The 109,375-nt window shown below is 63.0% G+C and carries 123 protein-coding genes and 3 pseudogenes (2 of these 126 running past the window's edge); 41 read left to right on the top strand and 85 right to left on the bottom strand.

Features of this window, described 5'->3' with window-relative positions; translation table 11 throughout:
• From IHQ72_RS29560 to IHQ72_RS29590, 7 genes are all read right to left on the bottom strand, one after another.
• A protein-coding gene (locus IHQ72_RS29560; protein WP_258119039.1) for an ABC transporter substrate-binding protein crosses the window boundary here: on the bottom strand, positions 1–1,089 show its 5' portion. Its footprint begins 510 nt before the window's first position; only the first 1,089 of its 1,599 coding nucleotides appear in the window; it begins with the start codon at positions 1,087–1,089; the stop codon falls past the left edge of the window.
• Positions 1,090–1,698: 609 nt separating this feature from the next.
• Complete coding sequence (dxs, locus tag IHQ72_RS29565; protein WP_258119040.1) at positions 1,699–3,612, bottom strand: 1-deoxy-D-xylulose-5-phosphate synthase; 1,914 nt, start codon at positions 3,610–3,612, stop codon at positions 1,699–1,701.
• Between the two features lie 133 nt (positions 3,613–3,745).
• Complete coding sequence (locus IHQ72_RS29570) at positions 3,746–4,666, bottom strand: pirin family protein (protein ID WP_258119041.1); 921 nt, start codon at positions 4,664–4,666, stop codon at positions 3,746–3,748.
• Between the two features lie 40 nt (positions 4,667–4,706).
• Positions 4,707–4,973 carry a DUF2277 domain-containing protein gene (locus IHQ72_RS29575; protein ID WP_123147057.1) on the bottom strand — a complete coding sequence of 89 codons (267 nt, stop codon included), beginning with the start codon at positions 4,971–4,973 and terminating at the stop codon, positions 4,707–4,709.
• Between the two features lie 108 nt (positions 4,974–5,081).
• Complete coding sequence (locus tag IHQ72_RS29580; RefSeq protein ID WP_258119043.1) at positions 5,082–5,333, bottom strand: exodeoxyribonuclease VII small subunit; 252 nt, start codon at positions 5,331–5,333, stop codon at positions 5,082–5,084.
• A 3-nt stretch (positions 5,334–5,336) separates the two neighbouring features.
• A complete protein-coding gene (locus IHQ72_RS29585) occupies positions 5,337–6,263 on the bottom strand; it encodes a histone deacetylase family protein (RefSeq protein ID WP_258123976.1) in 927 nt (308 codons plus the stop codon).
• A 203-nt stretch (positions 6,264–6,466) separates the two neighbouring features.
• Entirely contained in the window at positions 6,467–7,111 is a 645-nt protein-coding gene (locus IHQ72_RS29590; protein ID WP_258119044.1) for a TetR/AcrR family transcriptional regulator, read from the bottom strand.
• A gap of 119 nt (positions 7,112–7,230) precedes the next feature.
• Here IHQ72_RS29590 and IHQ72_RS29595 point away from each other — a divergent pair, with 119 nt between their 5' ends.
• Positions 7,231–8,454, top strand: a complete 1,224-nt coding sequence (locus IHQ72_RS29595) for an MFS transporter (protein ID WP_258119045.1) — start codon at positions 7,231–7,233, stop codon at positions 8,452–8,454.
• Between the two features lie 83 nt (positions 8,455–8,537).
• On the opposite strand, the gene IHQ72_RS29600 is transcribed toward IHQ72_RS29595, so the two are convergent.
• The 7 genes from IHQ72_RS29600 to aroC all read right to left on the bottom strand — a co-directional run bounded on the left by IHQ72_RS29600 (position 8,538) and on the right by aroC (position 16,559).
• A complete protein-coding gene (locus tag IHQ72_RS29600) occupies positions 8,538–8,960 on the bottom strand; it encodes a (R)-mandelonitrile lyase (protein WP_258119047.1) in 423 nt (140 codons plus the stop codon).
• Positions 8,917–9,765, bottom strand: a complete 849-nt coding sequence (locus IHQ72_RS29605) for a carboxymuconolactone decarboxylase family protein (protein WP_258119049.1) — start codon at positions 9,763–9,765, stop codon at positions 8,917–8,919. Before IHQ72_RS29605 ends, IHQ72_RS29600 begins: the two co-directional genes overlap by 44 nt.
• A 179-nt stretch (positions 9,766–9,944) precedes the next feature.
• A complete protein-coding gene (gene paoC / locus IHQ72_RS29610; protein ID WP_258119051.1) occupies positions 9,945–12,137 on the bottom strand; it encodes an aldehyde oxidoreductase molybdenum-binding subunit PaoC in 2,193 nt (730 codons plus the stop codon).
• Between the two features lie 3 nt (positions 12,138–12,140).
• Positions 12,141–13,091, bottom strand: coding sequence for an FAD binding domain-containing protein (locus IHQ72_RS29615; protein ID WP_258119053.1), 951 nt, complete (start codon positions 13,089–13,091; stop codon positions 12,141–12,143).
• On the bottom strand, positions 13,088–13,735 hold the full coding sequence (gene paoA, locus IHQ72_RS29620; RefSeq protein ID WP_258123977.1) for an aldehyde dehydrogenase iron-sulfur subunit PaoA: 648 nt from the start codon (positions 13,733–13,735) through the stop codon (positions 13,088–13,090). Before paoA ends, IHQ72_RS29615 begins: the two co-directional genes overlap by 4 nt.
• 517 nt (positions 13,736–14,252) lie before the next feature.
• Positions 14,253–15,353: a 3,4-dihydroxy-2-butanone-4-phosphate synthase gene (ribB, locus tag IHQ72_RS29625; RefSeq protein WP_258119055.1), complete on the bottom strand. Its 1,101-nt coding sequence runs from the start codon at positions 15,351–15,353 to the stop codon at positions 14,253–14,255.
• A 96-nt stretch (positions 15,354–15,449) separates the two neighbouring features.
• Complete coding sequence (gene aroC / locus IHQ72_RS29630) at positions 15,450–16,559, bottom strand: chorismate synthase (RefSeq protein WP_258119056.1); 1,110 nt, start codon at positions 16,557–16,559, stop codon at positions 15,450–15,452.
• A 278-nt stretch (positions 16,560–16,837) separates the two neighbouring features.
• On the opposite strand from aroC, the gene IHQ72_RS29635 reads away from it, so the two are divergent.
• A complete protein-coding gene (locus IHQ72_RS29635; protein WP_258123978.1) occupies positions 16,838–17,101 on the top strand; it encodes a DUF1344 domain-containing protein in 264 nt (87 codons plus the stop codon).
• Here IHQ72_RS29635 and IHQ72_RS29640 read toward each other — a convergent pair.
• From IHQ72_RS29640 to IHQ72_RS29650, 3 genes are read right to left on the bottom strand one after another with little or no spacing between them, the layout of a single operon-like run.
• Positions 17,090–17,350, bottom strand: a complete 261-nt coding sequence (locus IHQ72_RS29640) for an aldo/keto reductase (RefSeq protein WP_258119057.1) — start codon at positions 17,348–17,350, stop codon at positions 17,090–17,092. The genes IHQ72_RS29635 and IHQ72_RS29640 overlap by 12 nt on opposite strands.
• A gap of 35 nt (positions 17,351–17,385) precedes the next feature.
• Complete coding sequence (locus IHQ72_RS29645; RefSeq protein ID WP_258119060.1) at positions 17,386–17,838, bottom strand: VOC family protein; 453 nt, start codon at positions 17,836–17,838, stop codon at positions 17,386–17,388.
• A gap of 25 nt (positions 17,839–17,863) precedes the next feature.
• The gene (locus IHQ72_RS29650) at positions 17,864–18,121 is read right to left on the bottom strand and encodes a hypothetical protein (protein WP_258119062.1); all 258 of its coding nucleotides are present in this window, start codon (positions 18,119–18,121) and stop codon (positions 17,864–17,866) included.
• 143 nt (positions 18,122–18,264) lie between these two features.
• Here IHQ72_RS29650 and gcvA point away from each other — a divergent pair, with 143 nt between their 5' ends.
• On the top strand, positions 18,265–19,191 hold the full coding sequence (gene gcvA / locus IHQ72_RS29655) for a transcriptional regulator GcvA (protein ID WP_258119063.1): 927 nt from the start codon (positions 18,265–18,267) through the stop codon (positions 19,189–19,191).
• A 452-nt stretch (positions 19,192–19,643) separates the two neighbouring features.
• Here gcvA and IHQ72_RS29660 read toward each other — a convergent pair whose 3' ends face one another.
• The 4 genes from IHQ72_RS29660 to IHQ72_RS29675 form a co-directional block, all read right to left on the bottom strand.
• Complete coding sequence (locus tag IHQ72_RS29660) at positions 19,644–20,231, bottom strand: histidine phosphatase family protein (protein ID WP_258119064.1); 588 nt, start codon at positions 20,229–20,231, stop codon at positions 19,644–19,646.
• 54 nt (positions 20,232–20,285) lie between these two features.
• Complete coding sequence (gene fabI / locus IHQ72_RS29665) at positions 20,286–21,104, bottom strand: enoyl-ACP reductase FabI (protein WP_258119065.1); 819 nt, start codon at positions 21,102–21,104, stop codon at positions 20,286–20,288.
• 229 nt (positions 21,105–21,333) lie between these two features.
• Positions 21,334–22,254 (bottom strand): DnaJ C-terminal domain-containing protein, encoded by a 921-nt coding sequence (locus IHQ72_RS29670; RefSeq protein WP_258119066.1) that lies wholly within the window; start codon positions 22,252–22,254, stop codon positions 21,334–21,336.
• Between the two features lie 99 nt (positions 22,255–22,353).
• Positions 22,354–22,827, bottom strand: a complete 474-nt coding sequence (locus tag IHQ72_RS29675; RefSeq protein ID WP_258119067.1) for an RT0821/Lpp0805 family surface protein — start codon at positions 22,825–22,827, stop codon at positions 22,354–22,356.
• A gap of 205 nt (positions 22,828–23,032) precedes the next feature.
• Here IHQ72_RS29675 and IHQ72_RS29680 point away from each other — a divergent pair, with 205 nt between their 5' ends.
• Positions 23,033–23,338 carry a hypothetical protein gene (locus IHQ72_RS29680; protein ID WP_258119069.1) on the top strand — a complete coding sequence of 102 codons (306 nt, stop codon included), beginning with the start codon at positions 23,033–23,035 and terminating at the stop codon, positions 23,336–23,338.
• A gap of 70 nt (positions 23,339–23,408) precedes the next feature.
• Here IHQ72_RS29680 and IHQ72_RS29685 read toward each other — a convergent pair whose 3' ends face one another.
• From IHQ72_RS29685 to IHQ72_RS29710, 6 genes are all read right to left on the bottom strand, one after another.
• Entirely contained in the window at positions 23,409–24,002 is a 594-nt protein-coding gene (locus IHQ72_RS29685; protein ID WP_258119070.1) for a hypothetical protein, read from the bottom strand.
• Positions 24,003–24,055: 53 nt separating this feature from the next.
• A complete protein-coding gene (locus IHQ72_RS29690; RefSeq protein ID WP_258119071.1) occupies positions 24,056–24,454 on the bottom strand; it encodes a DUF1515 family protein in 399 nt (132 codons plus the stop codon).
• Between the two features lie 4 nt (positions 24,455–24,458).
• Positions 24,459–24,650, bottom strand: coding sequence for an Rz1-like lysis system protein LysC (lysC, locus tag IHQ72_RS29695; protein ID WP_258119072.1), 192 nt, complete (start codon positions 24,648–24,650; stop codon positions 24,459–24,461).
• Positions 24,640–25,023 carry a hypothetical protein gene (locus IHQ72_RS29700; protein ID WP_258119073.1) on the bottom strand — a complete coding sequence of 128 codons (384 nt, stop codon included), beginning with the start codon at positions 25,021–25,023 and terminating at the stop codon, positions 24,640–24,642. The genes lysC and IHQ72_RS29700 overlap by 11 nt, the downstream gene beginning before the upstream one ends.
• Before the next feature lie 91 nt (positions 25,024–25,114).
• Positions 25,115–25,573: a lysozyme gene (locus IHQ72_RS29705; RefSeq protein ID WP_258119074.1), complete on the bottom strand. Its 459-nt coding sequence runs from the start codon at positions 25,571–25,573 to the stop codon at positions 25,115–25,117.
• Positions 25,570–25,794 (bottom strand): DUF7940 domain-containing protein, encoded by a 225-nt coding sequence (locus tag IHQ72_RS29710; RefSeq protein ID WP_258119075.1) that lies wholly within the window; start codon positions 25,792–25,794, stop codon positions 25,570–25,572. Before IHQ72_RS29710 ends, IHQ72_RS29705 begins: the two co-directional genes overlap by 4 nt.
• A 57-nt stretch (positions 25,795–25,851) precedes the next feature.
• Here IHQ72_RS29710 and IHQ72_RS29715 point away from each other — a divergent pair, with 57 nt between their 5' ends.
• A complete protein-coding gene (locus IHQ72_RS29715; protein WP_258119077.1) occupies positions 25,852–26,046 on the top strand; it encodes a hypothetical protein in 195 nt (64 codons plus the stop codon).
• Position 26,047: 1 nt separating this feature from the next.
• Here IHQ72_RS29715 and IHQ72_RS29720 read toward each other — a convergent pair whose 3' ends face one another.
• The 6 genes from IHQ72_RS29720 to IHQ72_RS29745 are packed head-to-tail and all read right to left on the bottom strand — an operon-like array spanning position 26,048 to position 41,924.
• On the bottom strand, positions 26,048–38,563 hold the full coding sequence (locus tag IHQ72_RS29720; protein WP_258119078.1) for a pyrophosphatase-like OB fold-containing protein: 12,516 nt from the start codon (positions 38,561–38,563) through the stop codon (positions 26,048–26,050).
• Positions 38,560–39,681 (bottom strand): hypothetical protein, encoded by a 1,122-nt coding sequence (locus IHQ72_RS29725; protein ID WP_258119081.1) that lies wholly within the window; start codon positions 39,679–39,681, stop codon positions 38,560–38,562. The genes IHQ72_RS29720 and IHQ72_RS29725 overlap by 4 nt, the downstream gene beginning before the upstream one ends.
• Before the next feature lie 14 nt (positions 39,682–39,695).
• Positions 39,696–40,538, bottom strand: coding sequence for a hypothetical protein (locus IHQ72_RS29730; protein WP_258119082.1), 843 nt, complete (start codon positions 40,536–40,538; stop codon positions 39,696–39,698).
• A 21-nt stretch (positions 40,539–40,559) separates the two neighbouring features.
• Complete coding sequence (locus IHQ72_RS29735; RefSeq protein WP_258119083.1) at positions 40,560–41,000, bottom strand: hypothetical protein; 441 nt, start codon at positions 40,998–41,000, stop codon at positions 40,560–40,562.
• Between the two features lie 11 nt (positions 41,001–41,011).
• A complete protein-coding gene (locus IHQ72_RS29740) occupies positions 41,012–41,389 on the bottom strand; it encodes a hypothetical protein (protein WP_258119084.1) in 378 nt (125 codons plus the stop codon).
• Positions 41,352–41,924, bottom strand: a complete 573-nt coding sequence (locus IHQ72_RS29745) for a hypothetical protein (protein WP_258119085.1) — start codon at positions 41,922–41,924, stop codon at positions 41,352–41,354. The genes IHQ72_RS29740 and IHQ72_RS29745 overlap by 38 nt, the downstream gene beginning before the upstream one ends.
• On the opposite strand from IHQ72_RS29745, the gene IHQ72_RS29750 reads away from it, so the two are divergent.
• Complete coding sequence (locus tag IHQ72_RS29750; protein WP_258119086.1) at positions 41,923–42,123, top strand: hypothetical protein; 201 nt, start codon at positions 41,923–41,925, stop codon at positions 42,121–42,123. The two genes, IHQ72_RS29745 and IHQ72_RS29750, sit on opposite strands and share 2 nt — an antisense overlap.
• A gap of 59 nt (positions 42,124–42,182) precedes the next feature.
• Here IHQ72_RS29750 and IHQ72_RS29755 read toward each other — a convergent pair whose 3' ends face one another.
• The 16 genes from IHQ72_RS29755 to IHQ72_RS29830 all read right to left on the bottom strand — a co-directional run bounded on the left by IHQ72_RS29755 (position 42,183) and on the right by IHQ72_RS29830 (position 58,418).
• Entirely contained in the window at positions 42,183–42,692 is a 510-nt protein-coding gene (locus IHQ72_RS29755) for a hypothetical protein (RefSeq protein WP_258119089.1), read from the bottom strand.
• Between the two features lie 182 nt (positions 42,693–42,874).
• Entirely contained in the window at positions 42,875–43,456 is a 582-nt protein-coding gene (locus IHQ72_RS29760; RefSeq protein ID WP_258119090.1) for a hypothetical protein, read from the bottom strand.
• Positions 43,456–44,904, bottom strand: coding sequence for a hypothetical protein (locus IHQ72_RS29765; protein ID WP_258119091.1), 1,449 nt, complete (start codon positions 44,902–44,904; stop codon positions 43,456–43,458). Before IHQ72_RS29765 ends, IHQ72_RS29760 begins: the two co-directional genes overlap by 1 nt.
• Complete coding sequence (locus tag IHQ72_RS29770) at positions 44,871–46,745, bottom strand: hypothetical protein (protein ID WP_258119092.1); 1,875 nt, start codon at positions 46,743–46,745, stop codon at positions 44,871–44,873. The genes IHQ72_RS29765 and IHQ72_RS29770 overlap by 34 nt, the downstream gene beginning before the upstream one ends.
• 9 nt (positions 46,746–46,754) lie before the next feature.
• A complete protein-coding gene (locus tag IHQ72_RS29775) occupies positions 46,755–48,434 on the bottom strand; it encodes a hypothetical protein (protein WP_258119093.1) in 1,680 nt (559 codons plus the stop codon).
• Complete coding sequence (locus IHQ72_RS29780) at positions 48,434–49,180, bottom strand: phage adaptor protein (protein ID WP_258119094.1); 747 nt, start codon at positions 49,178–49,180, stop codon at positions 48,434–48,436. Before IHQ72_RS29780 ends, IHQ72_RS29775 begins: the two co-directional genes overlap by 1 nt.
• A gap of 10 nt (positions 49,181–49,190) precedes the next feature.
• Positions 49,191–49,709, bottom strand: coding sequence for a hypothetical protein (locus IHQ72_RS29785; RefSeq protein WP_258119096.1), 519 nt, complete (start codon positions 49,707–49,709; stop codon positions 49,191–49,193).
• A gap of 105 nt (positions 49,710–49,814) precedes the next feature.
• Positions 49,815–50,528 (bottom strand): hypothetical protein, encoded by a 714-nt coding sequence (locus IHQ72_RS29790; RefSeq protein ID WP_258119097.1) that lies wholly within the window; start codon positions 50,526–50,528, stop codon positions 49,815–49,817.
• A gap of 70 nt (positions 50,529–50,598) precedes the next feature.
• Complete coding sequence (locus IHQ72_RS29795) at positions 50,599–51,711, bottom strand: N4-gp56 family major capsid protein (RefSeq protein ID WP_258119099.1); 1,113 nt, start codon at positions 51,709–51,711, stop codon at positions 50,599–50,601.
• Between the two features lie 16 nt (positions 51,712–51,727).
• The gene (locus tag IHQ72_RS29800; protein WP_258119100.1) at positions 51,728–52,822 is read right to left on the bottom strand and encodes a hypothetical protein; all 1,095 of its coding nucleotides are present in this window, start codon (positions 52,820–52,822) and stop codon (positions 51,728–51,730) included.
• 160 nt (positions 52,823–52,982) lie between these two features.
• On the bottom strand, positions 52,983–53,513 hold the full coding sequence (locus tag IHQ72_RS29805; RefSeq protein ID WP_258119102.1) for a hypothetical protein: 531 nt from the start codon (positions 53,511–53,513) through the stop codon (positions 52,983–52,985).
• Positions 53,513–54,046: a hypothetical protein gene (locus IHQ72_RS29810; protein WP_258119104.1), complete on the bottom strand. Its 534-nt coding sequence runs from the start codon at positions 54,044–54,046 to the stop codon at positions 53,513–53,515. Before IHQ72_RS29810 ends, IHQ72_RS29805 begins: the two co-directional genes overlap by 1 nt.
• A 19-nt stretch (positions 54,047–54,065) precedes the next feature.
• On the bottom strand, positions 54,066–55,991 hold the full coding sequence (locus IHQ72_RS29815) for a portal protein (RefSeq protein ID WP_258119106.1): 1,926 nt from the start codon (positions 55,989–55,991) through the stop codon (positions 54,066–54,068).
• A gap of 87 nt (positions 55,992–56,078) precedes the next feature.
• The gene (locus IHQ72_RS29820; RefSeq protein ID WP_258119107.1) at positions 56,079–57,728 is read right to left on the bottom strand and encodes a hypothetical protein; all 1,650 of its coding nucleotides are present in this window, start codon (positions 57,726–57,728) and stop codon (positions 56,079–56,081) included.
• Positions 57,729–57,808: 80 nt separating this feature from the next.
• On the bottom strand, positions 57,809–58,171 hold the full coding sequence (locus IHQ72_RS29825; RefSeq protein ID WP_258119108.1) for a hypothetical protein: 363 nt from the start codon (positions 58,169–58,171) through the stop codon (positions 57,809–57,811).
• Between the two features lie 25 nt (positions 58,172–58,196).
• Positions 58,197–58,418: a hypothetical protein gene (locus IHQ72_RS29830; RefSeq protein ID WP_258119109.1), complete on the bottom strand. Its 222-nt coding sequence runs from the start codon at positions 58,416–58,418 to the stop codon at positions 58,197–58,199.
• Positions 58,419–58,534: 116 nt separating this feature from the next.
• On the opposite strand from IHQ72_RS29830, the gene IHQ72_RS29835 reads away from it, so the two are divergent.
• On the top strand, positions 58,535–59,305 hold the full coding sequence (locus tag IHQ72_RS29835; RefSeq protein ID WP_258119111.1) for a class I SAM-dependent methyltransferase: 771 nt from the start codon (positions 58,535–58,537) through the stop codon (positions 59,303–59,305).
• 85 nt (positions 59,306–59,390) lie between these two features.
• Here IHQ72_RS29835 and IHQ72_RS29840 read toward each other — a convergent pair whose 3' ends face one another.
• The 22 genes and pseudogenes from IHQ72_RS29840 to IHQ72_RS29945 all read right to left on the bottom strand — a co-directional run bounded on the left by IHQ72_RS29840 (position 59,391) and on the right by IHQ72_RS29945 (position 73,467).
• Positions 59,391–60,977, bottom strand: coding sequence for a hypothetical protein (locus IHQ72_RS29840; protein ID WP_258119114.1), 1,587 nt, complete (start codon positions 60,975–60,977; stop codon positions 59,391–59,393).
• Positions 60,931–61,557 (bottom strand): terminase small subunit, encoded by a 627-nt coding sequence (locus tag IHQ72_RS29845; RefSeq protein ID WP_258119115.1) that lies wholly within the window; start codon positions 61,555–61,557, stop codon positions 60,931–60,933. The genes IHQ72_RS29840 and IHQ72_RS29845 overlap by 47 nt, the downstream gene beginning before the upstream one ends.
• A 6-nt stretch (positions 61,558–61,563) precedes the next feature.
• Complete coding sequence (locus tag IHQ72_RS29850) at positions 61,564–61,869, bottom strand: hypothetical protein (RefSeq protein WP_258119116.1); 306 nt, start codon at positions 61,867–61,869, stop codon at positions 61,564–61,566.
• 81 nt (positions 61,870–61,950) lie between these two features.
• Positions 61,951–62,265, bottom strand: coding sequence for a hypothetical protein (locus IHQ72_RS29855; RefSeq protein ID WP_258119117.1), 315 nt, complete (start codon positions 62,263–62,265; stop codon positions 61,951–61,953).
• 350 nt (positions 62,266–62,615) lie between these two features.
• Positions 62,616–62,894, bottom strand: coding sequence for a hypothetical protein (locus tag IHQ72_RS29860; RefSeq protein WP_258119118.1), 279 nt, complete (start codon positions 62,892–62,894; stop codon positions 62,616–62,618).
• A complete protein-coding gene (locus IHQ72_RS29865) occupies positions 62,887–63,102 on the bottom strand; it encodes a hypothetical protein (RefSeq protein ID WP_258119120.1) in 216 nt (71 codons plus the stop codon). Before IHQ72_RS29865 ends, IHQ72_RS29860 begins: the two co-directional genes overlap by 8 nt.
• Positions 63,102–63,638, bottom strand: coding sequence for a transcription termination/antitermination protein NusG (nusG, locus tag IHQ72_RS29870; RefSeq protein ID WP_258119122.1), 537 nt, complete (start codon positions 63,636–63,638; stop codon positions 63,102–63,104). The genes IHQ72_RS29865 and nusG overlap by 1 nt, the downstream gene beginning before the upstream one ends.
• Positions 63,639–63,655: 17 nt before the next feature.
• Positions 63,656–64,501 carry a helix-turn-helix domain-containing protein gene (locus IHQ72_RS29875; protein WP_258119124.1) on the bottom strand — a complete coding sequence of 282 codons (846 nt, stop codon included), beginning with the start codon at positions 64,499–64,501 and terminating at the stop codon, positions 63,656–63,658.
• 13 nt (positions 64,502–64,514) lie between these two features.
• Positions 64,515–65,012 (bottom strand): hypothetical protein, encoded by a 498-nt coding sequence (locus IHQ72_RS29880; protein ID WP_258119126.1) that lies wholly within the window; start codon positions 65,010–65,012, stop codon positions 64,515–64,517.
• Positions 65,013–65,118: 106 nt separating this feature from the next.
• Positions 65,119–65,598 (bottom strand): annotated as a pseudogene (locus IHQ72_RS37240) (DNA cytosine methyltransferase); the annotation flags it as partial.
• 5 nt (positions 65,599–65,603) lie between these two features.
• Complete coding sequence (locus IHQ72_RS29890; RefSeq protein ID WP_258119130.1) at positions 65,604–65,813, bottom strand: hypothetical protein; 210 nt, start codon at positions 65,811–65,813, stop codon at positions 65,604–65,606.
• Positions 65,810–66,724: an adenine nucleotide alpha hydrolase family protein gene (locus tag IHQ72_RS29895; protein ID WP_258119132.1), complete on the bottom strand. Its 915-nt coding sequence runs from the start codon at positions 66,722–66,724 to the stop codon at positions 65,810–65,812. Before IHQ72_RS29895 ends, IHQ72_RS29890 begins: the two co-directional genes overlap by 4 nt.
• A complete protein-coding gene (locus IHQ72_RS29900; protein ID WP_258119134.1) occupies positions 66,721–67,275 on the bottom strand; it encodes a GcrA family cell cycle regulator in 555 nt (184 codons plus the stop codon). The genes IHQ72_RS29895 and IHQ72_RS29900 overlap by 4 nt, the downstream gene beginning before the upstream one ends.
• Positions 67,272–68,363 (bottom strand): DNA-methyltransferase, encoded by a 1,092-nt coding sequence (locus tag IHQ72_RS29905; protein ID WP_258119135.1) that lies wholly within the window; start codon positions 68,361–68,363, stop codon positions 67,272–67,274. The genes IHQ72_RS29900 and IHQ72_RS29905 overlap by 4 nt, the downstream gene beginning before the upstream one ends.
• Positions 68,363–69,094 carry a sigma-70 family RNA polymerase sigma factor gene (locus IHQ72_RS29910; RefSeq protein ID WP_258119136.1) on the bottom strand — a complete coding sequence of 244 codons (732 nt, stop codon included), beginning with the start codon at positions 69,092–69,094 and terminating at the stop codon, positions 68,363–68,365. The genes IHQ72_RS29905 and IHQ72_RS29910 overlap by 1 nt, the downstream gene beginning before the upstream one ends.
• A complete protein-coding gene (locus IHQ72_RS29915) occupies positions 69,094–69,459 on the bottom strand; it encodes a hypothetical protein (RefSeq protein ID WP_258119137.1) in 366 nt (121 codons plus the stop codon). The genes IHQ72_RS29910 and IHQ72_RS29915 overlap by 1 nt, the downstream gene beginning before the upstream one ends.
• Positions 69,460–69,564: 105 nt before the next feature.
• Complete coding sequence (locus tag IHQ72_RS29920; RefSeq protein WP_258119138.1) at positions 69,565–70,434, bottom strand: DUF2303 family protein; 870 nt, start codon at positions 70,432–70,434, stop codon at positions 69,565–69,567.
• A gap of 6 nt (positions 70,435–70,440) precedes the next feature.
• Positions 70,441–70,725 carry a YfdP family phage-associated protein gene (locus IHQ72_RS29925; RefSeq protein WP_258119139.1) on the bottom strand — a complete coding sequence of 95 codons (285 nt, stop codon included), beginning with the start codon at positions 70,723–70,725 and terminating at the stop codon, positions 70,441–70,443.
• Between the two features lie 54 nt (positions 70,726–70,779).
• On the bottom strand, positions 70,780–71,277 hold the full coding sequence (locus IHQ72_RS29930; protein WP_258119140.1) for a hypothetical protein: 498 nt from the start codon (positions 71,275–71,277) through the stop codon (positions 70,780–70,782).
• A 160-nt stretch (positions 71,278–71,437) separates the two neighbouring features.
• Positions 71,438–71,794 (bottom strand): hypothetical protein, encoded by a 357-nt coding sequence (locus tag IHQ72_RS29935; protein WP_258119141.1) that lies wholly within the window; start codon positions 71,792–71,794, stop codon positions 71,438–71,440.
• A 378-nt stretch (positions 71,795–72,172) separates the two neighbouring features.
• Positions 72,173–73,288 carry a DUF2312 domain-containing protein gene (locus IHQ72_RS29940; RefSeq protein ID WP_258119142.1) on the bottom strand — a complete coding sequence of 372 codons (1,116 nt, stop codon included), beginning with the start codon at positions 73,286–73,288 and terminating at the stop codon, positions 72,173–72,175.
• Complete coding sequence (locus IHQ72_RS29945; RefSeq protein WP_258119143.1) at positions 73,285–73,467, bottom strand: hypothetical protein; 183 nt, start codon at positions 73,465–73,467, stop codon at positions 73,285–73,287. Before IHQ72_RS29945 ends, IHQ72_RS29940 begins: the two co-directional genes overlap by 4 nt.
• 136 nt (positions 73,468–73,603) lie before the next feature.
• On the opposite strand from IHQ72_RS29945, the gene IHQ72_RS29950 reads away from it, so the two are divergent.
• Complete coding sequence (locus IHQ72_RS29950) at positions 73,604–73,954, top strand: helix-turn-helix domain-containing protein (RefSeq protein ID WP_258119144.1); 351 nt, start codon at positions 73,604–73,606, stop codon at positions 73,952–73,954.
• 124 nt (positions 73,955–74,078) lie between these two features.
• Here the strand turns inward: IHQ72_RS29950 and IHQ72_RS29955 are convergent, their stop codons facing one another.
• Entirely contained in the window at positions 74,079–74,513 is a 435-nt protein-coding gene (locus tag IHQ72_RS29955) for a MarR family transcriptional regulator (RefSeq protein WP_258119145.1), read from the bottom strand.
• A gap of 125 nt (positions 74,514–74,638) precedes the next feature.
• Between IHQ72_RS29955 and IHQ72_RS29960 the strand changes: the two genes are divergently transcribed.
• The 24 genes from IHQ72_RS29960 to pdxH all read left to right on the top strand — a co-directional run bounded on the left by IHQ72_RS29960 (position 74,639) and on the right by pdxH (position 86,314).
• The gene (locus tag IHQ72_RS29960; RefSeq protein ID WP_258119147.1) at positions 74,639–74,980 is read left to right on the top strand and encodes a hypothetical protein; all 342 of its coding nucleotides are present in this window, start codon (positions 74,639–74,641) and stop codon (positions 74,978–74,980) included.
• Positions 74,980–75,210 (top strand): hypothetical protein, encoded by a 231-nt coding sequence (locus tag IHQ72_RS29965; RefSeq protein WP_258119149.1) that lies wholly within the window; start codon positions 74,980–74,982, stop codon positions 75,208–75,210. The genes IHQ72_RS29960 and IHQ72_RS29965 overlap by 1 nt, the downstream gene beginning before the upstream one ends.
• The gene (locus tag IHQ72_RS29970) at positions 75,210–75,476 is read left to right on the top strand and encodes an Ntn hydrolase family protein (RefSeq protein ID WP_258119150.1); all 267 of its coding nucleotides are present in this window, start codon (positions 75,210–75,212) and stop codon (positions 75,474–75,476) included. The genes IHQ72_RS29965 and IHQ72_RS29970 overlap by 1 nt, the downstream gene beginning before the upstream one ends.
• Entirely contained in the window at positions 75,473–75,670 is a 198-nt protein-coding gene (locus IHQ72_RS29975) for a hypothetical protein (RefSeq protein ID WP_258119151.1), read from the top strand. Before IHQ72_RS29970 ends, IHQ72_RS29975 begins: the two co-directional genes overlap by 4 nt.
• Positions 75,670–75,900 carry a hypothetical protein gene (locus IHQ72_RS29980; RefSeq protein ID WP_258119154.1) on the top strand — a complete coding sequence of 77 codons (231 nt, stop codon included), beginning with the start codon at positions 75,670–75,672 and terminating at the stop codon, positions 75,898–75,900. The genes IHQ72_RS29975 and IHQ72_RS29980 overlap by 1 nt, the downstream gene beginning before the upstream one ends.
• A 56-nt stretch (positions 75,901–75,956) precedes the next feature.
• Positions 75,957–76,106, top strand: coding sequence for a hypothetical protein (locus tag IHQ72_RS29985; protein ID WP_258119156.1), 150 nt, complete (start codon positions 75,957–75,959; stop codon positions 76,104–76,106).
• Positions 76,103–76,384, top strand: coding sequence for a hypothetical protein (locus IHQ72_RS29990; RefSeq protein ID WP_258119157.1), 282 nt, complete (start codon positions 76,103–76,105; stop codon positions 76,382–76,384). The genes IHQ72_RS29985 and IHQ72_RS29990 overlap by 4 nt, the downstream gene beginning before the upstream one ends.
• Entirely contained in the window at positions 76,381–77,478 is a 1,098-nt protein-coding gene (locus tag IHQ72_RS29995) for a hypothetical protein (protein ID WP_258119158.1), read from the top strand. The genes IHQ72_RS29990 and IHQ72_RS29995 overlap by 4 nt, the downstream gene beginning before the upstream one ends.
• On the top strand, positions 77,478–77,891 hold the full coding sequence (locus IHQ72_RS30000) for a hypothetical protein (RefSeq protein ID WP_258119159.1): 414 nt from the start codon (positions 77,478–77,480) through the stop codon (positions 77,889–77,891). Before IHQ72_RS29995 ends, IHQ72_RS30000 begins: the two co-directional genes overlap by 1 nt.
• Positions 77,892–77,931: 40 nt before the next feature.
• Positions 77,932–78,567: a 3'-5' exonuclease gene (locus IHQ72_RS30005; RefSeq protein WP_258119161.1), complete on the top strand. Its 636-nt coding sequence runs from the start codon at positions 77,932–77,934 to the stop codon at positions 78,565–78,567.
• A 29-nt stretch (positions 78,568–78,596) separates the two neighbouring features.
• Positions 78,597–79,679, top strand: a complete 1,083-nt coding sequence (gene bet / locus IHQ72_RS30010) for a phage recombination protein Bet (RefSeq protein WP_258119162.1) — start codon at positions 78,597–78,599, stop codon at positions 79,677–79,679.
• 1 nt (position 79,680) lies between these two features.
• The gene (locus tag IHQ72_RS30015) at positions 79,681–80,619 is read left to right on the top strand and encodes a phage Gp37/Gp68 family protein (RefSeq protein ID WP_258119164.1); all 939 of its coding nucleotides are present in this window, start codon (positions 79,681–79,683) and stop codon (positions 80,617–80,619) included.
• Positions 80,616–80,894 (top strand): hypothetical protein, encoded by a 279-nt coding sequence (locus IHQ72_RS30020; RefSeq protein WP_258119166.1) that lies wholly within the window; start codon positions 80,616–80,618, stop codon positions 80,892–80,894. The genes IHQ72_RS30015 and IHQ72_RS30020 overlap by 4 nt, the downstream gene beginning before the upstream one ends.
• Positions 80,891–81,253, top strand: a complete 363-nt coding sequence (locus tag IHQ72_RS30025; protein ID WP_258119168.1) for a hypothetical protein — start codon at positions 80,891–80,893, stop codon at positions 81,251–81,253. The genes IHQ72_RS30020 and IHQ72_RS30025 overlap by 4 nt, the downstream gene beginning before the upstream one ends.
• Complete coding sequence (locus IHQ72_RS30030; RefSeq protein WP_258119170.1) at positions 81,250–81,453, top strand: hypothetical protein; 204 nt, start codon at positions 81,250–81,252, stop codon at positions 81,451–81,453. The genes IHQ72_RS30025 and IHQ72_RS30030 overlap by 4 nt, the downstream gene beginning before the upstream one ends.
• A complete protein-coding gene (locus IHQ72_RS30035) occupies positions 81,450–81,953 on the top strand; it encodes an ASCH domain-containing protein (protein ID WP_258119171.1) in 504 nt (167 codons plus the stop codon). Before IHQ72_RS30030 ends, IHQ72_RS30035 begins: the two co-directional genes overlap by 4 nt.
• Positions 81,950–82,435, top strand: coding sequence for a DUF1367 family protein (locus tag IHQ72_RS30040; RefSeq protein WP_258119172.1), 486 nt, complete (start codon positions 81,950–81,952; stop codon positions 82,433–82,435). Before IHQ72_RS30035 ends, IHQ72_RS30040 begins: the two co-directional genes overlap by 4 nt.
• Positions 82,432–82,797, top strand: coding sequence for an HNH endonuclease (locus tag IHQ72_RS30045; RefSeq protein ID WP_258119173.1), 366 nt, complete (start codon positions 82,432–82,434; stop codon positions 82,795–82,797). The genes IHQ72_RS30040 and IHQ72_RS30045 overlap by 4 nt, the downstream gene beginning before the upstream one ends.
• A complete protein-coding gene (locus IHQ72_RS30050) occupies positions 82,794–83,510 on the top strand; it encodes a hypothetical protein (RefSeq protein WP_258119174.1) in 717 nt (238 codons plus the stop codon). Before IHQ72_RS30045 ends, IHQ72_RS30050 begins: the two co-directional genes overlap by 4 nt.
• Positions 83,507–83,791 (top strand): hypothetical protein, encoded by a 285-nt coding sequence (locus IHQ72_RS30055; RefSeq protein WP_258119175.1) that lies wholly within the window; start codon positions 83,507–83,509, stop codon positions 83,789–83,791. Before IHQ72_RS30050 ends, IHQ72_RS30055 begins: the two co-directional genes overlap by 4 nt.
• Positions 83,791–84,249, top strand: a complete 459-nt coding sequence (locus IHQ72_RS30060) for a hypothetical protein (RefSeq protein ID WP_258119177.1) — start codon at positions 83,791–83,793, stop codon at positions 84,247–84,249. The genes IHQ72_RS30055 and IHQ72_RS30060 overlap by 1 nt, the downstream gene beginning before the upstream one ends.
• Positions 84,246–84,485: a helix-turn-helix transcriptional regulator gene (locus tag IHQ72_RS30065; protein WP_258119178.1), complete on the top strand. Its 240-nt coding sequence runs from the start codon at positions 84,246–84,248 to the stop codon at positions 84,483–84,485. The genes IHQ72_RS30060 and IHQ72_RS30065 overlap by 4 nt, the downstream gene beginning before the upstream one ends.
• Before the next feature lie 22 nt (positions 84,486–84,507).
• Complete coding sequence (locus IHQ72_RS30070; protein ID WP_258119179.1) at positions 84,508–85,641, top strand: tyrosine-type recombinase/integrase; 1,134 nt, start codon at positions 84,508–84,510, stop codon at positions 85,639–85,641.
• Between the two features lie 64 nt (positions 85,642–85,705).
• On the top strand, positions 85,706–86,314 hold the full coding sequence (gene pdxH / locus IHQ72_RS30075) for a pyridoxamine 5'-phosphate oxidase (protein ID WP_258119180.1): 609 nt from the start codon (positions 85,706–85,708) through the stop codon (positions 86,312–86,314).
• Here pdxH and IHQ72_RS30080 read toward each other — a convergent pair.
• A complete protein-coding gene (locus IHQ72_RS30080; RefSeq protein ID WP_258119181.1) occupies positions 86,311–87,069 on the bottom strand; it encodes a crotonase/enoyl-CoA hydratase family protein in 759 nt (252 codons plus the stop codon). The genes pdxH and IHQ72_RS30080 overlap by 4 nt on opposite strands.
• 53 nt (positions 87,070–87,122) lie before the next feature.
• Positions 87,123–88,892 carry an acyl-CoA dehydrogenase family protein gene (locus tag IHQ72_RS30085; RefSeq protein WP_258119182.1) on the bottom strand — a complete coding sequence of 590 codons (1,770 nt, stop codon included), beginning with the start codon at positions 88,890–88,892 and terminating at the stop codon, positions 87,123–87,125.
• Positions 88,893–89,101: 209 nt separating this feature from the next.
• Between IHQ72_RS30085 and IHQ72_RS30090 the strand changes: the two genes are divergently transcribed.
• On the top strand, positions 89,102–89,332 hold the full coding sequence (locus IHQ72_RS30090; protein WP_258119183.1) for a hypothetical protein: 231 nt from the start codon (positions 89,102–89,104) through the stop codon (positions 89,330–89,332).
• A gap of 169 nt (positions 89,333–89,501) precedes the next feature.
• Positions 89,502–90,608: a glycoside hydrolase family 25 protein gene (locus tag IHQ72_RS30095; RefSeq protein ID WP_258119184.1), complete on the top strand. Its 1,107-nt coding sequence runs from the start codon at positions 89,502–89,504 to the stop codon at positions 90,606–90,608.
• Positions 90,609–90,628: 20 nt separating this feature from the next.
• Here IHQ72_RS30095 and purD read toward each other — a convergent pair whose 3' ends face one another.
• Positions 90,629–91,906, bottom strand: a complete 1,278-nt coding sequence (gene purD / locus IHQ72_RS30100) for a phosphoribosylamine--glycine ligase (RefSeq protein WP_258119185.1) — start codon at positions 91,904–91,906, stop codon at positions 90,629–90,631.
• Positions 91,907–92,111: 205 nt separating this feature from the next.
• On the opposite strand from purD, the gene ubiA reads away from it, so the two are divergent.
• Positions 92,112–93,095, top strand: a complete 984-nt coding sequence (gene ubiA, locus IHQ72_RS30105; protein ID WP_258119186.1) for a 4-hydroxybenzoate octaprenyltransferase — start codon at positions 92,112–92,114, stop codon at positions 93,093–93,095.
• Between the two features lie 169 nt (positions 93,096–93,264).
• On the opposite strand, the gene IHQ72_RS30110 is transcribed toward ubiA, so the two are convergent.
• The 3 genes from IHQ72_RS30110 to IHQ72_RS30120 all read right to left on the bottom strand — a co-directional run bounded on the left by IHQ72_RS30110 (position 93,265) and on the right by IHQ72_RS30120 (position 96,430).
• Entirely contained in the window at positions 93,265–93,834 is a 570-nt protein-coding gene (locus IHQ72_RS30110; RefSeq protein ID WP_258119188.1) for a DUF6101 family protein, read from the bottom strand.
• A 184-nt stretch (positions 93,835–94,018) separates the two neighbouring features.
• Entirely contained in the window at positions 94,019–95,449 is a 1,431-nt protein-coding gene (locus tag IHQ72_RS30115) for an FAD-binding oxidoreductase (RefSeq protein ID WP_258119190.1), read from the bottom strand.
• Positions 95,450–95,467: 18 nt separating this feature from the next.
• Positions 95,468–96,430 (bottom strand): L-threonylcarbamoyladenylate synthase, encoded by a 963-nt coding sequence (locus IHQ72_RS30120; RefSeq protein WP_258119192.1) that lies wholly within the window; start codon positions 96,428–96,430, stop codon positions 95,468–95,470.
• Between the two features lie 160 nt (positions 96,431–96,590).
• On the opposite strand from IHQ72_RS30120, the gene IHQ72_RS30125 reads away from it, so the two are divergent.
• Entirely contained in the window at positions 96,591–97,049 is a 459-nt protein-coding gene (locus IHQ72_RS30125; protein WP_258119194.1) for a hypothetical protein, read from the top strand.
• Between the two features lie 171 nt (positions 97,050–97,220).
• Here IHQ72_RS30125 and IHQ72_RS30130 read toward each other — a convergent pair whose 3' ends face one another.
• From IHQ72_RS30130 to IHQ72_RS30145, 5 genes and pseudogenes are all read right to left on the bottom strand, one after another.
• Positions 97,221–97,421, bottom strand: coding sequence for an ATPase (locus IHQ72_RS30130; protein ID WP_309508710.1), 201 nt, complete (start codon positions 97,419–97,421; stop codon positions 97,221–97,223).
• Positions 97,422–97,532: 111 nt separating this feature from the next.
• Complete coding sequence (glyS, locus tag IHQ72_RS30135; protein ID WP_258119196.1) at positions 97,533–99,914, bottom strand: glycine--tRNA ligase subunit beta; 2,382 nt, start codon at positions 99,912–99,914, stop codon at positions 97,533–97,535.
• Between the two features lie 402 nt (positions 99,915–100,316).
• Positions 100,317–100,499, bottom strand: a pseudogene (locus IHQ72_RS36950) (glycine--tRNA ligase subunit alpha); the annotation flags it as partial.
• A 120-nt stretch (positions 100,500–100,619) separates the two neighbouring features.
• Positions 100,620–101,357 (bottom strand): annotated as a pseudogene (locus IHQ72_RS30140) (glycine--tRNA ligase subunit alpha); the annotation flags it as partial.
• Between the two features lie 148 nt (positions 101,358–101,505).
• On the bottom strand, positions 101,506–103,281 hold the full coding sequence (locus tag IHQ72_RS30145; protein ID WP_258123980.1) for a tetratricopeptide repeat protein: 1,776 nt from the start codon (positions 103,279–103,281) through the stop codon (positions 101,506–101,508).
• 295 nt (positions 103,282–103,576) lie between these two features.
• Between IHQ72_RS30145 and IHQ72_RS30150 the strand changes: the two genes are divergently transcribed.
• Positions 103,577–104,710 (top strand): helix-turn-helix transcriptional regulator, encoded by a 1,134-nt coding sequence (locus IHQ72_RS30150; RefSeq protein WP_258119197.1) that lies wholly within the window; start codon positions 103,577–103,579, stop codon positions 104,708–104,710.
• 74 nt (positions 104,711–104,784) lie between these two features.
• Here IHQ72_RS30150 and IHQ72_RS30155 read toward each other — a convergent pair whose 3' ends face one another.
• Positions 104,785–105,390 carry a TetR/AcrR family transcriptional regulator gene (locus IHQ72_RS30155; RefSeq protein ID WP_258119199.1) on the bottom strand — a complete coding sequence of 202 codons (606 nt, stop codon included), beginning with the start codon at positions 105,388–105,390 and terminating at the stop codon, positions 104,785–104,787.
• A 103-nt stretch (positions 105,391–105,493) separates the two neighbouring features.
• Here IHQ72_RS30155 and IHQ72_RS30160 point away from each other — a divergent pair, with 103 nt between their 5' ends.
• Positions 105,494–106,921 (top strand): MFS transporter, encoded by a 1,428-nt coding sequence (locus IHQ72_RS30160; RefSeq protein WP_258119200.1) that lies wholly within the window; start codon positions 105,494–105,496, stop codon positions 106,919–106,921.
• A 41-nt stretch (positions 106,922–106,962) separates the two neighbouring features.
• Here the strand turns inward: IHQ72_RS30160 and IHQ72_RS30165 are convergent, their stop codons facing one another.
• Positions 106,963–107,979 carry a polyprenyl synthetase family protein gene (locus IHQ72_RS30165; RefSeq protein WP_258119201.1) on the bottom strand — a complete coding sequence of 339 codons (1,017 nt, stop codon included), beginning with the start codon at positions 107,977–107,979 and terminating at the stop codon, positions 106,963–106,965.
• Positions 107,980–108,141: 162 nt separating this feature from the next.
• Here IHQ72_RS30165 and IHQ72_RS30170 point away from each other — a divergent pair, with 162 nt between their 5' ends.
• From IHQ72_RS30170 to IHQ72_RS30180, 3 genes are all read left to right on the top strand, one after another.
• A complete protein-coding gene (locus IHQ72_RS30170; protein WP_095491081.1) occupies positions 108,142–108,366 on the top strand; it encodes a putative signal transducing protein in 225 nt (74 codons plus the stop codon).
• Positions 108,366–109,166 (top strand): tRNA1(Val) (adenine(37)-N6)-methyltransferase, encoded by an 801-nt coding sequence (locus IHQ72_RS30175; protein ID WP_258119203.1) that lies wholly within the window; start codon positions 108,366–108,368, stop codon positions 109,164–109,166. Before IHQ72_RS30170 ends, IHQ72_RS30175 begins: the two co-directional genes overlap by 1 nt.
• Before the next feature lie 84 nt (positions 109,167–109,250).
• Positions 109,251–109,375, top strand: partial view of a S49 family peptidase gene (locus IHQ72_RS30180; RefSeq protein ID WP_258119204.1) — the start only. It continues 742 nt past the right edge of the window; the window shows 125 of its 867 coding nt (coding positions 1–125); the start codon lies at positions 109,251–109,253; its stop codon lies beyond the right edge, outside the window.

Consider the following 109,375-nt stretch of genomic DNA (forward strand, 5'->3'; position numbering starts at 1 on the left):
GCTCTTGACCATGTCGGGGTCGTAGACGTGCTTCGGCTGCGGATCGATCGCGAACTTGACGGTCGGTGCGATCGGATTGTCGTTGCCGACGGCGCCGTGGCCGAGAAACACCTTCCGCACGATCTCGTCGCGATTGAGCGAGTACTTGATCGCATTGCGCACATCGGGATTGTCGAAGGGCGCCTTCTGGACGTTCATGACATAGACGTAGTGGCCGTAGCCCGTCGTCTCCGAGATCACGAGATCGGGGTTCTGCCTCAGAATGTCGAGCGTCTTCAGATCGCAGCGATCCATGTAGTGGACCTCGCCGGTGTTGAGCGCGTTGGTGCGCGCCGTTACATCATTGATCGCCAGGCATTCGACACGGTCGAACCAGCCCTTGTCGGATTTGAAGTAGTTCGGGTTCTTGTTGAAGGTTGCGATGACGCCGGGCTCGAATTTCTCGAGCATATAGGGGCCGGTGCGGATGCCCGACTCCCAGTCGACGCCGCCCTCTTTCGCCGGCATTACCGGGATGTCCGACATGATGTAGGGGAAGTCGGCATTGCCGCCGTCGAGTTCGAACACCACCGTCTCGGCACCGTCGGCGACGACGTTCTTGACCGAAGCCAAGAGCGATTTCAACACCGATCTCGTGCCCTCGATGGTGTGATGCCTGACCGAGGCCACGACATCGTCGGCGGTGACCGTCTTGCCATTGTGAAAGGTGGCTCCTTTCCTCAGTTTGAACACCCACTTCTTGGCGCCGTCTGACGGCTCAAAGCTCTCGGCGAGGTCGGGGACCACATTGCCCTTGGAATCGATCTCGGTCAGGCTGTTCGACAAGGTTCCGAATAGCGCGGTGCCGGTGAACGGGTTGACGTTGGTACTACCCGGGTCCAGTGTATCGGTGGCGGCGGCGTCGCCGATGCCGATCTTCAAGGTGCCGCCCTTCTTGGGCTCGGCGCGCACCGTCTGGACGAACATCGCATTGGCGGCCGTGGCGGTAAGGCCGGCGGCGAGGGCCAGCTGAACAAAGTCGCGACGCGAAACCCTGCCTTTCGCGGCAAGCTTGGCGACCGACTGCAGCTTCGTTTCAAATTCCGTCACAGATGCTCTCTCCCTCGAACGGAAGATCATGCGAGACCCTCGGCGGCCCGAGAGACTTTAGGACGATAGCACAACAGGCATTCCCGAGCTAACGAGGACCTCCGGCAGCGCACGGTCGGACTCGTGTCCTCTCGCTTGCTCCCGCGCGGACTTGGGCCTCGCCCGGGGCGGATGGATCGGTCGATATCCAGTTCGTTGGCTGCGACGGAAAGATTGCCAACTGTATTTCGATTACACCAGGCTGGAGTCACTGGGTCCGCCTCTATCACCCGCGCACGCAAATTTTAGATCGCACGTGGGTATTCCCGGAGCCCAAGCTGATGAATTGATATGAGGATGTCGAATGTCCGCTCTTCCACAGCTGCCCTGGAATCGCTTTCGCTAATGTCCGTTTCTGGCGCTGGTCGCTCATTTCCAGTCGACAATCGAACGGCACGAAACCACCCATTTCTGCTCTTCACACGCGGTACCAAGCGTCAGGATTTCACTCTGCTTCTGAGAAGATTGGCCGCGAGACCAGAGACACCGTAGGCGAATGCCAAATGACAACGCAAACAGTCAGCTACGACCGCGCGTCGGGAAGCTTATTCAAGCCGTTGAGACTTTGATTCAGGCGCTTTGCGCGCTGGCGGTGTGTCCCAGCGCCACGAAGACGGTGCGCACGATACCGGCGGCATCAAGCCCGGCGTCGGCGTACATCTTTTCGGGCTTGGCGTGATCGACAAAAGTGTCGGGCAACACGAGCGGGCGTACCTTCAGGCCGTTTTCCAGCAGCCCTTCATGGGCCAGGAATTGCAGCACATGGCTGGCGAAGCCACCGACCGCGCCCTCTTCCACCGTTACCAGCACCTCATGCGAGCGCGCCAGCCGCCGGATCAGGTCCTCGTCGAGCGGCTTGGCGAAACGAGCATCGGCGACCGTGGTGGAAAGCCCTGCCGCGCCGAGCTCCTCGGCCGCAGCCAGGCAATCCTGCAGCCGCGTGCCGAAGGAAAGCAGCGCAACCTTGGTGCCCTCCTTGACGATACGGCCCTTGCCGATTTCGAGAACCGAGCCACGCTCCGGCAAGTCGACGCCGACGCCGTTGCCGCGCGGGTAGCGGAAGGCAATGGGGCCTTCATCATAGCTTGCCGCCGTGCGCACCATGTGGCGCAGTTCAGCCTCGTCCGCCGCGGCCATGACGACGAAACCGGGCAGCGTCGCCAAAAAAGTCGTATCGAAGGCGCCGCAATGGGTCGCCCCGTCGGCACCGACGAAGCCGGCGCGATCGATCGGAAAGCGCACCGGCAGTTTCTGGATCGCCACGTCGTGGACGACCTGGTCGTAGGCGCGCTGCAGGAAGGTCGAATAGATCGCCGCGAAAGGTTTGAAGCCTTCCGTGGCAAGGCCGGCGGCAAAAGTCACCGCGTGTTGCTCGGCGATACCGACATCGAAGGTCCTCGACGGGAACGCCTCGCCGAAGAGGTCGAGGCCGGTGCCGTTCGGCATGGCGGCGGTGATGGCGACGATGCGATCATCTTCCCGGCCTTCCTGGATCAGGCTTTCGGCAAAGACTTTCGTGTAGCTCGGCGCGTTGGCCGGCGCCTTGGCCTGCGCGCCGGTGATGACGTCGAATTTGTTGACGCCGTGATATTTGTCGGCGGCCGCCTCGGCCGGCCCATAGCCCTTGCCCTTCTGGGTCACGACGTGGATCAGCACCGGACCGTCGGCATTGTCGCGGACGTTCTTCAGCACCGGGATCAGGTGCTCGAGATTGTGACCGTCGATCGGGCCGATGTGATAAAAACCCATTTCCTCGAACAGCGTGCCGCCGGTGACATAGCCGCGCGCATGCTCGACCGCCCGCTTGATGGCGCGATCGGCGCGCTCGCCGAGATAGGAGGTCAGTTTCTTGCCGAAATCGCGCAAGCCCAGATAGGCCTTGCCCGACGCCAGGCGGGCCAGATAGGCGCTCATTGCGCCGGTCGGCGGAGCGATCGACATGTCGTTGTCGTTGAGGATGACGATCAGACGGGCATCGAGCGCGCCGGCATTGTTCATCGCCTCATAAGCCATGCCGGCCGACATGGCGCCGTCGCCGATAACGGCGATGACATTGTTGCGGCCACCGGAGAGATCGCGGGCCATTGCCATTCCGAGGCCGGCGGAAATGGAGGTCGAGGAGTGGGCGGCGCCGAACGGATCGTATTCGCTCTCGGCGCGCTGGGTGAAGCCGGACAGGCCGCCCTCTTGCCGCAGCGTGCGGATACGGTCGCGGCGGCCGGTCAGGATCTTGTGCGGATAGGCCTGGTGACCGACATCCCAGATCAGCCGGTCGTCTGGCGTGTTGAAGACATAGTGCAATGCGACCGTCAGTTCGACCACGCCAAGGCCAGCACCGAGATGTCCGCCGGTGTGGGACACGGCGTCGATCAACTCGGTGCGAAGCTCCAATGCCAACTGCGGCAGATCACGTTCGTCAAGCGTCCTGAGGTCGGCCGGGATGCGGACCTTGTCGAGAAGGGGCGTATGGAGCTTTGCGTTCACTGGTGGTAGGGCCTGCTTTTTATTCACGTGCGAAATAGGCCGCTGGCCGGCGAATGTAAATGCGTGTGAGTGACGCGGGCCAGATTCAAAGTGTTAAGGTTTCCTTTGCGTGTCCAAAACCGCGCGCGGCGCTCTAATTGTCCGGCAGAGGAATGAACTCTTCTTCATCCCCAGGAACGATATCGAAGCGGCCTGTCTTCCACTCTTCTTTGGCCTGTTCGATGCGTTCCTTCGACGATGACACGAAATTCCACCAGATGTAGCGCTTGGAGCCGAGTGAGGCGCCGCCGAACAGCATGAAATGCGCTCCACCCTCCGAGGATACGACAATCTCGTCGCCGGGCCGAAACACCAGCAGCCGCTCTGCCGCAAAGCGGTCACCGGATATCGAAACCTCGCCTTCCAACGTATAGACGGCGCGCTCCTCGGCATCGGCAGGGATTTTCACGCTGGCGCCGGATGTCAGGCTGAGATCGGCATAGAGCGTGTCGGAGGCGGTCCCGACCGGAGATCGCAGTCCGGAAAACGCGCCGATGACGATGCGTCCGCTGACGCCTTCGGCGTCGATCTCGGGCAGACGCATGGCCGCCGTATTCTCGAAGATCGGGTCGACCTCCTCCTTGTCATCGGGCAGCGCCAGCCATGTCTGCAGGCCGGAAACCGACATCGGCGCGCCGCGCAGTTCCTGTGGCGTACGCTCGGAATGGACGATACCGCGGCCGGCGGTCATCAAATTCACGTCGCCGGGCTGGATTACCATTTCGGTGCCGAGCGAATCGCGATGCCTGATCTTGCCGTCGAACAGGTAAGTCACCGTCGACAGGCCGATATGCGGATGCGGACGGACGTCGAGCGCCTGGCCGGCCCGCAAAATCGCCGGGCCCATGCGATCGAAGAAGATGAAGGGACCGACCAGCCGGCGCCTGGCGGTCGGCAAGGCACGGCGAACCTGAAAGCCGCCAATATCCTTGGCGTTCGGAATAACCATCAGTTCGATCTGGTCGCTGGCGAAGGCGTCACCGGGCAGAGGGTCGTTTCCGGGAAAGAAGCTCACGAAACCTCCTTGTCAGCGGCAATGCACGGTTGCCATCAAATCAGGCGAAACGGATCGCCGCTTTTGCGCGCGCCTTGGCCGCGACTTCCTCGCGACTGCGCGGATGGTGCGTGGTTTCGAGAGAATCGAGAAGCTCGCGAGCCGACGCAGCGATAGCATCGACGGCATGATCGAAGGCGTCCTGATTTCGCTTCGAGGGCCGCGTCGATCCGCTCAGCTTGCGGACGAACTGAAGAGCCGCGTCGCGGATTTCCTCATTCGTCGCCGGTGGATCAAAATTGAACAGGGTCTTGATGTTTCTGCACATCGCTTTTCTGGACCTCCGTGTCTCGCTTTTATGCTTGTTTGAGCATGATCTTGTCCGAAAACCGATTCCCACTTTCGCTAAGGCGGACCTTCGGTTCGGGATCATGCATTACTCCGCGTCCAGCGGCTCTGTCCCCACAGGCTTGCCGTCGCGCGAAAGCCTGATCTTTTCGACCTTGTCCTCGGCCGCCTTGAGCAGCCGATCGCAATGTACCTTCAGTGCCTCACCGCGCTCATAAATGCGGATCGACTGATCGAGCGGCACGTCGCCGCGCTCCAGATCATCGACGATTTTCTCCAGCGCGTCGAGCGCCTGCTCGAAGCTCATTGCCTTGACGTCTTCGTTGCTCTCACCAGCCATTCTCTATCCTTTCATCAGTCGCCCGACATGGGCGGCGACCGAAAATGCCAATCCCTGCAGATCGTAGCCGCCCTCGAGCAGGCTGACGAGCCGGTTGTCGCTGTGACGACCGGCGCGCTGCATCAGCTGGCCGGTTGCCCAGTCGAAATCGTCCTCGGTCAAGTTGATCTCGGCCAGCGGATCGCGGTGATGCGCGTCGAAGCCGGCGGAAATTATGATGAGGTCGGGCGCGAAATTGTCGAGCGCCGGCAAGATGCGCGACAGGAAAGCGTCGCGGAAAACCTCGCTGCCGGTCTGCGGCGCCAGCGGCGCGTTGACGATGTTGCCGGCGCCGGTTTCGCTCACGGCCCCGGTTCCGGGATAAAGCGGCATCTGGTGCGTCGAGCAATAGAGCACCGACGGATCGTCCCAGAAAATATCCTGCGTGCCATTGCCGTGATGCACGTCCCAGTCGACGATGGCAACGCGCTCGGCCTGGTGCTGCCTTTGCGCGTAGCGCGCCGCGATCGCCGCGGTGTTGAACAGACAGAAGCCCATGGAGGTCGTCTTTTCGGCGTGGTGGCCGGGCGGGCGGGCGGCGACAAAGACATTGGCGACGTTGCCCCGAAAGACATCGTCGACGGCGGCATTGGCGGCGCCGATCGCCGTCACGGCCGCCTGCCAGCTTTTCGGGCTGGCGGTGGTGTCGGCGTCGACGCGAGCGATACCGGTGTCCGGTATCGCTGCGCGGACCCGTTCGACGAATTCCTGCGGGTGTGCGTAGAGGATGGTGGCCTCGTCGCCTTCCGGCGCCTCGGCACGATCAAGGGCCGCAAAAGCCTCGTCGTCGAGCACGCGTTCGATGGCGCGCAGGCGGTCCGGCCGCTCCGGATGACCGGGCGGCGTTACGTGCTCGAGAAAGATCGGGTGGGTATAAAGCCTTGTGACCATGGCCCCGATATAGGCGCACATGGCCGCTTTGACCATGTTTTGGCGCCACCAAAGCCGGACGTTCAACAGGGTTTAGCAGTTGGGGCCAGCGCGAACGGCCGAGCGAGGCCAGCGCCCTCTCCTTGAGTTGCGTGAGGTTCGAGAGCACCTCGGCCGGTCCCATTCGGGTCGGGCACCTGGCCTTCGACGGTCTCGACACAGACTCAGGCCAGCGATTTGTCAATCTCAGCCGGTGCTTGCGGACTGTCAATCCTGCGGCCTTGCTTGAGCAATCCCTCCAGAAGCACGTTGAAGGCCTTCACCGCCTTTTTCGACGTCGCTTCGGGATCCTCCGAATTTGCGATCCACTGCGCGGCATGTAGCGAGGCGCCACTGACCAACCTTGCTGCGGCTTCGGGATCAACGGCAACGATGGTTCCCTCGTCCCTCAGCTTTTGAAGGTTCTCGCTCATCGAGCGGATGCATTCGTTCTGGCTCGGCCATTGCGAAGGATCGCCGAGCACCGCCGGTCCATCGCGAAGGACAGTACGCTGGATCTCCGGCTCCAGCGCCATCTCGATATAAGCGGTGCATTCGTCGACAAAGCCCTGCCAGAGAGTGTCCGCCCTGGCCGAAACGATCTTCAGCCGGGCCAACATTTCCGCGTCGATCTCGGCGATGACCGCCTGGAGAAGGCCCTTCTTATCGCCGAAGTGATGATAAAGCGCGCCACGCGTCAGCCCGGCCGATGCGGTGAAGTCGTCCATCGACGCCTCGGCATAGCCGACAGTGCCAAAGGCATGGCGCGCCGCCGCGACCAGTTTGGCGCGGGTCTCCGCGATCATCTCCTTGCGTGGTTTGTGCCCCATTCGCTCATTCCTTCACATACGTCTCGTATATTAATTGACATACGCGTCGTATGTCATTATCTGATTTGCATACGCCACGTATATAAGTGGCTCGGCCTCAAAAATCCAGGAGTGTTCTCATGCCCAATCCCTATCGCGAAATCTTCAAGGCAAGGGGAGCCAAGGGCTTCGCCGCAGCCGGCTTCGTTGCCAGGATGCCGATGGCCATGGCTCCGATCGGGATCGTCGCGATGCTGTCGCAGACGCACGGCGAATACTGGCTGGCCGGCGCCGTCTCCGCGACATATGCGCTGGCCAATGCTTTCGTCGCGCCGCAGATATCGCGGCTGGTGGACCGCCTCGGCCAAGCGCGGATTGTGATGCCCACCACTGTCATTTCCGCGCTCGCTTTCGTAGTGCTGATTGCGGCGGCCAATCAGGACTGGCCGATATGGACACTGTTCGTGTCAGCGCTGCTGGCCGCCGCAATGCCCAGCATCCCCGCAATGGTGCGCGCGCGCTGGACAGAGCTCTTCCGAGATCGCCCCGAGATGAACACCGCGTTCGCCTTCGAGTCGGCGGCGGACGAGCTGGTCTACATCGCCGGGGCTTCGCTATCGGTGGGACTGAGCGTCGCCCTTTTCCCGGAAGCGGGAATGTTGGCGAGCACATTGTTCCTCGCCTTCGGCTCGACAGCCTTCATCCTGCAGCGCTCGACCGAGCCGCGAGTGCGACCGGTGGAAATTGGTTCGCGCAGCTCGGCAATCCGCCTGCGGCCGGTCCAAATCATCACCTTGGCCCTGATCTTCATCGGCGCGACCTTCGCAACCACGGAGGTGAGCACCGTGGCGATCACCAAGGAGCTCGGCCAGCCGGGCGCCGCCAGCCTCGTCATCGGCGTCTACGCCCTCGGATCGTTTGTCGTCGGCATCATCATCGGCGCCCTGAACCTGAAAACACCGCTGCAAATTCAGCTTGCCATCGCGATCGCCATCATCGCGCTGACCACGCTGCCGCTGCTCGTCGCCGACACGGTGCCTCTTCTGGCACTGGCCGTCTTCGTTAGCGGCGTGGCGATCTCGCCGACCTTCATCACGGCATTCGGCCTGATCGAGCGGCGCGTGCCGGAGGCGATGCTGACCGAGGGCGTCACCTGGGTCATGACCGGCATAGGCATCGGCATGGCGCTCGGCTCCTTCGCCGCCGGATGGGTGGTGGACGCCTTCGGCGCACAGAGCGGGTTCCTGGTGTCGGTGGCGGCGGGCGCCATCGCGCTGGTCATCGTGCTCGCCGGCCAACGCAGCCTTGCCACGGCGGATTGCGATACCTCCGCATGCGACGCAGCCGCGGTTCCTGCTGAATAGTCTCTATGCGTCCGGTCCCAAGCGGGGGCCGGACGTCCTCCTTTCGAAAACGTATACTGCTGCCCGCCTCTGATGCGACGCCCCTAAGGGCCGACACGGCGATCGGCGGCTTCGGGGCCGCGGGCATACTGGTCGTCCGTCACCTGCTCCATCCAGGTGACGGCACTGCCATTGAGGGACTCCGCCACAGCCACGTGGGTCATGGAGGCCCCCTTCGAGGCGCCATGCCAGTGGCGGACATTTGGCGGGATATTCACCACATCCCCAGGCCTCACCTCCTCGATCGGCCCGCCTTCGCTTTGTACCCAGCCACAGCCCGAGGTGACGATCAGCGTCTGGCCAAGCGGATGCGTATGCCAGGCTGTGCGCGCACCCGGCTCGAAGCTCACTGTCGCCCCGCCGACCCGCGCCGGCTCCTGGGCTTGAAACCGCGACTCGACCCGCACGGAGCCGGTGAAGTTTTCAGGTGATCCCGTTGCCGCGGCCCCCGCATCGTATCTCTGCACAGTAAGCGCGCCGGCGCGGGTTTCCGCTTCCCGTGGCGCAGCGGCTTCGCGAGCCCTCGAAGACCGCGCGCAGAACCGGCACCGCCGACATTGCATTGGGCCAGCCGGCATAATAGGCCAGATGCGTCGGAACCTCCGCGACCTCGGTTCGTGTCAGGCCATTGTCCATCCCGCGACTTAGATGGAAAGGCAGTTGCTCGGCTTTGCCGGTCGCGATGAGCCCGGCGATGGTGACAAGGCTGCGGTCGCGCGCCGAGAGTTGCGGTCGCCGCCAGAGATGGCCGAAGAGCACCCGGTTTGTGTATTCCGCGAGCGCCGGAACGACCGGGCCGGCCGACGTAGCGACGCTCGCCGCTCTTGCGGCCTCGGAAGCCGGATCGAGTTCCAGTGGCTGCCCCGCCTCGGCCGCAGCCGGCTCGATGCCACGCTTATCGAAGACCTCCTTTGTCGCGTTGACGGCGGAAATGGCATTCGGCCAACCGGAGTAGAAGGCGAGATGGGTGATGATCTCGCCGATCTCGCTCGGGGTGACGCCGTTGTCGAGCGCCCGGCCGACATGCCCGCCCACCTGCGCAATCCGACCCGACGCAATCAGGGCCGAGACCGTGACGATGCTGCGATCACGAGGCTTGAGCTCGTCGCGCAGCCAGACATCGCCGAACAGCAGGTCATCCGTATAATCTCCGAGTCCAGGCGCCACGATATAAACGTCCGGCGGTGCGATCCGGCCTGCGGGCCGCTCCTGCGCCTCGCCGACAGAGGCGGCGAGCGAAGAGATCATGAGGGAAGCCGCGAGTTTCTTCATGAGGAGATTCTCCATTCCTGATCCAGATTTGCATTCGAAGACGAGCGCTCTTGAATGCCCGCTCGTGGTCGCCAGGCGCTTGGTGGCGCGCAACGGAAGAAGGGCCCCGCGAGGAAGAGTGCGCGCGCGAGGCGTAAGGAGCGGGAAGGATGGTTGCTCCCCGCGAGCGACAGCAACGCTTATATCTCGGGCAAACCCGAAAGCAGCTTGCCGAGTGTGATCGGATAGTCGCGCACGCGCACGCCGGTGGCGTTGTAGATCGCGTTGGCGATGGCTGCGCCGACCCCGCAGAGGCCGAGCTCGCCGACGCCCTTGGCCTTCATTGGCGACGAAATCGGATCGGTCTCGTCGAGGAAGATCACCTCCTGGTGCGGGATGTCGGCATGGACCGGCACCTCATAGCCGGCGAGATCATGGTTGACGAAGAAGCCGTGACGCTTGTCGACCGCAAGCTCCTCCATCAGCGCCGCGCCGACGCCCATGGTCATGGCGCCGATGACTTGGCTGCGCGCCGATTTGGGATTGAGGATACGACCGGCCGCGCAAACCGCGAGCATCCGCCTCACGCGGATCTCCCCGGTTGCAGCGTCGACACCCACTTCAACGAAGTGAGCAGCAAAGGTCGATTGCTGGTACTGTTTGGCGAGGTCGCCATATTCGATCGCGTCCTCGGCGACGAGGCCTGCTTCGCCTGCAGCCTCGGCGAGCGAAACGCTGCGATTGCCCAAGCGGACATTGCCATCCTCAAAGACGGCCTCGGCAGTGTTAAATCCAAGCTTTTGCGTCACCGCCTCGCGTAGCTTGACGCATGCTGCATAAACGCCTGATGTCGAGTTGTTGGCGCCCCATTGCCCACCCGAGCCGGCCGAAACCGGGAAGCTCGAGTCGCCAAGCCGCACCACCACCTTGTCGAGCGGCACGCCCATCATCTCCGCCGCCGTCTGGGCGATGATCGTGTAGCTGCCGGTGCCGATGTCGGTCATGTCGGTCTCGACCGTCACGATGCCGCTGTTGTCGAGACGAACGCGCGCCGCAGACGTCGCCAGAAGGTTGTTGCGAAAACCCGCGGCGACACCCACGCCAATCAGCCAGCGCCCCTCGCGGACCCGGCCGGTCTGGACGTCGCGCGTCTTCCAGCCGAAGCGTTCGGCGCCGATGCGCAGGCACTCGACCAGCTGGCGCTGCGAGAACCGGCGACCCGGGTTCGAAGGATCGACCTGGGCGTCGTTGAGAATACGGAACTCGATCGGATCGATATCGAGCTTTTCCGCCATCTCGTCCATCGCGATCTCCAGCGCCATCAAGCCCGGCGCTTCGCCCGGCGCACGCATCGCATTGCCTTCGGGCAGATCGAGCACAGCAAGCCGCGTGGCGGTCATGCGGTTGGCGCCGGCATAGAGCAAGCTGGTCTGCTGAACCGCATTTTCTGGCCCGCCGCCGGGCAGGTCGCCAGACCAGCTTTCATGACCGATCGCGGTGATCTTGCCGTCCGGGGTCGCGCCAATGCGGATACGCTGGATCGTTGCCGGTCGATGCGTGGTGTTGTTGAACATGAAAGGTCGCGCAAGCGCCACCTTCACCGGCCGCCGGGCGGCGCGTGCGCCAAGGGCTGCAAGCACCGCATCGGATCGCACGAACAGCTTGCCGCCAAAGCCACCGCCGATGAACGGCGAGATAAGCCGGATATTCTCCTTGGGGATGCCCAGCGTCTTGGCCATGTCCCCCGTACTCCAGGCGATCATCTGGTTCGAGGTCCAAAGCGTGAGCTTGTCCCCGTCCCAGGCGGCGATCGATGCATGCGGCTCCATCATCGCGTGCCCTTGATCGGGCGTGGCGTAGGTCGCATCAAGCTGGACCGGCGCACTGGCAAAGGCGCCGGCGAAGTCGCCGACCGCGGTAGCAGGAGTGGCCTCCGGCACGACCGCGGAACCCTTGGCGCTCGCGAGGTCGAACGCGCCCTGGGCCCGAATATAGTCGACGCGGAGCGACTGCGCCGCGGCGCGCGCCCGTTCGAACGTCTCGGCGACGACAAGCGCGACCGCCTGATGATAATGCTGGATGTCGGGGCCGCCGAGCAGCTTGGCTGTGTTCCAGTCACCCTTGCCGAGTTTGCCGGCGTTATCAGCCGTGACGATGGCCAGCACGCCTGGCGCGGCCTTGGCATCGGTCAGATCGATCGAGGCGATCCGGCCCTTGGCGATGGCCGAGCCGACCACATAGCCATAGGCCTGGTTGGGTACGACATCGTGCCACTCATAGGCATAGCGCGCAGTGCCTGTGGTCTTGAGCGGACCGTCGATCCGGTCGGTAGGCTTGCCGACGACCTTGAGCCGGTCGATCGGGTTGGTCGTAGCGGGGGTTTCGAATCTCATCAGTCAGCTCCTTGCTTCCGCCAGAACCGCGGCGAGCGTGCGCTCGACCAGCGGCAGCTTGAATGCATTCTCATTCGTCGGCCTGGCATCGGCGAGCAGGTGCACCGTCACGGCCTTGGCGCCGTGCGGCATCTCGATCTCAGCTGCCTCGACACGCCACGGCTTGTGCGCCACGCCGCCGAGAGCGATGTGCCCGGTGCCGTCGCGCTGCACGATTGCGCCGACCGAGACCAGTGCGAAGGCATAGGAAGCCCGGTCGCGCACCTTGTGATAGATCTGCGTTCCGCCCATCGGTCTGGGCAGCGTGACCGCGGTGATCAGCTCGCCGGGTACGAGTACGTTCTCGACATGCGGCGTGTCGCCGGGCAGCCGGTGGAATTCGGCGATGGGGATACTCCGCGCCGTGCCGTCGGGGCGCACCGTCTCCACTGTTGCATCGAGCGCCCGCATCGCCACAGCCATATCGCTCGGATGGGTTGCGATGCACACCTCGCTTGCGCCGATCACGGCATGCTGACGGCTGAACCCGCCAATCGCCGCGCATCCGCTGCCGGGCTGGCGTTTGTTGCATGGCTGGTTGGTATCGTAGAAATAGGGGCAGCGCGTGCGCTGCAGCAGGTTGCCCGCCGTGGTCGCTTTATTGCGCAGCTGGCCCGAGGCGCCGGCGAGCAGCGCACGAGAGAGCAGGCCATAGTTGCGTCGCACGCGCTCGTCCGCGGCGAGATCGGTGTTGCGCACCAGGGCGCCGATGCGCAGCCCACCCTCGGTCGTCGTTTCGATCTTGTCGAGCGCCAGGCCGTTCACATCGATCAGGTGCGTCGGCGTTTCGATTTCGAGCTTCATCAAATCGAGCAGGTTGGTACCGCCGGCAATGAACTTGGCGCCTTGCGTGCTCGCCGCTGCAGCGGCAGCTTCGGCGGGTGAGTTCGCACGCTCATAGGTGAAGGATCTCATGCCGGCCTCCCGGCGACTTCGGTTATCGCCTCGACTATGTTGGAATACGCACCGCAACGGCAGATATTGCCGCTCATCCGCTCGCGCAGCTCGCCGGCAGTTGCCTGCGGTGCCGCGGTCAGGTCTTCGCTCACATGGCTCGGAATGCCGGCCTCTATCTCGGCGAGCACCGCCACGGCGGAGCAGATCTGCCCGGGCGTGCAATAGCCGCACTGATAACCGTCATGCTTGACGAAGGCGGCCTGCATCGCGTGCAGGTTCTCCGGCGCGCCGAGCCCTTCGATGGTGGTGATGGTGTCGCCTTCGTGCATCACAGCGAGCGTCAGGCATGAATTGATTCGTTGGCCGTCGACCATCACCGTGCAAGCGCCGCACTGGCCGTGATCGCAGCCCTTCTTGGTGCCGGTGAGATGCAGGTGCTCGCGCAATGCATCGAGCAGCGTGGTCCGCGTGTCGAGGTCCAGTTCGCGGGCCTGGCCGTTCACAGTGATGGCTACTTTCGACATGGCAGGCTCGCCGACGGCAGAACGCACGTCGCGAGCTTGAGCGTTCGCCACGGATGGCGCCGCCGTCATTGCTGCGGAAGCGGCTCCTGCCATCAACAAATCCCGTCTGGTGATACTAAAGTCTGCGGAGGTCGTCATATCGCTTTTGATCCTCTTCTCTGTAAGAGCGAGCACATCAATGGCCGCTGAAGGCGTGCAGATTTTCGGCAACGTCCTGTCGGCCGTCGCGATCGGGACAGAGGTGTCCCAAGTGGAAAAGATAGTTTGAGCAGCGCTCGCGATTAGAGGCTCAATTCCGCATGCTCTTATGCATGAGCGTCATGAATGCTGGCGCGCGACTCATCATTAATAGGCGAACGTGGCAGTCAGGCAGACGTGACCATCAGAAAGATGCGGGTATCCGCGGGCCTGCCGAAATCGGCTGCGCCGCTCACTGCATCCAGCCAATTACGCAAATCGGAACTTCATGAATTGAGGAGCTTGCCGAACTGAGTCTGGCAGTTGCCGAGGAGCGCGGCTCGATGCGCGTCTAGGACTACGCTATCACCTCTACTACCCAGCCGCCCTCCGACTGTAGCCGGCAGGCACCGCGATATCGGCGCTGAGGCCGGCAAGCAGTTTCTCCGGCCAACAGGGGGACTGCGACGCGCCGCCTTTAGAGAATTTCGGTGTTGGCGATGTGGATGCCGAAACCTTCGAGGCCGACATAGTGGCGTTCGCGCGAGGCGATCAGGTTGATCGAGGAAATGCCCAGATCCTTCAAGATTTGCGCGCCAAGGCCGATCTCGCGCCATTCGCTTTCGCGGCGGCGCGCCTCTTCATGGTCCTCGCGGTCACCGGCAGCTGGCCGGTTGCGCTCCTGATGGGCGACGCCGACGGAGCCTTCGCGCAGATAGACGATGACGCCTCGCCGGCGCTCGCCCATCGATTTCATAATGCCGTCCAGCCTGTGGCTGGTACCGAAGACGTCCGTCACAACGTCCTCGGAATGCAGCCGCACCGGCACCTCCTCGCCGTCGCGGATGTCGCCGAAGACGATCGCCACATGGTGCATAGAATCCCAGGGCAGCGTGTAGGTGAAGACCTGCGCCTTGCCGCCAGGCGTGTCGATGTCAGAACAGGCGACTCGCTCGACCAGCGTTTCCTTGCGCTGGCGATAGGCGATGAGGTCGGCGACCGAAATCTGCTTCAAACCGTTCTTTTCGGCGAAGGCCTGCACCTGGGGGCCGCGCATCACGGTGCCATCATCATTGACCAGCTCGGAAATAACACCGACCGGCGGCAGGCCGGCAAGCTTGCACAAATCGACTGCTGCTTCGGTATGGCCCGAACGCATCAGCACGCCGCCTTCGCGCGCAATCAGCGGAAAGATGTGGCCGGGGCGGACGAAATCGGACGCGCCGACGTTGCCGTTGGCAAGATTGCGCACGGTCAATGTGCGGTCGTCGGCCGAAATGCCCGTCGTCGTGCCGTGCTTGAAATCGACGCTGACGGTGAAGGCGGTGGTGTGGGCCGAGTCATTGTCGGCGACCATCGGCGAAAGATTCAGGCGCTTGGCTTCCTCGCGCGGCATCGGCGTGCAGACGATGCCGGAGGTGTTGCGGACGATGAACGCCATCTTTTCCGGCGTGCAATGGACGGCGGCGACGATCAGATCGCCCTCGTTCTCGCGCCCGTCATCGTCCATGACGACGACGATTTCGCCGCGTTCGAAGGCGCGCAGGGCTTCGACGATCTTCTTCTGGTCGTAGGGCATGGACGCTCGCTAGCTAGGGGAGTAGGGGAATAGGGCAGTAAGGCAGTAGGGAAAAGGAAAAAATTTGCTGTCTCGGCGGGCGGCGTACATACTGCCCTACTGCCCTACTGCCCTTCCTGTCTGTCCCCGATGACGCAGATAGTGATCGGCGATCGCGCAGGCAACCATCGCCTCACCGATCGGCACGGCGCGGATGCCGACGCACGGGTCGTGCCGGCCCTTGGTCATGATCTCGACGTCGTTGCCGTCCTTGTCGATCGACTTTCGCGGGGTCAGGATCGACGAGGTCGGCTTGACGGCAAAGCGCGCGACAATCGCCTGGCCGGTCGAGATGCCGCCGAGGATGCCGCCCGCATTATTGGAGAGGAAGACCGGCCTGCCGTCATTGCCCATGCGCATCTCGTCGGCATTCTCTTCGCCGGTGATGTGGGCGGCCTCGAAGCCGTTACCGATCTCGACACCCTTTACGGCATTGATCGACATCAGGCCCGAGGCAATGTCCTGGTCGAGTTTGGCGTAGATCGGCGCGCCGAGGCCTGCCGGAACGCCGTCGGCGACGATCTCGATCACCGCGCCGACCGAGGAACCCGCCTTGCGGATGCCGTCAAGATACACGGTGAAGACAGCGACCGATGCCGGGTCGGGCGTGAAGAACGGATTTTCGGCATCGCCAACGAAATTCCAGTTCCAGTTGGCGCGGTCGATCGATTTCTCCCCCATCGACACCAGCGCACCGCGCACGACCATGCCGGGCACGACCTTGCGGGCCAAGGCGCCGGCCGCCACTCGCGCCGCCGTCTCACGGGCCGAAGACCGGCCGCCACCGCGATAATCGCGCAGGCCGTATTTGGCATCGTAGGTGTAATCGGCATGACCAGGCCGGTACTGGCGGGCGATCTCGCCATAGTCCTTGGAGCGCTGGTCGACATTCTCGATCAGCATCGACACCGGCGTGCCGGTGGTGATCATGGTCTCGCCGTCCTCATCCAGGATGAAGCCGGACAGGATCTTGACCTCGTCGGGTTCGCGACGCTGCGTCACAAAACGCGATTGACCCGGGCGGCGCTTGTCGAGGTCGGCCTGGATCTCAGCGCGCGTGAAGCGGATGCCGGGCGGACAGCCGTCGACCACGCAGCCGAGCGCTGGGCCATGGCTTTCGCCCCAGGTGGTGACGCGGAAAAGGTGGCCAAACGTATTGTGAGACATGAAAACCAGCCCTGCCGGCATCGGAGCCGGCTTAGCGCAAGACCCCGAAAATCGCAGCGATTTTCGGGTCATGCGCAAAATCAAAGTGCTACAGCGTCCTGCGCCCGTCCAACAGGGACGCGCGGCGCTGCAGTCTGCGTTCTATTGGCGTTTTCGGCAGTGGTCAAACTGTGATCCGGCGGATTTAGTTTTGACACATTCGGTTGGTTTCTGCTTCCCTCTATCCGTCTGTTGAACACCCGCCGCCACCGTGCCGGCGCAATGATAAGAGGACGATGATGCGTATTCTGATCGGCGCCGTTGCCGCCACATTGCTGTTTTCCACCGCCGCCTTCGCCGGCCAAACCGAAGGCTTGATCAAAGAGGTCGACAAGGACACGTTGACGCTGACACTCGACGACGGCAAATCCTACAAGCTGAATGCCGAAACCGATCTTGATGCGCTGAAACCCGGCATGGATATCGTGATCGCCTACGACGAGACAAACGGCGAGAACGTCATCACCGACATGCAATTACCGGACAGCGGTTCAGCCGAATAGAGCCTTTTCGGCTGACTTGGCAAAGTGCCATGCGGACATCGAAGAAGCGCCGAGATAGCGAGCGTCGCCGGCCTTCGCCGCGTAGGGCCTCCATCTCGACGGGCGTATCCGGTCCCAGCGATGAATCTGATAAAGATCGACATGATCGGTGCTGAGCCGGCGCAGCAAGTTGTTGATTGCGATCAGGATGGCATTAGCCAGCACGATCTCGTCGCGCGACGCGAGCTCGCGAACCAGGATGCCGGTCACTCCCTCCCAGGTGGCGGCCGAGGTGGCGTTGGTCGTCAGCCCCGGTAGGCACGCTCGAGGTCCGCGATGATGATCTTCTTCATCTTGTACATCACCTGAAGAACCCGCCCGGCTTTGTCCCTGTCGGGGTCTGCCAGCATTTGCAGCAATGCCTTGGGCGTGACCTGCCAATAGACCCCGAACTTGTCCGTCAGCCATCCGCAGGGCTTCTCCTCACCGCCCCCGGCCCTCAGCGCATCCCAATAGTAGTCGGTCTCCGCCTGGTCCTCGGTCTCCACAAGGAAGGAGAACGCCTCGTTGTACGGCGCGTGCGAGTGAGCATTGAGGGCGGCTACCGGCAGGCCCGACAGCTCGAAACGGACAACCGACAGCTCGGGATCGGGAAGATCGGTGCTTCCCAGGACCTTCGAGTCCTTAAACACGGACATGTAAAATTCCATGGCCTCTTCGGCCTGGGATTCGAACCAGAGATGGGGATAGATCTTCATGTCATTCTCCTTCAGTACTCGGAAATTATCGGCGCCGCCGTGACTGTCGCTGCCTGCGGATGATTGACCCGTCCCAGTCGCGCTCGAACCCCATGTCCTGGAGGCGATGATCCGAGAAGCTCGCAATGCGCTGCATCGTCCGGCGGTGCTGCAACCCGGCGAACAGGCGGGCGGCTTGTCCGGTGACCGCGATGCGCAGGGATTCGATTGCCGCTATGGGCAGGCGTGCAGATGCCGGTTCCAGTCGATCGAAGGCATCCAGATAAGCGTGAATGTTGCTCACAGTTATCTCCCCGTTCAGGTTTTGCGTCGTTATCGACGAAGGGTTGGAAAGAGGCGCTTTGTTGCTGCAAGGTTGCGCTGCTCCTCGCTGGACGACAACCGAATATTTGTGCAGAATATGTGACTATCACTCACAGGTATGCGATGCCGCGCAGACTTCCTCCTTTGACGGCTCTCCCGGCCTTCGACGCGGCGGCTCGTCACCTGAGCTTCACGAAAGCGGCGGCCGAGTTGAACCTGACGCATGGAGCGATCAGTCGCGCCGTCCGCAACCTGGAGGAAAGACTCGGCGTTCGGCTCTTCGAACGAGGAACGCGCTTCGTGCGCCTCACACCAGCAGGCGCCGCCTATGCAGCGGAAGTCGGCGCAGCCCTGGACCGGATCGGGGCCGCGACGATCGTCGCCACGGCGTCAAGATCGGCAGGTGTCCTCAACGTCAGCACGTCGGACGGCTTTGCCGGCCGGTGGCTTGTGCCGCGGCTCCATCGTTTCCACCGCGAGAACCGCGACATCGATGTGCGCCTCTCCACGTCGGGCGTGCACGCGGATTTCATCAGGGACGGAGTCGACATCGCGATACGCTACGGCGCGGGTGGCTATGAAGGGGTGGTGTCGGAGTTCCTGACCGAGGAGGACGTCTCTCCTGTCTGCAATCCGGAGTTGCTGCAGGGAGAACATCCGCTGCGCCAGCCCAGCGACCTTAGACACCACAGGCTTATCCACCATGATTTCCGCATCGACTGGGCTATGTGGCTGCAGCGCGCCGGCCTCGACGATATCGATCCCAATGGTGGCGTGAGGTTCGACTCCGCCGCCTATGCTGTCGAGGCGGCTGTGCAGGGCGAAGGTGTGCTGCTGGGCAGGAGCGCGCTCGTCTCTGCCGATCTGGCAGCCGGGCGACTGGTGCGCCCCTTTGATCTAGCGCTGGAGTCGAGGTGGAAATACTACGTCGTCTATCCGGATGGGGCACTGCGGCAGAGGAAGGTCAAGGCGTTCCGCGATTGGCTGTTTAGCGAAATGGCGGCCAGCCAGAAGGACGCGCAACAGACCCCGCGGGCGCGCCAAGCTTGAAGCGACGGCGCAACCGAGCGCCGTTGAATTTTCGCACTGCCCGGCAAGTGGTTTGACGTCGGAATCGCAGCGTTCAACATGACCTTGGCCTTGCACAGGCCCGTGTACCCACCACGCTAAAGCTTTAGCAGTGCGACTTGCGGTCATTCAGTTTGGGCGGTGCTGGCTATTCTCGCGAGCAACGCGACCAGCTCCGGCTGGCGATGGGTCTCGGTTTTGGCGAAGACGGCTTTCAGCTGATTCCTGGCGGTTTCGTAAGTGACACCCAACTCATCCGCGACGGCCTTCTCTGCGCCCGATGAGACCCGGCGAGCCAGTCTCGCCTTGGCAGGGGTCAGCCCGCTCGCCTTAATGCATGTCGCGCAAAAGTGTGCAGCGGTTTTGCGATAACGACATGCATAAAAACAACAACCTAAAGCGCGTCGCGTGAGGCCGGTCAAACGCGACGCGCTTTAGAGCCACTCCAGGCGTCGGCCTTCCAGCCTGAGCAAGCGATCCTGCGGCACATCCAGGTTTGCGGCTTCTGCCTCCGGCATTTCCAGCACCATGCGAAACAGGGCGCGCACGACGCCGCCATGGGTCACGCAGACCGTCTGGCGGTCCAGCGCGTCGAACCACGGCTTTACCCGTTCGAGCAGCATTTGATAGCTTTCAGCGCCCTCGCCGGGCGGCAGGAAATTCCATTTGTCGAGGCGCCTCTCCCTGGCCGAGCCCAGATGCCGGGCCTTGAGTTCGGGAAAGGTGAACCCCTGCCAGTCGCCGAAACTCATTTCGACAAGGCGGGGATCGGTGCGGTAGGCCCGCGGATCGAGCCTCATTGCAGCGCGAATGCGCTCCATGGTCTGGCGCGTCCGCCGCATCGGACTGGCGACAAAGTCGAAATCCTCGGGGTTTTGAATCAATTCGGCAAGTCGATAGCCGTTGCGGGTCGCCTGCTCGCAGCCAAGCGGATTGAGATCGGTGTCGGCCTGTCCTTGCAGCCGGGACTCGGCGTTCCACACCGTCTGGCCGTGGCGCGCGATGTAGACGAGCGGATACATCAGGTCATCCGGAGAGCGGTCGAGAGCAGGCTGGAGGCGGGAGAGTTCGAGGGGTTATTCCTTGACGGTCGAAATATCAGGCGCGTCGACCGCCTTCATGCCGACGACATGGTAACCGGAATCGACATGGTGGATCTCGCCGGTGACGCCACGTGAAAGGCTGGACAGGAAATAGACGGCTGAATCGCCGACTTCCTCTTGCGTTACCGTCTGCTTCAGCGGTGAATTGTATTCGTTCCACTTCAATATGTAGCGAAAATCGCCGATGCCGGAGGCGGCCAGCGTCTTGATCGGGCCGGCGGAGATGGCGTTGACGCGAATTTTCTTGGCGCCGAGGTCGACGGCCAGATAGCGCACGCTGGCTTCGAGCGCCGCCTTGGCGACACCCATGACGTTGTAATGCGGCATCACTTTTTCCGCACCGTAATAGGTCAGCGTCAGCAGCGAACCGCCATCGGTCATCAGCGCCTCGGCGCGCTTGGCGATGGTGGTGAAGGAAAACACCGAGATGTCCATGGTGCGGAGGAAATTGTCGCGCGTCGTCTCGACATAGCGGCCTGTCAGTTCGTCCTTGTCGGAAAAGGCGATGGCGTGGACGAGGAAATCGAGCTTGCCCCAATGCCTGGCGATGTCGTCGAAAACCGCATCGAGCGTTGCCGGATCGGTCACATCGCAATGGCCGGCGACATGGGCGTTGAGTTCCGCCGCCAGCGGCTCGACGCGTTTTTTGAACGCCTCACCCTGGTAGGTCAGCGCAATCTCGGCGCCGTGGTCGACGCAGGCCTTGGCTATGCCATAGGCGATCGACCGATTGTTCGCGACGCCAAGGACAAGCCCGCGCTTGCCGGCCATAATGCCTTGTCCACCCGCCATGTGAGCGCTCTCCGCAAGATCTTCTGCTTTGTGGAGTGGCTATCGCACAGGCACAGAGCCCCTTCAAGCGCTCAACACGGACAGTTCAGGGGACAAAAGCATCGCTCCACAGCGCCGCGCGCCCTTTTGGACGCGCAAACGACACTGTAACACACCTAATCTTGCGCATGATCCCCAGCGAAAATCGATTCCGATTTTTGCTGCGCTGACCTTCGATTGGGGTCATGCGCTAGCGTTTTCGGTTGCGCATCAGCGCTTCGAGATCGCTGTCGCCACCTTCTGGCAGCATCAACCGCACATGCGCGTAGAGATCGCCGTGACCGCCAACTTTTTCCGGCAGGCCCCTGCCCTTCAGCCGCAGGACCTTGTCCGAGCTCGACCAAGCGGGAACATTGACCGCAAGCCTGCCGGTCGGCGTTTCGACCGCCACCTTGGCACCCAGCACCGCATCCGCCAGTGCAACCGGTAGGTCGGCATGGAGGTCGCGGCCTTCGACACGATAGCGCGGATGCCGCCGGAAGCGGATTTTGACCAGCGCGTCGCCCGGCTGCCCCGGCCCTTGCTCGCCCTGGCCTTTCAGCCGGATCGTCTGGCCGTCCTCGACATAGGCTGGCAGCTTGACGGCGACCTTGCGCCCGTCGGGGAACATCGCCGTCACCTTCTCCGCGGTCGCCGCTTCCTCGATGGTGATGTCGAGCGTCACGTTCAGGTCGGCACCGGACGGCGCCTGCCGGCCGGCGCCCATGCCGGCACCGCGAGAGAAGGTCTCGCCGAAAATCTGGCTGAAGATGTCGCTGCTGCCGTCGAACGGATCGCCGCTCGGACGGCTTGAGCGAAACTCGAAACGTGAGCCGCCCGGCCCTTGCTGCCGGCGAAAACCGGCGAACGGATCGGCGCCGCCGGCGGCACCCTCGAAGCCTTGAAAGCGCGGCTTGCCCTCGGCGTCAATCTCGCCGCGATCGAAAGCCGCACGGTTCTTCTCGTCGCCGACGATCTCGTAAGCCTGGTTGGCTGCGGCAAACCGCTCCTTCGCCTTGGGATCCGGATTCTGGTCCGGATGATACTCCTTGGCGAGTTTGCGGTACGCCGATTTTATATCCTTGGCCGATGCGTTCTTAGCAACGCCCAGCACCTCATAGGGGTCGCGCATGCTTCCTGCCCTGGAGAAGGAGTGAGTCCACGATTGCCACCTATATGCGCTCGCATAGGAAGAAATTCCAGTGGCGCGCGGTCACATGATGGCGGAAAATCAGAGCGCTTTGAAGTCCTGCATCCGCCACGCGCCGGCGCCGGCCAGGCACACCTCGCCCTTGAACAGGGCGACGCCGTCGAAGCTTTCGCGCGACGCGGTGAAGCGGCGGCAAAGCTGACCGTTGTCCCTAGACTCCGCCAGTTCGATGATCGAGCCCCGCGAACCGGTATCGGAATTCGCCCAGGGAACGGCCTGCCCGCCAAGTTCCTGGATATCGGCGGAAGACACCGCGTTGCGGATCGTCGCCTGGTCCGAGGCGCGATCCTGATCGATCGGCAAGGCAGCAGCAGGCGTGCTGCTGGTCAGGATCGTGCGGTCGACCTCCGCCTGCTCCAAACTGAAGCCGCCGGCACCGCAGGCGGCAAGCGGCAAGGCGACCAGCACGATCGCGATCTTGACCGCAGCCTGGGCGCTGGCCGAAGCAATAAGGCTCCATTGCCTGCTGTCAAAAGGTTGCGCGATGCGCGACAATCGGCAATCTCCCCGGCCGGCAATAGAATTTGGAAAAACTATGAGCGAAACTGAGTTAACAAGCGGTTCCTTCGATAAGTAAGAAATTCAAGCCCTTGGCCATCAGGTTTCCAAAGACGGTTTCCGCAACGTTCCGCCCTGGAATGGAAACCCGACAGACGCCCACGCCTCTTGACGCTCGCCTTTTCCGCTCCACCCTCATGCCATGGGCAAGGGCATAGGCATCGGCGACGAGGTGGTGGTGACTGCCACGGTGCGCCGGCGCGTCACTGAGGACCGCGTAAGCGTCTCGATCGCTGGCTACAATTTCCCGCATTCGATCCGAGACACATCCAAGGTCAAGCGCGGCCAGAAGATCGAGCTCACGGGCGAAGTCAGCCGGGTCGATGATGAGAAGGTCACCATCATAGGCCCGGACCTTGGGATTACGGTCGCCATAGGAACGGTTAAACTGGCAGCAAAATGTCGGCCGCCAAAACGCAAGGTGCCGTTGCGCGACAAGGTCGACTGAACGCAAAAGCCCGCCGCACCTTCCGGTACAGCGGGCCTTGTTAATTTTTTCGACCAGATTTGAGAGACTGCTATGCGGCTTTGAGCCGCTCGAACTCATCGTTTTTCAGCACCTTGTAGATGGTCTTGCCGTCCGTCTTTTCGCTGGTCAGCCAGTCTCCGGGCGACAGGTAGTGCGGGCGGTAGCCGCGCCCGTAGGAGCCATCGATCTCGCGGAACTCAACGGTATTGGTGAACATCGCCTCGTCGCCTGGCTCCTTCACCCATTCCGACATGACAACATAGTCTTTGAACAGGTCGACCATGGTGTCATCGCTCTCGTCGAGGAACACCGCCTTGTGATTTCGCGTGGCACTTGCCTCCGATGTCACGGACCAGAAAGTGAAACTGAGCGCCTTCCGCCACCACCGGGAACCGTCGCTGCCCTCGAAGTAACAAAAGCCCTCTTCGAGGAGACCGGTCTTCCCTGCATTCGCAGGCTCGACAACCACCTTTTCAGCGCCAAGCCAATACCTCGGCCGCAGGTTGGCAAATGTGAAATAGATCAACTCGTGGCCGGCTGACCAATGTACCTCCGGATGTGATCGGACACATCCATCCGGCGCACCCTTGCCTGGCACATACTGTTGGGCTTCGACCTTTTTGGTCAATGTGACGGTTTTCATGCTAAACCTCTAGAGAACGGGATATTGCCCGGAACCGCCGGGCGCGGATTACTTCAGCCGCCGCGCAGCACGCGCCATATGTCGGCCCAATAGGCGGTGATCAGGGACGCCACGGCGGCGGCAGCCACGCCGGTGACGCCAAGCGCCCCCATCCCCATGAGCTTCCACCTGGTCACCTCGGCGGTCACTTCCTTGACCGTCGTCATGTCCTCGGACAGGGTTTTTACGACGGCTTCCGTCTTGGCAAATCGACCTGCCAACTCGTCCGTCTTCTGATACATCTTCGCGCGACTGGCTGCGGCGCGCTGTTCCGACTGCTCGTAGCTCAATGCTGCCCGAGCGTCGGAATCCTTGATGTCGCGTCGGATCTCCGTGATGTCGCGCTGCATGTTCTGAGCGGCCTCCATCAGGCCGCCGATCATCATTTCAAGGCTTTTAGGCGAGGTCGGCATCAGCCTATCCCTTGTCCCAGGCCGCGATCTTGGCGACCTGTGCTGCGCATGTGTCGAGCCCGGTGCCGTTGACGTCGCCTCGAACGATGAAATCCTCGGTCGTGGCCGGGCCGCCGGCCTTGCGCCATTTGCCTGGACAGGGCCGCAGGAGCGCCGCCGGAACGCGCTCCTTGATGGTCACGGTCTTAGTGACCAACGGAGGGCTTGTCGGCGTACAGCCCGCGCAGAGCGTCAGGCACAGGAGTGTCGAGATAAGAGCGGACCTGTTCATCTTTGCCTTTCAGATCGGTGCGATCGGTGGCCTGCTTGAGCAGGGCCTCGTTGGAATCGGCGAGTTGCTGAGCGAGTTCGGCCGTAAGCTTGTTGTTCAGGTCCTGCTGCGCTTGCATGCGGCCGATGGTTTCCTGGTTGGCTTCGTTGACGTCGATGGCGGTGGCGAGGTCCGCCTTCGCCTGGCGTTCGGCCGCTCGAGCGTCGGCCGCATCCGCTTTGTATTTAAATGCGGTCAGCCCGATTCCCATGAAAGCGATCAGGATGACGGCGGCGATGCCGAGTTTGAGGTAGCTCATAGCGCCAGCCACCACCAAACAAGGCCAGCGATCGCCGCCAAGCCGAGCGCGATGCCAACTGCGACGGCCGATGCCGTAGCAAGCCAGCGCATCAGAGCCCCCTCAGACAGAAGGCATTTTCAGCCTGGCGACGCTTGGTCAGGCCCGGCAACCGGATGCCGGCGGCCTTGTCCCACTTCAGCAACTCCATGCAGCCGCCGCGGAGGTCGCCAGCGTTGACCTTCCGCACCAGCGTCGACTTGCAGAAAGCGCCGATGCCGACGTTGTAGGTGAACGACAGGAACGCCGCGTAGGGCTTGTCAGGCACGGCGGCAGGGTTCTTCAGGCAGCGCGTCATGCCGGTTTCGAACTCGACCAGCCGGACCGCCAGCATGTCCTTGCACTCGGCCGTCGTTGCGCGGTCGCCCATTTTGACGCCACGCGTCTCGCCGAAACAGATGGTCGGGATGCCGACCGGATCCCGGTAGGCATAGGTGCGCAAGCCCTCGAAACCGGAAACCATGGCAATGGCGCAAGCAGCAAGGGCGCTGCCCTTCTTGAGGCGGGTCATTGATTCTCTCCTGAGATTTTCTTCTGGACGACGAAACGAGCGATGAAGGCGCCGCAGACGCACAGCCCCGACAGGGCGGCGAAGATCAGCGGCGGGATTGGAAGCAGGCCATTGAGCAGCGGCAGCGCCACCTCGAGGCCGGAAAGGAGCGCAGCGACGAACAGAAGACGCACACTCCACGCGTGCTTGAGCACTGCGCGCCAATTGCTGACGATACGCATCTTTGCCTGTCCTTTTCGGTTGATCTGCTGGCTGGTTTGGCATCAGAGTGCCGCCCCATGACCGGAGCGGCTTTTCTCGACGCGGATTTGAGCATGTGGGTGAAGGCCGCCGGCTGCGTCTTCGCAGTCGCGTTCGGATTGGTGGCCGGCTACAGGGTTCAGCGCGTGCTCCGCGCCTATATCCCCAACATGCCGGCTGAACTCGGCCCGGCGGTTGGACTGATAGCCAGCGTCACCTGGCTGCTCCTGTAGATCACTCTTCGGTGTCGTCTGCCTCGTCGTCGCCGCCGGCGACACGGCCGAGGTCAGCGCGCTTCTCGGCCAAATTGTCCATCTTGGTCATGATCGACGACATCGAGCGGTCGAACTCTCCCTGAGAGATCAGGTTGCGCTCGCGCTTGCGGCCGAGCGCCCGGGCCTGCGCCCGCAACTCCTGCTCGACCTTCTTCATGTCGTAGCCGTGCCAGAACAGCCCTTCCTGAACGTCCTGGCCCTTGACCTTGATGCCGACCGACGAGGCGAGTGCCGACGGCAGGTCGTAATCCCTGCCCTTCGCGTCGGTCGCACCCTTGAGCGAGTTTTCGATTTTGGTCCAATACCAGGAGTTCGGCACCCACGCCGCCGACGGCATCCAGCTTTTCCAGGCATAGTCGCCGACCTTGCCGGCCTTGTCCCACCAGTCATCGGTCAGATCGTTGGTGATCGGGTCGCCGGTAAAGCCCTGCTTGTTGAGGGCGAGCTCGGCCGCCATCATCATCGGACCGCCCAACTGGATCGGTGCCGGAATGGGTAGCGCACCCGAACCCTGATTGGTGTCGAAGACGTCGCCGGCCGGGATCCAGCGGCGGATGTCGAGGAACATCGGCAGGCCATTGCCATCGCGGAACGGCAGGCGCAGCATGCGCGGCACGCCGATCCACGCATAGCCCTGCTCTTCGTCGCGCAGGCTGGCGCGCTCGCGTTCCTCTTCGTCGTCATCGTCCCAGCCATAGGCGAGCGCGTTGAGCGCGTAGGCGATCAGGAAGTACTTCGGCAGCTTCCATGGCCTCGTCGCCATTGCGCGGGCGATCAGCGGCACGGCGCGATAGGAATAGGCGATGAACGGCAGCACGGTGTTGCGGGCGGCATTCACCCACGGCGCCCGGATGTCATAGTCGAGGAATTGCTGGCGCGCGAAATCAGCCGCTACGGCCGGCTCGTCGCCAAGCTGCCGGCGGCGCATGTAGGTCGCCATGCGGAACAGTTCGTCCTCAATCCGGTAGGCGTCGAGCATCTTGCGGTCGACGAGCTTCGCCCAGGTCCACAGCCTGTCGGCGATCTTGCTCATCACCCTGGCCTTAGACGTGAACGTGCCGGCGCTGGCGTCCGCCTCGGCCTTGGCGATCTCATCGAGGATTGGCTTCAGCACGTTATCGCGAAGGTCCGCCGATACCATGTCCGCGCCGAAAGCGCCGTTCTTCAACGCCTCCTGATAGTGCTCATCGCGCGAGACGAAGGACTGCACGCCGGCCTTCAGGTCCTGAAGCCGGATGTCGGCCATATCCATGAACATCAGGTTCGACATGACGTTGTTCATGTGGACGACTGGCGAGCGGGCGGTCTTGTTGAGCTTCCATTGCGTCAGCAGCTGGCGCCAGACCGTCGGCCGCGACATGATCTCGATCTCGTTGAGGTCGCGCCAGATTTCCGCGCGCACCCACTTGCCGGCGAGCGCTCCCCAGCGCTTCTTGCCGCCCGACTGCGGAATGGCGCTGTCCGGAACCTTGATGTAGGCAATCTCCGAATCGGCCCAATAGCGGCCGGCGTCAGACGCATCCTTCCACTTTGCGGCAGGCTCCTTGCTGACGGTCCACTGCTCGTTTTCGGCGATGTCCTTGTAGAAGCGGCCGGTGGCGAGGTCGTGCGCCATCATCATGTAGGTCTTGCCGATGTTGTAGCGGGCGTCGAGGATTTCGCCCATATTGGCGCGCTCGGCCTTGGTGTAGTCGCGCCAGAGCACCAGCTTGTCGCCCTTCTCGCCCCTGATCTCCCACAGGCCATTGTCCTTGAAGCCGGCATATTTCAGCGGCACATCGCGGTCGGCAGGCCAGTAGACGCGGCGGACTGTCCGCTCCTTGGGTCCGTCGGCGAGCGCATCTTCCTGCATCTCGACCTGGTCGAGCACGCGGAATTTCTCGCCTTTGACAGGGCGGCCGCGCTTGGCGAGGTTCCACTCGGGATCGTCCTTCACCAGGCGCGAGGCGTCGATGTCGAGGAAGATACCCCTGCCCTTGAACTGGTCGCCGATGATCTTCTTGCGGTTGCGGCCCATGATCCGGCCGACCATGCGCGAAAGGCCGGTCTGGTCGACCTCGTTTTTGGCATAGACGCGGTGGAGATAGGCGCCGCGGTTTCGCTCGAAACTCTCGGCCGACAACAGCCCCAGCGATACAGCCTCTTGGCCGAGCTCGTCGATTGCGTTGCGGATCGGCTCGGCGAGCTTGCCCATGTCGGCGTCGTCGACCTTCTCGCCGGTCAGGATCGCCTGCAAAACCTTCGCTTCGCTGACGCCGACGTTCTGGTCTTTCAGCGATTTGAGGACTTCGACGCCTTCCATCATGATGCGGCGCTCGTCCAGGCTGCGCTTGCGCTCGCGACCGACATAGTCGGCATCAAGCCCGTAGCGGTCGATCAGACCGGCGCGCGCCGCTTCCAACGTGCCGTTCATCCACGAAAACCGGCCTGCCGGGCTGAATTTCGCATCGGTGATGATTTTTGCTGCCTTGTCCGAGAGGTAGAGACCCGGCTTCCACTGGCCCTGCTTGTTGACGCCGCCGAAGAACTGGAACGGCACTCTCAAGGCGCGGTCGATCGGCTGGCCACGGGCGATGAGACCCTGAGCAACACGTTGGCCATCGGCCGCGGTCTTCGGCTCGCGGCGCATCTTGAACAGGCTGGTCTGGTCCTTCTCGTCGCCGAACAGCGGCAGCCCGGAGGCGTCGCGCTGCGGCTTCGACGATGCCTTGCGGCCCTGCATCAGGCGCTCGGCGCGTTCCTTGTCGCTGATCTTCTCGGCGCCTGGAATGACGAACTGCTCGCGCGGCCCGTCCATGGTCTCGACGACTTCCTTGGCGAACAGGTCATTGTCCATCGACGGGATCGCATAGGCGACATCGCCGCTGTCCGATGCGCGCGGCCGGTTGCCGATCTCGCCGGAGCCGATCTTGGCGAAAATGTCGTTCGACGTCTGGAAGCCAAGGCCATGGAGCGCGTTGCCGAGCGCTTCGATAAAATTCCTGATCTTGCGGAAGGCGCGAGCAATGAGCCCGCCAGCGTTGAATTTCTCCGTCGCCCAATCGGCATAGGCGTGGGCGATACCCTCTTCGATCTGCGCCCAATCGGGGAAGCCGGCATACCGTGCAGCGATCTTGTAGCGCTCTGTCCACTCGCGCATGGATGTGTTCGAGAGTGCCTGCCATTCCTCTTCGGTGAAAAGACCGGCCCGGCGCATGGCGTGCAGCGCTTCGTGATGCAGCACGTTGGCCGGGTTTTTCGCATCAAGAGCGACGTCGATCAGGCCACGGAAATATCGACCGTCGGCGGGAAAGGCTTTGCCGTCGACAATGAAGCGGATCGACTGCGCCAGGCGCAGGCCGACATCGGTCAGCCCGAGCCGGTCCAATTCCTTGCGCAGTGCGCCCTCGATGCGATCTGTTTCGGCCGCGAAACTGTCGGCGAGCAGGATCTCCGAGCGCGACTCGCCGCCATCGGCCGCCTTGAACCGCTCGGTGATGACGCGCGGCTGCCCCTGGCGCAGCGCAAACATCTGCTTGCCGCCGGTGTCGCCGGTGATCTCGCGCGCCACATCGAGGTTTTCCTTCGTCTCGAACACGGCTCCGGCCTTGCGCATGGCGTCGAGCACGCGCAGCGCCGTCGTCGGCGGGATGTCGATACGCATCTCGCCACCGACCTTGACGAAGTCGCGGCCGGCGGCGTCGAGCACGCCGCGGTTGAGGTAGTATTGGCCGCCCTTGTTGCGCCCTCCGTCGGTGATGACGCGGATATCGCCATTGCCGAGCCGCTTCACGCCGGCCAGGCGATCGGTGGAATAGAGTGCCGCCGCCGGCACGCGGTCGAGGAACCGCAGGATGTGGTCGGCGATGTTGAAGCGGACCGGGCGCGTTCCAAGGAAAGTCTCGGGGTCGAAATCGCGGCGCATCATGATGCCGGAGCGCAGCCGGCCCTCGTCGTCGGTGAAATTGACGATCGAGCCGCGCGCGTTCACGACATCGTAGCCGGCAAGCAGATTGCCCGTCACCACGATGCGCTCCTCGCGCCTGGACTGCTGCATGTCGTCGAACGCCTTGATGATCGGCATGGAGCCGATCGACCTGGCTTCCTCGACCTCGATCTGTGCCGGCGACGGCTCGGACGGCGCGGTCCTCGCGGTGTAGAGTTGCGAAAACGGGATAGTCATCTGCCGCGATGCGTCGGCGGTGGCGATCGTCACCTTCCACGAACCCATCGCCAGCGGGTTCTTGGTCTTGCCTGTGCGCTTGATGGAAACAACGATGCCGTAGAGGTTTCCCATGCTCTCGGTCTTCAGCCGAACGCCGGTTGCGGGCGCAAACATGTTCATCAGCGCAGTGAAGCGCTTCTCGATATCGGCCAGCCTGGTCTCCATCGCCGCCCGCACGTCGGGCTTCTCAACATCGCCGACCATGAATTTTCGATAGGCGTCGAACTCGGCGTAAACGCTCTTCCACTGCTCGCGATATTTGGTCGTCGTCGACCGTTCCAGGCGCGTCAGCGCGGCCTGGGCCGTTTCCGGCGTCACGTTGCCAGCGTCCTCGCCCGCCGCCTCTGCGATGGCCTGCACGACCTGCACCGACGACATCGGCTTGCCGAGCTTCTTGACGTCGACCTTCTCGAAGTAGACGCCGTCGGCGAACGGGCTGTCTGTGCCTGACGGCTCCTTGACCTGCCTGTGCTCGATGGTGCGGGCATCTAGGTCGAGCGTCTTGGCCTCGAGTGCGTTTTCGCCGGATGCCTCGACCTGCGCGATAAACGATGTGTATTCGCTTTCGAGCATTTCATAGACGAGCTCCTGCACGTCGAGCGGCAGGAGCGGAATGCGGCCGGTGACCTTGCGCATCGCCTCGGTGTGGTCGAAGCCGTCCTTGGCCTCGTTGAGCGGCTCGCCGAGCATTTCGTGAATGTCGGGATTGTCGGACATCACGGCAGCCGCGACCCGGTCGCCATACTCATTCATGAAATCCGGCACGTCCTTGGCCGTCAGCGCGCTGTCGCGGCTGGCCGTGGTGTTGGCGTTCAGCGATGCCATCTTCTTGGCGAGCACCGAAGCCGGGCGCTTTTCGGCCGGCACGTTGGCGACCAGTTGCGAATAGCGCGGCGTCACCACCTGCCCGGTGCGGTGTACGCGGCCGAGCATCTGCATGTGGGTGTCGATGTTGCCTTCCGCCTGGGCGATGATCATGTGCCGCTTCCGGCGGTCCTTGACCTTCTCGGACGCATGCAGCGACAGGCCCGTCGAACCTGCCTGGTTGAGGATCATGGCGTCGAGAGCGCCGCCGTTGAAATCGGTGATCGCCTTGCGGCGGCCGGCGATCGACTTCGCGCTGCCGGCGCGCATCTGCAGGACCTGCGTGCCGTCGGCCCGATAGTCGATGACCATGGAACGGCCAGTGATCTCTCCGACCTTGTGCCCGGCTTGCGCGATGCGGCTCCTGATCCAGTCGATCGGCGACACCGGCAAGGAACCGAAATCGCCGTCCTGAATGAGCTTTTTAGCGGCCTTGAAGGCGGCAACGCCAGACGGCCCCAACTCGTCGTCGGTCAGATAGTGCCGCTCGCTCTCGCCCTTCTTGGCAAACGGCTTCCTGATGATCAGCACGCGGCTGCGCTCGAGGTAGCGGATAAGCAGGTCGGCAAAATTGATGCTGATGGCGTCGCCGGGCTTCAGGCCCTTTTCGCTGGCATACTCGTCGAGGAACGATTCCAGCGTATTGGCCAGCGTGATCACAGGCTTTTCGCCCTTGGCGATGCTCTCGATGGCAGTATTGGCCGCCACATCGGCTTTCAGGGCCAGAAGGATCTGGTTGATGACGTTGTGCATGATCGACGTGAAGTTGGTCGACGTCGCGCCGGCGCCGCCGGTCGAGTTGTCGCTGCTGATCTGCTTTGCATCGGCCTTCATCTCCTTGTCGATCGCCTTGCTGGCGCCTTTGACGTGGTCTTCAGAAAACGTCTGGATCGCCTTGATCGATGTCGAGAACCGCTCATAGGTCTTGCGGTCAACGGGCACGACCGGGCTGTCGTAGACGACGCCGTCAAACGAGCGCTCGCGCCTGACATACTGGCCGGCCTTGCTCAACATGGTGGCGACGATCTGCTGCATCGGCACGCCGCCGCGCTGGATCAGTTCGCCCAGCTTGGTGATGTCGTCGACGGCAAGGCGCATATCGGTCTTGGCGTAGAGGTCCATGACGTCGGGGCGCTTGGCATAGGTGGCCGACGAATAGAGCACGGCGTCGGCGGTCTGGGCGATCTCGCGGGCGAACGTCGCCCGGTTCATCGCCTTGTCGTCGACCATGCCGGCTGCGTTGCCGCCAGCGTTGTGGCTCTCGTCGAACACGACGACGCCATTGGCGCCGACCATCGCGCGCAGGAAGGCCATGCGCTCGGTCTGCTCGCCCTTGACGGTCTGCATCTGCGAATAGGTCGTGAACACCAGGTCGAAGCCGTCGAGTTTGCCGGCGGTTGCCATGCGGCGCATAAGCTGGCTGTGCGGTCCGGGTCCTTGCGACTTGATGAACTTGGTGCCTTCCTCGTCGAGCGGCACGCTTTCGCCTGAGTTGGTCATCAGGATTTTCGGCTCGCGGCCGAGCATCTCGACAATGCCGATGTCGACCAGATCGCGATACATGTCCGCGTAGAGGTTCGGCTTTTCGGTGACGAAGATCGGTGTCTTCTTGTTGCGCATGGCCCAGCGCAGCACCGCCGCCACCTGCCTGCCCTTGCCGATGCCGGTCTGATCGCCGACGATGAAGCCGGCGTTCTTCCGGAAATTCTCGATCGCCAGGGCGACGCCGTCGACCTGCTCGGCCGCGAAATAGTCGCCGAGCTTGTCCTTGGGATAGCCGAGTTCCTTGGCGACGAACGTATCGAGGTCGCCGACCTTCTTGGAAAGAGCGGCCAGCGATTCCGAAACCGTCGTCTGCATGTTGACGGGGACCAGCGTCCCCATGCCCGACTGCGCAGATTTCGGCTTGTAGGCCACCTGCCTGTCGGCGGTGTCGATCTTGGGAGCACGCTTGGTCTTGGCCTGCTCGCCATCGGAACCGATCGCCGCGGCGGTTTCGGCCGCCGCCTCGGTCGGCTGGATCGCTTCGCGGTTGCCCTGGCGGACCTCTTGGGGTGCAGGGGCGGCGCCGAACAGATCGCCGGTTACGTCAGGGCGTCGGCCATCTGCTGCGGGCTGCTCGCCGCCATCGCTCGCTTGAACGCCTGCATCCGATTGAGGCTGAGGCGCTGGTACAGGCTCTCGTTGCTGCCGATCAGGTCCAGGCTGAACGCTTGCGGGCTGTCCGTCCGCAGCCTCGGCGACTGGTCCGGCGCCAGAAGGTTCGACGCCACGAACTGCGACGTTATCAGGCGCATTGCCTCGATGCGCTGGCTCTGCGGCAGCTTCGACAACAGGTCGGACATCTTGTCCACCAGTTGGTCGCGTTGCTCGATCGTATCGTGCATCGAGAAGGCCCTTTACTTCGTTCCACGAGTTGAGGACGCGCGGAACATCTGCGGCCGGCAGCCGGAGGGCGGACTTGCCCTTGCCCCGGATCACGATCACGTCGACCGGCCAGCCTGCACCCTGCTTTTCGTAGAGCTCACCGGCCACGGTGAAATGATCGACCACATTGTACCGCGAATAGAGCGTCAGGTAAAATTCCCGCTTCGCCTTGCCATTGTAGGCGTTCGATCGGGCTTCCTCGGTCTTGGCGAGCTTGTTGACACCGCCGAGTATCAGCACCGCCGAACCGTCGTCCTTCATGCGATCGAGCGCGCTCAGGCTGATGGCATGGTCGATCTCGCCGGTCGTGTAGCGCTCGTCGATCTTGAACTGCCTCGTCTTGCCGCCTTCCTCGTGCACGGCGCCGAATGGCGGGTTGGCAATGACTGCATCGACGCCGCCGGACGGCAGGTTCGCGCCGGCCTTGTCGCCGGCAGCATCTTCGCTGGTCGTATCGAACCTCAGTTCGCGCAGCATGGCGGCGCGCTCGGGATCCAGTTCGTTGGCAAACACCTGGTCGGGTGTCGCCTCGATCAGCAACGCGCCGTTGCCGGCGGTTGGCTCATAGACGGAACCGGCCTCGCTGACCTCGGCCAGCCGCGACGCCACATAGGCAAGCGGCACCGGCGTCGAATAGGCTTGGTTCTGGATGCTGGTCGATGTCCTGACCGACAGGTTCGGCTGCCGGCGATAGAGGCTGACCAGACGGTCGAACGTGATCTTGTCGCCACTGCCCTTCGACGCCTTGACGATCTCACGGCCGGCGAGCACCGCGCCGACCTCGATGGCCTCGTCGACGGCCTTTGCCGCCTCGGTGCCTGGCTTGATGGCGCCGCCGACGCGCTCGGCCGCGAACTGGCGCGCCTGCGCGATCGACGGGAAGCCATTGTCTGGCGACGAGAAGTATTCAGCGAAGGCGATGCCGAGATTTAGAACGTCCGGTTTCTCGGGCGTTCCAAAGCCGGTGTCGGCCTGTGTCGGTGGTTCTGGTGCGGCCGGCGGCGCCGGTTCCGGCGCTTTCGGTGCGGACGGCGCTTGCTCGACGGGCTCATACGCGGCCGAGCGCCCGCGGACGGAAATGCCACCGTCCGGCTTGAGCGTGACCGGCTCGGTGATCCTGATGCCGCCATCTGTGGTGAAAGAGCGGACGCCGCGCTGATCTTCGAAGAGCGGCCGATCGTCCTGGTTTACGCCGATCTGCCGCCATTGCGACTTGGCTGCGACTTCATCCGCTCCTCGAGCCGGTTCGCCGCTTCCAGATTCGTCGCCGCCCTGCGGAGTTCCTTCCGGTCCTCTACGCTCAGGTTCGGCTGGTTGAGCGACCGCTGGCGCAATTGCTTCGCCTTGTCGGTCCTCTGCTGCGGGGTCAAACGGGATGACATTGTCGATGTCCTCTGTTTGTTCACTCTGCTCCGTTTCCGCGTCGATCGCAAGAGCATGGCGTTCCATGACCTCGACGGCGGCCTCTTCCGGCCACCAGCCATCGGCGATCAGCGCCTCGATTTCTGCCATTTCCGCTGGCCGAAGATTGGCGCCGAGGGCCTGAAGCGTCTGTTTCAGGTCGTCGAGAATGGCTTCGGTGCGGGATTCGCCGGGATCGCCTGGCACCTTGATGCCGGCGCCCTTGGCCTGGTCGGCGCGCGAAAACACGCGCTGGCCGCGCCGCGTGGCGTCGATCGCGTTGAGCAGATCGGGGATGGTGCTGACCTGATACTGGCCCGACTGCCCGAGATATCCAGCCTCTTCGGCGAGTTCTCGGGCTCGATCGAGCGTCAGGCCGCCGGAACGGACCAGACGGCCGGCACCAGGCACGAACAGATTGCGCAGGTCGAGCGAGCGCAGTTCGCCCTGATAGTCCTGAAGTCCGCCGGCTTGCGCCAGAAACTGGACGATGTCGGGCGTTCCGGCCGTGCCGCCGCCGCTGCGCTTCTGCTCCGGCTTGGTGTAGGCGACGGGCTTCTTCGGGTTGCCGTTCTTCAGCCATTGCCGGAATTGCGCCACGGTCATGCCCGAGACGGCACCGGCGCGCGTTGGGCCGCTGCCGTCCGAGAACGCCGCTTCGTAGGTGTCCATCGCCGACTGAAGGTCGTTGTAGCCGAGCATCACCTTATGCTCGTCGAACTTGCCGGTGCGCGGGTCGATCTGGTCGACGACGAAGACGCTGCCGGTGTTCTCCTGGCCGAGATAGATGTCGACCGCATCGCCGTCGGCGCCGTTGGTGCGCTTGAGATAGCCGTATGGCGCCGGCATCCGCACCGACCACGGCTTGCCGCTGGGATCGATGCCGGTACGCTCCTGCCCTGCCTCTGTCTCGATGGCGATGGGCATGCCCTGCCATTCGACGTGACGCTTGCGGTAGTTGCCGGCCTCGGCCTGTGCAGGCGTCGGCTCGACGGTCTGCTCGGCATTGATGTGGATGTCGGAGGGGCGCTCGATCACCACCGGCGCTTCGCGCGTGCCCGGCGCCGGCTGCAGCCGCGCCATGGTCGCGCCGTTCTCGGTCTTTGTCTCGAGCCCTTCGACGTTGGCGCCGGTCGGCACGGTCCGCCACGTCGCCGTCGGCGTGAACTCTTCGGCGGCTTTGCGCTCGGCGACGATGTCAGACAGTTTGCGCTTGTCGGAAAGCAGGGTGTCGAGATTGGGCCGGCTGTCGTTCGCGCCGGGGATCATTTCAGCGGTCGGGATGCTGCCTGGGCGCCGCGGCGCCTGCTCGATCTGGCCGCCCATGTGGCGGTTGACGACATCAGCCGCCCAAGTCGGCAGGGTTTCGGCGTGATAGTTCGGCCCCCAATAGCGGCGCGCGCCAAGATCGACGTGGATGGCGTTGTTGTAGACGCCGATGCCGGTGAAGCCCATGGCTGACGCGGCCTCGATCAGGCGCACGCGCTCTGAGATCGGCATGCCGCGCACGTCGATGTCGAGCGCATTCCCGTCCATGTGCTGGGATTGCTTCGCGCCGCCGGCCTTGGCGTTGCGCTCTGGATCGCGAAAACCGGATTTGATCGGCAGCTGCGCGCCGAACGCGTCCTGCAACTGCTGGAAGCGGTCGAGGACTTCCGGGCGGACGTTCTTCACGTCGGCGGACCCGGATTCTATCGTGAAGCTCTCGGGCTCTGGCACAATCGCGGCCATACCCCTCGGCTGGTCTTCGACCGGGATCAGGCTCGGATCGGCGACAGGCGGGGCCGCCGGCACAGCCTGACGATCGATCTGCTGTAGCCGGCTCGCCTCTTCTGGCGTCGTCTCGAAATTGAAGGTGAAGCCCTGCTTGACGCCCTGCTCTGGAATATCCGCGTTATTGACGCGCGGATCGTTCGCAGGGACATCGATATAATGCAGCGGCAGGTCGGACCGGTAGTCTGATGCATATCGGCGGTTCGTGCTGACCCAGCGCCCCGACTCGCCATCTGCAACGGGTTGCCCGCTGTGATATAGGCGCACCATGCCGGGAGGAACCGGAGGTTCACCGTTTGTTTCACGGGAGACGGGAGCAACCGGCGTCAGCCCGCCAGCGTCAAGCGGTGCCGGCGTGACCGGCATGCCGACTGCCGGCGGCTGCGGCTCGAACGCCTGCTCGACACGGGCGGTCGGATCAAACCCGGCCATCTCCTGACCGAAGGCTTCGTCGATCCTGCCGTTGACGGCTTCTTCGGACTCGGGATCAAGACCGATGATCTGGTCGGCCGGCAATGCGCCATCCGGAACGGCTTCGACCGACCGAAGGCGCGAGCCCTTCCCCTGGCGCGCCATGCCGATGCCGATTTCAGGCACGCCGGTGACGACCTCGGCCATGCCCTCCATGAGCACGTCGGCGGGCTTGCTGACCTCGCCCTCGTCGACATACTGCGCCGACGCCTCGCCGGCTGCACCGGTGCCGGCCTGCACGGCGAGTTCGGCGACCGGCTTGCCTATCCTGCCGGCAACACCGAAGGAAAGCGCGTCGAACGCAGCAATCGGAATGCCGCGCTTGATGGCGTGCTCGCGAGCCTCTGCCATCAGGACCGGGTTCTGGAACGCGGCAACGACTTTTGCATCGTCGTTGAAATCGACGCCGTGCTTGCGCATCGTGTCGATGATGGTGGCGGAATACTCGCCGGCGAAGGAACCGATGAACGTGCCGCCGACAAGGCCGGCTGTGGCGCCAGCGGCGGTACCGGCGACAGGAACGACAGAACCGGCCGCACCACCGGCAGCGCCGCCCGCTATACCACCTGCCAGCGGCGCGATCGACTGCGGCACGCTCTCGCCGATGGTCGACAGGACCGCCGACGGGTTCGAAATGATGGCATAGGCACCGCCGCCCCAGCCTTTCGATTCCGCAATCTCCTTCATGCCCTGCTCGACGGCAGGCGATGGCGGATAGTTGGCGATGTCCAGTTCGTCGCGGACCAGGTCCTTAGCGGCCTCTTCGTCGGTGATGAAGCCGGTTTCCCGCTTGATCATGGTTCCGGCCTGCTGCAGGCGGTTGAAGCCGCGCGCGACAGAGCCGAACGGGACGGAGCGGTCTTCCGACATGGGATCGGCGCGGCCGATCGCCGGCATCGCGGTGAGGCCGCTCGTGTCGAGCTTTTTCAGCCCATCGACATTGAGCCCGCTCGTCTGAGGCGCAGGACTATAGAATTTCTCCTGCTGGCTGTGCAGCGCCTCGGCATATCCGGTGGCGTGCTCTGGCGTGTCGAACTTGCCGAGATATTGCCCCGTCCTGCCATATTGCTCTTTCGCCTCTTGATCAGAGAGGATGCGCGAACCATCGTCCGCGACGGTCGGGATGAGGACTTCCTCACCTTTGTTGTTCTGAAAAGACATCGAACGCACGGTGCTGATTGAACCGTCGGCATTCTTGACGCTTGGCCGCTTGGCAAGATCGATGTTGCCTTGCTCAATCAGGCCGGGAAACGGCCCGACCGGCGACGCACTGCCCCCAGCCGGGCGCAAGCCCGTGGTGTCGAGTTTCTTCAGTCCGAGCGTGTTGAGGGTCATTTGGTGTAAAGCTGCCCGTCAATCATGATCACCGAGCCGGCGGGCGCGCTGTTCTTGAACCAATCGACTTGCTCCTGCGTCGTTGCCTGGAACGGGCTGGCCTGCGAGCCGGCGCCTTGCATGGGCTGAGCCGCGACGGCGGGTGCCGCAGCCGCTGGCGCTGGCTGTGCGCCGGCCTGCGAGCGCTGCTGGTTGCCTGTCTTGAGGTCGTTGAGGATCTGCTCGTAGCGGGCGCGGCGGTCCTCCGGCGATGTGCGGAAGTCGCTCGAAGGCATTTCCATGGCGGTCAGTTTGCGCGCCAGTTCCATGAACTCCACATCGGTCGGCGGCTTGCGGCCAGACGCCATGGCAAAGGCGTCCTCTTCGGAATAGCCGAGCGCCCTTGCGGCATCTCGCACGACCTCGAACTGCAACGGCCTGTTGTTGGTGTTGGTCGCGCTCATGTCCGGCTCTGGCGCATTGTCGACCCGGAACGGATAGCCCGGATCGGCGCGGTTCTGCGCGCCTGCACTGCCGTCTTGCAGCCCTTTGACCGCCTCGGTCATGAACTGCTGCTGGCGCTTCGGCGAGTTTGGATATTGCGACTGGGCCTGATCGCTGAGCGCCTTCAACTGCTTGATGACCAGCCGGTTGTTGATGACGGCGTCGGGCAGGTCGACGCCAAGCTGTTTCGCCACGGTGCGAGCCGTCTCGACGTCGCCCTGGTCGAGCAGGTCAATGACCTTATAGGTGCCGTCGAGCTCGGCATTGTCGGCCTTGACCGCGCCGAGCCGGGTGTTCTGGCCGGCCTGGGCGATGCGATCGGCAGACGTCGCCTGATTTTCGGACGCGGCAAGTTCGGCCTCGCCGGTCCTGATAGGCGCCTGTGCCGCCTGCTCGCGCGCGACTGTGACGTCGTAAGGCGCGGTTTGCGCTGCGATATCGGCGCGGGTGCGGTCGAAATCGGCGCCGGCCTGGACCGAGCGCAGCCGCGACGGCATGGCGGCGGCAGCCTCGGCGTTCTGCTGCATCCGCGCATCATTGGCGATGTCGGTGGTCAGAACGTCCTGATACGCCTGCTGGCCGCGGTGGAAGGCCGCGGTGCCGGGGTTATCGCGGATGAACTGGATGTCGGACATGGTCTGTCGCCCCCTCAGTAAAGCCCTGCGCCGGATTCGTACTTGGACATGCGATCGGCATAGGTTTTCGCCCGCGAGGCCGATGCGATTGAAGAACCGATGTCGCCGATCGCCTGGCCCATGAGGTTGCCGTTCGCCGTCATCGCGTTGGCTGTCGTGTTGCCCATGGCCTGCATGCCTGCGGCCTGCGTCTTGCCGATCGACATGTACGCATTGCCGAGATTGCTGTGATAATTGTCGTACATGCTTCCGGCGCGGGCCGATGCAGTATCGGCCGCCTGCGCCTTGGCGTTGCCCTCGGACGACTGCAAGCCGGCAATGCCGCGCCCCGACTGGTCGTAGCTGTCGGCCAGCCCGCCGGCTGCGGCCATGGCGGCGGCCCGGTTCTTTTCGAGCATCGAGTTGGTGGTGTCGTTCTCGACCTTGTTCATGAGCGCGGCAGCGGTGCGCCCGGAGCCGGCAAAGCCGGAAGAGCGGATGTTCTGCGCGTTGATGCGGCGCGACTCGTCGATCTGGTACTTCTGGTCCGACGTCAGCCTCATCGGATTGGCGATGACATTGCGCAGAAAGCGCATGCCAGGCTCGGCTTCCTCGCGCATGGCGCCAAGCGTCGCCTGCGCGGCCTGGCTGCCTTCCTCGATCGAGCCGACGGTCGCGGTGTAGCCGGACTGGATGGCGGCGCTCTGCATGTCGAGACCGGAATAGATCGCGTCGATGTACTTGTTGATCGCGTCGGTCGAAATCCTCATGCCTTCGTAGGTCATTTGGTTCGCAGCGTTCGCCGCATCGGCGTTCGCACTCGAGCCAATCATAGCGCCGCCTATGCCGGCAACCGCACCGATGATTTCGCCAAGCATTGTCTTGCCCCCTGTTTTCTCTTAGACGCCGGCGAGGCGCGTGCGTGCCATGCCGCCGCCCGGCTGGGGCGGCTGCTGCGGTGTGGGCGCTGCCATCGGCTGCGGAGCGCCGCCGGGCTGCTCTGCGCCCTGCTCGTCGCCCATGCCGCCAGCCTGTTGAGCCATGTAGTCGATGACGAACCCGACCTCTGGCAGAAGCTTTTTCAGTGCCGCGCCGGCGCCCTCGTCGATGCCGCCGAGCAGTGCCTCCTGCTCTTCGTCCGACAGCGCATCGAGGCGCTTCAGCAAAAGCGCCTGCACCGGGTTCTTCGGATCGATGTGGCGCTGCAACTCGGGCGGCAGACCGGACGGCGCGCCACCAGGCTGCGGCGCCTGCGGCTGGGGTGCTCCACCGGGCTGCGGCGGGGCTGCTGGCTGGGGCATACCGCCGCCGGGCTGGCCGGGCTGCATGGGCATGTTCATGGAAATTTCTCCTATGTGAGCATGTCAGGGTCGACGCCGTCGCCGATCAAGCGAAAGGCCGTATGGACCGGGCCGCCATTGCGGAAGCCAAGGTATTCGGTGGCGATGTGGTGAAGTCCCCAAAGGTGGGACGGCATCTCGATGAAACCGCGCCCGTTGAGGAACGCCTCGGCGATCTCGACCGCGCCTTGGATGGCACTCTTGGCCACAGCGAGCCGGACACGGCCGGATAGAGCGGGATTGACGCAGGTGAACGCGATATAGGCGATCGCCGCATTGGGCAGGTAGGCGAAACTGGCGCCGGCCGGCGTGCCGTTGCAAAGGACGACGACGCCGCTCGGCGGCAGGCACTCAGGCGGCAGGAACTGGCTGCCATCCCTCTCCTGCAACCAGGTCTTGATAGTCGCGTAGTGATCCTCCTGCCGGTAGGGGACGATCTCCAAAGATCGATCCTTCGTCGGCGATCCAGGCGAGGCATTCGAGGCGGTCCGCGTCTGCATTGAGTTCCTCGAGGCGCTGGTCTGGAAGCTGGTCGCCGGAAGCATCGGTCTCGGCGAAGTCGGCGGCGATGTGGGTGCGCAGCACCATGAGATGGTTGGCTGTTACGATTGGATATACGGTGATCATGCCGTCTCGCCCAATGTCGAATGGCTCGGCAGCGACCGTATCTTCGACGCGGCGGAACCGGGCGCCGTCCAGCACCGCATGACTGCCGGTGACGATCTGGCCCTTGTAGCGGAAGGCATTGTCCGACAGCGCTTCGCCGCGGCCGATGACCATCCCGCCGAGCATGACTTCCTCGAACAGGGCGATCGTCTCGACGGGCTTCCATGAGCCGTCGGCCATGCGGACCTCTGTTCCCTTGGCGTAGCAGACTTTTTTCGGGCTTTTCGGCTTGGTGGCATGTTCCGGACGGGCCGGCATGCCCGGCATCTGGAACACACTGGCAAGCCTGGTCGTCGGCGTTGTTGCTGGCAGCGTCGTAGCTGGCGGCGTGGTGGCGGCCGGCGTGGTCGGTGCCGGCGTCACGGTCGTGGTTACAGGCGTCGGCGTCGGCGCGGTTGCGGGGGCCGTCGGCGTCGGAGCGGCAGCGGACGAGCCGACGAAGCCGGTTGCCCGCTGAGCCTGGCCCTGCTCTTCATATCCGTTTTGGAGTGCCATTTTGATCTCCGTCTGATCGGTTTAGCGGAAGGAAGCGACGATGTTCGCGTGGTTGGGAGCGCCAACAACAGCGCCGGTCAGCGTCGAGTTGAACGCGCGTGGCGTCTCGTCAGCCAAGGGCAGGTAGAAGCCACCGGACGCGAGGTTGTTGATGCCTCTGACTGCCTGCTCGAAGTCTTGCGACGTACCGGTGAGATCGCAGGTCATCGGGTTCCATCCCGCGCACATGGCGAAGAATACGACGCCATCGGCCACCACATCGCAGTCTGCATCGAGAGACTGTGACGACGACGAGCCGCCGTTGATCTGCGAATCGATCGCCGCATCCGACACAAGATTGATCACCCGGTAGGTGAAGATATCAGGCCGGTCGACGTCGCCCGAGAAGGTCGTGGCAATGTCCACGGTAGCGCCGGCAGGGACTTCGGCCGAAATGAGCACAAAGCCACGCTCGGGACGGGTGAAACCGCCGGAGCTGAACGATGTCTGCGGATGGATTTCGGCGACCACACCGGCGATCGTCGCCGACACAAGGGTCTCGGTGTTAGCCGAAACCCAATAGACCCACGCGAAAACCTGCCTGCCGGCATAATCGGCCCCAGCCGGGCAAGCCGGCGTCAAGTGCGAGGTGGCGGTGACGACCGCTGAGGTCGTAAATCCCTCGTAGCTGCATTCGACGGGGTCGCTGCCAACGCCATCGATCATGACGAACATCATCCGGGCACGCGGCTGTATTTGATGGTGAAGCTCATCCCGGAGCACACCGCATTGGCCGAGATCGTCACCGAAATGTCGGTTCCTGCCGCCGCGACGTTGGCCGATGCCTGCGCCTGCGTCTGTTCCGCCGACGAAACTGCGTTGGCTGTGCCGCCCAGGGCGACGCCGTCGATCTTGAATGTCGCGGTGCAGGTGCCGGAAATGCTCTTGGTCACGGTCTCGACGATGGTCAAGCCGAACGGCACCTTGACGACGAGCAGATACGTGCCGTCGAGCGGCGTCTGAATGATGCCGCTGATTGCGTCGATGCCGGCCATGGCGTCGGCATAGGCTTTGACGCTCTGCTGCGTCGGCACCTTCGTGTCGCTGTTCGAGGCCATGTTGTCCTCGTCGATGACGTTGGATTCCATCAGCGCGCCGGCCGCCGCGACCTGCTGTGTGGTCGGGTCGACATTGGTGTTTTCGACATTGACCGTGTTCTGCGACATGGCGAACGCCGTCAGCCAGTCGATGATGGCCACGATGTCCTTGCCGTTGTCGCCGGTCAGGCGCGGCGGCTGCGGGACCTTGTCGACCATCAGTGCCCGATTGCCTCGGTCTTGACCCCGGCGCCGATCAACTGGACGTCGCAGTCGGAAGAACAGGTGATTTCGAACTGGAACGTCGATCCCACGCCATAGGCGCCGAACTCGATCGTTTGCAGCCTGTGGCCTGCCTTGCCGAGCCCGCGGCGGATTCGCGTGCCGAACGGCTTGCCGTCGCGCGAGCAGCGCACGCTGATCTGCGGATCGAAGGTGTTGGAGCCGACGCCGCGCTTCAGTTGAAGCCGCAGCCCCTTCACCTGCACCTGGTTGCCCGAAACCATGTGCGAGGTCCTGACCAGCCAGCGCTGCGTCGCGCCGGCGTGGCTGAAGGTGTCGGTCTTCAGTTCGTAGATCCTGCCCTCGCCGCCGATGAAGATGCGGTCCCATAGCCGCCAGTGCGACCAGCCAGGCCAGCGGATCGGCGTCCCGGTCAGATCGTCCCAGCCATAGAGGTTCGACCATCGCTTGTTCTTGTAGTCGAACAGGAAGGTCATTCCCTTGGTGCCGTAGGGGTTTGTCGCCTTCGGCGCCTGCATGAGTAGGAATTTTTGCCCAAGCACATGCATGGGCTTATCCGGAAACCCGCCGATCCATGCGTCGGTCCAGTCGTCGATTTTCTCGAGCAGAAGCCCTATCGCCGACGAAACCACCTCTGAAATCTGGCCCGAGAAGCGCACCAGTTCGGTCTGGCTGTTCATGGTCCACACCGCATTGTCGGCGAAGATCATGGCGTAGGGCAGCGATACACCCTCGCCGATCGACCAACGGCGGAAGAACGGCACGTCGGCGCCTGGGTTGCGCTCGAACTGCTCGATCGAGGCCGCGCCCGACAGCATGATCTCGCGAAACGGCGTGACGATCATGGCGTTGATGTTGTCGGCGCTGCCGTCGGCGGCAAACGTGTCGAGCGGGTCCCACTGGTCCGGCGTGCCGGCGCCGGAATGGTAGAACCGCCCCGAATTGACCTCGGCGGCGATGGTGAAGTTGTCGAGCCAGCCGACATGCGAGGCAAGCGGCGCGTTCGGGCTGAGCAATTCCGTCTTGTCGGTGCGCAGCCGGATGATCTGACCGCCTGCGGCCATATCCAGTTCGCGGTCTGTCTTGGAGAAGACGGTGCGTCGGCCGCCAGAAACCGGCACGCCAGGGATGCGGAACACCGTGCCGGCCCGGTTGATGCGGTAGACCGCGCCCTTGCTGGTCGAGGCGATCAGGTCGCCATTGAGGTCGTTGAGATAGACCCGGCCATTGTCGCCGAGCTCGGCGAAGTCGACAAAACCCGGAAACCGGACCTGCACGCCCTGGTCGTTGAGAAAACCGTTCTCCATCGCCGTCTGGTAGCCGATGACCGAATCCGGATCAGCGTTGGCATAGACAGGCTTGTCGATCGGGAGCGGCGTCCAGTCTTCCATTACGACGACACGACCTCGACCTCGACCGTCCATTCGACCGTCTGCCCGGTGTCGCCGGTGACGCGCAGTTCGATCTCCGGACCGTTGGCAGCGAAGGCGCAGGCCCAATTGGCGTTGGTCTCCTGCACGGCGCGGATGTCGGTATTGGTGCCGGCAAGGGCCACGTTGGCGGCCACGAGCGCGCCATTCACCATCGCAGAGCCGCCGGAACCGTCCGTGACGATCTCATTGTCGACGAAAACGCCGTCGATGTCCTGCAAGGTCAGCGTCCCGGTCGCGCCGCCATCTGCGTCGGCGGTGATGCGCCCCGTGGCGCCTGACGTGGCGCCGGTAAGCAGGTTGCCAACGGTGAAGTTTCCGGTCTGCGTGTCGTAGGCGAGCGCTGAGCCTGGCCGGCGCGCGGAGACGGCGACGAAGTAGAAGCCGTCATTGGTGCCATTTTTCTGGCGGCCGACGACCTTCGCGGTGAGAAACACGCGCTGGCCGGGATCAAGCGCAATGCCCCACGCCTTGGTCGCGCCGTTCGACGTGGTGATGCCGAAACTTTCGCCCTTGTCGGTTGTGCGCGAGCGCAGCCATGCGGTCGACGTACCGGCGAGCGTGACGTCGTTGATCTCGCGGCAATCCAGCGCCAGCACGTTGTTGAGCGGGCTGGTCAGCGTGATGTCGACGTCGTCGATCTCGACTTCCTGGAACACGACGCTTTCGAGCGTGCCGGAAAGCTCCATCTCGCCGCCGGAAATCCGGCCGCGCAGGAATCGAATGTTGGCGATGCTGTTGTCGGCATCGAGCGGCGAGCCGTCGGCGATTTCGAGGTCGACCGTGTTTCCGACAAACACCGGATCGATGATGGTGATGCCTCGAGCGCCGATGATCGAAAGCGCGGTGCCGGTGTTGGTGTCGAACTCGACGCCTTCCAGCGTGATCTGGCCGCATGGCGCGTCGACGTTCCGGACATCGAGGCCGGTGACGGAGCAAAGATCGATACGACCGCCGATCCACCGGATGTTGCCGATCCGCTTGCCAAGACCGGAATCGCCGGCATCCGTGTCGCCATGCAGTTTCGAGCCATCGGCGCAGTCGGAGATGTAGAGTTTTTCCCAGACCATGTTTTCGCCGCCGCGAATGTGCTTGCTGGCCGCGAACCGCTTGATCTCGACATCGTCGAGGACGATCTGGTCATTGGCGACGGAATAGACGCCGACCGATCCGGCGACCACCGAAACGCCGTCCAGCGTCAGCCTGGACAGACCGGCGCGGTCGCCGGCAATGGTGCAGACGCGGCTTGCCTGGTTGCATTGCAGCGTGGTGGCGCCCCTGCCCTGACCGCGCACGACGACGCCCAGCGGGATTGAGAAGGGATTGACGGTGTAGAAGCCGTCCGGAACCTCGACATAGCCGCCACCGGCGGCACCGGCGACGCCAATGGCGGCCTGCAGCGTCGCGCTGTTGGTGGCGGCCGATGCGCCCACAACGCCGACCTCGACGAACTCGCCATAGTCGCGCGCGTCGATGCGTCGGCCGAGATGGTCGGCGAGCGTGTATGCTTCGGACCCGCCGTCGACAGTGACAAGAAGACCGTTTCCGACTTCACCATCGAGCGTGTCGAGCGGTGGGCGGATAACGCCGGTGCGGTCGACAGTGTCGATATGCAACTCGACCGCCAGCCCGACATAGAGCGGGGCTGACCATTTGCCGTAAGATGTTTCGCCGACAGTGTTGCCAAGCAGGGTTTGCGGGTTGGCGGCTTCGTCCTGAAGGTCTTCGTCGGAATAGACCGTGGCAAGGACGTCCGTCCCGGCGCGCACGATCGTGACCGTCGCCAGCCCATAGCCTGGGCGCCACGTATCGAACTCGGAAAGACGGATTGCCATGGGGTTCGCCTATTCGTAGAGGATGTTGACTTTGCCGGCGTCGAACGTGTCGGTGCCGCCGAGCGTCGTCAGGCGGACGCGATCGAGTGCCGCGCTGAGGGATTTCGAGCCCGCGCCAAAGGTAACGATCGTCGTGTCCGACCGGCTACCTTGCATCGAGGCGACCCATGTGAAGGTGGCAGGATCTATCAGGGTGAGGACCATGCTGCCGTGCAGAACGTTCGCTGCGGCGTGGGAACTGCCGGCGAGGCGGAATCCGGTGGTGTTAGCCGCGGTGTTGGTGGTGTCGGAGCCAGTGATGTGCCCTGCCGTGCCGAGATAGCCGGTCGCCTCGATGCCGCCGGAGTCGCCGATCTGGATGATCGGCGTCGAGGTTCCCGAGGTGGAGAGATCAGCCCATGAAACCGTGATCCTCCTCGTCCCGTCGGGAATGCTGGTGAAATCGATCGCGACCCCGGACGTGGCTGCCGCTACCGCGCCGATGCCGCCGCCCCACTCAGGCGCTGTGGCGCCGGGGTTCATTCTCAATCTTTGGCCGGCAGCGCCTTTCGGGATGCGCGCCAGCACCCTGTCGCTGGTGGCATAGAACAGATCGCCGGCCACGACGGACGCCGGCAGCGTGGGAATGATCTTCGTCGCTGCGCCATCGCCGATTGCCAGCGCGTTGTCGTCGGTATCCCATTGCGCGTCGCCTTCGACCGTCGGTGCTGGTGCAGCGCTTTGCTTCAGGACCAGCGTCGGTTGGGTGACCGTGTTGAAGGTCAGGCCGCCATTGGCGCGGAGATAATGGGTGCAGATGACCTTGTTCGCGCCGAGCGAGCGAAGCCTGATGATGTCGCCGGCACCACCCACGATGTTCACGCCGCCTGGCAGGATCAGGTCGGTAGCGTGATGCGTGAAGGTCGGGGCACCGGTGAGCGTCAATTCCCGCTCCACGCCGGCGGCACCAGTGACGAACGATGTGATCGTGGCGCCGCCGGTCAAGTTGCCGGTGCGCCCGGTCATTGCGGTAAGGTCGGTAGCCTGCGCCGACGAGATATTGGCCGCAACGACCGCCGCATCGTCGTTCATCTGAAGCGGCGTGCGGTTTTCATATTGGGTGTTGCCCGCATTGCGGCGGACATAGTTGTGAACGGCCGGGACGGTCGGCATTTCAGCGTTGGAAGCCGAGGAAGCGCTGGCCGCGGCTGCGGCGGCACTGGCGGCAGCGGCGGCGGCCGCAGCGGTCGCAACCGCTGAGATCGGCGAAATCTCGACCATGATGATGAGGTTTTCAGCCGTTATGTCGGCAGCCAGCGACACAGCGAGATAGTCGTTGGTGACGACGTAGACGTCGCCGGTCAGGCTATCGCGCACCAGGTCGGAAGAGGAGTAGATCGTGCCGGCGAGATAGTTGCCCTTATAGGTGCCGCGCACCTGGATGACGCCGGTATCGTGCGACGCGACCGACGCGCCGCTGATCTCCGCAATGACGGCATCGGCGATATAGACCGGCGCCTCGAACTTGCCGTCGCCGTCCAGCGTCTGCGGGTTTCTCGCGGTTGTCGAGCCGGTCGGGCCGGCATAGAGCGTTGCCAGCGTCGCCGTCTTGATGCCGTTGATGTCGACCTCGAAGAACGTCGCCGTCGCGCCAATGTAGATCGGGTTCGCTAATTGGAAATCGGGGATCGAACTGCGAAGGCCGGGCATCAGCAATCCTCCATTCCAAAGGGTTCTGTCGTCGGGGATTCGGTGTCGTGCTCACGGTTTTCGAAAGCCTCGAGGCCGGAGAACGCCTTGAGCTCCTCGCGCTCAAAGCGCGCAAGGCTCTGCTCGGGCAGTTTGACGACGGCGCCGCCGCCGATGTCGACCGCGAGCTTATAGACCAGCCAGCGCTGCCAAGCCTGCCGGAACAGCGTCTCGACCGTGCCCTCCGGCCTGGTGCCGCTGACGCCGCCCGGTGCGACGTTGGGCGCGTAGGACTGGAAATCGAGGACGATCGTGTAGACGTCCGTGTCGGTCGCCTCGATCGTCGGATAGGTGTAGAGGGTCGGATCGGGCAGCCGGTCGATATAGACCTCGCAAGGCGTGCCCGTGGTCGAGAGCTTTGACTTTTCCAGCCATGTATCGCGCGCCACGATGGTCAGCGGCGTGCGGTTGCCGTCGGCGTCTTCCAGCCATGCTGCGACCGGGAACTGAAACCCGTTGTCGGGGAACTCCTCGATCTCGTCGGAAAGCAGATAGGCTTGCTGGCCCGCGACAAGCGTCAGGGTGATGCTCGCCGGGATCAAAAAGAACAACCTGGTGGTGCCTGCGACTTGCGCCATGATCAGGTCGAGCCAGAACATCGCCTCGCGCAGATCCTCGCCGTCGGGAGCGCTCTCCGTCGTCGGGAACTTCCCGATCAGGCGAAGAGCGCGCTCGCAGATTTCCTTGGCTTTGAGGACGCGCGACATGCGTTGCTACCTATGCCGCGTCTTCTTCGGCGTCGGCCGGCGGCGTCCATTCGTCAGGATTGGCCTCGTTGACGCTGTTGAGCTTCTTGCGCTCGGCGATCGCCCCGATGATGAAGGCGATCACGTCCTCGCGAGAACCTTCCTTGGTGACCTTCTCGCCGCCGGGCAAGCTTACCGCGCGCAGCCAAAGGGCTTCATCGTGCAGATCGTTGTAGTTGGCGACCGTCTCGTCGGGCGCCAGGCGAAGCCGCTCGCCGGCCTGCAACTCGTCGGGCTGCTTTGGCACGCCGCGCCACGCCAGCACGTTGCCGTCGGCGTCGGTCAGCTTGAAGGCCGTGCTGTTCTTCAGGAATTTTACGGCGACCTCGCGCGGCATCTTGTAGGGCTTGCCCGGGACGAACTTGATGGTGCGGACGACGCCGTCGACCATCATGTCGTGCTCGCGCGGACCGCTGCTCGGCGTCGCGGTCATGTCGATGACGTGCATCATGCCGGCATCGGCCGGCTTCTTCACGGTTTCCGTGGTCATTTGGTTGGTTCCTTTTGCGGGGAGCATGGGAATTGAAGCGGCGGGTAGCCGGGCATCCGTCCCGTCGGACACCCGGCCCCCCGCATCCGGTCGCGTAGGAGGAAACTACGCGGCCAGAAGGTAAGGCAGGTAGATGAAGCCCTTGCCGGTGTCGGAACCGGCCGAGGTGGTGACAGTGATGGCCTTGCCGACCATCGTGTTGTCGCCTTCCGGGGCGTCGTCGCCTGCGTTGGCTGAGTCCAGCACCGAAAACAGCGCGCCCATCGTGTCCGCAGACGCGAGCAGGCTTGCCTTGACGATGCCGAGTGCAGCGACCGAAACGCTGTCGATATAGCCGTCAGCGTCGCCGCTGTCGGTCGAGAGCGTGCCGACGTCGAGGTCTTCGGTGGCGTCGACTGCGGTGACGTGGACGAAGGGCGTCGGCAGCATCAGGCCGGAAGGCACGGTGAAGCCGGTGCTCGTCTCGGTCGCGGCGGTGAGGTCTGCCGCGGCCCACGGGATCACCATGCACTGGTTGCGGCCCGTCCCGACGAGGATTTCATTCGGGCCGGACGGTTTTACGTTCTTCACGACGATGAACTGGCCGCCGGGCGCCTGGATATAGAGGTCGACCAGAAGCACGGTTTCGGCGGTGAAGAAGTTGATGAAGCCGCGCGTCAGCGAGACCGGATTGGCGAGAGCCGCACCGTCGACGTCTTTCAGCGTGGCCTTCAGCGCATCGCCATTGACGGCAACAAAGGCTTTGCCGCCTGCGGTGATGATCGCCTCGAGGGTCGTCGCATCCTTCAACTGGATGCGGTATTCGAGTTGACGAAGCATTTTCGTGTTCTCCGTAGGGATTGAAGGTGACCGGGCAGATCATCCGCCCGGTCGCGATCACGGGTGCGGCTTACGCTGCGGCGGCGGTCTTGATGGCGATCGTGCCGAAATCCTCGCGGTTGTTCGAGTCGTAGATCGACTTGAACTGAGGCTTCAGCATGCCGATCTTGCGGCCCGAACCGATGCCCGGCCGGTTGCCGTAGTCGGTCTTGTCGCTTTCACGCCAGAAGGTATTGCCGATCGTGGCAATGCCGCCGGCCTGGGCGCCGAGATAGAGCGCCTGAGCACCATCGATCAGCCCGCCGGCGCCCCACTTCGAGGCCGAAGCGAGGCCGGAAGTGTTGAACACCTTGTTGTGCTGATAGATGATGGTGCCGTCGATCGTCGCCATGGCGCCGGTGAACAGCTTGTTGTCGCCGCCGGGCTTTTCCGCCGTGCGCATGATGGTCTGGTAGGTCGGGTCGAGCACCAGGTCGCGGCGCTGACGCGGGTGGAGGACCATCACATAGTAGCTGCGACCGCCCGAACGGATCGGGCGAAGACGCTTTTCAGCCGCCTGGGTGTTGGCGCGCACGATGGTCGCCCACGACATCTTGTCAGACGAGGTGATCGAGCCTTCGCTGGTCGCCGAACCGCCGAAGAGAATGCGGTTGGTCGAGGGAGCCGCCACGTCCGCGCCGAAGCGCAGCGAGGGAAGTTGCGAGCCTGTGCGGGTCGCACCGTTCGTCTTCAGCGTATAGGCACGGCCCGACAAGGTGAGGAACATCAGTTCGTCCATCTTGTCGGAGAGCCAGAACGCCAGCTTTTCCTTGGACTGAGCGCGGAACCGGATGACGGTCGCCTGCTCGGCCATTTCGCCCTTGGACTTGGTGCCGTGGCGAAGCTGGTCGATGCGGATGACCTGTGCGTCGTTGATCATCGCCTCTTCGTTGCCGTCGAGTTCGTTGTCGCCGACGACACCGTCGCCCTGAAGGTCCTGCACAAGCTGCATGACGCATTCCAGGCCACGTTCGGTTTCGGTGAGCTTCGTCACGCGCTGGATGACGGAGTTCATGTCGGAATCGGACTTGCCGATATAGCCGTTGGCAAACCAGAACGACTCGTCGCGGCCGGCTTGCCAGGTTTCTGCGGCCCACACTCGTTTCTGAGCGATGGTGAGGGCGCCGAAGTCAGTAGCGGACATTGAAGTCCTCCTATTTCTAGGTTGTGATGCCGAGGAAGCGGTGTCGCGTGGCGATCGGCAGGGCTGCCAGATCGTCGTCGCTCATGTTTTCGATGGAGGCTTCCGAGATTACTTCGCCTGCGGAACCTGTCATCGACGCCACGTTCGGGGGCATGTTCCCCTGCATGGCGATCTTGGCTGCCCGAGCCGCAGCGTCTGGACTGAGACCGGGGGCGGCAGGCGTGGCCGGTGCTGGCGCTGCCGGTGTGGCACCGGGGACGGCCAGCGTCTTGCCCGTCAGCATCGGGCCATACTTGTCGGAGAGCAGGGCAACACGCTCGCGCAGCCGCAGGCTGCCAATCGGTCCTTTCGGCAGTTCGACACGCTCAGCGGCAAACGATTCCTTCGCTTTCATAACGAGGTAGTCGAAGTCGCTGTCGCTCTCGATCGCCGCCAGGTACGGGTGCTTCGCCTCGAGTTCAGCCGTGAGCTGGTCGAGATAGAGATCCGTGGTTGCTGTCGGCTGCTGTGCCTGCTGTTGTGGGACCTTGGCGAGAAGGATTTCCTCGCGGATCGCTTGCTCCTGATTGGTGAGAGCCCGCTCCTGCGTCTTCAGTTCGGCGTAGGAGATTTCCCCCGCGTCGTACTTCTTCGCAAGCGCGTCGATCTGCGTGCCGACCGCGATAAGGCGGTCTGCTGCCGGAGGCGTAGCCGGTGCTGGCGGGGTTGCCGCCGGAGCCGGTGCCGCCGGTCCTCTCACTTTCAGCGCCTCGACCTGTCCAGCAAGGAACGCGTTCTGGCGAGCCAGTTCGTCGTTCTTGTTGTTGACCTCGTCGAAGCGGGCCTTCGGGATCATCGGGGCGGCGGGTTGCTGCTCCTGCTGGTCCTTTGGCTTTTCTGGTGCGCCCGGCGTGGCTGCTGCTGCCGGTGTTTCGATTCCTGGCTCCGCTGGTGCTGCTGGCTTGGCCTCCTCGGCTTGAGCGGCTGCCTTGGCATTTTGGAGTTCGAGATCGTCGAGATCGTCCGAAACGATCACCGCCGGCTGTGGTGCCGGTGCTGGCGCGGCTGGCGTTGCTGCCGGGTCCGTCTCGAGTGCGGGCGCAATAAGGTCCTGTCCGAGTAGCTCGGCCATTGTCGTCATCTCCTGTCGCGTGATGGTGCGGAAACGCCCGTGAAGTCGGCGGCACTTCGATCCTGTATCGCCGGATCATGCGGAAGACGCCCGTCAAAGCCGGCGGCGCTCTTGGAATGGTCAACTTAACACCAGGTGTTAAACTGACCGAAATGCTTGGCTAATGCGCGGTAGGCTGCTGCCCCTGCGCACGCTTGAAGGTCTGGCCCTCGCCGTGGTCGATCACATCGACCATCAGCTTTTTCCATGTCTGCCATGCGCCTTCGCAGCGCTGGCCCCAGGACTCGCGACCGGACAGCATGACGTCGGCGAAATCGAACTCCTCGCCCTCGCCGTGCTGCCACTCGACGGTGAACTGCGGATCCCCGTCGGCGTCGACCCAGATGATGCACATGCGGTGATAGTCGGCATGGAGCAACAGGACCGAATTGCCGGGGACGGGATGGGTAAAGACGATCACCCATGCGCCGCCGAAGTGCAGTTCGCGATTGAGCAGGGTGAGCAGATCGCGGCCGAATATCATCTGGTCGGGCGCCAGTTCGGGCGATCCGGGGTTGTGGTCGATGAACTCGCCATTGTCGCGCTGCATCAGCGCGTAGTGGTGGCCCTGGCCGCCTTCAAGCTCGGCTTCGCGGACGAAGCGACGGAGCATGAACGGCGTGATCAGGCGCTCGTCGGGAACGCGGTGCATTACGCCTGCGCCTCGGGCTCGGTCGGCTCCGGTGCCACGCCGATCATGTTCTCGGCCGTGGTGACGGGCTCTTCAACCGGATCCACCGGATTTTCCGGGCCGGGCTCTACCGGCTCCTGAAACTCGCCGTCTTCGACGGGGCGTACCTCTTCGGGGACCGGCGGCGCGGCATCCTGTGCGGGCTGCCCGTCGGGGTCGAGAACGGCAGGCTCGATCTTGTTGATGATCAACGCGCCCGGACCTGCTGCCTTCATGGCGGCGACCTCTTCCTCGGTCCACTGCTGGTCGTTGGCATCGGCCGATGGGTCAACCACGCCCATAAGGTCGCTGTTGAGCCCTGAGACTTCGTCGATCGGCTCGGGCTCCTGCTCCACATTCAGGCCGCGGTGAGAAACGCCGATGACGTCGCCTGTCTCAATGTCGAGCGTGCGGCCTGGCCGGATGGTGTGTGTCTGGCCGTCATGCGTCGTGACGACGACGTCGCGCTCGGATTCGGCGGCTTCCATATTCACGATCTGCACTTTGCGGGACATTGCAGTTTCCTCTCAGGGTTTAGCCGGCGGGACCGGCTGGGGGTGGAAGTTGCGGCGGTGCGCCAGGCGCGCCCGGCGCTCCTGGTGGTTGCATCATCTGGCCTTGCATGGCCTTGAAACGCTCGATCCATTCGGTCTTGCGCGGCAGCGACGACATGTCGACGATCAGGTCGGCAAAGGCCGGCAGCGCCGGGCCGATCGCCGGGCCCATCTTTTCAAGAAGCAGCATCATCTCTTCGAACTGCGCATTGGCGAAGGTCGAGGAAAGCGGCTGCTCGTCGACAACGGCCGAATACTTGCCGATGGTGATGTCGTTGAGGATGCGCTTGATCCCGCTCAGCGGGTCGGTCTGCATCTGGTTGATGAGGACCTGCGTGAACTTCCCATCCTCGCCGAGCACGCGGTACATGCGCTTTTCGGTGTAGTGGTTCTGGAACAATTCCAGGTGCTTGCCGCCCAGGATGGTCTTGGTCCGCGTGAAATTGTCCATGTAGAGCTGGATGGCGATGACGGCCTGGCGCTGCCTTGCCTCGATCGCCCTGCCCGACTGGACGCGGTCGAGCTCGCCGAGCGCGCTCTCGTTGATGCCCGAGATGGTGCGGATATCGTCCTGCGCCTTCTGCTCAAGGCGCTCATGCGCCATGGCCGGGGCGGCCGGCGACATCTGCTTGGGCTCGTGCTCGCCTTTCCACTTCATCATGTAGCCCGGCGAGGCGCCGAAATTCTTGAGCTTGCGCTCCTGCACCGGGTCAAGGCTGCTCTCGTGATAGGACCAGCCGCCGTTCGACAGCTTCGACGTGACCTCGACCTCGACCGAGCGGCGCTTGTTCTTCTCCTTCTGCGGATCGATCAGGTCCTCGACCGCACCGCGCGTCATACCCCTGCGAAAATAGGGAAAATAGCCAGCGATCGAATAGGTGTCGTAGGGCGACGGCGCGTCGTGCAGCAGCATGTCGCCAACCATCGTGGTGCATTGCAGCCTGGTGACCTGCCGGCGCTCGACGATAAGCGGGTTGCCGATCGACTGGCCGTAGTAGAGGATTTTTTCGATCCGATCCCTGTTCCAGTCGACCGGCAGCACCTTCTTGTCGCCCGTCTCGAGGTCTATGCAGACGTTGCGCTGCTCGGTGACGCGGTGCTCGGACTGGATGATCTTGATCGTCTTGCGGTACGTGTCGACGAAATCGCCCATCGTGCCGTAGAACGTGTCCCACCATTCATTGCTGGTCTCGTCGCGCTGGCCGAAGGTGCGCACCGGCGAAACCTCGTCGCCGACCATCATGGACGTGACGGGAGCGACAGGCGTATGGCCTTGCGTGAAGGGCCGCACCAGGCCGGCCACCTTCTTGCCGAACGTGCCTTCGATCTCATCGATCGAGACCATTTTCGCGGTCTGGATGTAGGCGGCCGAATCGTTGAGGTCGTAGGTGTCGGCGTCCGGATCGATGTAGGTGGCGAACGGGTCCTGCCCTGTGGTGCTGATCTCGCCCAGGTCGTTGTTTTCGAAGTCGAGCACGGTCTTGTAGAAGCCTCGGCCAGCGACGATGCCGTCGAGGAACACCTCGCCGTCGACGAACTTCAGGCCGGTGGACATGGCCGCGTTCTTTTCCAACCGGCTCAGGATCTCGGCAATCTCTTCGCTCGATCGCGCATCAGAGCCCGGGCTGAAGGTGATGTCGGTCTTGTTGTTGGCGTGGTAGCCGAGAATGAGGCGGACCAGCGGTGCAATGACGTTGAAGGTCAGCGCCGGCCGCTTCTGTGCCGCCATGTCGGCCAGCGCCTTGGCGGTCCACTGCCTGCCTTCGAAGAAGTCGACCGCCACCTTGGCGCTCTCGGCCCATTTGTTGTGAGCCCACGAGGCGCGCTGATGCCGTTCGGCGAGGATCATGACTTTCGTCTGATCCTGCTCGGGCAGCTTGTCGGTCGGGGTTGGGCCGTATTTCATGCGGAGGTGTCGGTTCCTTTGAGTTCATAAAGCAGGGATGCCCTGATCCCCGTCCCTGAGAACGTTCTGTTTACCTGCATGGGAGGGCTACCATCCCTTGGCGAGCATGAAGGCCGCAACGTGATCTGCCACAAGCTCGTAGCCAACCGTCGTCAGGTGGATGTTGTCGGCCCGCAGCGAGGCGGGGACAGTATCGTCAGCGATGTCGATCAGGTCTTGCGCCGTCGGCGTGATCGCGGCATCGGTCAGTCCATCATCGATCAGGTAGCGTCTGACATCGAGATAGCTGCCGGGGAACGCAGCCTCCAACTCGGCATTCGACGCCATGAGGTTGATATATTCGGACTGTCCTGCACGTTCGTCGGCGTAGTCTCCGTTAAGGATGCTCATGACGACATAGTGCTTGTCCACCGTGGACAGCAGATCGACCATGCCCTGCACGTCGCTGACGACAGACCAGTTGTTTATGCCCTTGTTATTGCGACCCGACCATATGACTTGCGTCGATGCGGCATCGATTTTGGTCTGCACGATGACATCGGTCCCGGCCGGACATGCGACGGTGCCAGGGTCCGCGGTTGGGGTGAAGGTGTAGGTTTCGGTAGTCGAAGGCGGACCGCCCGAGGCGGTACGCGCTATTGAACCGAGGACACCGGCAATGGAGGCGCTGATTGAGCGGGATGAATTGTCGCCCGGGGTCGAGAGAAGCTGCGGCGCATTGGGGTTTGTCGCCGTGTCAACGATAGCGGTCCCGTTGAAATGGGTAATGCTGTTGGCGCCGGCGACGATCTGGTCGCCGGAGATGGTGACGGTCGGGACGACGCCGCCCTGCCTCATTGCGATCTGACTGGATCGCTGGCTGCCGATCCCGCGACTGGTTACAGGCCTAGACAGTTGCGTCGTCAACTGCGTTATCAGCGCGGACGAGGTTAGGCTGTCGCCATAGACGTAGGTTGTATAAGATGGCGTCACGACCGGATCAGAGCCACCGGCGCCTGCTTCGGCAGTAAGAGCCGCAAAAAACGCGTCCAGCAGTGTTTTAAGCGCCAAAGCCTCAGCATCAGTAAGAGATGCACCTATCCCCGCTGCTGCGAATTGATAGCTATTAAAACTAGCGGCAACACCGTTCGTATACAGCGCACCAATAGTTAGCGCTGAAGTTGACAGCGATGTCGAGACCGTCGTGTCAGATCCAACAACTACACCGTTTCTTACAAATGCGTAAGCTGTTGACCCGGATCGACGCAGCATAAGTAGCCCGTCGCTGCTAGCCGAAGCTGCTGATACACCATTTGCATCTTGGTTGATGCGGAATGTCGCCAGGTTTCCGGCATTTCGCGGCGTCAGGAAAGTCTGCCCCACTGTGGACAGCGATCTGGAGCCCATGACAACCCCTGTGGTTGTCGCATTGGTGCGCGAATAAACAAAGAAGTTGGCGTCGTTAAGTGTGAAACGCCCGTTGGTGAAGCTGGGCCTTAAGTCCGTAATCAGATACCCAGTCGTACCATTGCCGGCCCATCCCTCATCCGCAGTGAAGGTGTAGCCGCCGTTTGGCGTCAGCCGATATGCAGGCTGAACGAGATTCTCGTATGCCCACTGCGCGCGAGCAGTCCTGAGAATGTAGAGCGCATCGAGCTTGGCGAAGATACCGGCCGAAACCAAGCCACGAAGGAGCGTGTCATAGATGGCCTGGCGCGGAGCTGTCGGCTGCGTGTTGAGCCGATCGAAATAGGCCACAGACTCAGCCGAATAGCCTCCTCCCCCCAGCCCTACCAATGGGCTGGCAACGAGAAGTCGCCGAAGCGGTCGCCGGTTCATCACAGTGAGCGCGACACGATCGTGAGCGTCCGCTCGGCAGCCTGGTTGACAGGCACAGAGCCGGTGCCAGACCTGAACTTGATCGAGTTGAAGCCGGCGAAGATACCGAGATCGAGATAGACATGATGCGCGGCGACGACGACCAGGGCGTACTCGGTGCCATCTGGTGCATAAAGGTCAGCGAAGTTCTCGCCGTCGACGCTAACCGAGAACGTCAGACCGGCGGCTGTCCATGCTGCCGGCATGATGATGCCGATCGCATGGAGCCCGCCAAGGTCGACCGCGGCCGACAAGGACCCGCCGCTGGCGATCACGGCCGACGCCTTGGCGACCTCGAACGGACGATCTTGTGAACGCAGCATGGCGAGCCCTCCTTGTGTGGCCGGGTTAGATCGTGACCAGCTTCCAGTCGGCGTTGGTCAGACCGGTCGCCAAGTAGAAGTGGGCGCCGGCGGTGTCGAAACACCACTGGCCGATGAACTCGGGCACGAGCACTGCGGCCGGCGTGCCGGCGTTGGTGATGTAGACCAGGCGCTTGGCGATCTCGTCGCCCTTGACGTGCCATGCCTTACCGAAGATCGAGTCGTAGGCCGACTGTGACATAGGCATTTGCGTATCTCCTTGGTTTTCGCTTTTTCCAGGCAGGCTGTGGGTTTCGGATTAGCCCCCCTTGTGGCGAGGGGGAAATTGCGTGAGAACGTCCGAGCAAACGAGGTAAGAGGGTGATGATGGCGCGTAAACTACTTTTGTCCGTCTACAAGGCGATGCCGCCCGCACTTCAGAAGCATGCATCGCTCTATCGGGAGGCGCTGCTGTCTGCACGGCTGATGCGGACGCGTTCGAGTGTTCGAGAGTGCAACGTCTGCGGCTACGTCGGGAACTTCAAAGCCTTTGGTTTTCCGTCCAGGCTCGATGCGCGGTGTCCGCAATGCAACTCGCTAGAACGTCATCGTCTATTCAAGATGTGGTTCGATGAGAACAAAGACCGGATAGCGTCAAAATCCGCGCTGCACTTCGCCCCCGAGACCGCGGTGACCAGTTTCCTCAAACCGCTGGTTTCGAAATACGTCACGGCCGATCTGTACGCCTCGCTTGCCGAAATCGTGCTGAACATCGAAGCCATCGACCTGCCCGACAACTCCTTCGATCTGGTCATCTGCTCGCATGTTCTTGAGCATGTTGACGACCGGAAGGCGCTCCGGGAGATGCACCGGATCCTCACACCAGGCGGGATTGCGCTCCTCATGACACCGGTTATCGAGGGGTGGCCAGAAACCTACGAAAACCCCGCTATTACCAGCCCGCAGGACCGAGCGCTGCACTATGGGCAGTTCGATCATGTGCGCTATTTCGGTTCAGACATCCGCGCCCGGATCACCGATGCCGGGTTTGCATTGAGCGAATACACGGCGGTCGAACCTTACGTCCACAAGCACGCCCTGACCCGTGGCGAGAAGATCTTCGTTGCGTCTAAGGCAGATTTGCCAGCGCTGTGAAAACTGCCTTTTGCATGCCATGCCGAACCGAAAATATCGTCGTAGCTTTTCGGTTCGATTGCCATCGAGGCCGCTTATCTCCTGATTAAGCTGTTTCCCAGCCGCCGCCGGCTTGGGCTTCCATGTCGATGTCCTGCATCCACTTCGGCATCTCGGCCTCTTCGTCAGGCATCGGGAAGGAAGTCGGAAAATCCTCGTCGAGGATCCGCGCCGCGCAATCGAGCATGTCGTCATGGGCGCAGACCGGGAACGCCATGTATTCGTCCTGCACGAAGGTGCGGACCAGATTGACCGCCTTGCCCTCGTAGTCGGTCTTGACCACGCTCTCGGGCAGATAGAACTGGCCGCTCTCGAACTTCGGCACCAGGCGCTTGATGCGGTCTTCCTTGGCCATCTTGCCGCCAAGCTCGATGATCTCGAACCGGTAGTTTTCGTCGTCCATCTTGGACTTGTGGTGCTCGATGTCGGCCTGCAGGCCGTATTCTTCGTAGCCGACGCTGCGCGGGCGCCACTGGCGATGCAGGCGGAACAGCGTCTTTTGCCGCTCTGTCAGGTTGAGGCGATCGCGGACCATGTCGAGGACGTAGAAGTTGCCGTCGCCGCCCAGCCCAATCACCAGCATGGTGGTGTAGTCGCTGGTCTTCTTCTTCTTCGAAGCTGGGTCGACCAGGATGTAGACGTTGAGGTTGTGCGCCCTCGTCGCCGGCCAGTATTTGAGCCACTCCTCGCGAAAGCCCTGCTGCCGGTCGGCGGTCGGGTTGAGCAGCATCTGCGCGCCGAAGGTGTACGGGCCCTGTATCCGGCGCTTGTCTGACAGCGCGGTCGACGAGAGCAGCACCGCCTTGGTGAAATCCTCCGAGCCGTCCGACGTGCACGGATGGGTGCGGGCTGGTATGCCGCGCTCGACCATCACCGCATAGGTGTCGAACAGATGGTAGCGGGTGCCGATCGTGCGGACCCAGCCGCCATCGGTGCCAAGGTTGTCCGAGAGCTCCCACGCCGCGGTCGTCTTCAGGATCATGTCGGGCGTGCCGACCGATTCCCTCGTCACCACGTCATCGTAAACCCGGATGAAATAGTGCTTGCCGGTGGGCTGGCCGTCGACCAGGCCGTGCGCCTCGACCGTGGCTTCCTTCGGGTTGGTCTTGCGGATGAAGATCAGGCCGTCATCTTCGGACCATTTCGGCGCGTCGAACTTCGGGTTGCCCCACATCACATCGGGGAACAGCGCCTTGAGGTCTTCGTTGTTCTCGGCCTCGAACTTGATCTGGCGCAGGAAGGCTTTCGCCGTCGGCCGGTTGAACGACAGGATGCCGATCGTGACCTCGCGCCCGCCGTAGCGTTTCTCGGGCTCGTCGCCATGGCTGGCGAGGATATCCTGAAGCGACAGGCCGAAGGTGATCAGCGTCGACTTGTAGTGCTCACGGGCCCACAGATCGAGGTTGCCGTTGGGGTTGCGCTCGACCTCGCGGCAGCGAGCAAACAGCCAGTCGCGATTGATGTCCTTGCGCTTGCAGCCGACGGTGAGCAGGTAGAACAGATCGTTCCGGCACAGCCAGCGCTTCGCCTGCGTCAGGTGGAACTCGGACTTTCGTGCTGCGGCCTCGAGGAATCGGCCGTAGAACTCAATTGACCCGAGGCGTGTCGTCGGAAGAAGCTCGCGGGAGAGCATCGCCGAAGATCTCCGTCAAATCGGTGCGCACCTGGGTGATCTGCACATCGATGTTGTTGATCGTGACGTTGACGGCCGGAGGAACCTTGCCGTCGCCGTCGAACAGCCCGAGGTGCTTACCCATGTCGACCAGCGCCGCGCGCTTGTCGTGAAGCTTGATCTTGAGCCCGCCCTTTTCGGTCTGGCTGATCTCGGAAATGCAACTGGCCGCTTCGTCGGTAAGATCGTCGCTGTTGATCAGCGCGACCTCATTGGTGATGGCAAGCCGCTGCTCGCCCGTCTCTTCATCCTCGACCATCGCTGAGACGTTGGAACGCCAGCGGACGACGTTGCGGATGTCTGAAAACCCGATCTTCGCCAGTTCGGTCAGCACGCGCTCGGCCGTTATGCCGGTGACCAGCGACCGTTTCTGCTGCGCTTCAGCGAGCGCCGCACCTACGTCAACATTGGTCAACAGGCGCTGGCCCTGAGATTTCGCCGTCTTCGCGCTGTAGCCTGCCCTGATGGCGGCCTGCGTCGCGTTGAGGTCGATCAGGTATTCCTCGACGAACCGGACCTGCTTTGGAGTGAGATCAGACACGATGCGTCAGACCACGATGGAGGCTGGGGCGCCGCTGGTGTCGGTCTTGCGGTCGAAGTCTTCGGTTTGCTCGCGCTGCAGGCTCACCTTGCCACGATGCGGCAGATGGTGCACGGCGACGGTCTTGCCGTGTGAATTCATGACGTAGGCGATACCGCCCCACAGGGCCGCGACGACGGTATCCTCGCCCATGCGGATTTCGAGCGAGCCGAGATTGCCTATGGCGGGGTGAACCGTGATGCGGTCGCCCTCGTACAGGTTCTCGATCGGCTGGCCGACGCCGGCGTTCTGGACATGCTTGACTGTGAACATTGGTGCTTCTCCTGTTGCGTGCTGCTGCTGCGAAAAGGCCCCCGCCTGGTTGGCGAGGGCTTGGGATCAACGAACTACGGTTCAGCCGGCCGCGATGTGCGGATCGATGTGATTGAAGGTCACGTCTGCGGCGGTGCGCCATGTGGCGAGCGGGTTGTTGGCGCGGATGTAAGCGGCCTTGTGAGCGTCGGTCGGCGTTCGGATCGCGCTGGCGTCGGCGACGATGGCGACATGGTCGACGATGTAGACGACCACGCTCGACAGGTCGGGAGCCTGCCACGAGACGGCGCTGTAGCGCTCGCCATAGTCGAAGTTCGCGGACGGGGCAGCGAAGAACGAAAGCGCGATGGCTGTGGCCAGGCACGCGAACGGCATAAGCATGCGGGATATTCGCATTGCAGTCTCCATGGGGTTTGAGGCGTTCCGCATGTATGACCCGCACGCGGTCGGGAACTGGTTGCCCACTCGGGCGAATTGTCGGGCTTGTGGCCGCCTGTTGGCGAACCGTGCCGCCGGTTTCGCGTTTCGCCATCCACGCGCCGAACACCGGAAACGGACGTGGTCGCGGCCGGGGGAGTGTGCCGGCGCTCTGCTGATGCTGAAATGGCTTCGCTTCCACCGGGAGAGCGCGCTCAACCCCGATGGGGACAAACGCTAGTCGCTCGGCCCCGAAGGGCTGCGGTCTGGTCAGCAAGTCGTCCCGATCGGAGAATTAAACTGATTTGCGTTGTGCTGCAAGGGTTTGGCTATTCAATGAGCGTGTAGCCGTCCTCGAACTCTTTCGACGGAGACCATGACGCATATCCGCCATCGTACAAGACGAAGTATCCCTTATCGGTGTCGGTGCCGGCGTAGCGCTTGTGCCAGTCATTCGGAACCGCCAAGGGCTTACGACGCTCGTCACCGACAGCAATGATCTTGGTGACGATGCCGGCGTCAGAGAGGATCACACTGGCGATCTTAAAGGCTCTCACCTTCTTGTGGCACTGGTAGCGGGGCATTGCTCGGGATGGGGCGTTATCCATTGGTCGTCTCCAATTCGATGATGGCGCGCTTCAGATAGTTGGCCTGATCGAGGGTTTCCTCGTAGGCGTGCTGAAGCCAGTCGCGCAGGTTGAGATCAGTACGGTCGAGGGTGACGCCGTACTTGGCGATTCCGAGTTCGGAGCGGCGCAGCAGGTCAGCGCGGACCGCCGCGACGACGCTGTCGGTTTGGGGTGCTTCGGTTGCCATCACGCCGCCTCGATGAAGGCTTCCTCGATCCGCGTCACGGTGTCCTTGCCGAACATGCGGTCGATGATGACGCGGACGCAGCCAGGCTTGGTCTTGCCGTCCTTGAACGTCGCCCATGTGCCGGCGAGCGGTCCTTCGTTGATCAGGATGCGGTCGCCGGGCAGATAGCCCTCGCCGCTGCGAGCCTTGCCCTGGTCGAACCTGCCGGCCTCGCACTCGGCGCGCAGCTGCTCGATCTTCGCGTCGTCGACAAAGACCGGGCGCGGCGCGTTGAGCGGCTTCACGATCGCATCGAAGTGACGGAAGTGGCGACGGTCGTGCAGTTTGGTGAAATCGTCGCCGGACAGGCGGCCGAAGAGATAACCCGGCAGCAACGGCAGCCGAACCTCTTTGCGGCGGCCCTTGGTGTGGCGGACCAGCGTCCAGCGGCCATACATTGGCAGGAAATACTCGATCTCTGCCGCCTTCATCTCGTCGGCGCAGCGGATCTCGCCGCGAAACGTCGGGCGGATCACGTACCAGTGTGGGGCTTTCATGAATTTTTCCTCGTTGTTCATGCTGCTGCTTGTGCCTTCGCATCGGGCCAGCGGGATGGCGCCAGGTAACGTCCGCCCTTGACGATCGACTGAACGCCGCGCTCGCCGAAGCGGGAGCGAATGTTGCCGAGCCATGCCGACCACTCCGGCCGGTCGGGGGTGATGATGAACCTTCCCTCGTCGTCGAAGGCCGGCGAGCCGTCGAGCTCGGCGAACAGCCGCTCGCGCAGATACGTGACCATGCGCGGCGGCTTCTTGCGGCAGGCCATCAGCTTGCGATAGTTCGCAGCCTGGGCGATCGCCGCGGCGCGCGCTTCCTCCGAAAGGTTGCGGAAGATGCCGGCGCAGTGGTGACGATTGTCGGGACGAAGCAGGACAGGCCACTCTTCCCAAAACAAATTGAAATCCCCCTCCCACGGCGCGCTCGCGCGCTCTGGTGGAGTGGTATTGGAATAGTCTGGACTGGTAGGCGGAACGTCCTTCCGGTCCTTGGCGGAACGTGGTTCCGGTGCTTTGGAATGAGGTTCCGGTGCTTCGTCAGAAGGTGCGGAACGTGGTTCCGGTCCTTTTCCAACATCTTGTGGGTCCGGCCAAAGCGCGGAATATTCATAATTTTTCCATTTCTGGCCGCGAAACCCGTGCTCCTGACGCTTCAGCCAGCCCTTTTCGACGGCGATTTCTGTGTGCGTTCTGACCGCCCGCTCGGTCAGGCCAGTCGCCTTGGCGAGGTCATCCTGCGTCGGGTAGCAGCCCTCGCCGACTTCGTTCATGAAGCACGACAGCGTCAGCAAGACATGGCGGGTCGTAGCCGGAAGGTCCGACTGCGTGATCGCGTGCCGCCATGTCCATGCGCGGCTGCTCATGCCTGGTCCTCCATCATCCGAACAAGGCGAGTTGCGCCGGCGGAGCCTCGGCCGGCAAGGCGAGTTGCGAGAGTGCGAACCGCATACGCCGCCTGTAGCGGCACAACGCCGTTGCCGAGCATCCGAAGTCGGTCCACGCGAGCAACGTCCAGCCGGGAGGCCAGCCCATCAGCCACTCGACGAAAAGCGGGTTCAAGCTCCGGCGCTCTTTCGAGTGCGGCTTGCCAGTTTTCACTGTCACTTGGGCCAGGGGGGAATAGATAGCCTGCGCCTGCCCCGTGAGCGTCAACGTCTGTTTCGTCTGCTGCTTGTTGGCGTTCTGCCACTGGCCGCCCTTCTCGCCCTCGATGGCTCGTGGTGTCGTCCATTGATGAGCCTGGGAAGGCAGCGGCAGACCCGTGTGGTTGCGAAAGCTTTGGTTCGGCCCGCCCTTCTCGCCGTCCGTCGCGCGCGGCGTCGACCAGAGCATCGCCGCCGTTGTAAGCGATTGCTGGTTCTGGTCGGATGCCATGCCTTCCGGCCGGCGCTGGAAGCCCTGCCGCGGCTCGCTCGCCGCGACTGTCGGCCACTGCGAGGATGAAGATGCGCTCGCGCTCGTGGCTCGCGCCGACTTCTGCCGCCGTGAACAGTCCGCCCTCAACCGAGAAACCCAGCTTGCGAAGGTCTCGCCATACCCTTTCGGCGCCAGCGATGTCGTCATCCCCCGGCGAGAGCATGCCGCCGACATTTTCGATGAGGACGAACCACGGTCGTGCCTGGACGATGATGCGGCGGGCCGGCGACCAGAGATCGCGCTCGTCGAGGCTGCCTCGCTTCTTTCCGGCAAGGGAATGAGCCTGGCACGGGATGCCGCCAATGAGGCCGTCCACGCATCCACGCCAGCGCCGGCCGTCGAAGGTTCTGGCATCGCTCCAAATAGGAGCTTGATGCAGGAGTCCCGCTTCCATCGCTGAAACCAGTTGCGCGCAGGCGAAAGCTTCCCTCTCCACGAGCACGACGCTGCGAGCGCCTGGAATTGCCAGTCCGACGCCGAGATCGAGTCCGCCGCCGCCGGTGCAGATGGAGAGGATGTCGAGACGTTCGGGACGTAGAGCCACATGGTTCAAGCCGCCCTCCCCGCTTCGACATCAACAGCGACGCGGTAGTCTTCCTCGATCGTCCGGAGGATGATGACCTCATGGCGCTTGGCCTCGACCTCGTAGTCGGGGCGCTTGTCGCGGCCGGTCGAGAACTTCTCGAGCCATTGGTTCTTGGCGACGATCATCTGCCGGATGCAGTGGAGCTTGATCGCGTAGGTGATGGGTTCGCTCATGCGGCTTCCGCCGCGCAATGAAGGCCGCACTCGACGTCGTGTTCTTCGAGGTCGAACTCATCGAACATATCGGGAGAACGACGGACCTCCTCGACCAAGGCTGCGACACTGTCTCGCTTGTCGAACCAGCCCCGTTCCTGTTTACCCCTGTGGCGGCTCTCATTTTCGGACCACCATTGCGCCCGGCTGGGGTCATCGCGAATGATGCGCTTGCGGATGCCCTTGCCTTTCAAGAAGCAGAGGTCGCAATTGCCCTCATAGTCGCGCAGCCCCAAGTCAAAACCTTGTGGCAACGGGCCGGTAAGGTTGAGCGGGTCCGTGTTGTCGCCCAACCAGAACCGCATGACATCTGGCTTCGTCACCTTGGCCCTTGCCAGTGGGAATACCACTTGACGCGGGGGTACACGCGGGACTTGGACACCTTTCTTTTTGATGAAATTGGCGTTTTCCAAAGCCTTCAGGATGCGATGGCCCTCGTCGTTGCGAAGGCCGATAACCTCGGCGTAGTGGCCATCCTTGAAGCCAATCGAGCGGGCGAAGGCGAAGAGCGTCCTGACTTTTAGAAATTCGGTGCACCAGCGCTCAAACGAGTTTGGGAGCCGCTGTTTCCAATCGATTAGAGCCTTGAAAGGCTCGCCATCCCTAGAGGCGCTGTTGAACCCGACTTCCTCGAAGGCTGGCACGCCCTTGCGCCACTCAAGCCAATGAATCTTGACGCCCCACCGGCTTCCGCACTCATGGACGAAGCGCAACGTCTCCTCGCGCTCCTTGCCGGTGTTGGCAAAGGCGACGACGACGTCGCCGGGCAGCTTGCCGCCATGTGCCCGCAGGATATCATGCAGCATGAAGGCGCTCGTGCGCCCGCCAGAGAACGAGATCAGCGCCGGGCCGGTGATCAAGTAAGGGTTCATGCGGCTTCCTTGTTCTTCACCAGCCGCGCCTGGTGGCATTGGCAGTAGCTCTCAAGCTTGCCGACCGGCATGCCGCAGACCAGCGACTGGCTGGTTGCCGGGGTGTTGAGGCTCATGTCGACGGGCCAGCGGCAGCGATCGAACAGACAGTCGACGAAGCGCATGCCGACCAGGTGCGGCTCTGCCGTGCGTCGCGGATGGTATGTTGGCGGCGATCGGTATTCGAAGGTGGCGGGTGCCTGCTCGGTATCGAGGGCGGTGACGGCCTGGGCATGGATGCGGCCTGGAAGTTGGTAGGGCGATGGTTTCCAGCCTTCCGGCTTGGCCTTCTTAGGCCGCCCGCCCTTCCTGCCAGCCTTGGGACCGGGCAGCCCGATCTTGTTCAGCGTCTTGTTGCGGTGGACGATGCCGATGATCGCGTTGCGCGAGACGTCCCTGCCGTGCGCGGCGCTGAACTCGGCGGCGATCTTCAACGCCGACAGGCCCTCTTTCAGCCATTCCTCAATACTGACGATTTCAGCGTCGGTGTAGCCTCTTATGCCGGTGCTCATGCTGCGCGCTCCGCTGTTGGTGAAAGGCCGCCGATCCTGCGGCGAGCAATCTCTGCGTATTCGGGGTTTAGTTCGATCAGCGTGCAGTCATGCCCGAAGCTGGCAGCGACGATAGCTGTCGTGCCGGACCCTCCGAACGGGTCGAGGATCTGAGCCGGGGCGCGTCCGTAGACGTCGCAGATAGGGCCACAGCCACGCGCGGCGCCGCAGCAAGCACAGACTGTCGGTGGTGCACCGGCGCCGATGCATCGGCGGGCGAGCTCGCGGGGGAATGTGGCGAAGTGCGCTTCGCGGAACCCCTCAATATTGAAGGTCCAGACGTTCCGGCCGTTGCGCATCTCGGGAACGTAGGTTTCCACCCATGTCCCTTCGCGGTTCTGACCGGCAGTGCTACCCTTCGCTGGCTTGTACTGGCCGTCCTTCCGTCGAGCGTGAGCGCCGCCGGTGACGGGCTCTTTCAGCGCTTCCGGGTTGAAATAGTAGGTTTCGCTCTTGGTGAGCAGCCAAATCTTTTCATGGACAGCAGCGGGGCGATCGGCGATCGATTCGGGCTTCGGGTTGGTCTTGTTCCAGATGATCTCCGAACGGACCCACCAACCATCGTCCTGCAGGGCAATCGCCAGGCGGTTGGGGACCATGCACAGGTCCTTTGGCTTCATGAACCCGCCGGCAACGATGCGCCCGCCGCTCTCGATATGGGATTGCCGATCACCTGAAGAGAACGCGCCCCTCGCCTTTGAGTGCTTCGGGTCATAGATCGGCCCGATCGTCGAGAACGGCTTGTCGCGAAACGTCCGGTCGTCGTTTTCAACATCGACCGCGGCGCGCCCGTTTGGCGTTGTCGCGTAGCAGTCGCCGTAGTTGATCCACAGCGTGCCATGCGCCTTCAGGACGCGGCGGACCTCGCGGTAGACACGCACCATCGTATCCAGATGCTCGCCGAGCGTCGGCTCGAGCCCGATCTGGCCTTCGATCCCATAATCCCGGAGCCCCCAATAAGGAGGGGAGTTCACGACACAGTCGAAACTGTTGTCCGGCAGCTTTCGGAGTTGCTCGAAGACGTCGCCTATCAGGATCTGTACCGCCATCAGCCGGCAGCCCCTACCGAGCGCCGCCGAGATGGTGCCGCCGTGCCCGTCATGACGCTGCGCAGCCGACCAAAGGCGACATTCTCGATCTGGCGCACGCGCTCCTTGGAGATGCCGAGCAGACCGGCGAGGGTTTCCAGCGTCGAGCCTTCCTCGGACAGCCAGCGGGCTTCGATGATCACCTTCTCGCGGCCCTTGAGCTTGCCGACCGCGCCGGCGAGCTTTGCCGACAGGCGCTCGCCGTCGATCGCGGCCTCAGTGACCGCGTCGGGCAGTGGCGCGGTATCCGGCAGGATGTTGGCGTAAGCCTGGCCTTCGCCGTCATTCATGCGGTTCGTCGCGTCGATCGAGTGTTCATGCACGATGCGATGGCCTTGAAAGAACATCGCCCTGGTCTTGTTGGTGAGCGGCGGCTTGACCGCCGTCGTGCCGCGAAGGACGGCGTCGGTGATTTCGTGGCGGACCCACCATTGCGCATAGGTGGAAAAGCGCAGGCCGCGCTCGGGCTGGAATTTCTTGGCCGCGATCATCAGGCCGATATTGCCTTCCTGAATCAGGTCTTCGCTCGGCACCGGCGATCTGGCGAATTTCTTGGCGATGCTGAGGACAAGCGGCCGATGCGCCTCGACGATCTGGTGCAGCGCCGCCTCGTCGCGATGGTCGCGCCAGCGGATGGCGAGCGCCTGTTCCTGCTCTCGGGTCAGAAAGGGTTTTGAGCGGGCCTGGGCCATCAGAACCCCCTCGGCGGGACAAAAAGGCAGATGGTCTTTCCGTCGGCCGCGCCAGCCCGGGTGCAGTGGTGAAACCTGCCGTCAGGGCTGGGCTTGACCTTCGGGTCTGTCATCGGGATGAGTTCGCCGGTGAGGCGGATTTCGTAGCCGCGGGCGCCCTCGATGATGGCGGCGTCCTTGACTTCGCGGCAGTCGTAGCCGCTGCAGCATGAAAATGGATACGTCCAGCCTTGCGGCGCTGCCGCCGTCGGCGTGGCCTCATGAGGTTCCGCTGGCCGTGTCCCGAAAACGATGGCCAGCCCGACCAGGCCGACCCACGCCACAAGACCGAGCGTTGTGAACGCGACGGCCTTCGTCGATATCATCCGCATCTTCGTCCCCGTATTGTCCCTCGACGAAGCGCCGCGCCTCGCCATCCAGATCCCCGCCCGCCTTTTCCATGCGGGCGAGGATGTCTTTGATCGATCCGATCACGGGGCGCCGTAGAACACCGGCTGGCCGGTGGCGTCCGACACGGCCGAGACGACGCTCTGGAACGCAGCCTGCTCGCCGATCTGGCGGTTCATGATTGCAATCTTGAAGGTCAGTTCGCCGCGGTCGATCTTGTAGCGAAGCCGTGCCTGGAACTGCCGGACCTCGCCGCCCTGAAACACCGGGCAGACGATAGTGATCAGGTCTGGAACGGTGATCTTGCCGTTCTTGGTCGAGGTCTGGTCGGTTTCCTCGTAGCCGATCGAAACCGTACCGTCGGCAAGCTTGGTGCCCTGCTTGAACTTGACCTCGCGCTCGACCTTCAGTTCGGCCGCGATCTCGAGCAGCGCGCCGCCTTCGGGTGCGGCGATCGTGTAGAGCATTTCCTCGAGCAGCACGGCGAGATCGGCCTGCTTGATGTTCTGGCCGTCGACGGCCCGCCAGCGCGCCCATTCGATCGTCCACGGGCACGGATGCGCGACGCGGTGCGTGGTGTAGTCGGGCCGGCCGAGCGTATCCTTGGCCGCATCCTCGCCGCCTGCCTGGTTGCTCGTCGAACCATGATGGTAGTCGATGACGGCAGTCATCAGGTTGGTCTTGAGGTCGGCGAAGATCACCGATGCGCCAGTCTTGTAGCGGTTGATGTAGTTGACGAAGCTCTCGGCGTCGTCCATGCGCGGCGTCGCCTTGATGCCGGTCAGCGGCGGAAGCAGCGGAGCCACCTTTTCGAGCTCGAAGCCCTCGGGAATAATGAAGCCAAAGCCGCCGTCCGGCAGCGTGATCTGCCTTGGCGTGACCAGCCCCATGCCGGCGCGGATCGCCGCCGCTATGGCGCCGGTGTTCTGTGCGTTGTCAGTCTCGAAATCCATATTTTCCTACTCCTGCGGGTTTCTGCGTCGGTTGTTGAAGTCCGCCTCGACGACGACGGGAATCTCGGGCTGACGCGGGTCCTTGCGCGTGAACTCGTTTTCGTCCTGGTCGAAGAAGAAGATGCTCTCGACGCGCGGCGGCTGCGGCACGGAGAACTTGAGCTCCGAGCCGAAGATGAAGGCATCACCCTTCTTTTTCAGCTTGAGCTTGATGGTGATCTCGCCGCTGCCGCCATGCTGGTCGATGGCGTTGCGGATCTCGGCGAGCGCGTCTTCGGCGTCGTCGACCAACTTCTTGCGGTCGGCCTCTCGGATAATCTGGATGAGTGATTTAATGGTAGCCTCCTATCGATTTGCGGGGGTGGAAAAGGCGCGTGACGGGGACCATCCGCGACGGAGGCGGGTTGCCAGTGTCTGGTAGTTGATGCCGCACAGTTCGGAGATTTCGACCAAGGACCGCAGCGCGCCGCTGTAGAGAAATACGGCGTTGGATCGCGTGTTCCTCTGCTGTTCGGTCCTAGTCGCCCACCGGCAGTTCGAGGGCGAATACGGCCCGTCGTTGTCTTCCCGGTCCAGCGAATGACCGGCTGTCGGCCGCTCGCCCATGTCATCGCAAAAGCATTCGGCACCGGTCCGACCGGCTTCGCCAAAGCGCCAGCGGTCACAGACCGTTATGCCCCGTCCGCCATAGTTGGCGTACCTTGGGTTCTCTGTGTCGAAGCAGCGCCCGATCGCATTTTGCAGGATGGAGTAGCGGGCATCGCGGGACAGACCATCGACAGTCTGTCGCTCAATTAATGCATCGCGCTTGAAGCAACCGCAGGACAGGGTGTGGCCGCTCACAACCGATGACCGGCGAAGCGTTATCTTCGAGCCACACTCGCAAGAGCAGGCGACCATATGGTGGCCGCCACGGCTTCCGAGTGCTTCGACGATGGTAAGCCTGCTTAACGTCAATGCCGTGTTCCTCTTTCACGTTGAACCGGCATCGAAGGTTGCCGGATTACCTCACCAGTGTGGCCCGCTCGGACGTCAGCCGGGTCAACTCCTGATCGATCTCGACGAGGCGTTCAGCCTCGACGGCCCGATCGACCCACTCAGCCGGTCGCCTGACCGCCGCCTTGAACAGCGACGGTCCGTACACACACAGCAACAGGGAGAAATGCTCGGCCGACGGGCGTGATCGTCGCTGCAGCCAGTTGTCGACGCTGGCACTGGAAATGCCGGTCATGGCTTCGACGTGATAGCCGGTCGAGGTCGGGAATTTGCACCGAAGCCAGCCGATGAGGCCGGCCAGGTCGAACAACTCTGCGGGAAGGTTCCCGCAAGTCTGCGGATTGGATTGGGCAGATATGAACACGGTTTCGCTCCACGATTGATCTCGTGGATCCTCGCGGTTCGAAATCACCCGAAGCGAAAAAAGCGGCGGGTTCTGGTTGGCAGCAACGCGGGAAACACGGGACTGCCATGCACGTAACGGATGCATGGGTATGGCCTCCAAGAACAGGAACAACAGTTGGATGGCGATGGAGAGGTTCGGTGATATTGCGATGCGCATTGTCAGAAGGTGCGCACCGCAGGACGAAAACAAGGACTTCAGCCGGGAGTCGTCCCCTCCTCTGGTTGAAGGTGGAAGCGGGAACGCCGGAGTGACAGGGGTTGGTCAGCGTCTCGGCGTTCCCGCGGACTCCTGCCGTCGCGGGCGGTTGGGCGGGGGGATGCGGCGGCAGGAATGACATCACGACTTGGCCTCCATGGCGGTCGTGCATTTGTGGCAGTGCACCCGGCCGTAGCCGGCGCACTCCGAAGGGTTGAGGCAATGTGGACGCAGCGCGGCGATCGACTTCGCCAAGCCTACCTTCAGGAAGGCCGGGACATCTGCGTCGGATGTTTTGGTGACGGCTTGCCCGGCATTGCTCCCGACATGACTACCCGGCTCTTCGCCGACCTGACCGACGAGGCTATTGGCACCCTCGCTTTTAGCGCTGCTCGGTGCCGGGCTTGGCTTGGGCTCGCCGTCGTGAGCCCCCGAAAGGGACGGGTCAGGTTTAATTTCGGAATTGGTTGCGTCGGTACCGCCGCCGACGCTCAGCCTACTTGCCTCTCCCGTCATGGGGGCGCCCTCAATGGCGCTGGTCCCACCGTTGTCTTCGGAGGCTTTCGCTTCGGGAATGGTGGCCGTGCTCTGGTCGCCAGACGGCACGGCATCGTCTGCTTGGGTCTGCGACGGAATGGCTGCGGAGGACGGAAGGTTCGAGCCGTCGCTCTCGCCTTCCTGACTATCCTCCGGGTGGAATGTCGACAGACTGGCTTGGAAAGGACCGTCGCCCTCCGCACTGTCCCCGTCTACCACCATGGACGCCGGTTGAGCCGTTTCCGGCTGTTCGAAGATCTCGCCCGTCTCAGCGTCGTGAGGCGGCAGGTCGGACGCGATGTTGGTGTGCTTCATCATGATGTCGGCGCCGCCATCGGCGGGCTTCCCGACAACCTTCAGGTCTGGCTTTTTGCCTTCGCCCCTCGTGCGCGCATACGCATGCGTATGCGAGGGCTTGGCAGCTGCTGCATCGTAAGCGGTCCGATAGAGGTCGAGAATCGCGTTGCGCTCGAGCATCGCGGCCTCGCCGTCCTTGGCCTTGCGGCGAAGCTCAGTGACCAGAGCGCCGACAGCAGTGCGATCAAAGCCGACACCCTTCAACTCGGCGTAGACTTCCTTCACGTCGTCGCCGATCGTGTCCTGCTCTTCGCGCAGCCGGAGGATGCGATCGACGAAGGCGCGCAACTGGCCGGCAGCGACGGTTTGCGATGTGGTCGTCACGTCGTCTGCTCCCTGTGTGATTTTGGGTTTGCGGCTCATGCTGCCTGCTCCTGGGATGGCGCGGTCGGCTTGTCGCGGCGACGCGACATCATGAAGGCGCGGATCTCCAATTCGGTCTCGGGCCAGATGCGGCCGCCATTGCGGAGCCGTTCGACCAGCCGGCCATTCTTGGCCGCCAGGATGCCGAACCGGTACGCGGACAGGCCGGTCTCGGTCATGAAAGTTTCGATTTCGGAGATGAGCGATTTAGCCATGCCGCGAGAATTAGCACGCTTTAGCGTACGCTGTCAACACGGTTGGAGCGAACGAAATAAAGTGCACACGCTTCGGCGTGAATTTGATTATAGATAATGAATGACTAACGATGATGATGAATGGTGGGGACGGCTACGGGACGCGATCGAGACAGCCAAAAATGGCGGGCGGTCGTACCGCGAAATCAGCCTCGAGGCCAAGCAGGGCCGCAACTATGTGCAGCAGATGATGAAGAACGGGAAGGCGCCGGGGGCCGATGTCGTCGCCAAGCTGTGCAAGGCGCTCGGCGTCAGCATAACCTATATTTTCACAGGGGCTCGAATGACGGCAGAAGCAGAAGAGATGCTGGTTCTGTTTTCGCGTCTCGACGAAGAGGCGAAGGACAGCCTTCTTGGTTTGCTGAAGAAGATGCCTTCAACGCCGCCAGACGACGAAGCTCCACAAGGATGATTTGCTGATCCCCTGGCTGAAGTCGCGTGAACAACGCAAAGGCTTCTAATGTCTTTTTCATGCTTTCCCCGCCAGACGGCCAAAACCGCCGCTTGTAACCGGTTCTCGCCCGGTTTCATATCGTTTAAGTGTCCAAACTAGACAGTAGGTCGGCCGCCCTTTTGATCGCGGCGATCAGCGTCTCAAAGAAGGCTGGCTTCCGCTCCGGTGAAATCATGATCGGCACGGTTCGATGCCCGATTCGGATGACATTCGCCCGCCCCTGAGCCTTGAGCTCATTGACGTGTCGATGGACGGTCGTCCTGGGGATAAGCGTGAGGGTGGCGATGTCGCTTACGGAAAGCGGGCGCCCCTCGTATTGGCCCAGATGGATGGCAAGGATGATCCATGTCACGTCGACAGGATCCCCCTCCTCTATCCATGCGCTTCTTATTTCGAACATGAAGCGAAGCACGACCGCCCTGCGGCGGCGTTCGCTGGGCGATACGTTCTGCACGCACCTTCCTCCACAATCCCAGCCGTTCAACAGTAAACGGAATCGGCCGGTTCCTACGCTCATTCTAATGTACCGAACTAAATCGGTTCGTGCAAGAAATTTTGCACGCCATGGCGTACGATTTTTTGCGATGCCCGTTGACGTGTACGCTATGGCGTGCATAATGGCTCCACACAACGGAGCCGGACATGAACGCTATCGCCGCCCAGGTCACACTGCTTTCCCAAACGCTGGCGAAGTGCGCCGCGCCGTCCATCAACATCGCTCCGAGCGTCATCGACTTCGGGCAGCAGAAGGCCGAACGCCTGACAGCGATGGCCCGTGCCGCCGGGAAGATTTCCGCATCGGTCCATGGCGGCAACCGCTTCGCGCAGATGCTAAACCCTGCCGACTTCGCGGTGCTTAAAGCCTTCGTCGCCTATGCCGATGGTGAGTTCGCGCTGTCGCAGGTGACGCGCCGCGACGACCTCGTCGACTTCCAGCACAGCCCCGACGGCTATTCCGACTATCGCGATAGGGAGAAGCTGTGATGAACCTCCCCGGCTACGACGCTTGGAAGCTGATGTGCCCCGAAGAGGAGCACGAATCCAGAGGCGGCAAGATCTGCCCTGAGTGTGGGGCCTGGCACCAATCGCAATGCGACATGGAAGGCGCAGGCGTCTGCGCTTGGGAAGAGAGCCAGCCGGACCCTGACGCACTCATGGAGGCGCGTCGCGACGATCGGGAGCGCGAGCGCGACTGGCCGGAGGACATTTTCTGATGAGGTTCGATGGGAAGCGTTACCGTGACTGCCGTTTCTGCCGCGGCAGAGGCTGCCTCTACTGCGAAAGTGAGGCGAACGCCGAATACAAGCGTCAGTTTCCGGACGGCCCAAAGCCGATTGCCACCTTCGACATGACGACGCCGGAAGGCATCGAAGCGGCACGAAAGGCCATCGGGCGCGAGGCGATCGAGAAGGCGTTCGGACCCGGTGGCGGCGGCATAGCCGAGTTCATCACGAACATCGCGAAGCCGGTGCAGCCATGAAATCTGACCTCGTCGACATTGCCATGGTGCGACATGCCGAGACGGATAAGGCGGTCTTGGTGTCGGAGACGGCACACCGCGCGGATGCAGTCTGGCTGCCGAAGTCTCAGATCGAAATCAGCAACGACGGCCACAAGAATTTCGTGACCATCACCATGCCCGAGCGGCTTGCCCTCGATAAGGGGCTGATCTGATGACCGCGTCGCGCGACAACGGTGGGCCGGCCTTCCCTTCTACGGAAGATCACCCGTCCTACGATCTCCCGATGCACTGCTTTGGCATGAGCCTTCGTGACTGGTTCGCTGGGCAGGCGCTTGCGGGTGATCTCGCAGCAACGCCGAATTGCCGCCCGTCGATCATCGGTAGCGCCGAGCGGGCCTACGCCTACGCCGACGCCATGCTGGCCGAAAGGGCAAAGCCGTGAGCGCCTGCCGCTGCAAAGACCGCCCGTCTGGCGGATTCCTCTCCGGTGATCTCGCCATGGCGGCAATCGTCCTGTGGTCGAGCGGGCAGTTCTGCACCGCTGATATCTCCAACCTTCTGACCGTCGGCGAGGACCAGGTCGACCGCACCATTCGTGCGGCGCGCGACACCGCCCGGCAGAACGACAGGAAGGCCGCACGCGCATGACCGAACCCAGCATCATCGACGCCCTGGCGACGTGGTCGGAGTGGCACGCAGATGTGCCGCCGACCGGCTCGACGGGCTCCTACGCGGTCGACATGCAGATCGCCGACGCCTTCCGCATGATGATCTACCTCGGCGACCACACGCAGCGCCTGCGCTGGATCGAGCGCGAGGCCAGCGACCCGAACGACCAGCGCGTCGGCGAGCCCTACCGGGCCGCAATCATCGCGTGGTGGCTCGCAATCTACGACGACAGGAAAATCAGGAGGATGGCGGCATGACCGACTTTTACGCCTATTGGCGCGAAGAGCTTGTGAACCCGGGCTGCAACGCCCGCGACACCGATCGCCGCGACCTCGCCGGCTTCTACCGGATGAATGCCGCCAAGACCAAGCCGGACTATCCGGTGGCGATGTGGATGAACGCCGACGACACGTTGCTGTTGCTCAAGATCGGGCGACAGAAGCCGATCGAGCAAAAGACCGACAAGTTTTGGGATTTCGAGGGCTCCGGCTGGTTTCACTGCGTCGCGGTCGAGCACGCCGAATATCTGAAGGCGTTCGAAACCGGCGAATGGAGCGACGGCAAGCCGGCGCGCAAGGTCGAGAAGGTCGTAGAGCCGCCCAAGGAGCCCGAACCGGCGCCAGCGCCGCAGGAAGTCGCCAACGCGCCATCCGTGCGCGTGCCTGGCGTGCCTGTGGCCGCTGGCGACAATGGCGGGCCGCCGCTCGGCCATGACATCGCCGAACAGGTCAAGGCCGAGAACGCGCTGCTGCGCACACTGACCGCCAAGCCGGTCACCGACAAGGATACGGCCGAGAAGGTTGGCGAGTGCGTCAACCGGCTGCGCGCACTGAAATCGCGCGGCGAGAAGGAACATGAGGTCGCCAAGAAGCCTTGGCTGGAAGGCGGGCGCATCGTCGATGCTGCTTTCAATCCGTCGATCAAGGCGGCGGCCGACGGCATAAAGCTCGGCGCCGACAAGGTGACGAATTTCCTCAAAGCCGAACAGGCGCGCCTCGAGGCCATCGCGATCGAGGAGGCCGCGGTCAAGCAGGCCGAATTGAACAGGCGGGCCAAAGAGCAGGCCGAACTCACCGCCACGCCGATCGAGGAGATCGAGGTCAAGCAGGTCCAGCCCAAGCAGGTCCTCGCCAAGGTCGGCGGCGCCGCCGGCCGATCGCTGACTGCCAACCAGCGCCGCTACTACAAGGCGCAGATCACCGACTTTTACGCGCTGCTCGACGCGCTGAAGGACGAACCCGGCATTCGCGAGGCCGTCGAGGTCCTCGCGCACCGCCTCGCCAACACCAAGGACGCAACAATCCCGGCCGGAATGAAGGTCGTGGAAGATCGGCATGAGGAGGCCGCGTGATGGCAAAGTTTCGCAAACTCGACCGCGTGTCGATCCAAGGCGTGATCAACGGCAACTACATCCACGAAGGCAAAATCAAGGTTCGGATCGAGCCGTACAGCGACATTTTTGTCGAGATTTCAGACCTCACCATGGTTCGCCCTGACATCGTCGTCGGCGACACAGTGTGGCGCCCCGATAAGTCTACCACTCATGCAACGGTGCTGGCGACCATCGACGATCATCTTTGGGTGTCGTTCGGCGACGGCAATTACGCGACTTGGTATGCGCCGCAGGTGCAGCGCCTCGATCTCGATGCTGCGCCTGCCGAGATGGAGCCGCAGCCGATCGCGCCATCTACCGAGCCTGTCGAGCCACCACCTGACCCGGCACCTGTCGCCGCGACGGACCCCGACGACGATCTCCCTTTCTGAACTTTCAACCCCGCCCACAAGGGCCATCAGGAGCAGCCGCATGACCAAATATGCAATCTTCGACGTCGAGACAAACGGGTTCTTTCGCTACAAGGATGCCGACGGCAAGCCTGTGCCTGCCGATGATCCGAGCCAGCCGCGGCTCGCTGAGCTCGGTGTCATCCTGCTCGACGAAAACCTTGTCGAGGAACGCGACGTGCGGCTCTACGTGAAGCCGGACGGCTGGGAGATGACCAGCGAGGCGACCGCCGCCAATGGCCTGACCACCGGGTTCCTGGAAGAGAACGGCGTACCGGTCGCGCAAGTACTCGATGAGTGGCAACGGATCATCGACGAGGGCTACGTCGTCGTCGCCTACAACGCTCAGTTTGATTGCAAGCAAATGCGCGGAGAGCTCCGGCGCGCCGGCCGCGACGACATGTTCGAGCGGACGCCCAACATCTGCCTGATGCGGTCCAGCATGAAGCTTGGCGTCAAGAAGGCGAGCGGCAAAGGCGGCTTTCCAAAGCTCGATGACGTCTGCGTCCACTTCGGCCTTGTGAACGATGCGCCGCACTCTGCCGGCGGCGATATGCGGGTCACCGCCGAGATATTCAAGCGGATGCACGCGGCCGGCCAACTGCCCGAGCCGGCGATCCATTACGCGAAAAATCATCCCGACCAGGCTGCCGCCTGAAACCCGCCACTGCGAGAGGAACCGCAACAATGAACGCCGTCACTGTCCTTCAGCCTTCCCGCTTGCCGATCGCCGCGTCGCTCGCCAAGGAGTTCGAAATCGGGGCCGCTGAGTGGCGGGTTCTCGTCGACCAGATATTCCCGGCGGCGCAGACCGTCGAGGCCATCTCCATGGCGCTATCCTACTGCCGCGCCCGCAAGCTCGATATCTACAAAAAGCCGGTACACATTGTGCCCATGTGGTCGGCAGCGCTCGGCAGGATGGTCGAATCGGTTTGGCCTGGAATATCCGAGATCCGCACCACGGCGGCGCGCACCGGCGACTATGGCGGCATAGACGAAGTGATCTTCGGGCCGATGATTGAGCGTGAGTTCACCGGCGAAAAGGACAAGTGGGAGAACAAGCGCAAGGTCGGCACCGAGACCGTCACGAAGAAGGTCCGCTATCCCGAGTGGGCGAGTGTCGTCGTCTACCGCTGGGTCCATGGCGAGAAGGCGGCGTTTCACACCAAGATTTTTTGGGAAGAAACCTACGCCTCGCTCGGCAAGATGGAGGTTCCCAACGACATGTGGGGCAAGCGCCCGCGCGGCCAGCTGGACAAGTGCGTTGAGGCCGCCGCGCTGCGCAAAGCCTTCCCCGAAGAGGTCGGCTCGATGTACGCGGCCGAAGAGATGGAAGGCCGCACGCTCATCGAGCATGAGGCAACGATGCCGCCTGCGCCGCCGCCAGCGCCTACGGCGAAGATCGCCGCGCCGACCGAGAAACCCGTCGAGATCGATGGCGAGGTTTTCGACGGCGAGACTGGCGAACTGGTCGAGGAAGAGATCGTCGCACCGCCACCGCCGGCCGCCAAGAAGGCCGCAACGGCGCCGGCCAAGGCCGAGTTCGCCAATCCCGACGACATGCTGAAAGACGCCGAAGAGCGGTTCAGCAAGGCCCAGGACGAAGGCGATTGGGGCGAGGTCCACTCCGAGTTTGTCCACCTGCAGGAGACGCTGTTTCCGCCAGATTGGGACCGCCTGGTTTCGATCATGTCGCGCCACTTCGACCGGGTGAGCATGAGCGAGGAAGAGCGTGCTGCCTTGAAGCAGCACCCGATCAACGGGGGCTGACATGGGAGAGATCACTGCAATCTCGTGGTGCGACCACACCTTCAACCCGTGGATCGGCTGCACGAAAGTCTCGCCTGCCTGTGACGGCTGCTATGCCGAAGCGATGATGGATAAGCGCTATGGTCGCGTCCAGTGGGGCGCGCCTGGGCAAGGCAACGGGACGCGCGTCCGCACATCGGCCGGCAACTGGCAACAGCCGATTCGGTGGAACAAGAAGGCCGCCGCTGACGGCACCCGGCCATTCGTGTTCTGCTCCTCGCTGGCCGACGTGTTCGATAACCAAGTGCCGACTGCATGGCGTACCGATCTGTTCGAACTGATCCGAGCAACGCGAAGCCTCGTGTGGCTTCTGCTCACAAAGCGTCCGCAAAACATCGTTCGGATGTACGGCTCGGCTTTCGATCTGCCATGGCCGCGCAACGCGGCGATCGGCACGACGGTCGAGGATCAGAAGCGGTTCGATATCAACGTGCCGGCGCTGCGCGATGCGGGGCTAGAACTGCATCCGGCATTCGCGTTTCTCTCCTGCGAACCGCTTCTAGGGCCGATCGGCGGCGACATCGACGGAATCGATTGGGTCATCACCGGAGGTGAGACCGACCAGGGCGGGCACAAGGCGCGGCCGACGCATCCCGACTGGTTCAGAGACATCCGCGATCAATGCGCGGCTGCCGGCGTGGCCTACCACCACAAGCAGAATGGCGAATGGGCACCAGGAGAATGCGCCGATCACCGGCCGACCAGGACCGAGGAAGTCGCGGAATACTACGACGACAGTTGGGGTCAGCCGGCGCATTGGGATTATGGCCGAGTCACGCCGCGACGGAGCGAGGAGATGCACCGCGCCGACGAGCCTGATGTTTACCGCCTCGGTAAGTCCCGCTCCGGTCGCCTGCTCGACGGTGTCGAGCACAACGCCAGACCGGCGGTGCCAGCATGAGCGGCTCCGCGCAATGCCCGCATCTGGATTTCCAGTTCAACGTCAAGGTCGCCCGGATCGAGGACGACACGATCAAGCAGGCCGACATCACCGGCAAGTGCATGAACTGCGATCAGCCGCTCGTCTTCCGCTGCGACCTGCCCATGGGCGTCAGTTGGACGCATCCGACGCTGTCGGTCGACGCGCAGGAGCTTCGGCTTCCTGTGCTCGTGCTCGGCGACGAGGTCGACGAGAAAAAGAAACGACCAAGCTTCAGCGTGAGGGAAATCCGATGACCTATGACGAGGCCGAGAAGATCGTCGGCGCGATCAATTACCGTGCGTTCTTTGCAATGGGTCTGGCGGAGCCGTCGAAGGTCGGCTCGCTCGAAGGCGTTTCGCTGGCGCAAATGGTCGAGGCCACAGCCGTGGTGAAGGCAGAAAACCGGCGTGCCGAAACCCACGCCAAGGAACATGGCGGTGGATACACGAGTTGCGTGGTGCCTGCCGATCGGCTGATCGCTGCCGCCTATGTGCTGGAGAACTACGATCCCGACGGCGAGGCGATCGTCATGAGCCCCTATTCGGGATGGCGCGGCAATGTGCGGGCGCTTGGCGTCACGACTCTGACCATCAAGCCAGAGGAATCAGCATGACCCCAGCATCAGAAAAATTCTTCGTCGGGTTTTTTGGAACTCTTCTGCTGGCAGTTGTCGTCATCATGATCGTTACGGCTCAAATGTGGCTTTTCACCACATTCGGCCCAATCGCAGGAACCCTCGTCGTGGTCTTGGCAGCCGCTTTATTCGGTGGGTTCATGCACGCAAGCACACCTGAAAAGGACGAGAAGCCATGAAAGCGCTGACCATCTTTCAGCCCTGGGCTACGCTGATAGCGATCGGCGCAAAGCCCTATGAGTTTCGTGGTTGGCAACCGCCTAAGTGGCTGATCGGCCAGCGCCTCGCCATCCACGCCAGCGCGCGCCCGATCAAGGCGAGCGAGATTCGAGCTCTCATTCGGGCTCTGCACGGCGACGAGAACATGACCAATCCGTGCCTGCGGAAGGATGTGGCGCTGCCTGTGCTCGAGCGTGTGCTGGACGCTCTCAAGAAATCGCCTGACACGCTGTTCGGCACAAAGGAGGGGCTGACGTTGCCTCACTCCTGCGTCGTCTGCACGGCGGTAGTCGGCGAACCGAAGCGCGGCGATGCCTGTGCCGTCGAATTTGGCGACAACGCAGGTAACGACAGCGACCGCGACGGCACGTTCAATTGGGGCTGGCCGATGCTGGACATTCAGCCGGTTGCCTCGATTCCCGCGCGCGGAGCGCAAGGTCTATGGGATTGGCGCGAATGACCTCCAAAGCCGCCTTCCGCCACGACGTCATCGCCGGCATGCACTGCCTGGTGCCCTGCGACCTCGACGGCGTCGAGATGCTCCAAGCCATGAAGCGCGGCAAGGAGGTCCTGACCGAGATCCACACCCCGCGAAACGTCCGGCATCACCGGATGCTCTTCCTGCTGATGCGCCACGTCATCGACGGCGGCGCATGGGAGGGCGACGAGGAAACCTTGCTCGACTGGATCAAATACGCCACCGGCCATGTCAAGACCTCGATCGACCACATGGGCAATCCGCATTACGTGCCGAAGTCGATCGCCTTCGTCAGCATGGACCAGGCGGCGTTCCTGCGGTTTTTCGAGCGGGCCGTGTTCGCGATCTGCCACCGCCTGCTCGGCGACGGCGAGAATTGGGAAAAGCTCCGCGACCAGATCATCGAGATTGTCGACGGCCGGTTCACCAGCCAGGCCAACCACATGGGACGGGCTGCAGCGTGAGCCGCCGCGAATTTTCCCGCAAGGTGAAGCAGGCCGCGCTCGCTCGCGCCGCCGGCAAGTGTGAGAAGTGCACCGCGGCGCTTAAGCCGCGCGAGGGCGAAGTTGATCACATCCTGCCCGACATTCTAGGCGGGGAGCCGGTGCTGGCGAACGCACAGGTTCTTTGCAGCGTGTGCCATGCCGAGAAGACGGCAGACGACATCCGCCGCACCAGGAAGGCTGATAGAGCGCGCGACAAGGCGTCTGGTGCCATCCGTCCGAAGCAGTCCATCCGATCCGCTCCATTCCCAAAACCCGAGAAGCCAGCACCGAAGGCCATGCCTGCCCGTAGGTCGCTCTACACCGCGAGGACATCGCCATGACCGACCCGACATCTGCCCCCTCTGAGGGAAGCCTGAACCCGGCAGGATTGGCCGCCGCAACATCAGCCGTCACCGCCGAGATAGACCGATATTGGCAGGATGACACCGTAGAGGCCGGGCACGACCTCATCGCAGAAAAGGCCATCCGCGCCTATCTCGCCGCTCTCGCATCACAGCCTGTTCCTGCTGTGGCGAAGGGGTGGCGCTGCTTTCATTGCGATGAGGTGTTCACCAACGAACGGTGCGCCCGAAACCATTTCGGCCGTGACGAGATGTGCGAGCCGGCGTGCCAAATCCAGATGGGGGCGGAACGCAGCCTGTTGTCCGCACTTCGCCGCGCTGAAGACGACTGCAACGAAATGATGCAGCGCATGGAGACGGAAACGACCGACGGCGCCAAGGCATACTACGCGCAAACGTCACGGCATCAACAGCAACTTCGCACGATCGAGGAACTCGGCTATGAGCGCGGCCTTCGTGACGCCGCCCTCGCCCCTGCTGTAGCGGTGAATGGGTGGTGCCAGCCGTTGAAGAACGGTGAGCACCAGCCGCGCCAATTCATCGTCTATTATGAGGACGCGAGAGTTGGGATAGCAGCTTTCGAAAATGAGGCCGACGCCCGAGAGCATTGGGAAAAGTCCAATCTAAACTGGAACTGCTACCTGTTCGGTGCGCTTCCTCTCGCCGCCTCTAATTCTGGGAGCGGGAGATGAAATATCCAGGCATCAAACGAGCCACACTTGAAATCGCCTATGATAACGGCGGCATCAATCGCATGCGGTCTGAGAAGAAGATGCTCGGTGAACTAGCAAGGTTCCTTGAGCGGCAACCCGAAGAGATTCTGCCGGCAATCGACGAATGGTTGTCGGCTCTCTCGGATGACGATCTCCAAACCGTCTGCACGGGCGAACACTACGAAATGGAAGCTCTGCTGAAAGACGCACCGCCGTTCACCGACCGACTGCTGAACGACTATTTCGATGAGGTGTGTTGATGACCGGCGATACATCCCCGTCCGATCGCTGCGCGAAGCCTGGTTGCGGTGCGCTGAAAAGGATAGGCAACCCCTGCACCGATTGGGATTGCCCGCAAAAATATGTGACGGCCGCTGACTACCGCACCCTGCAAGACCACATTGCCGCCCTTGAAGCTGAAATAGCTCAATTGCGGGATGGGTCGATCAAGTTTGCGATCACCAATGCAACGCTCAGCGCACGATGCGCGGAACTCGAAGCGCGCGCCCTCAAGGCTGAGGCGGATCATGAAACGCTGTCCGGCATCATTTGTGATCTGTTCCAAGAAGACAAGCATTACGACGGATGCCTATTCAAGGAGAACCGGAATTTCCCTTGCCAGTGCGGTTACAATGATCGAATGGCGAAGTACCAGGCCGCAGTCCGTGCCGCTAAAGAACACGCCGCCGCCCGTTCCCTTGCATGGAGGGCAGAGTGACGCGGGCTGACCCGATCGCATATCCGCCGCGTGGGCTGTCTCGAGATGAAGCAGCGCGCTACATCGGCGTTGGCGCAACCAAGTTCGACGAGATGGTCAAGGACGGCCGGATGCCGAAGCCGAAGCGCTTGGACGGCCGAACTGTGTGGGATCGCGTGGCAGTAGACCTCGCTTTTACCGATATCCCCGAAGATGGCCACAAAAATTTCTTCGACGGCCTCTATTCCGTGAAATAGATGGCGCGCTATGGTCCCCGCCATGAAGCATCCAGACTACCCCGGCGTTTCCGACATGACGACGCGTCATGGCAAGATACGCTGGCGCCTGCGCAGAAGCGGCAAGAAGGACGTTATGCTGCCGGGCACGCCGCATACCGCGGAGTTCGACGAAGCCTATGACAACGCCATCCTTGGACGGCCAGCGCCAGTTGTGCAAATGCCCGGCAGCGCCAGTCCGAAGAGCCTCAAAGCCGCCTATCGCCTGTTGAAGAAGACCGATGAATGGCTGGTGCTTGATGACAAGAGCAGCACCCGCTACCAGCAGACGATTGAGCGCATCCTATCGATGCCGGCCGGCGGCAAGACCGTTCTCGGTGATGGCCCCGTGGAAGATCTGAAGCGCTCCCATGTTAAATCGATCCTGTCCGCCTTCCGCGACACGCCGCACATGGAGCGTATCGTGCTGATCTGCCTTCGAAAGCTGATCATGGTGGCAATCGACGAAGAATGGATAGAGGTCGATCCGACCTACAAGATGACGCGGAACCCACAGACCGATGGTCACAAAGCGTGGCCGCTCGAGATCATGGCGAAATACGAGGCCAGATGGGGAGTCGGCACCCGGCAGCGCACCGCCTATGCCTTGGCGCTTTGGCTTGGCAATCGCGTTAGCGACATCACCCGGCTTCGCTGGGATCACCAAACAACGAAGCACATTGCAGCCGACGGGGAAATCCACACCGTCGACGGCTTCGAATTTGTCCAGTTCAAGGGGCGCAAGCGGGGGAAACAGATGTTCCTGCCAATGACCCCGATGCTCACGCGCGAGCTGGCGCCGCTGGCGCGTGACCCGGAAAAGACGGTTCTGGTGTCGTCGCGCGACAAACCTTACACAGACGGGTCCCTAAGCACAGCCATGGCTGACTGGTGCAGGGAAGCCGGGATCGCACCAGGGTACACCATGCACGGCCTGCGCAAGGCCCTTGGCGTCAAGTTGGCCGAGTCAGACGCATCGACGCGACAGTTGATGGAAATGCTCGGCCACAAGAACATCGCCTACGCCGAGCTCTACAGCCGGGAAGCCTCACAGACCAGGCTTGCGGTGCAGGCCATGGAGAAGGTAACGAAGATCGAGGAAGCCCGGCGCCGGCCGAAGATCTCGGCCGTGGAATGACCGCTGGAAACCTGTTTTGGAACCCTTTTGGAAACCTGTTTCCAAACCATTGGAATCGTTCAATATGCAAGAAGCAAGCGGTGACTTTACTGAGGCTGCCGAGCCATTCCGCCTCTTCGCCGCATGGCTCGACGACGCGACGAAGAGTGAGATCAACGATCCCAACAGCGTGGCGCTGGCGACCGTCGATGCCGAGGGCATGCCGAATGTGCGGATGGTGCTGCTCAAGGGGTTCGATGAAAGCGGATTTGTGTTCTATACGAATTTCGAGAGCGCCAAGGGCCGCGAGATTCTTGGCAGCATGAAGGCGGCATTGTGCTTTCACTGGAAATCGCTGCGCCGGCAGGTGCGCGCGCGCGGGCCGGTGGAGATCGTTACCGAGGCGGAAGCGGACGCCTATTATGCGACGCGTCCGCGCGGCAGCCGAATCGGCGCTTGGGCCTCAAAACAATCGCGGCCGCTGGAGAGCCGCTTCGCACTGGAAAAGGCCGTTGCCGAATACACGGCGCGCCATGCGATCGGCGAGATCCCACGGCCGAAACACTGGTCGGGCTTCCGTATCGTGCCGCAGACGATCGAGTTCTGGCACGACCGACCTTTCCGGCTGCACGACCGCGTCGTCTTTTCCCGCAACGCCAAGGGCGGCTGGGACAAGACAAGGCTTTATCCCTAATTACCAGCTCTCTTCCTGGTCATGAAGGCCATCAAGGCCGCGCGGGCCTCGTCGGATTTGAGCCGCTCGCGGAAATGCTCGCTTTCCAGGCCGATGCGGGCAACGAGCTCCTCACGCGAGCCGCGCATCAGGTCCCGCCCGATCTTCAGCGCTTGCGGCGGCTTGGCCGCGATCTGGCCGGCCGCTGCAAGCACGGAGGCTTCGAGTTCGTTTTCCTCGACCACCGCGTAGATCAGTCCGGCAGCCTTCGCCCGCTCGGCCGAAAAGCTCTCGCCGAGGCCAAGCAGCGCGAAGGCGCCTTGCCGGCCGAGAATCTGCGGCGCAAGAAGGCTCGACCCCGCCTCGGGGACCAGGCCGAGATCGACGAAGGGCGTGCGGAACATTGTGCGCGGTGTGGCGAAGGTCAGGTCGCAGTGCAGGTTGAGCGTGGTGCCGATGCCGACCGCAATGCCGTCGACGCCGGAGACCATGGGCTTTTCCGCCCTGGCCAGCGCCATCAGGAAATCCCAGACTTCGGTGCCGCCGTCGCCGCCGGTGGCGACGACCATGAAATCGGCGAGGTCGTTGCCCGACGAGAAGGCGCCTGAAACACCGAGGAAGACGTGGACGCGGATCGCCGGATCGGCGTCGCCCTCGGCAAGCGCTTTGGACATTTTCGCATACATGGCGCGCGTCAAGGCGTTCTTCTTGTCCGGACGGTTCATGCGGATGATCTGGATGGCGCCCTGTCGCTCGACGAGGATATGGTCTGTCACGGGTGATCCTTTGTGAAACGCCTGGCTTTTGTGAAACGTCAACCTTGTGGATGTCAGGCAGACATCAGTGTCTTGCCGGCAGCCGCAAGGCTTTCGGCGCCGCCAATGACGCGCTCCTTCAGCGCGCCCGCCTCGCCAAGCAGGTTTTCGGCAAAGAAACGGCAAAGGGCGACGCGGCTTTGGTCGGCAAGCGCACCGCGTGCCAGATAGGCGCCGCCCGCCGCAAGCGAGATCAGCCGCAGATACGGCGTCGCACCGGACAGCGCCTCGTCCGAACGCCCGTCGGCAAGCAGCCCTTGCAGGAAACGCGTCGCCTGGCCGAGCTCGTCGAGCGCCTTGTCGAGAGCATCGGCGGTGCGACCAAAACCCTGAAGATTTGAGGTCCGCACTTGATTGGCAACCGCTTTCAGTTCGGCGATGTAACCATGCATATGCTCGCCACCGCCAAGCGGCAGCTTGCGCGCCACCAGGTCGATCGCCTGGATACCGTTGGTGCCTTCGTAGATCGGCGCGATGCGCGCGTCACGATAAAGTGCTGCCGCACCGGTCTCCTCGATGAAACCCATGCCACCATGAACCTGCAGCCCGAGTGAGGCGACCTCAACGCCGACATCGGTGGAAAAGGCCTTGGCCAGCGGTGTCAACAGATTGGCACGTTCCTGCCAGTGGGTGGCTTCATCGCCGACGGATACGCGCGCGTGGTCAATGGCATGCGCACAGGAATAGCTGATGGCGCGCGCAATCTGGGTCAGCGCATTCATGGTCAGGAGGTTGCGCTGCACGTCCGGGTGATGGACGATCGGCGCCATGCCGTTGCCGTCATAGCTTGCAGCCTTGCCTTGCCGGCGGTCATTGGCGTAGGCGAGCGCCTTCTGCGTGGCCGTTTCGGCAACCGCCACGCCCTGCATGCCGACGGCGAGCCGCGCATTGTTCATCATGGTGAACATGCAGGCGAGCCCCTTGTTTTCCTCGCCGATTAGCCAGCCGATCGCGCCGGGGGCGGTCCCTTCGAAACCGTCGCCATAGATCATGGTGCAGGTCGGCGAGGCGTGTATGCCCAATTTGTGCTCCAGCCCGGAGCAGAAGACGTCGTTGCGTGCGCCCAGCGCGCCGTCGTCGCCGACAAGGAATTTCGGCACCAGAAACAGCGAAAGGCCACGCGTGCCGGCCGGCGCGTCCGGCAGCCGCGCCAGCACCAGATGGATGATGTTGTCGGTGAAATCGTGCTCGCCATAGGTGATGAAAATCTTCTGGCCGAAGATGCGGTAGGTGCCGTCGCCGGCCGGCTCGGCGCGGGCGCGCAAGGCGTTCAGATCCGAGCCCGCCTGCGGCTCGGTCAGGTTCATCGTGCCCATCCATTCGCCGGAGACGAGCTTTTCCAAGTATTTGGCCTTCAGCGCCTGTGAGGCGTGCTTGTCGAGTGCTTCGACCGCGCCCATGGTCAGCGTCGGGCCGATGCCGAAGGCCATGGCGGCGGAGTTCCACATTTCGAGCGCCGCCACCCCCAGCATGGTCGGCAGTGCCTGGCCGCCGAATTCCTCCGGTGCGGACAGCGCGTTCCAGCCGCCGTCGATCCAGCGGCGATAAAGCGCCTTCCACCCGGGCGGCATGGTGACGGCAGCGCCGCTCAGCACCGCGCCTTGTTCATCGCCAATCTTGTAGAGCGGCGCGACCTCTTCGCTGGCGAAGCGGCCGGCTTCCGCCAGAATGGCGTCGACGAGATCTTCGCCAAGGTCGCCAAAGGTGCCGGCGTCAAGCGCCGGCTTCAGGCCGGCCACATACTTCAGCGTGAAAGCGATTTCCTCGACCGGTGCCCGATACATGCCGCTCGCTCCTTCTCTGTCCGGCAGGGAAACTTAATATCCGTGCCGACACAAAACCATTCGCTATTGGGTCGCCTCTCCCACCTTCTTTTACGTAAACGTCAATTTTTGTCACGCGGATTTTGCAATTGGAGCTGTTCACGCTAAAATCGGCAAAAAGCCGGACAAGTCGACCGGCGACGGATCAAGAATACCGGATCGGACCGCCCGTGCTCGCCAGACCTGACGCCTATCGCTGCATCGAATGCGGCCTGCCCTATCGAGCGGCAGGTTTTTGGTACCATCGGGGCAAGATCGAGGACGGCGCCGCCTATTGGTCGGATCGCGGCATTCTGTGTTCGCCGCAATGCTCGCTGGCCCATCACCGCAAGCGCCAGCCTGAGGGAACGCTGCCGCAAGCGCCGGCGCCCGACCCGTTCCAGCCGCTCTCCCTCCGTTGATGGCCAGTAAAGCCACCACCGGCAGAATTGCGGCATTCGCCGCGGACCGCCGAAAGTATTTCCTTAACCATGGCGGTTCAGGATCAGGTTTTGGCCAGCAAGGATCTGCTGTTTGAAGCCGCCGGCGCACCCTCTTCGCCGCCTAGGACTCCTCGTCGTCGCGACCGCGATGACAATGGTGTTGGGGCCGACACAAGCCTCGGATTTCTCCGCGCCGTGGAACGATGCCGACCGGGCGCTGGTGATCGACGCCTACGAATACAATCCCATTGATTGGGCTGAACTTGCGACCGACAAGCGGATCGTCGGCTTCATCAACAAGGCGTCCGACGGGATGCCGCCAGCCTATTTCTGTTTCGGCGACGAGACCGAGACGCGGCTCTGCAAGACGCTGTGGAAGCGCCATGCGGTGGCACAGGAACTGTTCCAGACGCGCAAGGTGGTGGCCAAGGCGCTCGGCCTGAAATGGGGCGCTTATCATCTCGCCCGCCCCGGCAACCCTGTCGGACAGGCCAATAATTTCATCAATTTCGCGAAACCTGGTCCGGATGACCTGCTTGCACTCGACATCGAGGATGACGACCCCACGAAATGGATGTCGCTCGAGGATGCAGAGGAGTTCGTGCGCCATGTGCATCGGCGGCTGGGCCGCTTTCCGGTGCTCTACACCAACGGCAAGACCGCCAGGCACATCGCCGACAACAAGTACAAATACCGGCTCCTGTCGCGGCTGCCGCTCTGGTATGCGCGCTACAAGCCGGACATCGGCGTGCATTTCCCGATGGGCAACTGGCAAGGCTACGCACTCTGGCAGTTTTCGGCAAAAGCCAATTGCGGCCGGTTCCGCTGTCCTTACCGGGTGGCCGGCACGCGCAACGATATCGACGTCAATGTCGCACCGATGGATGCCGCCACATTGCGCGCGCAATGGCCCTTCGGCGGCCTGATCGATGCGCAGCCGGATTACCTCGCCTCGATACCGGTGCCTCTCTCGCGCGAGGCCGGCCTTGCGGGCAATGCCATCACCTACGCCACCGTGGTGGCATCACCGACCTTCTCCGAAATGATCGCCATGTTCAGCGCCCGCTGGGCCAAGTTCCGCAGCAGCTTTCAAATGCCTGCTGTGAAGACGTTGCTGCGCCTTCCGCGCGGGATTGCCGAATATGTGGCCTGGACGCGGAAAGAAAAGCCCTCCGCATCAGCCGTTGAAGCCGCGCCCGCCGCCAGCGATCCGGTCAGCACTGCATCAACCGAGTTCGACCGTGGCCTGCGCTGAAAGCTGAAAGCCGTTCGGCGTCAGCGCGCCTGCTCGCGCGCGACGGCCTGCCAGCCGATGTCGCGGCGGCAAAAACCTTGCGGCCAATCGATCCGGTCGAGCGCCGCATACGCTCGTCTCTGCGCCTCGCCGACCGTGCCGCCGACGGCCGTGACGTCGAGCACACGGCCGCCATTGGCGACCAGCGCGCCGCTATTGATTGCGGTGCCGGCATGAAAGATCTCGACGCCATCGCCCGCGGCCTCTTCCACGCCGCGGATGACCGAGCCCTTTTCCGGCGTGCCGGGGTAACCCCTTGCCGCCATCACCACGGTGAGCGCCGCCTCGTCGCGCCAGCGCGCGGAGGTATGCGCGAGTTGGCCGTCGGCAGAAGCGTTGAGCAGGACCAGGAGGTCGTCCTTCAGCCGCATCATCAGCACCTGGCATTCCGGGTCGCCGAAACGGGTGTTGTATTCGATCAGCTTCGGCCCCTCGCCTGATATCATCAGCCCGGCAAACAGCACGCCCGAAAACGGCGCGCCACGTTCGGCCATGCCGCGCATGGTCGGCTCGACGATCTCGCGCATGGTGCGGTCGATCATCTCCGGCGTCATCACCGGAGCCGGCGAATAAGCCCCCATGCCGCCGGTGTTCGGGCCGATGTCGCCGTCGCCGACGCGCTTGTGGTCCTGTGCGGTGCCGAACGGCAGCGCAGTGGCGCCGTCGCACAGGCAAAAGAAACTCGCCTCCTCGCCGGTGAGAAACTCCTCGACCACGACCTCCGCGCCGGCCTGTCCGAAGGATCCGTCGAAACAGGCATCGAGTGCAGCCAACGCATCGGCCAACTTCATGGCGACGGTGACGCCCTTGCCGGCGGCGAGGCCGTCGGCCTTGATGACGATCGGCGCGCCCATCTTTTCGACATAGGCCCTGGCCGACGCAAGGTCGCCGAAACGGCCATAGGCGGCGGTCGGGATGTCGTATTTCGCGCAAAGATCCTTGGTGAAACCCTTCGAGCCTTCCAGCCGCGCCGCCGCCTTGGACGGGCCGAAGACGCGAATGTTCGCGGCGCGGAGGTCGTCTGCAATGCCGGCGACTAGCGGCCGTTCCGGGCCGACCACGACGAGGTCGATCTTTTTCTCCGCGCAGAACCGGGCCACCGCCGCATGATCGGCAATGTCTAACGTCACCAGCTCGGCTTCTTGGCCGATGCCTGGGTTGCCCGGCGCCGCGTAAAGCTTCGTCAGCAGCGGCGAGGCCGCGATCTTCCAGGCCAGCGCATGTTCGCGGCCGCCGGAGCCGATCAACAAAACACGCATGCCCAGATCCCTTGCCATTCCACGATGAGGACTGCGCTATTGCGCCCCGGACGATGGGTCAAGACATTTGGATGGTTTGGGACAAATTGCGCACGGGAACGTCGGGCATCAACGGGGAAGGCTGGTTCGCCGTCTACCATATTTTACGGCATGACCATTTGGCTTGATGCTTGACGGCGTTCGCCTCTGCTGCCACTTCAGCACGATGGAACCCATCCAATCGAAAGCTGCCCAGGGCCGCGTCGCCGATGCGCCGAGCGGCCACTGGGTCTACCGCATTCTGCCGCGCTGGCTGTGGTCCTATGCGCAGCTTGCCCGGTGGGATCGGCCGATCGGTTGGCAGTTGCTGCTGTGGCCGTGCTGGTGGTCGGCAGCCCTTGCCGCAAGTGCCTATCCACGCCCTACTGATCCACTGCTCTCGCTGCTGCCGGCGCCATGGTATCTCGTGCTGTTCCTGATCGGCGCCATCGCCATGCGCGGCGCCGGCTGCACCTACAACGATCTGGTCGACCAGGACATCGACAACCAGGTGGAACGCACGCGCTCGCGGCCGCTGCCGGCGGGAAAGGTCACGCGCCGGCAGGCCTGGGCGTTTCTCGTTATCCAGGCATTGATTGGACTCGCTGTGCTTCTGCAGTTCAACAGCTTTGCCATCCTGCTCGGCATCTGCTCGCTCGCTGTCGTCGCCATCTACCCATTCATGAAGCGATTCACCAACTGGCCGCAACTGGTTCTCGGCCTTGCGTTTTCCTGGGGTGCGCTGATGGGATGGGCGGTCGAATTCGGCGATCTCGATGGCCCGCCCATCATGCTTTATATCGGCTCGATCCTGTGGGTGATCGGCTACGACACGATCTATGCGCATCAGGACAAGGAGGACGACGCCATCGTCGGCGTGCGTTCGACCGCACGCCTGTTCGGCGACAACACCAAGATCTGGCTCTTCGGGCTTTATGGCGGGGCGCTGGTCTGCTTCGCCATCGCCTTCGCCTCGGCGCAGGCGCCGGTGCCGGCGCTGGCCGGGCTGATCGCCGCCGGCGCCCATATGGCGCGGCAAATCGCAGTGCTGGACATCGACGACCCGGACCAGTGCATGCTTCTGTTCAGGTCGAACAACCAGGTCGGCTGGCTGGTCTTCCTCGGCCTGATCGGCGGTGGGCTGTGGGTGGCGCTAAAGCCGCTGGTGTAGGGACCGTTCCCTTCTCCCCTTGCGGGAGAAGGTGGATCGGCGCGCAGCGCCGAGACGGATGAGGGGTGCTGGAAGGAATGAGGCGTTGGTGTTCCCTGGAGCACCCCTCATCCGACCTCGCTTCGCGAGGCCACCTTCTCCCACAAGGGGAGAAGGGAGAGCGCTCGCACTATTCGTCGCGCGAAATAATTTCCTGGCCGCCGATGACCAGCCTGAGGCCGAGTTCGCCGGCCCTGCGACGGGCGAGGAAGCGCGGACGACGCGTGGTCGAAACCCGACCCTTGCGGCGGTCCTGCGCCGGCAGCGTCTTAATGGCGGCGCCAAGCGATTCCTCCAGCGTGCGGGCGACGCCGTCCGATTCGATCAGAAGCATCGGCAGGCGGTAGGCAGCGGCCCAGGCGCGCCAGTCGGCGGCGACATCCTCGAGATCGTCGGCCACCAGCAGCGGCACCGACAGCATCGGATCATTGTGCAGAAGCTCCAGCGTCACCGTGACATTGCCATCCGGATCCTCCATCGCGCGGGCGGCCACGCCACGAAACGCGTTGGCAGGCAGAGCGATGAACGCTGGCACGCCGCTCATCTCCAGCATGCGGCGAATGACGGCGCCACGGTGGTCGATGGTGAAGGTAACGTCGCCATAATCGTCGCGCGTGGCGTAGCTCACCACCTGCGGCAGGCGGAATGGGTCGAGGCGCATGTTGCGCCCGGCCCAGACTGGCTTCAGTCCAGTGTTCATATTGTGCCTTTCCTGTCTCTCCTGAGAGCCGGTCTTCCGGTTCTCCGGGCCGGTTTTTCCAGCCTCGTTGTGGGGAAACGTTAGCGCGGGCTTCTTATCGCAGCGCTTAAGAAAGTCGGTTAAATTTTGCTGATCTCAAGGGGATGGTTATCGGAATGCGACCATTCACAAGACATCGAAAGGATCAGATAACCTTACCGGGATTCATGATGCCGGCCGGGTCGAAGGCCGTCTTCACCCTGCGCATCAATTCGATCGCTATCGGCGGCGCCGTCGCGATCAATTCATCGCGCTTCAGCTGGCCAATGCCGTGCTCGGCCGAAATCGAGCCGTGGAAGCTGCGCACGACATCATGCACGGCCTTGTTCATGGCGTGATAGAGCCCGAGAAACGCTTCGTCATCGCCGCCGACCGGCCGGGAGATATTGTAGTGGAGATTGCCGTCGCCCATGTGGCCGAAACAGACCTCGCGCGCGCCCGGGCTGACCGATTGCACGGCGCCGGCCGCTTTTTCGATGAATTGCGGGATGGCCGCCACCGGCACCGAGATGTCGTGCTTGATCGAGGCGCCTTCGGGCTTCTGCGCCTCGGGCAGCACCTCGCGGAAATTCCAGAAGGCATCGCCCTGCGTGATGCTCGCCGCAATCACCGCATCGCCGACGATCTCCTGTTCGAGGCCGGCTGAGAGCACCTCTTCGATCAGGGCCCTCGCATCCTCCGCCGAGCGGCCCGAAGAGATCTGCATCAGCACATACCACGGCCAATCCCCGGACAGCGGCCGCACGACGCCTGGCGCGTGCTGAAGCGTAAAGTCGTAGGGCCTCTGGCCGATCAGTTCGAACGCGGTGAGCGCGGCACCGGCGCGATCCATCGCCAGGCTGAACAGAGACAGTGCCGCCTCAGGTGACGACAGGCCGGCAAAGGCCACCTCGCGCCCCTTGGGCTTGGGGAAAAGCTTGAGCACGGCGGCGGTGATGATGCCGAGCGTGCCCTCCGCGCCGACAAACAGGTTCTTCAGATCGTAGCCGGTGTTGTCCTTCTTCAGCTTGCGCAGATCATCGAACACCTCCCCGGTCGGCAGCACCACTTCGACGCCGAGGCAGAGCTCGCGCGCATTGCCATAGGCAAGCACACCGGTACCGCCGGCGTTGGAAGAGAGATTGCCGCCGATCTGGCAGGAGCCTTGCGCAGCAAGCGACAGCGGAAACAGCCGGTCGGCGGCATCGGCCGCTTCCTGCAGCGTCTGCAGGATGACGCCGGCCTCGACGGTGACCGTGTTGGACAGGATGTCGATCTCGCGGATGCGGTTCAGCCGCGACAGCGACAGCACGATCTCGCGGCCCGACATATCAGGCACCTGCGCACCGACCAGCCCGGTGTTGCCGCTTTGCGGCACGACCGGCGTTCCAATCTCGGTCGCCAGCCGCATGATGCGGCTGACCTCGTCGACGCTGCCCGGCCTCAGCACCAGCGCCGTCCGGCCATGCCACAGGCCGCGTCTCTCCGTGAGGTAAGGCGCGATATCCTGCTGGTCGCGAAGTGCATATTTGTCGCCGACGATGGCGGCAAAGCGATCGATGAGGGCGGGGTCGATATCCCTTGAGATGTCGTTCATAGCTGGAAACTATGGTGCTCAATCGATCTTGTCACGAGGGGCGGCGGCGCGCGAAAGCCGGTCGTTGATCGCCTCGCCCAGTCCGTCGAAGGGGATCGGCTCGACGGCGATTGTCTTGGCGCCGCTGCGATCGAGATCCTGCATATGGGCAAAGAGGTTGGTCGCGGCCTCGCGCAGGTCGCCGGTCGCGGACAGGTTGCGCAAGGCAGCAGCGCCTTGCCACCCTTCGGCACGGCGGGGCCCGAACGCCAGCAAGGCTTCGCCCCTTGCGACTTTTGCGGCGTTGACCCGCACCGCAGCACCAGGCGCGTAATGCGAGGCGAGCATGCCCGGCGCCTCGATGCCCGCCGCACCGCGCAGAAGCGTCATGCCGGCGGCCGCTTCGATCTCCTCGGCGGCAATGCCGCCTGGCCGCAGCAGCCGCAGCTTTCCGCCCTCGATCTTGACGATTGTCGATTCGAGCCCGACCGACGTCGCGCCGCCATCGACCACCAGCTTGATTTTTGCACCAAGATCGGCCGCCACTGCCTCGGCCGTCGTGGCGCTGATCTTGCCTGAGGAATTGGCGCTGGGCGCGGCAAGCGGGCGTCCGAGCCGGGCGATCAGTTCGCCGCCAAAGCCTTTCGGCACGCGCAGCGCGATCGTATCGAGCCCGGCGGTGACCAGCGGATGAATGCCGTTGCCAGGCCGCTGCGGCAGCACCAGCGTCAGCGGTCCCGGCCAGAATGTCTGCGACAGTCTTTTCGACAGCGGATCGAACAGCGCGATGCGCTCGGCCATCGCCAGATCGGCAACATGGGCGATCAGCGGATTGAAGCGTGGCCGGCCCTTGGCCTCAAAAATGCGCGCCACGCCCACGCCATTGGTGGCGTCGGCGGCCAGCCCGTAGACGGTTTCCGTCGGAATGGCGACGACATCGCCGCCTTCGAGCAGCGCCAGCGCCCGCTCCATCGCCTCGCCGGCGGCAAGTATCTCAGCCACTCTTATCACCTCACAGATGTGGGTGCGTAATACGGTGACGTTTGCGGGGCAAGTCCGGTTGTTAGCGAATTGCCAATCGCTAAAATGCTAGCTTTCCTCGCAAGCCCGCATCAATTCCCGGACGGTATGGTGCCGGCTTGTTGGGGCAAGGGGAATTTTCATGGTCTGGGTGCGTATCCTGGGAGCGCTTGGTCTCACTCTGGCGGTGGGCGGAGCACAGGCTTCGTCCTTCGTTGTTCTCGGTGCACCATCCTCGACGACATCCGTCGTCAAGCTCGGCGCGCCTGAACCGGTGAAGGTGGCTGGGAGCTCCTCGACGCCATCGATCGTGGCGCTCGGCGAACCAGTGCCCGATGTCACCTATGAAAAAGTTGCTGCGATCCCGAGCCAGCCCAAGCCCAAGCATGATTTCATGGAAAGCCCGATGATCATTCGCGGCGGCATCGTCGGCAACGCCTTCGCAAAGCCGGCCCCCAGCGCCGCACCTGCCGCGACAACCGCTGCCGCAGCACCTGGGGCGGCCACCAGATCCGACAAAAAGATAACGGCAACGAACAGCCCGCCTGAGCCCGCAACGCCGCAACCAACGCCCATTCCCGAGATTGACCAGGCCAGATAGGCGTTCGAGGCCAGGACGGCGCTCGCGCGCCGCCTGGTTCATTGAGTAAAATTCCGTCGCCTGAAAAACTCAGGCCGCGACTTCTTCGTCCACGTCGGTGGCGTCCGACTCTTCCTCTTCGTCGGTGTCCTCTTCGTCAGCGTCCGGCGCTTCGGCCTTCACTTCTTCGTCTTAGTCTTCCTCGTCATCCGAGAGGGTAGCGGCTTTGTCGTCTTCAGCGCCTTCGTGGTCGTCACCGTCCTCATCGTCTTCCGACAGCTCGGCAGCTTCGATCACGGCAGCGGCGGCCTCGTCGAGGGTTGTTTCGGAAACGGGCTCAAGCGTCTCGGCGGCGGTTTCTTCTGTCACTTCGATGTCGCGAGCGGAATTCATGGAAGCCTCCGTGGGGTTGGGGACTTGTCCCTTGTGCCACGCTGAGATCATCGTCATATGACTGTAAGCCGGCTCGAACCGGCTATAGGAAAGAAATTATTTTCCCAAGCCTCAGCCGGCGATTTTCGAGAAATCCGCAACCTGGTCGGTCGCTGCCCGGATGCGTGCCAGCAGTGCCAGGCGGTTGGCACGAACGGCCTGGTCCTCATCATTCACGAGAACGCGTTCAAAGAATGAATCAACCGGTTCACGCAACGCGCTAAGCGCCAGCATGGCGGCGGAAAAGTCTTCGTTGTGAATCGCTTGGCCGGCTTCCTTCTCGGCCTGATTCACCGCGGCAAACAGCGCTTTCTCGGCATCTTCCCGGAATAGAGCCGGCTCAACACGTTCGGCGATCGTCGTTTTCTTCTTCTCTTCGGCGGCCAGGATGTTGGCCGCACGCTTGGTGCCGGCAAGCAGGTTCTTGCCGTCCTCGGTGTCGAGGAAGGAGCCAAGCGCTTGGACGCGGCGGACAATTTGAAGGAGATCGTCGTTGGACGATTGGCCAATCTCCCCCCTTGAGGGGGAGATGCCCGGCAGGGCAGAGGGGGTCGTCTCGCGTGGATCGGCGCCCCACTCTGTCGCCTCTGGCGACATCTCCCCCTCAAGGGGGGAGATAGGGCGCGGCGCCAACACCGCATCTATCAAATCATGCCGCGCACCTTGGTCGCGGAGATAGACCTTCAAGCGGTCGTGGAAGAAGGCGAGGAGGTCGGAGCGGTAGATTTGCTCCGCCTTCCCTTCCAGCGTTGTAACGGCATTCTTGTCGAGATAGTTCGCCCACTCATAGGCGCTTCCGAAGATGGGTGTGAGCGCCAATCGGATACCGTTCTCGACCAGAATCCTCACCACCCCCAGCGCCGCTCTTCTCAGCGCATAGGGATCTTTTGACCCTGTCGGCTTTTCATCGATGGCCCAGAACCCGACCAGCGTGTCGAGCTTGTCGGCGAGCGCCACGGCCACGGATACCTGATCGGTGGGCACGCGGTCGGAGGGTCCCTGTGGCTTGTAGTGTTCTTCTATCGCTGCGATGGCGGATGGATGCTCACCTTGCAGCAGCGCATATTTGCGGCCCATGGCGCCCTGCAATTCCGGGAACTCGCCGACCACCTCGGTGGTGAGATCGGCCTTGGCCAGAACGGCGGCACGCTCGGCGCGCTCGCGGAGATATTTCTGCTCGACGTTCAGATCGTCGGCGGCCAGAAGCTTGCCATCGACGAAATTCGGCTGCTTCGACAACGTGTCAGCGATTTCGCCAGCCAGCCTCTTGATCCGCTCAACCCGCTCACCCTGCGTGCCGAGCTTGGCGTGGAAGGTGACGCCGAGATGGTCGAGGCGGGCCATGCGCTGGTCGAGCGGCTTCTTGAGATCGAGCCCGAACTTGTCCGCCGATGCCTGCAACTGGTCGAGGTCAGGCAGGTCGCCCTGGTCGGTCTTCCAGAAATAGAGCGCGTCGGAGAGACGGGCGCGCACCACCTTGCCGTTGCCGTAGGCGATCTCCTTGCCACCGTCGCTTGCTTCGATGTTGGCGGTCAGAATGAAGCGGTTGGAAAGCTCTTCATCGACGCCCTGCGGCCGCGTCACGAAGCACTTCTGGTTGGCGCGGATGGTCAGCCGGATCACCTCGGCTGGAATGGCGAGAAAGTCCTGCTCGAATTCGCCCATCAGCACGACAGGCCATTCGACAAGGCCGGACACTTCCTCGAGCAGCCCGTCGTCCTCGACCAGATCGAGCCCGTTGGCGAAAGCGAGGTTCCTGGCGTCGGAAAGGATGATCTCCTTGCGTCGGTCGGCATCGAGCACGACCTTCGCCGCCTCCAGCTTGGCGGCATAGTCGTCGAAACGGCGCACGGTGATCGCGTCCGGCGCATGAAAACGGTGGCCGTAGGTGACATTGCCCGAGCGGATGCCGTCGATCTCGAAATCGACCACCACCGGCTCCTCGGTTTCCGGGCCGAAGGTGCAGAGGATGGACTGCAGCGGCCGCACCCAGCGCAACGATCCGGGTTTCGCCGAGGCCGGCCCCCAGCGCATCGATTTCGGCCATGGAAAGCCGCGGATGATGCCCGGCACCAGCTCGGCGATGATCGCCTCGGCCGCCCGGCCCGGCTTCGCAATGTGGGCGACATAGAAGTCGCCCTTCTTCGGATCGGCATGGACATGCGCCTCGGCGATCGAGGAGAGACCGGCCTTGCGCAGAAAACCCTGGACCGCCTGTTCGGGCGCATTAGTCGACGGCCCCTTGATCTCCTCGCTTATGTCCTTCGAGCGCGCGGTCACGCCGCGAATGTCGAGCGCCAACCGGCGCGGCGTCCAATATTCGCGCGCCGCCTCATACGTCAGCCCGGCCTCAACCAAACCGTCCGTCATCATCTTCTTCAGGTCGCCCGCCGCCTTGCGCTGCATGCGCGCGGGAATCTCTTCCGAACGGAGTTCTAAAAGCAGGTCGGGCATTGATTGTGCTCACGCGGCAAAATGGTCCGGGCGGGCATAGCAACTCGGCTGGCCGCTGTCACCCTTCCCCATGCAATCGGCGCATCTACCGACGATTCCAAAAATATTCCGCTGCCTGTCGGGTCGAAGCGGGGTCATCCGTCCTTGGGTCAAAGATCTCCATGAACCGAACGCAGCGCTGAAGCGACCAACGCTCAGGCAGAGAACTATTGGCTGAACGACAATGAAGACGGCATCGACATTCCTCCAGATCCTCGCGCTCAGCGCCTGTTTCGCAGCGCAGGCTCATGGCACGTTCACGATGCCTGGCGTTAGACAAGCGCTGCGGACAATGGCTGGCTCCAGCGGCCAAGGCGTATTGCCAATCAGCGCTTCAGTCGAAATCGCAAATAGCCTCTGGAGCTAAGCCGCCAGTCCACCTGCCTGCGTCAGCAAGAACGCCTCCCCACAGGCTTTCGCCAGATTGCGAACCCGCAAGATATAGCTCTGCCGCTCGGTGACGGAAATCACGCCACGCGCGTCGAGCAGGTTGAAGACGTGGCTGGCCTTGATGCACTGGTCGTAGGCGGGAAATACCAGGCGGTGGCTCCCCTCCCCCTTGAGGGGATGGCCAGACGAGGTCTGGCCGGGAGGGGTCGCTCGGGCAGTGCTCGACGTCCTACTTGCGGTGCCTTCTGAGGCAACCCCCTCTGCCCGCTTCGCGGGCATCTCCCCCTCGAGGGGGGAGCAGGGCGCGCCGGCATCGAGCAGCGCCTTGCACTCGGCTTCGGCGTCCTCGAAATGCCGAAGCAGCATCGCCGTGTTGGCGAATTCGAAATTGTGGCGCGAATATTCCTGCTCGGCCTGCAGGAAGACGTCGCCATAGGTCACCTTGTCGGCGCCCTGGCGGCCGTTGAAGTTGAGGTCGTAGACATTGTCGACGCCCTGCACATACATGGCCAGCCGCTCCAGCCCGTAGGTGAGTTCGCCCGCCACCGGCGCGCATTCGATGCCGCAGACCTGCTGGAAATAGGTGAACTGCGACACTTCCATGCCATCGCACCAGCACTCCCAGCCCAGCCCCCAGGCGCCGAGCGTCGGGCTTTCCCAGTCGTCCTCGACGAAGCGGATGTCATGCAGAAGCGGATCGACGCCGATGGCCGCCAGCGAGCCGAGATAAAGCTCCTGCAGATTGGGCGGGTTCGGCTTCAGGATCACCTGGTATTGGTAATAGTGCTGCAGCCGGTTCGGGTTCTCGCCGTAGCGCCCGTCCTTGGGCCGGCGCGAAGGCTGCACATAGGCTGCGTTCCAACGCTTTGGCCCGAGCGCGCGCAGTGTCGTCGCCGGATGGAACGTGCCGGCGCCGACTTCCATGTCATAGGGCTGGAGAACGACGCAGCCATAGTCCGCCCAGTAGTTATGCAAGGTCAGGATCAGCCCCTGGAACGAGCGGCTGGGATGCATATGGGCTGGGATATCAACGGTCACGGCGGCCTCGACGGAGCGGCGGGATGCGGCACCTGTTGGATGAGGCCGCATGATCTTGTCCGAAAAGTCTGCAACTTTTCGGGATCAGGCTCTAGAGCGCCGCCCGCCAAGCGTCAAGGCGAAGTCAGCCCTTCGGCGCGGGCGCCGGCTCGGGCTTGACCTTCGGGGTTTCCTGCGCCGTGTTGGATTCGATCGGCGGCAGGCCCTTCAGCAGTTTCTGCTGCAAGGCGGCGAGCACGTCGGGATCTGGCTTCAAGTCGCGGGCCTGGTTCCACTGGAAGGTGGCTTCCAGCCGGCGGCCGACGCGCCAATAGGCATCGCCGAGGTGATCGTTCAGCACCGGATCTTCCGGCTTCAGCGACACGGCACGCTCCATTTCGCGCACAGCGTCTTCAAACCTGCCCATGCGGAAATAGGCCCAGCCCAGCGAATCGACGATGTAGCCGTCACTCGGCCTGAGGTCGACGGCCTTCTGGATCATCTGAAGGCCTTCCTCGAGGTTGATGTTCATGTCCACCCAGGAATAGCCGAGATAGTTCAGAACCTGCGGCTGGTCGGGGAACAATTCCAGCGCCTTGCGGAAATTCGGCTCGGCCTTGGGCCACTCCTTCAGCCGCTCATAGGCGATGCCGCGCTGGTAGAAAATATTCCAGTCGGCGCGGGTCGGGGTCTTCAGCACCGCCACCGCCTTGTCATAGAGACCGGCTGCGGAGCGGAAATCCTCCTTCGAGGCATAGACGCCACCGAGCGCCTGATAGGCGCGCATGTCGCCGGGATGCGCTTCGACTAGGGCCTTCAGATGGGCGATGGCCTCGTCATAGCGGTCGAGATCGGCAAGGTTGAGGCCGAGCTGCAGTTCCGAAAGCGCCTTCAGCGGCGAACTGGCCGGGACGCGGCGATAGAAGGCGATGGCGCCCTCGCCGTCCTTCAACTGCTCGGAAACGGCGGCGAGCTGAACAAGGGCCGCGTCGCTGTCGGGCCTCAGTGCCAAGGCATATTGCAGATACAGGCGGACGAACGGCTCGCCGCCGCCGCGATTGAGCGCGGTGGCGAGATCGAGCAGAATTTCCGAGGCGCCGTCGGACGGGCCGGCAACGAAGGGTTCGACCTTCTCGCCCTTGGTGATCTTGTCGCGAAGCGCTGATATCTCGACCTTGCCGGGTGCAAATGCCTCGGCCTGATCGAGCACGGACAGCGCCTTGTCCTTGTCGCCCTTGCGGGCAAGGAAGGAGGCATAGGCCTGGGCGTTGCGCATCCAGGTTTCGGGCGCGGCGCTACCGGTTGCGGTGTCCTGCAAGGTGGCGGCGTAGATCGCATCCGCATTTTCGGGCAGGCCCGACGCATCGGCGATCAGCGCGCGATGGAAGGATTTGAAGAGGCCGAACCAGTCCGGGCCCTGCAGCCTGTCGATGGAGGCCATGGCCTCGCTGGCGTCGCCGGCGCCCTGCTTGGCCCAGCCGGTCATAACGCCGGAGATCAGCCGGTCGAGGTCGGATTCGAGCGAAAGCTTGAGCCAGTACTCGGCCTTGGAAAAGTCCTTCTTGTGAAAGGAACCGACGGCCAGCGCCAGGCGCGAGAACCGCTCGACGTCGGGAACCGTCTTGAGCTTGTCGGCATAGACCAGGGATTCTTCGAAGCGCCCTTGCGCGATCAGCGACAGCATCAGGCTTTGCTGCAACGAGGTATCCCCGGGAGCGAAGGCGAGCGCCTGCTTGTAGTAGGCGATGGCGCTGTCGAGATCATTGTCGCCTTCGGCGACCCGCGCGGCAAGATAGGCCCCCGAGAACGATGTGATATTGACTGGCTCGGTGGTCTCTTTGGCATAGGCAGGCAGACCGGAGATCGCCATGCCTGTCACAATTGCCAGCCCTGTCAGCCAGCGCGCACATCCTTGCCGCATCGTATCCCTTTCAGTCAAAGCCATGCCCGCGTCAGCGGGATCGCCGTAGACTCGATCTTTTCCAGGTAAAGCATGGCCTTTTTGGGGTCACGCTTCAACCCGGCCCGAATTCACAATCGGGTCATGCGATCAAAAACCACGCTAGGAGCGCCAACTGCGACCGTCGAGCGCGCTTTGCGGCCTAGCGGGCTGCCGGCCTGTGCTGCTGCAGGACCGGCACCCCGATGCCGTAAGCGATCCGTAAGCGGCGGGCGTCGAAAGTTTCCGCAGCGGAATGATGCGTGGAATCGTGCAGATGGATGCTGTTGCTTCGCCCAGGAAGATGCCGATGCTGGAAATGCCGCAGGACGAGCAGACCTTCGCCATTGTCGATCGAATCTACGAAGCGGCGTTCGCGGCCGAGCTGTGGCCGGAGGTATTGGCAGCGGCAGGCGCGATCTCCCGCTCGGCAAACGGCGCGATCTTTGTAGTCAGCGATCACTCGCCGGTCCGCGCCATCACCGAAGCGCATGTCCAGCCCTTGCTCGATGAGTTCATGGAGGGGGATACCTGGAAGTTTTCCGAGAGCGTGCAGCGGATGTGCAGCGCACAGCCGGTAAGCTTTGTACGGGTCGACGATTTCATGACCGGCGAGGAGATCGAGCGCGATCCCGTCCGCAAAGGTGAAACGGCATTTGGCATCGGGTCGCATGTATGCACATCCATCGCCATGCCTGGCGGCGAGCGTGTCCTTTTTGTCTTCCAGCGCTGGCTGAAGGACGGGAGTTACGATCAGGCCGCAATCGATCTGTTGAACGGACTGCGTCCGCATCTCGCACGAGCCGGCCTTGTCGCCGGGCGCCTGGGTTTGGAACGGGCCAGGACCGCCGTATCCATTCTGAGGGAAATCGGGCTGCCGGCTGCAATCATGAGTGGATCGGGCCGCGTGCTGACGGCCAATCCGCTTTTCGAAGACATGGCCGACGTCTTCCTTCCCACGGCCCATGCCGGCATGGGGATTGCCGATGAACCGGCAAACGCGCTTTTCCAGCAGGCCATCGCGCAGAACCGGGATAACCGCGTCGTGCGGTCCATCCCCGTCGCTGCCATCAAGGGGCGATCCGCGCTGGTCGTTCACCTGTTGCCGCTGCGCCGCGCCGCGCATGATATTTTTTCGGGCGCGGACATTCTCGTTGCGGCAACCGCAGTCGGCATCGGCGCGACTGTTCCGTCGCCCAATATCCTTTCAGGCCTGTTCGACCTGACGCCGGCAGAAGCCCGGCTCGCCGTCGAGCTTGCCTCGGGCCTTTCGGTGCAGGAGGCGGCCATGGAAATCGGCATCGCCGTCAAATCGGCCCGCACCTATCTCGAGCGAATCTTCCGGAAGACCGAAACTAGCCGTCAGAGCCAGCTCGTGGCGCTGCTGAAGAGCACGTGGTCGTTTTCGTGATCTCGACATGCCCATGAGGATCTGCTGATCTGCCGGGGAATTCCGTGCAGATTTCCGGCGCCGGTCGATGAAGCTCAGGCCCCCTGGATGAGTCTTGCGTCCAGCGACTGCATTGCCACGGTGATCAGAGCGTGCAGCCGCTCTTTCGGCACGCCGTCGCGCGCCTGCACCGAGAGACCGTGCATCAGCGTGGCGTAGTAATCGCCCAACGTTTCGGCATCCGTATCCGGCTTCAGCTCTCCGTCTCGAACGCCTTGCTTCAGTCGCTCGACGATCGATGCGGTGCGGGCCAGGCGATGCTCCGCCAGCCAGTGGAGCACGCTGTCGTTTTCAACGGCGCAGTTGGTCGCGGCCGACACCACCATGCAGCCCCGCGGCCGCCCCGGCCTGGTGTAGGTCTCGACGGCTTCTCGCAACATTCGCTCGATGACCCGCCGGGCGGTCGGTTCCTCCGCCAGCGCGCGAGTGGCGAAGCCGCCTTCATTGGCCTCGTAAAGCGCCACCGCCTCGCGAAACAGGTCTTCCTTCGAGCCGAAGGCGGCATAGATGCGCGGCGAAGCCAGGCCAAGCATCGATACGAGGTCGGCCATCGAGGTGCCCTCATAGCCGCGGGTCCAGAAGGCGTCGCGGGCCTTCTCCAGCGCCTTGTCCCGATCGAACTCCCTTGGCCTTCCCGCCATTGCGATCTCCATTTTTTATCAATCAACAAATAATCCGCTTGACTTCGGATTGCAAACTCAATTCTTTGTCGATCGATAAAGAATCATCGACATGGAGATTGACATGAGTTCACTCGATCAAGGCGCGCCGTTCACCGGGGCAACAGAGGTCGGCGCGAAGCGCGGCGCCACGCTGGCATTGCTCGCTTTCGCGCAGCTTATCATCGCACTCGACCTCAACATCGTCTTCGTGGCGTTGCCGGAAATCGGTGACGGGCTGGGCTTTTCGGGCCAGACCCTGCAATGGGTGGTCAGCGCCTACACCGTGTTCACCGGTGGCTTCCTGCTGTTCGGCGGCCGGGCCGCCGACCTGATCGGCCAGCGCCGCGTTTTCATCTTCGCGCTTTGGCTCTATGCGATTTCGTCCCTGGTCGGCGGCCTCGCCTGGTCGCCGCAAGTCATCATCGCGGCACGTGCGGTGCAAGGGATCGGCGCCGCGTTCCTGTTCCCGGCCACGCTGTCGCTGATTAACCGCCTGTTTGCCGAGGGCCCGGAGCGCAACCGGGCGCTTGCGGTCTGGGGCGGCGCCGGAGCGAGCGGCCTGACACTCGGCTCGCTGGCGGGAGGGCTTCTCGCCAGCGCCTTCGGCTGGCCCTCCGTCTTCTATGTCAACGTGCTTTTGGCCGGGGTCGCCATCGTCGCGGCTTTCGCCATCATTCCGCGTGACGGCAAGCGGCACGAACACCGCAGCTTCGATCTGCCGGGCGCGCTGGCCGTCACCACCGGCGCAACCTTGCTCGTCTTCGCGCTGGTTCAAGGGCCCGAATATGGCTGGTGGTCGACTGCGATCATCGCCAGCGCCTTGCTGGCGGTAATTTTCCTAACCACCTTCGCGGTGATAGAGGCCAGGAGCGCCGATCCGCTGATGCCGCTGCGCCTGTTCCACAACCGCAGCCTCGTCGCCGGCATGACGATCACCTTCCTCTACATGGGGACTTTCGGGGCGCTGCCTTACTTCCTCACCGTGCTGCTGCAGAACGTGCATGGTTTCACCGCCTTGCAGACCGGCTTGGCGTTCCTGGTGCCATCCATCGCCATCGCGACCGGCACCCAGGTCGGCGAACGTCTGGCAACGCGTTTTTCGACGCGCGCGACGCTGGTCGGCGGCATGGTCGTCGGCGCGATCGGGACGGCCCTGATGGTATCCGGTGCAGACGCCGACAGCAGCTATCTGTCCCTCGTACCCGGCTTGATCATCTCCGGCGTTGGACAAGGCATCGTCTGGACTGCCATGTGGATCGCCGCCGCCTCGGGTGTTTCCCATGACGAGCAAGGTGTCGCGTCGGGGATGGCTTCCACCATGCTCAATGTCGGCAATGCGATCGGCATGGCGGTGTTGATCGCGATTGCCAACCGCCATGTCGGCGGATTGACGGGCGGTGCCTTGAAGACCGCCGTCGCCGACGGCATTCAGGTCGCCTTCTGGCTCGCTGCGGCAGGCATCGTTTTCAGCCTGCTCGCCGCAATGGTTCTTCCGGGGAAACCAAGATGAGGGGGCGGGGCGCCGTGCCGGCCAAATGTCGGCGATGCCTTTCAGTTCACCCGGCTGATGCAGAAATCGATGACGTCGATCAGCGCCGATTTCTGCGGCGTCGCTTCAAGCGGCGCCAGCGCGTCGCGGGCGATCTCGCCGAAATGGCCGGCGCGCCCGATGGTGTCAGCGATCGCGCCGTGACGGGTCATCAATCCGATCGCCTTTTCCAGCCCGGCGTCGTCGGTGACATTGTCCTCGATGGCGCGCTTCCAGAAGGTGCGCTCGGCCTTGGTCCCGCGCCGGTAGGCGAGAATCACCGGCAGCGTCACCTTGCCTTCGCGGAAGTCATCGCCGACATTCTTGCCCAGATCCTTGCTGGTGCCGCCATAATCCAGCGCATCGTCGATCAGTTGGAAGGCAAGCCCGAGATTCATGCCATAGGAGCGCAGCGCCGCGCGATCGTTTCGCGTCGCCTGGGCGATGACCGGACCGACCTCGGCGGCGGCCGAGAACAGGGCCGCGGTCTTGGCCTTGATCACCGCGAAATGTTCATCCTCGGTGGTTTCGAGGTTTTTGGCGGCGGCGAGCTGCATCACCTCGCCCTCGGCAATGATCGAGGCGGCGCTGGACAGGATGTCGAGCGCTTCCAGCGAACCGACATCGACCATCATGCGGAAAGCCTGGCCGAGCAGGAAATCGCCGACCAGCACGCTCGCCTGGTTGCCCCAGATCATGCGGGCGGTCTTCTTGCCGCGCCGCATGCCGCTCTCGTCGACGACATCGTCGTGGAGGAGCGTGGCGGTATGCATGAACTCGACTGATGTGGCGAGCTTGACATGGCCTTCGCCGGAATAGCCGAACATCTGGGCTGAGGCGAGCGTCAGCATCGGCCTCAGCCGCTTGCCACCCGAAGAGATCAGGTGGTTGGCAATCTCCGGGATCATCTCGACGTTGGAACCGGCCTTCGACAGGATCAATTTGTTGACGCGCCCCATATCGGCCGAAGTCAGGTCGATGAGATCCTTGATGGACGCGGCTTCCCGCTTCCCGTTTTCAATGTTGAGAACGACACCCACGACAAACTCCCGTCTTAAGTCACGCGCACGACGGCACCCCGATACCGCTGCAGACTCTAGGGCGGTACCCACAGGCACGGCAAGAGGCGATTTGGCGCGGTCGAGGTGGCGACGGGAGCCACCCACGTTTACATAGACGCTGCAACCTGCGAGTTTTGTCCGATGATAGAGCTTATCCGCACCAACGATGCCGTGATCATCTCCTTTGTCGAATCGCTGATGCGCGATGCCGGCATCGGCTGTTTCGTCGCCGACCAGAACATGAGCGTGCTCGACGGTTCGATCGGCATCCTGCCCCGGCGCATCATGGTCGACGCCGACCAGGCCGATGCGGCGCGGCGCATCCTGACGGATGCCGGCATCGCCAACGAGATGCGCCAGACATAATGTCCGCGGCGCGCGCCACCCTTGTTCAGGACACGCCGGCCCATACGGTCGATGCCTTCCATCGCGGGCGGTTCTGGCTGGTGCAGCCGAAACAGGCCGGCCATCGCGCCGGCATGGACGCCATGATGCTGGCGGCCTCCGTGCCGTCCACCTTCGCCGGGCGCCTTGCCGATTTCGGCGCGGGTGCCGGCGCCGCAGGCCTGGCCGTGCTGTCGCGCTGTCCTGATGCCGAGGCCGTGCTCATCGAACGGTCTCCGGAAATGGCAGCCTTCGCCGCAACGACGCTTGCCCACCCCGGCAATGCGCATCTCAACGACCGCGCCTCGGTGCTCGCCGCCGATGTCGCGCTGTCGGGCCAAGCGCGAACAGCCGCCGGGCTTGCCGACAACTCCTTCGATTTCGTCATCATGAACCCGCCCTTCAATGCCGCCGAGGATCGCGCCACGCCCGACCTGCTCAGAAAGGCGGCGCATGTCATGGAGGAGGGGCTGTTCGACAGCTGGATCCGAAGTGCGGCTGCCGTGGTCAGGCCGCGCGGCGGTCTTGCCGTGATTGCCAGGCCCGATCAGCTCGGCGCCATCCTCGATGCGATATCGGGCCGCTTCGGCGACGCCAAGCTGCTGGCCGTTCACCCTCGCCCCGAGGCAGCGGCGATCCGCATTGTCGTCAGGGCAATACTTGGCGCACGCGGAAAACTGTCGATCCGCCCGCCGCTGATGCTGCACGCACGATCGGGTGACGGCGCGACGGAGCGGACCGAGATGATCAACAACGGGCTGGCTTCGCTGTTCGGCGACTAACCCTTTTTGGCCGGCCCGGCGTCGCGGCATTGCCGTTGGCCGGCGAATCCCTACATGCCTTCAAGCCAATCGAGCGGAGACCCCGTGAAACGCTTCCTGAACCGCCTGCTGCCGAAATCCTGGCGCTCCGACATCGTCATCATTCCCGTCATCCGGCTGCACGGCACCATCATGCCAGGCGGCGGCCAGTTCCGGCCGAGCCTGTCGCT

It is taken from the genome of Mesorhizobium onobrychidis (assembly GCF_024707545.1).
Classification (GTDB): domain Bacteria; phylum Pseudomonadota; class Alphaproteobacteria; order Rhizobiales; family Rhizobiaceae; genus Mesorhizobium; species Mesorhizobium onobrychidis.

Coding starts and splice junctions, on each gene's coding strand:
- IHQ72_RS29575 (WP_123147057.1), bottom strand. CDS start 4,973: ATGTGCAGAAACATCAAGACCCTGTTCAATTTTGATCCACCGGCGACG.
- IHQ72_RS29580 (WP_258119043.1), bottom strand. CDS start 5,333: ATGGCTGGTGAGAGCAACGAAGACGTCAAGGCAATGAGCTTCGAGCAG.
- IHQ72_RS29585 (WP_258123976.1), bottom strand. CDS start 6,263: ATGGTCACAAGGCTTTATACCCACCCGATCTTTCTCGAGCACGTAACG.
- IHQ72_RS29590 (WP_258119044.1), bottom strand. CDS start 7,111: ATGGGGCACAAACCACGCAAGGAGATGATCGCGGAGACCCGCGCCAAA.
- IHQ72_RS29595 (WP_258119045.1), top strand. CDS start 7,231: ATGCCCAATCCCTATCGCGAAATCTTCAAGGCAAGGGGAGCCAAGGGC.
- IHQ72_RS29605 (WP_258119049.1), bottom strand. CDS start 9,765: ATGAAGAAACTCGCGGCTTCCCTCATGATCTCTTCGCTCGCCGCCTCT.
- paoC (WP_258119051.1), bottom strand. CDS start 12,137: ATGAGATTCGAAACCCCCGCTACGACCAACCCGATCGACCGGCTCAAG.
- IHQ72_RS29615 (WP_258119053.1), bottom strand. CDS start 13,091: ATGAGATCCTTCACCTATGAGCGTGCGAACTCACCCGCCGAAGCTGCC.
- paoA (WP_258123977.1), bottom strand. CDS start 13,735: ATGACGACCTCCGCAGACTTTAGTATCACCAGACGGGATTTGTTGATG.
- ribB (WP_258119055.1), bottom strand. CDS start 15,353: ATGCCCTACGACCAGAAGAAGATCGTCGAAGCCCTGCGCGCCTTCGAA.
- aroC (WP_258119056.1), bottom strand. CDS start 16,559: ATGTCTCACAATACGTTTGGCCACCTTTTCCGCGTCACCACCTGGGGC.
- IHQ72_RS29635 (WP_258123978.1), top strand. CDS start 16,838: ATGCGTATTCTGATCGGCGCCGTTGCCGCCACATTGCTGTTTTCCACC.
- IHQ72_RS29645 (WP_258119060.1), bottom strand. CDS start 17,838: ATGAAGATCTATCCCCATCTCTGGTTCGAATCCCAGGCCGAAGAGGCC.
- gcvA (WP_258119063.1), top strand. CDS start 18,265: ATGCCGCGCAGACTTCCTCCTTTGACGGCTCTCCCGGCCTTCGACGCG.
- IHQ72_RS29660 (WP_258119064.1), bottom strand. CDS start 20,231: ATGTATCCGCTCGTCTACATCGCGCGCCACGGCCAGACGGTGTGGAAC.
- fabI (WP_258119065.1), bottom strand. CDS start 21,104: ATGGCGGGTGGACAAGGCATTATGGCCGGCAAGCGCGGGCTTGTCCTT.
- IHQ72_RS29670 (WP_258119066.1), bottom strand. CDS start 22,254: ATGCGCGACCCCTATGAGGTGCTGGGCGTTGCTAAGAACGCATCGGCC.
- IHQ72_RS29680 (WP_258119069.1), top strand. CDS start 23,033: ATGGGCAAGGGCATAGGCATCGGCGACGAGGTGGTGGTGACTGCCACG.
- IHQ72_RS29685 (WP_258119070.1), bottom strand. CDS start 24,002: ATGAAAACCGTCACATTGACCAAAAAGGTCGAAGCCCAACAGTATGTG.
- IHQ72_RS29690 (WP_258119071.1), bottom strand. CDS start 24,454: ATGCCGACCTCGCCTAAAAGCCTTGAAATGATGATCGGCGGCCTGATG.
- IHQ72_RS29700 (WP_258119073.1), bottom strand. CDS start 25,023: ATGAGCTACCTCAAACTCGGCATCGCCGCCGTCATCCTGATCGCTTTC.
- IHQ72_RS29705 (WP_258119074.1), bottom strand. CDS start 25,573: ATGACCCGCCTCAAGAAGGGCAGCGCCCTTGCTGCTTGCGCCATTGCC.
- IHQ72_RS29710 (WP_258119075.1), bottom strand. CDS start 25,794: ATGCGTATCGTCAGCAATTGGCGCGCAGTGCTCAAGCACGCGTGGAGT.
- IHQ72_RS29715 (WP_258119077.1), top strand. CDS start 25,852: ATGACCGGAGCGGCTTTTCTCGACGCGGATTTGAGCATGTGGGTGAAG.
- IHQ72_RS29720 (WP_258119078.1), bottom strand. CDS start 38,563: ATGACCCTCAACACGCTCGGACTGAAGAAACTCGACACCACGGGCTTG.
- IHQ72_RS29725 (WP_258119081.1), bottom strand. CDS start 39,681: ATGTCCGACATCCAGTTCATCCGCGATAACCCCGGCACCGCGGCCTTC.
- IHQ72_RS29730 (WP_258119082.1), bottom strand. CDS start 40,538: ATGCTTGGCGAAATCATCGGTGCGGTTGCCGGCATAGGCGGCGCTATG.
- IHQ72_RS29735 (WP_258119083.1), bottom strand. CDS start 41,000: ATGAACATGCCCATGCAGCCCGGCCAGCCCGGCGGCGGTATGCCCCAG.
- IHQ72_RS29750 (WP_258119086.1), top strand. CDS start 41,923: ATGCCCGGCATCTGGAACACACTGGCAAGCCTGGTCGTCGGCGTTGTT.
- IHQ72_RS29745 (WP_258119085.1), bottom strand. CDS start 41,924: ATGCCGGCCCGTCCGGAACATGCCACCAAGCCGAAAAGCCCGAAAAAA.
- IHQ72_RS29760 (WP_258119090.1), bottom strand. CDS start 43,456: ATGGTCGACAAGGTCCCGCAGCCGCCGCGCCTGACCGGCGACAACGGC.
- IHQ72_RS29765 (WP_258119091.1), bottom strand. CDS start 44,904: ATGGACGGTCGAGGTCGAGGTCGTGTCGTCGTAATGGAAGACTGGACG.
- IHQ72_RS29770 (WP_258119092.1), bottom strand. CDS start 46,745: ATGGCAATCCGTCTTTCCGAGTTCGATACGTGGCGCCCAGGCTATGGG.
- IHQ72_RS29775 (WP_258119093.1), bottom strand. CDS start 48,434: ATGCCCGGCCTTCGCAGTTCGATCCCCGATTTCCAATTAGCGAACCCG.
- IHQ72_RS29780 (WP_258119094.1), bottom strand. CDS start 49,180: ATGTCGCGCGTCCTCAAAGCCAAGGAAATCTGCGAGCGCGCTCTTCGC.
- IHQ72_RS29785 (WP_258119096.1), bottom strand. CDS start 49,709: ATGACCACGGAAACCGTGAAGAAGCCGGCCGATGCCGGCATGATGCAC.
- IHQ72_RS29790 (WP_258119097.1), bottom strand. CDS start 50,528: ATGCTTCGTCAACTCGAATACCGCATCCAGTTGAAGGATGCGACGACC.
- IHQ72_RS29795 (WP_258119099.1), bottom strand. CDS start 51,711: ATGTCCGCTACTGACTTCGGCGCCCTCACCATCGCTCAGAAACGAGTG.
- IHQ72_RS29800 (WP_258119100.1), bottom strand. CDS start 52,822: ATGGCCGAGCTACTCGGACAGGACCTTATTGCGCCCGCACTCGAGACG.
- IHQ72_RS29805 (WP_258119102.1), bottom strand. CDS start 53,513: ATGCACCGCGTTCCCGACGAGCGCCTGATCACGCCGTTCATGCTCCGT.
- IHQ72_RS29810 (WP_258119104.1), bottom strand. CDS start 54,046: ATGTCCCGCAAAGTGCAGATCGTGAATATGGAAGCCGCCGAATCCGAG.
- IHQ72_RS29815 (WP_258119106.1), bottom strand. CDS start 55,991: ATGAAATACGGCCCAACCCCGACCGACAAGCTGCCCGAGCAGGATCAG.
- IHQ72_RS29825 (WP_258119108.1), bottom strand. CDS start 58,171: ATGCTGCGTTCACAAGATCGTCCGTTCGAGGTCGCCAAGGCGTCGGCC.
- IHQ72_RS29830 (WP_258119109.1), bottom strand. CDS start 58,418: ATGCCTATGTCACAGTCGGCCTACGACTCGATCTTCGGTAAGGCATGG.
- IHQ72_RS29835 (WP_258119111.1), top strand. CDS start 58,535: ATGATGGCGCGTAAACTACTTTTGTCCGTCTACAAGGCGATGCCGCCC.
- IHQ72_RS29840 (WP_258119114.1), bottom strand. CDS start 60,977: ATGCTCTCCCGCGAGCTTCTTCCGACGACACGCCTCGGGTCAATTGAG.
- IHQ72_RS29850 (WP_258119116.1), bottom strand. CDS start 61,869: ATGTTCACAGTCAAGCATGTCCAGAACGCCGGCGTCGGCCAGCCGATC.
- IHQ72_RS29855 (WP_258119117.1), bottom strand. CDS start 62,265: ATGCGAATATCCCGCATGCTTATGCCGTTCGCGTGCCTGGCCACAGCC.
- IHQ72_RS29860 (WP_258119118.1), bottom strand. CDS start 62,894: ATGGATAACGCCCCATCCCGAGCAATGCCCCGCTACCAGTGCCACAAG.
- IHQ72_RS29865 (WP_258119120.1), bottom strand. CDS start 63,102: ATGGCAACCGAAGCACCCCAAACCGACAGCGTCGTCGCGGCGGTCCGC.
- nusG (WP_258119122.1), bottom strand. CDS start 63,638: ATGAAAGCCCCACACTGGTACGTGATCCGCCCGACGTTTCGCGGCGAG.
- IHQ72_RS29875 (WP_258119124.1), bottom strand. CDS start 64,501: ATGAGCAGCCGCGCATGGACATGGCGGCACGCGATCACGCAGTCGGAC.
- IHQ72_RS29880 (WP_258119126.1), bottom strand. CDS start 65,012: ATGGCATCCGACCAGAACCAGCAATCGCTTACAACGGCGGCGATGCTC.
- IHQ72_RS29890 (WP_258119130.1), bottom strand. CDS start 65,813: ATGAGCGAACCCATCACCTACGCGATCAAGCTCCACTGCATCCGGCAG.
- IHQ72_RS29895 (WP_258119132.1), bottom strand. CDS start 66,724: ATGAACCCTTACTTGATCACCGGCCCGGCGCTGATCTCGTTCTCTGGC.
- IHQ72_RS29900 (WP_258119134.1), bottom strand. CDS start 67,275: ATGAGCACCGGCATAAGAGGCTACACCGACGCTGAAATCGTCAGTATT.
- IHQ72_RS29905 (WP_258119135.1), bottom strand. CDS start 68,363: ATGGCGGTACAGATCCTGATAGGCGACGTCTTCGAGCAACTCCGAAAG.
- IHQ72_RS29910 (WP_258119136.1), bottom strand. CDS start 69,094: ATGGCCCAGGCCCGCTCAAAACCCTTTCTGACCCGAGAGCAGGAACAG.
- IHQ72_RS29915 (WP_258119137.1), bottom strand. CDS start 69,459: ATGATATCGACGAAGGCCGTCGCGTTCACAACGCTCGGTCTTGTGGCG.
- IHQ72_RS29920 (WP_258119138.1), bottom strand. CDS start 70,434: ATGGATTTCGAGACTGACAACGCACAGAACACCGGCGCCATAGCGGCG.
- IHQ72_RS29940 (WP_258119142.1), bottom strand. CDS start 73,288: ATGAGCCGCAAACCCAAAATCACACAGGGAGCAGACGACGTGACGACC.
- IHQ72_RS29945 (WP_258119143.1), bottom strand. CDS start 73,467: ATGACCGAGACCGGCCTGTCCGCGTACCGGTTCGGCATCCTGGCGGCC.
- IHQ72_RS29950 (WP_258119144.1), top strand. CDS start 73,604: ATGACTAACGATGATGATGAATGGTGGGGACGGCTACGGGACGCGATC.
- IHQ72_RS29955 (WP_258119145.1), bottom strand. CDS start 74,513: ATGAGCGTAGGAACCGGCCGATTCCGTTTACTGTTGAACGGCTGGGAT.
- IHQ72_RS29960 (WP_258119147.1), top strand. CDS start 74,639: ATGAACGCTATCGCCGCCCAGGTCACACTGCTTTCCCAAACGCTGGCG.
- IHQ72_RS29965 (WP_258119149.1), top strand. CDS start 74,980: ATGAACCTCCCCGGCTACGACGCTTGGAAGCTGATGTGCCCCGAAGAG.
- IHQ72_RS29970 (WP_258119150.1), top strand. CDS start 75,210: ATGAGGTTCGATGGGAAGCGTTACCGTGACTGCCGTTTCTGCCGCGGC.
- IHQ72_RS29975 (WP_258119151.1), top strand. CDS start 75,473: ATGAAATCTGACCTCGTCGACATTGCCATGGTGCGACATGCCGAGACG.
- IHQ72_RS29980 (WP_258119154.1), top strand. CDS start 75,670: ATGACCGCGTCGCGCGACAACGGTGGGCCGGCCTTCCCTTCTACGGAA.
- IHQ72_RS29985 (WP_258119156.1), top strand. CDS start 75,957: ATGGCGGCAATCGTCCTGTGGTCGAGCGGGCAGTTCTGCACCGCTGAT.
- IHQ72_RS29990 (WP_258119157.1), top strand. CDS start 76,103: ATGACCGAACCCAGCATCATCGACGCCCTGGCGACGTGGTCGGAGTGG.
- IHQ72_RS29995 (WP_258119158.1), top strand. CDS start 76,381: ATGACCGACTTTTACGCCTATTGGCGCGAAGAGCTTGTGAACCCGGGC.
- IHQ72_RS30000 (WP_258119159.1), top strand. CDS start 77,478: ATGGCAAAGTTTCGCAAACTCGACCGCGTGTCGATCCAAGGCGTGATC.
- IHQ72_RS30005 (WP_258119161.1), top strand. CDS start 77,932: ATGACCAAATATGCAATCTTCGACGTCGAGACAAACGGGTTCTTTCGC.
- bet (WP_258119162.1), top strand. CDS start 78,597: ATGAACGCCGTCACTGTCCTTCAGCCTTCCCGCTTGCCGATCGCCGCG.
- IHQ72_RS30015 (WP_258119164.1), top strand. CDS start 79,681: ATGGGAGAGATCACTGCAATCTCGTGGTGCGACCACACCTTCAACCCG.
- IHQ72_RS30020 (WP_258119166.1), top strand. CDS start 80,616: ATGAGCGGCTCCGCGCAATGCCCGCATCTGGATTTCCAGTTCAACGTC.
- IHQ72_RS30025 (WP_258119168.1), top strand. CDS start 80,891: ATGACCTATGACGAGGCCGAGAAGATCGTCGGCGCGATCAATTACCGT.
- IHQ72_RS30030 (WP_258119170.1), top strand. CDS start 81,250: ATGACCCCAGCATCAGAAAAATTCTTCGTCGGGTTTTTTGGAACTCTT.
- IHQ72_RS30035 (WP_258119171.1), top strand. CDS start 81,450: ATGAAAGCGCTGACCATCTTTCAGCCCTGGGCTACGCTGATAGCGATC.
- IHQ72_RS30040 (WP_258119172.1), top strand. CDS start 81,950: ATGACCTCCAAAGCCGCCTTCCGCCACGACGTCATCGCCGGCATGCAC.
- IHQ72_RS30050 (WP_258119174.1), top strand. CDS start 82,794: ATGACCGACCCGACATCTGCCCCCTCTGAGGGAAGCCTGAACCCGGCA.
- IHQ72_RS30055 (WP_258119175.1), top strand. CDS start 83,507: ATGAAATATCCAGGCATCAAACGAGCCACACTTGAAATCGCCTATGAT.
- IHQ72_RS30060 (WP_258119177.1), top strand. CDS start 83,791: ATGACCGGCGATACATCCCCGTCCGATCGCTGCGCGAAGCCTGGTTGC.
- IHQ72_RS30070 (WP_258119179.1), top strand. CDS start 84,508: ATGAAGCATCCAGACTACCCCGGCGTTTCCGACATGACGACGCGTCAT.
- pdxH (WP_258119180.1), top strand. CDS start 85,706: ATGCAAGAAGCAAGCGGTGACTTTACTGAGGCTGCCGAGCCATTCCGC.
- IHQ72_RS30085 (WP_258119182.1), bottom strand. CDS start 88,892: ATGTATCGGGCACCGGTCGAGGAAATCGCTTTCACGCTGAAGTATGTG.
- IHQ72_RS30095 (WP_258119184.1), top strand. CDS start 89,502: ATGACAATGGTGTTGGGGCCGACACAAGCCTCGGATTTCTCCGCGCCG.
- purD (WP_258119185.1), bottom strand. CDS start 91,906: ATGCGTGTTTTGTTGATCGGCTCCGGCGGCCGCGAACATGCGCTGGCC.
- ubiA (WP_258119186.1), top strand. CDS start 92,112: ATGGAACCCATCCAATCGAAAGCTGCCCAGGGCCGCGTCGCCGATGCG.
- IHQ72_RS30110 (WP_258119188.1), bottom strand. CDS start 93,834: ATGAACACTGGACTGAAGCCAGTCTGGGCCGGGCGCAACATGCGCCTC.
- IHQ72_RS30115 (WP_258119190.1), bottom strand. CDS start 95,449: ATGAACGACATCTCAAGGGATATCGACCCCGCCCTCATCGATCGCTTT.
- IHQ72_RS30125 (WP_258119194.1), top strand. CDS start 96,591: ATGGTCTGGGTGCGTATCCTGGGAGCGCTTGGTCTCACTCTGGCGGTG.
- IHQ72_RS30130 (WP_309508710.1), bottom strand. CDS start 97,421: ATGAATTCCGCTCGCGACATCGAAGTGACAGAAGAAACCGCCGCCGAG.
- glyS (WP_258119196.1), bottom strand. CDS start 99,914: ATGCCCGACCTGCTTTTAGAACTCCGTTCGGAAGAGATTCCCGCGCGC.
- IHQ72_RS30145 (WP_258123980.1), bottom strand. CDS start 103,281: ATGCGGCAAGGATGTGCGCGCTGGCTGACAGGGCTGGCAATTGTGACA.
- IHQ72_RS30150 (WP_258119197.1), top strand. CDS start 103,577: ATGGATGCTGTTGCTTCGCCCAGGAAGATGCCGATGCTGGAAATGCCG.
- IHQ72_RS30155 (WP_258119199.1), bottom strand. CDS start 105,390: ATGGCGGGAAGGCCAAGGGAGTTCGATCGGGACAAGGCGCTGGAGAAG.
- IHQ72_RS30160 (WP_258119200.1), top strand. CDS start 105,494: ATGAGTTCACTCGATCAAGGCGCGCCGTTCACCGGGGCAACAGAGGTC.
- IHQ72_RS30170 (WP_095491081.1), top strand. CDS start 108,142: ATGATAGAGCTTATCCGCACCAACGATGCCGTGATCATCTCCTTTGTC.
- IHQ72_RS30175 (WP_258119203.1), top strand. CDS start 108,366: ATGTCCGCGGCGCGCGCCACCCTTGTTCAGGACACGCCGGCCCATACG.